This window comes from Myxococcus qinghaiensis, assembly GCF_024198215.1.
GTDB classification, from domain to species: domain Bacteria; phylum Myxococcota; class Myxococcia; order Myxococcales; family Myxococcaceae; genus Myxococcus; species Myxococcus qinghaiensis.
The window spans coordinates 342,790-456,871 of sequence record NZ_JAKCFA010000008.1; the positions used below are offsets into that span (position 1 = coordinate 342,790).

General features: G+C 69.4%; 96 protein-coding genes and 1 pseudogene (1 of these 97 cut by a window edge). 52 read left to right on the plus strand and 45 right to left on the minus strand.

Annotated features, from left to right (window positions below; genetic code table 11):
- The first annotated feature begins 44 nt into the window (after positions 1-44).
- Together LZ199_RS17420 and LZ199_RS17425 are read left to right on the plus strand one after the other, a co-directional pair.
- Positions 45-587 (plus strand): DUF350 domain-containing protein, encoded by a 543-nt coding sequence (locus LZ199_RS17420; protein ID WP_253994827.1) that lies wholly within the window; start codon positions 45-47, stop codon positions 585-587.
- A gap of 21 nt (positions 588-608) precedes the next feature.
- Complete coding sequence (locus LZ199_RS17425) at positions 609-1,481, plus strand: transglutaminase-like domain-containing protein (protein WP_253994828.1); 873 nt, start codon at positions 609-611, stop codon at positions 1,479-1,481.
- Here the strand turns inward: LZ199_RS17425 and LZ199_RS17430 are convergent.
- Both LZ199_RS17430 and LZ199_RS17435 read right to left on the minus strand, forming a co-directional pair.
- Positions 1,478-2,218 carry a tRNA(His) guanylyltransferase Thg1 family protein gene (locus LZ199_RS17430; RefSeq protein WP_253994829.1) on the minus strand — a complete coding sequence of 247 codons (741 nt, stop codon included), beginning with the start codon at positions 2,216-2,218 and terminating at the stop codon, positions 1,478-1,480. The genes LZ199_RS17425 and LZ199_RS17430 overlap by 4 nt on opposite strands.
- Positions 2,219-2,231: 13 nt before the next feature.
- Positions 2,232-2,708, minus strand: coding sequence for an ATP-binding protein (locus LZ199_RS17435; RefSeq protein ID WP_253994830.1), 477 nt, complete (start codon positions 2,706-2,708; stop codon positions 2,232-2,234).
- 319 nt (positions 2,709-3,027) lie between these two features.
- Here LZ199_RS17435 and LZ199_RS17440 point away from each other — a divergent pair, with 319 nt between their 5' ends.
- From LZ199_RS17440 to LZ199_RS17465, 6 genes are all read left to right on the plus strand, one after another.
- Entirely contained in the window at positions 3,028-5,349 is a 2,322-nt protein-coding gene (locus tag LZ199_RS17440) for a S8 family serine peptidase (RefSeq protein WP_253994831.1), read from the plus strand.
- A 128-nt stretch (positions 5,350-5,477) separates the two neighbouring features.
- Positions 5,478-7,391, plus strand: coding sequence for an AAA domain-containing protein (locus LZ199_RS17445; protein WP_253994832.1), 1,914 nt, complete (start codon positions 5,478-5,480; stop codon positions 7,389-7,391).
- A 223-nt stretch (positions 7,392-7,614) separates the two neighbouring features.
- The gene (locus LZ199_RS17450) at positions 7,615-7,794 is read left to right on the plus strand and encodes a hypothetical protein (protein WP_253994833.1); all 180 of its coding nucleotides are present in this window, start codon (positions 7,615-7,617) and stop codon (positions 7,792-7,794) included.
- 44 nt (positions 7,795-7,838) lie between these two features.
- Positions 7,839-8,696, plus strand: coding sequence for an alpha/beta fold hydrolase (locus tag LZ199_RS17455; RefSeq protein ID WP_253994834.1), 858 nt, complete (start codon positions 7,839-7,841; stop codon positions 8,694-8,696).
- A 220-nt stretch (positions 8,697-8,916) separates the two neighbouring features.
- Positions 8,917-11,913, plus strand: coding sequence for a choice-of-anchor D domain-containing protein (locus LZ199_RS17460; protein WP_253994835.1), 2,997 nt, complete (start codon positions 8,917-8,919; stop codon positions 11,911-11,913).
- A 116-nt stretch (positions 11,914-12,029) separates the two neighbouring features.
- Positions 12,030-13,421, plus strand: coding sequence for a serine/threonine protein kinase (locus LZ199_RS17465; RefSeq protein ID WP_253994836.1), 1,392 nt, complete (start codon positions 12,030-12,032; stop codon positions 13,419-13,421).
- 5 nt (positions 13,422-13,426) lie between these two features.
- Here LZ199_RS17465 and LZ199_RS17470 read toward each other — a convergent pair whose 3' ends face one another.
- The 4 genes from LZ199_RS17470 to ttcA all read right to left on the minus strand — a co-directional run bounded on the left by LZ199_RS17470 (position 13,427) and on the right by ttcA (position 16,405).
- The gene (locus LZ199_RS17470; protein WP_253994837.1) at positions 13,427-13,789 is read right to left on the minus strand and encodes a GFA family protein; all 363 of its coding nucleotides are present in this window, start codon (positions 13,787-13,789) and stop codon (positions 13,427-13,429) included.
- 111 nt (positions 13,790-13,900) lie between these two features.
- A complete protein-coding gene (locus LZ199_RS17475; protein WP_253994838.1) occupies positions 13,901-14,725 on the minus strand; it encodes a phosphate/phosphite/phosphonate ABC transporter substrate-binding protein in 825 nt (274 codons plus the stop codon).
- A 13-nt stretch (positions 14,726-14,738) separates the two neighbouring features.
- Positions 14,739-15,563 carry a TerB family tellurite resistance protein gene (locus LZ199_RS17480; RefSeq protein WP_253994839.1) on the minus strand — a complete coding sequence of 275 codons (825 nt, stop codon included), beginning with the start codon at positions 15,561-15,563 and terminating at the stop codon, positions 14,739-14,741.
- Positions 15,542-16,405 (minus strand): tRNA 2-thiocytidine(32) synthetase TtcA, encoded by an 864-nt coding sequence (ttcA, locus tag LZ199_RS17485; RefSeq protein ID WP_253994840.1) that lies wholly within the window; start codon positions 16,403-16,405, stop codon positions 15,542-15,544. Before ttcA ends, LZ199_RS17480 begins: the two co-directional genes overlap by 22 nt.
- A 65-nt stretch (positions 16,406-16,470) precedes the next feature.
- Here ttcA and LZ199_RS17490 point away from each other — a divergent pair, with 65 nt between their 5' ends.
- Both LZ199_RS17490 and LZ199_RS17495 read left to right on the plus strand, forming a co-directional pair.
- Positions 16,471-17,640 (plus strand): ribonuclease D, encoded by a 1,170-nt coding sequence (locus LZ199_RS17490; protein WP_253994841.1) that lies wholly within the window; start codon positions 16,471-16,473, stop codon positions 17,638-17,640.
- A gap of 125 nt (positions 17,641-17,765) precedes the next feature.
- Entirely contained in the window at positions 17,766-20,495 is a 2,730-nt protein-coding gene (locus tag LZ199_RS17495) for a M1 family metallopeptidase (RefSeq protein ID WP_253994842.1), read from the plus strand.
- Between the two features lies 1 nt (position 20,496).
- Here the strand turns inward: LZ199_RS17495 and LZ199_RS17500 are convergent, their stop codons facing one another.
- Positions 20,497-21,138, minus strand: a complete 642-nt coding sequence (locus LZ199_RS17500) for a class I SAM-dependent methyltransferase (RefSeq protein ID WP_253994843.1) — start codon at positions 21,136-21,138, stop codon at positions 20,497-20,499.
- A 94-nt stretch (positions 21,139-21,232) separates the two neighbouring features.
- Here LZ199_RS17500 and LZ199_RS17505 point away from each other — a divergent pair, with 94 nt between their 5' ends.
- On the plus strand, positions 21,233-21,589 hold the full coding sequence (locus LZ199_RS17505) for a hypothetical protein (RefSeq protein ID WP_253994844.1): 357 nt from the start codon (positions 21,233-21,235) through the stop codon (positions 21,587-21,589).
- Positions 21,590-21,649: 60 nt separating this feature from the next.
- On the opposite strand, the gene LZ199_RS17510 is transcribed toward LZ199_RS17505, so the two are convergent.
- Entirely contained in the window at positions 21,650-23,143 is a 1,494-nt protein-coding gene (locus LZ199_RS17510; RefSeq protein ID WP_253994845.1) for a carboxypeptidase M32, read from the minus strand.
- 68 nt (positions 23,144-23,211) lie between these two features.
- Between LZ199_RS17510 and LZ199_RS17515 the strand changes: the two genes are divergently transcribed.
- Complete coding sequence (locus LZ199_RS17515) at positions 23,212-23,754, plus strand: hypothetical protein (protein ID WP_253994846.1); 543 nt, start codon at positions 23,212-23,214, stop codon at positions 23,752-23,754.
- A 6-nt stretch (positions 23,755-23,760) separates the two neighbouring features.
- Here LZ199_RS17515 and LZ199_RS17520 read toward each other — a convergent pair whose 3' ends face one another.
- The 3 genes from LZ199_RS17520 to LZ199_RS17530 all read right to left on the minus strand — a co-directional run bounded on the left by LZ199_RS17520 (position 23,761) and on the right by LZ199_RS17530 (position 29,889).
- Positions 23,761-25,614 carry a HEAT repeat domain-containing protein gene (locus tag LZ199_RS17520; protein ID WP_253994847.1) on the minus strand — a complete coding sequence of 618 codons (1,854 nt, stop codon included), beginning with the start codon at positions 25,612-25,614 and terminating at the stop codon, positions 23,761-23,763.
- Positions 25,615-25,638: 24 nt separating this feature from the next.
- Positions 25,639-28,068 (minus strand): hypothetical protein, encoded by a 2,430-nt coding sequence (locus LZ199_RS17525; RefSeq protein WP_253994848.1) that lies wholly within the window; start codon positions 28,066-28,068, stop codon positions 25,639-25,641.
- 195 nt (positions 28,069-28,263) lie between these two features.
- Entirely contained in the window at positions 28,264-29,889 is a 1,626-nt protein-coding gene (locus tag LZ199_RS17530; RefSeq protein WP_253994849.1) for a peptide chain release factor 3, read from the minus strand.
- A 116-nt stretch (positions 29,890-30,005) separates the two neighbouring features.
- Between LZ199_RS17530 and LZ199_RS17535 the strand changes: the two genes are divergently transcribed.
- From LZ199_RS17535 to LZ199_RS17545, 3 genes are all read left to right on the plus strand, one after another.
- The gene (locus LZ199_RS17535; RefSeq protein ID WP_253994850.1) at positions 30,006-30,413 is read left to right on the plus strand and encodes a RidA family protein; all 408 of its coding nucleotides are present in this window, start codon (positions 30,006-30,008) and stop codon (positions 30,411-30,413) included.
- Positions 30,414-30,494: 81 nt separating this feature from the next.
- Entirely contained in the window at positions 30,495-31,397 is a 903-nt protein-coding gene (locus LZ199_RS17540) for a helix-hairpin-helix domain-containing protein (RefSeq protein ID WP_253994851.1), read from the plus strand.
- A 67-nt stretch (positions 31,398-31,464) separates the two neighbouring features.
- Complete coding sequence (locus LZ199_RS17545; RefSeq protein ID WP_253994852.1) at positions 31,465-31,704, plus strand: addiction module protein; 240 nt, start codon at positions 31,465-31,467, stop codon at positions 31,702-31,704.
- 392 nt (positions 31,705-32,096) lie between these two features.
- On the opposite strand, the gene LZ199_RS17550 is transcribed toward LZ199_RS17545, so the two are convergent.
- The 4 genes and pseudogenes from LZ199_RS17550 to LZ199_RS17565 form a co-directional block, all read right to left on the minus strand.
- Positions 32,097-34,163: a kelch motif-containing protein gene (locus LZ199_RS17550; RefSeq protein WP_253994853.1), complete on the minus strand. Its 2,067-nt coding sequence runs from the start codon at positions 34,161-34,163 to the stop codon at positions 32,097-32,099.
- 314 nt (positions 34,164-34,477) lie between these two features.
- A complete protein-coding gene (locus LZ199_RS17555; protein ID WP_253994854.1) occupies positions 34,478-35,281 on the minus strand; it encodes an ABC transporter permease in 804 nt (267 codons plus the stop codon).
- Positions 35,282-35,285: 4 nt separating this feature from the next.
- Positions 35,286-36,092 carry an ABC transporter permease gene (locus LZ199_RS17560; protein WP_253994855.1) on the minus strand — a complete coding sequence of 269 codons (807 nt, stop codon included), beginning with the start codon at positions 36,090-36,092 and terminating at the stop codon, positions 35,286-35,288.
- Positions 36,089-36,988: pseudogene (locus LZ199_RS17565) on the minus strand (ABC transporter ATP-binding protein); the annotation flags it as partial. The pseudogene LZ199_RS17565 and the gene LZ199_RS17560, both read right to left, overlap by 4 nt.
- A gap of 232 nt (positions 36,989-37,220) precedes the next feature.
- On the opposite strand from LZ199_RS17565, the gene LZ199_RS17570 reads away from it, so the two are divergent.
- Positions 37,221-38,435: a small ribosomal subunit Rsm22 family protein gene (locus LZ199_RS17570; protein WP_253994856.1), complete on the plus strand. Its 1,215-nt coding sequence runs from the start codon at positions 37,221-37,223 to the stop codon at positions 38,433-38,435.
- A 381-nt stretch (positions 38,436-38,816) separates the two neighbouring features.
- On the opposite strand, the gene LZ199_RS17575 is transcribed toward LZ199_RS17570, so the two are convergent.
- A complete protein-coding gene (locus LZ199_RS17575; RefSeq protein WP_253994857.1) occupies positions 38,817-39,008 on the minus strand; it encodes a hypothetical protein in 192 nt (63 codons plus the stop codon).
- A 250-nt stretch (positions 39,009-39,258) separates the two neighbouring features.
- On the opposite strand from LZ199_RS17575, the gene pip reads away from it, so the two are divergent.
- Positions 39,259-40,227, plus strand: coding sequence for a prolyl aminopeptidase (gene pip, locus LZ199_RS17580; RefSeq protein WP_253994858.1), 969 nt, complete (start codon positions 39,259-39,261; stop codon positions 40,225-40,227).
- Positions 40,228-40,244: 17 nt separating this feature from the next.
- Here pip and LZ199_RS17585 read toward each other — a convergent pair whose 3' ends face one another.
- Together LZ199_RS17585 and LZ199_RS17590 are read right to left on the minus strand one after the other, a co-directional pair.
- Positions 40,245-41,126, minus strand: coding sequence for a CPBP family intramembrane glutamic endopeptidase (locus LZ199_RS17585; RefSeq protein ID WP_253994859.1), 882 nt, complete (start codon positions 41,124-41,126; stop codon positions 40,245-40,247).
- Positions 41,127-41,140: 14 nt separating this feature from the next.
- The gene (locus tag LZ199_RS17590) at positions 41,141-41,620 is read right to left on the minus strand and encodes a MarR family winged helix-turn-helix transcriptional regulator (RefSeq protein WP_253994860.1); all 480 of its coding nucleotides are present in this window, start codon (positions 41,618-41,620) and stop codon (positions 41,141-41,143) included.
- Between the two features lie 117 nt (positions 41,621-41,737).
- Between LZ199_RS17590 and LZ199_RS17595 the strand changes: the two genes are divergently transcribed.
- The 3 genes from LZ199_RS17595 to LZ199_RS17605 all read left to right on the plus strand — a co-directional run bounded on the left by LZ199_RS17595 (position 41,738) and on the right by LZ199_RS17605 (position 44,255).
- Complete coding sequence (locus LZ199_RS17595; protein WP_253994861.1) at positions 41,738-42,181, plus strand: DUF697 domain-containing protein; 444 nt, start codon at positions 41,738-41,740, stop codon at positions 42,179-42,181.
- A gap of 146 nt (positions 42,182-42,327) precedes the next feature.
- Complete coding sequence (locus LZ199_RS17600; protein WP_253994862.1) at positions 42,328-43,788, plus strand: DUF2380 domain-containing protein; 1,461 nt, start codon at positions 42,328-42,330, stop codon at positions 43,786-43,788.
- On the plus strand, positions 43,785-44,255 hold the full coding sequence (locus LZ199_RS17605) for an NUDIX hydrolase (RefSeq protein WP_253994863.1): 471 nt from the start codon (positions 43,785-43,787) through the stop codon (positions 44,253-44,255). The genes LZ199_RS17600 and LZ199_RS17605 overlap by 4 nt, the downstream gene beginning before the upstream one ends.
- A gap of 247 nt (positions 44,256-44,502) precedes the next feature.
- Here LZ199_RS17605 and lepB read toward each other — a convergent pair whose 3' ends face one another.
- The 3 genes from lepB to LZ199_RS17620 form a co-directional block, all read right to left on the minus strand.
- Entirely contained in the window at positions 44,503-45,000 is a 498-nt protein-coding gene (lepB, locus tag LZ199_RS17610; RefSeq protein WP_253994864.1) for a signal peptidase I, read from the minus strand.
- A 795-nt stretch (positions 45,001-45,795) separates the two neighbouring features.
- Complete coding sequence (locus LZ199_RS17615; protein ID WP_253994865.1) at positions 45,796-46,629, minus strand: YhfC family intramembrane metalloprotease; 834 nt, start codon at positions 46,627-46,629, stop codon at positions 45,796-45,798.
- A 94-nt stretch (positions 46,630-46,723) separates the two neighbouring features.
- A complete protein-coding gene (locus tag LZ199_RS17620) occupies positions 46,724-48,115 on the minus strand; it encodes a M20/M25/M40 family metallo-hydrolase (protein ID WP_253994866.1) in 1,392 nt (463 codons plus the stop codon).
- Positions 48,116-48,197: 82 nt separating this feature from the next.
- Here LZ199_RS17620 and LZ199_RS17625 point away from each other — a divergent pair, with 82 nt between their 5' ends.
- The 3 genes from LZ199_RS17625 to LZ199_RS17635 all read left to right on the plus strand — a co-directional run bounded on the left by LZ199_RS17625 (position 48,198) and on the right by LZ199_RS17635 (position 51,633).
- Entirely contained in the window at positions 48,198-48,572 is a 375-nt protein-coding gene (locus LZ199_RS17625; protein WP_253994867.1) for a response regulator, read from the plus strand.
- 16 nt (positions 48,573-48,588) lie between these two features.
- The gene (locus LZ199_RS17630; protein ID WP_253994868.1) at positions 48,589-49,758 is read left to right on the plus strand and encodes a TIGR02266 family protein; all 1,170 of its coding nucleotides are present in this window, start codon (positions 48,589-48,591) and stop codon (positions 49,756-49,758) included.
- 234 nt (positions 49,759-49,992) lie between these two features.
- The gene (locus LZ199_RS17635) at positions 49,993-51,633 is read left to right on the plus strand and encodes a sensor histidine kinase (RefSeq protein ID WP_253994869.1); all 1,641 of its coding nucleotides are present in this window, start codon (positions 49,993-49,995) and stop codon (positions 51,631-51,633) included.
- Here LZ199_RS17635 and LZ199_RS17640 read toward each other — a convergent pair.
- Positions 51,611-52,501, minus strand: a complete 891-nt coding sequence (locus tag LZ199_RS17640; protein ID WP_253994870.1) for a ferredoxin reductase domain-containing protein — start codon at positions 52,499-52,501, stop codon at positions 51,611-51,613. The genes LZ199_RS17635 and LZ199_RS17640 overlap by 23 nt on opposite strands.
- 301 nt (positions 52,502-52,802) lie before the next feature.
- Here LZ199_RS17640 and LZ199_RS17645 point away from each other — a divergent pair, with 301 nt between their 5' ends.
- The 4 genes from LZ199_RS17645 to LZ199_RS17660 all read left to right on the plus strand — a co-directional run bounded on the left by LZ199_RS17645 (position 52,803) and on the right by LZ199_RS17660 (position 58,019).
- Positions 52,803-53,555, plus strand: coding sequence for a lysophospholipid acyltransferase family protein (locus LZ199_RS17645; RefSeq protein WP_253994871.1), 753 nt, complete (start codon positions 52,803-52,805; stop codon positions 53,553-53,555).
- A gap of 54 nt (positions 53,556-53,609) precedes the next feature.
- On the plus strand, positions 53,610-54,734 hold the full coding sequence (locus tag LZ199_RS17650; protein WP_253994872.1) for a THUMP domain-containing class I SAM-dependent RNA methyltransferase: 1,125 nt from the start codon (positions 53,610-53,612) through the stop codon (positions 54,732-54,734).
- 144 nt (positions 54,735-54,878) lie between these two features.
- Complete coding sequence (locus LZ199_RS17655) at positions 54,879-56,156, plus strand: APC family permease (RefSeq protein ID WP_253994873.1); 1,278 nt, start codon at positions 54,879-54,881, stop codon at positions 56,154-56,156.
- Between the two features lie 66 nt (positions 56,157-56,222).
- On the plus strand, positions 56,223-58,019 hold the full coding sequence (locus tag LZ199_RS17660) for an RluA family pseudouridine synthase (RefSeq protein WP_253994874.1): 1,797 nt from the start codon (positions 56,223-56,225) through the stop codon (positions 58,017-58,019).
- 122 nt (positions 58,020-58,141) lie between these two features.
- Here LZ199_RS17660 and LZ199_RS17665 read toward each other — a convergent pair whose 3' ends face one another.
- The 3 genes from LZ199_RS17665 to LZ199_RS17675 all read right to left on the minus strand — a co-directional run bounded on the left by LZ199_RS17665 (position 58,142) and on the right by LZ199_RS17675 (position 60,396).
- The gene (locus LZ199_RS17665; protein WP_253994875.1) at positions 58,142-58,789 is read right to left on the minus strand and encodes a hypothetical protein; all 648 of its coding nucleotides are present in this window, start codon (positions 58,787-58,789) and stop codon (positions 58,142-58,144) included.
- A gap of 111 nt (positions 58,790-58,900) precedes the next feature.
- Complete coding sequence (locus tag LZ199_RS17670; protein ID WP_253994944.1) at positions 58,901-59,686, minus strand: class I SAM-dependent methyltransferase; 786 nt, start codon at positions 59,684-59,686, stop codon at positions 58,901-58,903.
- Between the two features lie 143 nt (positions 59,687-59,829).
- Positions 59,830-60,396, minus strand: coding sequence for a NifU family protein (locus LZ199_RS17675; RefSeq protein WP_253994876.1), 567 nt, complete (start codon positions 60,394-60,396; stop codon positions 59,830-59,832).
- Between the two features lie 198 nt (positions 60,397-60,594).
- On the opposite strand from LZ199_RS17675, the gene LZ199_RS17680 reads away from it, so the two are divergent.
- The 5 genes from LZ199_RS17680 to clpA all read left to right on the plus strand — a co-directional run bounded on the left by LZ199_RS17680 (position 60,595) and on the right by clpA (position 65,574).
- Positions 60,595-61,167 (plus strand): DUF2378 family protein, encoded by a 573-nt coding sequence (locus LZ199_RS17680; protein ID WP_253994877.1) that lies wholly within the window; start codon positions 60,595-60,597, stop codon positions 61,165-61,167.
- Between the two features lie 39 nt (positions 61,168-61,206).
- A complete protein-coding gene (locus LZ199_RS17685; protein ID WP_253994878.1) occupies positions 61,207-61,647 on the plus strand; it encodes a hypothetical protein in 441 nt (146 codons plus the stop codon).
- 74 nt (positions 61,648-61,721) lie between these two features.
- A complete protein-coding gene (locus LZ199_RS17690; protein ID WP_253994879.1) occupies positions 61,722-62,882 on the plus strand; it encodes a GNAT family N-acetyltransferase in 1,161 nt (386 codons plus the stop codon).
- Between the two features lie 43 nt (positions 62,883-62,925).
- Positions 62,926-63,249: an ATP-dependent Clp protease adaptor ClpS gene (locus LZ199_RS17695; protein ID WP_253994880.1), complete on the plus strand. Its 324-nt coding sequence runs from the start codon at positions 62,926-62,928 to the stop codon at positions 63,247-63,249.
- A 3-nt stretch (positions 63,250-63,252) separates the two neighbouring features.
- On the plus strand, positions 63,253-65,574 hold the full coding sequence (clpA, locus tag LZ199_RS17700; RefSeq protein ID WP_253994881.1) for an ATP-dependent Clp protease ATP-binding subunit ClpA: 2,322 nt from the start codon (positions 63,253-63,255) through the stop codon (positions 65,572-65,574).
- Between the two features lie 95 nt (positions 65,575-65,669).
- Here the strand turns inward: clpA and LZ199_RS17705 are convergent, their stop codons facing one another.
- From LZ199_RS17705 to fabI, 8 genes are all read right to left on the minus strand, one after another.
- The gene (locus LZ199_RS17705) at positions 65,670-67,286 is read right to left on the minus strand and encodes a methyl-accepting chemotaxis protein (protein ID WP_253994882.1); all 1,617 of its coding nucleotides are present in this window, start codon (positions 67,284-67,286) and stop codon (positions 65,670-65,672) included.
- An 88-nt stretch (positions 67,287-67,374) separates the two neighbouring features.
- Positions 67,375-68,445: a chemotaxis protein CheB gene (locus LZ199_RS17710; protein ID WP_163870090.1), complete on the minus strand. Its 1,071-nt coding sequence runs from the start codon at positions 68,443-68,445 to the stop codon at positions 67,375-67,377.
- A complete protein-coding gene (locus LZ199_RS17715; protein WP_253994883.1) occupies positions 68,442-70,616 on the minus strand; it encodes a hybrid sensor histidine kinase/response regulator in 2,175 nt (724 codons plus the stop codon). The genes LZ199_RS17710 and LZ199_RS17715 overlap by 4 nt, the downstream gene beginning before the upstream one ends.
- Positions 70,606-71,151 carry a chemotaxis protein CheW gene (locus LZ199_RS17720; protein ID WP_163870088.1) on the minus strand — a complete coding sequence of 182 codons (546 nt, stop codon included), beginning with the start codon at positions 71,149-71,151 and terminating at the stop codon, positions 70,606-70,608. Before LZ199_RS17720 ends, LZ199_RS17715 begins: the two co-directional genes overlap by 11 nt.
- Positions 71,148-72,377, minus strand: a complete 1,230-nt coding sequence (locus LZ199_RS17725) for a CheR family methyltransferase (protein WP_253994884.1) — start codon at positions 72,375-72,377, stop codon at positions 71,148-71,150. Before LZ199_RS17725 ends, LZ199_RS17720 begins: the two co-directional genes overlap by 4 nt.
- Positions 72,374-73,240, minus strand: coding sequence for a response regulator (locus tag LZ199_RS17730; protein WP_253994885.1), 867 nt, complete (start codon positions 73,238-73,240; stop codon positions 72,374-72,376). Before LZ199_RS17730 ends, LZ199_RS17725 begins: the two co-directional genes overlap by 4 nt.
- A 4-nt stretch (positions 73,241-73,244) precedes the next feature.
- Positions 73,245-73,631: a response regulator gene (locus LZ199_RS17735; protein ID WP_163870085.1), complete on the minus strand. Its 387-nt coding sequence runs from the start codon at positions 73,629-73,631 to the stop codon at positions 73,245-73,247.
- Positions 73,632-73,795: 164 nt separating this feature from the next.
- On the minus strand, positions 73,796-74,629 hold the full coding sequence (gene fabI / locus LZ199_RS17740) for an enoyl-ACP reductase FabI (protein ID WP_253994886.1): 834 nt from the start codon (positions 74,627-74,629) through the stop codon (positions 73,796-73,798).
- 245 nt (positions 74,630-74,874) lie between these two features.
- On the opposite strand from fabI, the gene LZ199_RS17745 reads away from it, so the two are divergent.
- From LZ199_RS17745 to LZ199_RS17755, 3 genes are all read left to right on the plus strand, one after another.
- Positions 74,875-77,763: a 2-oxoglutarate dehydrogenase E1 component gene (locus LZ199_RS17745; protein ID WP_253994887.1), complete on the plus strand. Its 2,889-nt coding sequence runs from the start codon at positions 74,875-74,877 to the stop codon at positions 77,761-77,763.
- Complete coding sequence (gene odhB / locus LZ199_RS17750; protein ID WP_253994888.1) at positions 77,753-78,958, plus strand: 2-oxoglutarate dehydrogenase complex dihydrolipoyllysine-residue succinyltransferase; 1,206 nt, start codon at positions 77,753-77,755, stop codon at positions 78,956-78,958. Before LZ199_RS17745 ends, odhB begins: the two co-directional genes overlap by 11 nt.
- A 190-nt stretch (positions 78,959-79,148) precedes the next feature.
- A complete protein-coding gene (locus LZ199_RS17755) occupies positions 79,149-79,352 on the plus strand; it encodes a cold-shock protein (RefSeq protein ID WP_015352191.1) in 204 nt (67 codons plus the stop codon).
- Positions 79,353-79,492: 140 nt separating this feature from the next.
- Here the strand turns inward: LZ199_RS17755 and LZ199_RS17760 are convergent, their stop codons facing one another.
- Positions 79,493-81,700 (minus strand): S9 family peptidase, encoded by a 2,208-nt coding sequence (locus LZ199_RS17760; RefSeq protein WP_253994889.1) that lies wholly within the window; start codon positions 81,698-81,700, stop codon positions 79,493-79,495.
- Between the two features lie 117 nt (positions 81,701-81,817).
- Between LZ199_RS17760 and LZ199_RS17765 the strand changes: the two genes are divergently transcribed.
- A complete protein-coding gene (locus LZ199_RS17765; RefSeq protein WP_253994890.1) occupies positions 81,818-82,594 on the plus strand; it encodes a UPF0489 family protein in 777 nt (258 codons plus the stop codon).
- A gap of 10 nt (positions 82,595-82,604) precedes the next feature.
- On the opposite strand, the gene LZ199_RS17770 is transcribed toward LZ199_RS17765, so the two are convergent.
- Positions 82,605-84,470: a BamA/TamA family outer membrane protein gene (locus tag LZ199_RS17770; protein WP_253994891.1), complete on the minus strand. Its 1,866-nt coding sequence runs from the start codon at positions 84,468-84,470 to the stop codon at positions 82,605-82,607.
- Between the two features lie 95 nt (positions 84,471-84,565).
- On the opposite strand from LZ199_RS17770, the gene LZ199_RS17775 reads away from it, so the two are divergent.
- The gene (locus LZ199_RS17775; protein WP_253994892.1) at positions 84,566-85,135 is read left to right on the plus strand and encodes a hypothetical protein; all 570 of its coding nucleotides are present in this window, start codon (positions 84,566-84,568) and stop codon (positions 85,133-85,135) included.
- Here LZ199_RS17775 and LZ199_RS17780 read toward each other — a convergent pair.
- Positions 85,132-86,466, minus strand: coding sequence for an MFS transporter (locus LZ199_RS17780; protein WP_253994893.1), 1,335 nt, complete (start codon positions 86,464-86,466; stop codon positions 85,132-85,134). The two genes, LZ199_RS17775 and LZ199_RS17780, sit on opposite strands and share 4 nt — an antisense overlap.
- Positions 86,467-86,604: 138 nt before the next feature.
- Here LZ199_RS17780 and LZ199_RS17785 point away from each other — a divergent pair, with 138 nt between their 5' ends.
- Entirely contained in the window at positions 86,605-87,075 is a 471-nt protein-coding gene (locus LZ199_RS17785) for a winged helix-turn-helix transcriptional regulator (protein ID WP_253994894.1), read from the plus strand.
- A 37-nt stretch (positions 87,076-87,112) separates the two neighbouring features.
- Here LZ199_RS17785 and LZ199_RS17790 read toward each other — a convergent pair whose 3' ends face one another.
- A complete protein-coding gene (locus LZ199_RS17790; RefSeq protein ID WP_253994895.1) occupies positions 87,113-87,562 on the minus strand; it encodes an OsmC family protein in 450 nt (149 codons plus the stop codon).
- Positions 87,563-87,666: 104 nt separating this feature from the next.
- Entirely contained in the window at positions 87,667-88,530 is an 864-nt protein-coding gene (locus tag LZ199_RS17795) for an ABC transporter substrate-binding protein (protein ID WP_253994896.1), read from the minus strand.
- A gap of 312 nt (positions 88,531-88,842) precedes the next feature.
- On the opposite strand from LZ199_RS17795, the gene LZ199_RS17800 reads away from it, so the two are divergent.
- From LZ199_RS17800 to LZ199_RS17815, 4 genes are all read left to right on the plus strand, one after another.
- Complete coding sequence (locus tag LZ199_RS17800) at positions 88,843-90,456, plus strand: serine/threonine protein kinase (RefSeq protein WP_253994897.1); 1,614 nt, start codon at positions 88,843-88,845, stop codon at positions 90,454-90,456.
- Complete coding sequence (locus tag LZ199_RS17805) at positions 90,456-92,972, plus strand: TonB-dependent receptor domain-containing protein (RefSeq protein ID WP_253994898.1); 2,517 nt, start codon at positions 90,456-90,458, stop codon at positions 92,970-92,972. Before LZ199_RS17800 ends, LZ199_RS17805 begins: the two co-directional genes overlap by 1 nt.
- Entirely contained in the window at positions 92,969-94,228 is a 1,260-nt protein-coding gene (locus LZ199_RS17810; protein WP_253994899.1) for a YgdI/YgdR family lipoprotein, read from the plus strand. The genes LZ199_RS17805 and LZ199_RS17810 overlap by 4 nt, the downstream gene beginning before the upstream one ends.
- A 140-nt stretch (positions 94,229-94,368) precedes the next feature.
- Complete coding sequence (locus tag LZ199_RS17815; protein ID WP_253994900.1) at positions 94,369-94,854, plus strand: response regulator; 486 nt, start codon at positions 94,369-94,371, stop codon at positions 94,852-94,854.
- A 26-nt stretch (positions 94,855-94,880) separates the two neighbouring features.
- Here LZ199_RS17815 and LZ199_RS17820 read toward each other — a convergent pair whose 3' ends face one another.
- The 4 genes from LZ199_RS17820 to LZ199_RS17835 form a co-directional block, all read right to left on the minus strand.
- Complete coding sequence (locus LZ199_RS17820; RefSeq protein WP_253994901.1) at positions 94,881-95,507, minus strand: protein-methionine-sulfoxide reductase heme-binding subunit MsrQ; 627 nt, start codon at positions 95,505-95,507, stop codon at positions 94,881-94,883.
- A 3-nt stretch (positions 95,508-95,510) separates the two neighbouring features.
- Positions 95,511-96,503 (minus strand): protein-methionine-sulfoxide reductase catalytic subunit MsrP, encoded by a 993-nt coding sequence (gene msrP / locus LZ199_RS17825; RefSeq protein ID WP_253994902.1) that lies wholly within the window; start codon positions 96,501-96,503, stop codon positions 95,511-95,513.
- Positions 96,504-96,509: 6 nt separating this feature from the next.
- A complete protein-coding gene (locus tag LZ199_RS17830; RefSeq protein WP_253994903.1) occupies positions 96,510-97,295 on the minus strand; it encodes a fatty acid desaturase in 786 nt (261 codons plus the stop codon).
- A gap of 78 nt (positions 97,296-97,373) precedes the next feature.
- Positions 97,374-99,092: a dipeptidyl-peptidase 3 family protein gene (locus LZ199_RS17835; protein WP_253994904.1), complete on the minus strand. Its 1,719-nt coding sequence runs from the start codon at positions 99,090-99,092 to the stop codon at positions 97,374-97,376.
- 192 nt (positions 99,093-99,284) lie between these two features.
- Here LZ199_RS17835 and LZ199_RS17840 point away from each other — a divergent pair, with 192 nt between their 5' ends.
- The 3 genes from LZ199_RS17840 to LZ199_RS17850 all read left to right on the plus strand — a co-directional run bounded on the left by LZ199_RS17840 (position 99,285) and on the right by LZ199_RS17850 (position 103,305).
- Positions 99,285-100,085, plus strand: coding sequence for a CBM21 domain-containing protein (locus LZ199_RS17840; protein ID WP_253994905.1), 801 nt, complete (start codon positions 99,285-99,287; stop codon positions 100,083-100,085).
- A 149-nt stretch (positions 100,086-100,234) separates the two neighbouring features.
- Positions 100,235-102,199, plus strand: coding sequence for a molecular chaperone HtpG (gene htpG, locus LZ199_RS17845; RefSeq protein WP_253994906.1), 1,965 nt, complete (start codon positions 100,235-100,237; stop codon positions 102,197-102,199).
- A gap of 158 nt (positions 102,200-102,357) precedes the next feature.
- A complete protein-coding gene (locus tag LZ199_RS17850; RefSeq protein WP_253994907.1) occupies positions 102,358-103,305 on the plus strand; it encodes a hypothetical protein in 948 nt (315 codons plus the stop codon).
- Positions 103,306-103,352: 47 nt separating this feature from the next.
- Here the strand turns inward: LZ199_RS17850 and LZ199_RS17855 are convergent, their stop codons facing one another.
- Positions 103,353-104,624: a protoporphyrinogen/coproporphyrinogen oxidase gene (locus LZ199_RS17855; protein WP_407667208.1), complete on the minus strand. Its 1,272-nt coding sequence runs from the start codon at positions 104,622-104,624 to the stop codon at positions 103,353-103,355.
- Between the two features lie 172 nt (positions 104,625-104,796).
- Here LZ199_RS17855 and aroF point away from each other — a divergent pair, with 172 nt between their 5' ends.
- From aroF to trpA, 6 genes are read left to right on the plus strand one after another with little or no spacing between them, the layout of a single operon-like run.
- Positions 104,797-105,822, plus strand: a complete 1,026-nt coding sequence (gene aroF / locus LZ199_RS17860) for a 3-deoxy-7-phosphoheptulonate synthase (protein WP_253994908.1) — start codon at positions 104,797-104,799, stop codon at positions 105,820-105,822.
- Positions 105,823-105,825: 3 nt separating this feature from the next.
- Complete coding sequence (gene trpD / locus LZ199_RS17865; protein WP_253994909.1) at positions 105,826-106,842, plus strand: anthranilate phosphoribosyltransferase; 1,017 nt, start codon at positions 105,826-105,828, stop codon at positions 106,840-106,842.
- Between the two features lie 59 nt (positions 106,843-106,901).
- Positions 106,902-107,660 carry an indole-3-glycerol phosphate synthase TrpC gene (locus tag LZ199_RS17870; protein WP_253994946.1) on the plus strand — a complete coding sequence of 253 codons (759 nt, stop codon included), beginning with the start codon at positions 106,902-106,904 and terminating at the stop codon, positions 107,658-107,660.
- The gene (locus tag LZ199_RS17875; protein ID WP_253994910.1) at positions 107,657-108,295 is read left to right on the plus strand and encodes a phosphoribosylanthranilate isomerase; all 639 of its coding nucleotides are present in this window, start codon (positions 107,657-107,659) and stop codon (positions 108,293-108,295) included. Before LZ199_RS17870 ends, LZ199_RS17875 begins: the two co-directional genes overlap by 4 nt.
- 5 nt (positions 108,296-108,300) lie before the next feature.
- A complete protein-coding gene (gene trpB, locus LZ199_RS17880) occupies positions 108,301-109,506 on the plus strand; it encodes a tryptophan synthase subunit beta (RefSeq protein ID WP_176435839.1) in 1,206 nt (401 codons plus the stop codon).
- A complete protein-coding gene (trpA, locus tag LZ199_RS17885; RefSeq protein ID WP_253994911.1) occupies positions 109,503-110,294 on the plus strand; it encodes a tryptophan synthase subunit alpha in 792 nt (263 codons plus the stop codon). The genes trpB and trpA overlap by 4 nt, the downstream gene beginning before the upstream one ends.
- Positions 110,295-110,403: 109 nt before the next feature.
- On the opposite strand, the gene LZ199_RS17890 is transcribed toward trpA, so the two are convergent.
- Together LZ199_RS17890 and LZ199_RS17895 are read right to left on the minus strand one after the other, a co-directional pair.
- Positions 110,404-112,731, minus strand: a complete 2,328-nt coding sequence (locus LZ199_RS17890; RefSeq protein WP_253994912.1) for a YfhO family protein — start codon at positions 112,729-112,731, stop codon at positions 110,404-110,406.
- A 183-nt stretch (positions 112,732-112,914) separates the two neighbouring features.
- Positions 112,915-113,331, minus strand: coding sequence for a hypothetical protein (locus tag LZ199_RS17895; RefSeq protein ID WP_253994913.1), 417 nt, complete (start codon positions 113,329-113,331; stop codon positions 112,915-112,917).
- 176 nt (positions 113,332-113,507) lie between these two features.
- Here LZ199_RS17895 and LZ199_RS17900 point away from each other — a divergent pair, with 176 nt between their 5' ends.
- A protein-coding gene (locus LZ199_RS17900; RefSeq protein WP_253994914.1) for a histidine phosphatase family protein crosses the window boundary here: on the plus strand, positions 113,508-114,082 show its 5' portion. The gene runs 22 nt beyond the window's last position; the window shows 575 of its 597 coding nt (coding positions 1-575); it begins with the start codon at positions 113,508-113,510; its stop codon lies beyond the right edge, outside the window.

Here is a 114,082-nt window from a genome sequence, read left to right on the forward strand (position 1 = left end):
AGAGTGCGGACCCCGGCGCGCCCATGTCGCCGGAAGTGCTCCGCATGGACCTCACCCTCTTCCTCGTCGGTCTCCTCAAAGTGGTGCTGGGCGGCCTCGTCGCCGCGCTGGGCATCTGGCTCGCGCTGCGAGGCCTGAGCCGCATCCTCGGCACCAACCCGGTGGAGGAGCTGCGCCAGGGCAACACCGCCGCCGGGCTCGTCCACGCCGCGAGCCTCGTGTCGCTGGGCCTGCTCGTGCAGCACGCGGTGCAGGCCACGTCGGACGCGGTGGACCTCACCATGCGCGCGCAGCCCTTCCATCCGGGGCTCGCGGGCAAGCTCCTCGCCGTGGCGGCGCTGCACGTGGGCCTGTCGCTGGGTGTCGGCGTCGCGGTGCTCGCGCTGGGCATCCTCCTGTTCGACAGGATGACGCCCGGCATCGACGAGCTGGCCGAGGTGCGCAAGGGCAACGTGGCCGCCGCGCTCATCCTCTCCGCCATCCTGCTGGTGCTCGCGCTCTTGACGGCGCCGGGGCTCCAGGCGGCGCTCAACGGGCTCATCCCCTTCCCCCAGCTTCCCGAGGGGACGATGCTCGCTCCCGGCTGACGGGAGGGCCCTGGCACTCCCATGTCCACCAGCTCCGGCATGAAGACGCTCTTCAAGCTGCTGCTCGGGTTGCTCGGCGTGGCGAGCTGCCTGTGCTGCTGCGGCCTGGGGATGATGAGCCAGCTGGCGGAGCTGAACGTGCGCTCGCCCGTGCCGGGCCTGCCCGTGGGCGCGGGCGCGGTGGAGCTGGGCACCGTGCTCATCCCCGCGGACACGTCACCTTCACGCGCGCGCACCTATGACTGGAACGTGGAGACCCTCCACCCGCCGGGCAACCGGCTGACGTACGGCCTGGGCGACACGCTGGACGCGTGGCTGGAGGACCAGCACAAGGCCTTTGGACGCAGGCTGCGCTACCGCTCGCTCGGCGGGGAGCGCTTCACGTACCAGCCTCCGCGCGGCTGCTCGGCCGACATGCGGTGCATCTACGAGGAGCTGATCCGCAGCAACGAGGGGCCGGTGAAGGCACTGGGTGAGCGCTTCGTCGCGTCCGCGCGCGAGCGGAACCTGGACTCCGCGCAGGCCGCGCAGCTCATCCTCAACTTCGTGCAGCGCATCCACTACGAGCTGCCAGTGGACGAGCCCTTCGGCATCATCCCCCCGGCGCTGGTGCCCGCGCGCAACAAGGGCGACTGCGACTCCAAGGCGGTGCTCGCGGTGATGCTGCTGCGGCAGGTGGGCATCGACGCGGTGATTCTCTACTCGGACCCGCTGGCCCACGCGGCGGTGGGCGTGGGCCTGCCCGGCACGGGCACCCGCATGCGCCACGGTGGACGCACCTACCAGTACGCGGAAGTCACGGCCGAGGGCTGGCCGGTGGGCATGATTCCGCCGAAGTACGACAAGCCCCGGCTGTGGCGGGTGATGGCGCTGGAGTCCAGCACCTCCGGCTAGCGAGCCTCCGACGCGGACACGGCGAGCACGTCGCGCAGATAGCGCTCGTACGCCTCCTTCATCGGCAGCTCCGAGTCCACCCCGAGCCGGCGGCGCGTCGTGAGGTGACGTGAGCCGTCTCGCGGGTCCACGCCCTCCTTCGTGTACTGCTCCCAGCGGATGGCCGAGCCCCGACGCTGCCAGAGCGCCAGCTCGTTGAAGTTGATGCCCCGCTGGAAGAGCAGCTCGTGCTTGAAGGACACCGGGCGCCCGTCCAGCTCGCGCGTGGCCTGCGCCGCGCTCAGCCCCTCCTTGCGCAGCGTCCAGTAGCACCAGCCGTGCAGCGAGCACCGCGTGCCATCCGCCTGGCGCCACGCGAAGTAGTCCAGCACCGAGCGCTCATCCGTGCCCAGCCACACCCGCCCATCGAACATGGCCGGCACGCCGAGCGCGTGCGTGAAGGTGGCGCTCGCCAGGCTCGCGGCCAGCGACACCAGCTTCTCCACCTCACGGTCGAACAGCGACCAGTCCGGCCGGAAGAGCACGGAGATTTCGTCGCTCTGCGTGTACGCGTACGCGCCCTGGAACTCCTCCAAGAGCGCGCTGGCCGTGCGCACCATCAACCGGTGGAAGAGCGGGTCGAAGGGCTTCTCGAAGCGCTCCTGCGTGAAGCGGGAGAAGCCTCGTCCATCCACGCGCACCACCACCCACGCCCCAGGCAGGAGGCGCAGGTCGTGGAACAGTTCGCCTCTTCGCATGCGTTGGGCCAGCTCATCCGGGTCCCACATCTCGCTCCTCCTTCCAGTCCTCGACGATGAAGCCGCCATCGACGGTCCAGCTCACGTGGTACAGCGAATCAAACCCTTCCTCGAGGCTCGGCCGCCGCAGCTGCTTCACCGTGGCGAACAGCGCCACCTCCGGCACCCGAGCCCGCCCCTCGCGCTTCGCGTTCCGGGCCAGGCAGTCCGCGAGCCTCGACTCGAAGTAGAACCCGAGGACGTGCGCGCCCTGTTCATGCCCCAGGGCGATGAGCGGCGCGCGCTGCGCCAGTGTCGGGTGCGTGTTGTCCACCACCACTGAACGCCCCGCGCCCAGCGCTTCGACGATGAGCCGGCGCTGCCGGGCCTCCTTGCGTCGCGCGTGAGGCCACAGGTCCTTGCTCACCAGCACGTGCGTGTCCGCGAAGTGGCGCTGGAAGAAGCGGCTCTTGCCGGAGGCCTGCAACCCGATGAAGAGGATGAGTTCCATGACGGAGCCCTTCCGGACGCGACGCCCGCTCCTCGGCTGACGCTCCGCGCGGAGGGCACTTCCGGGCTCGCGCCCTGCCCTGCAACGGAAGACCCGCGAGGGCATGCCGCTCCCGGCGCGCGCGTCTACCCAAACCCCGCCGCGATGTAAGCCGTTGCACAGCCCACGCGGCCCGCACCGCGAATGTGTTGCCCCGAATCGATTGTCTCGATTAACAATTAAATCTCGAATTACACAAATTCAAGAGCTGTCGTAATCCACCGCTCGCACTGGAGCAGGTGGCCGCAGCACGAAGCGCAACCCGAACAGGAGACACCGCATGGAAACCCCCTTCTCGTCGTATGCGGGACGCTGGCGTCGGCTCTCTGTCATGGCCCTGGGTCTGGGCCTCATCACACCGCTGCCGGTGCTCGCGGCGTCGAAGTCGCCGTCACGCGCGGGCGTCGAGCGCGCGTCGTCGCTTCCCGCGCGCATCGTCGACACCCAGGCCGCGAGCGCGGCGCGTCCCGCCAAGGGCCTCGCCGCCACGGTGAGCGGCCGTTACACGCTCGTCACGGGCACGGGCCACGTGCTCCACCGCACGGACAACACCATCCACGGGCTGCGGACGCTCGGCGTTCCGAAGACGCAGCTCCAGCTCCATGTCTGGGAGGAGGAGGGCGCGGACGGAAAGCGCCAGGACTTCTTCGCCTACAGCCGGGGCGGCACGGAGCTGGTGGGCCGCGCCATGGCCACCACCCACGAGGTGCGCCTGGCGCACGTGACGTTCGACCCGCTGAGCGCGCAGGTTCCCCTGGTGGCGGGCCTGCTGGCGGCGGACGCGGAGAACACGCTGTCGCTCGTGCAGCTCCAGGCGACGCCGCTGCCCGAGCTGAGGGAAGCCCTGGAGCGCGAGGGCGGCAAGGTGCTGCGCTTCCTCACGGACCACACCTTCCTGGTGGAGATGAACGCGGACACCCGCAAGCGCGTGGCGGAGCTGCCCTTCGTGCGCTGGGTGGGGCCGTACCATCCCGAGTACCGCGTGGAGGACTTCCTGCGCGAGGCCCTGACGGGGCGCTCGGCGAGGCTGGAGCCGCAGCGCTACTCCATCATGGTGGGCGAGCGCGGCGCGGCCCGGCAGGGTGAAGTCGCTGAGACGGTGCGCAAGCTGGGCGGCACGGTGGAGCTCGTCGAGGCCGGCGGCCTGCGCGTGGAGGCCACGCTCACCCAGCCGCAGCTCGAGCGGCTCGTGCGCTCCAATGCGGTGCAGTACATCGACCGCTGGGGCGGGCCGGGTGAAGTGGACATGAACAACGTCCGCGAGGTGGGCGGCGCCAACTACCTGGAGACGAACGAGACCTGGACGGGCCAGGGCGTGCGCGGGGAGATCTTCGACACCGAGCTGCGCACGACGCACCAGGAGTGGCCCACCGCGCCGCTCATCCACAGCACGTCCAGCGCCGGCAGCGCGCACGGGACGAGCTGCTACAGCATCAATTTCGCCAAGGGCGTGGACGCCAACGCGCGGGGCCTCCTGCCCGACGGCCAGGGCATCTTCTTCCTCTACAGCCAGTCCAGCCAGTTCGGCGGCCCCAAGTCCCGCTACGACATCAACCGCGAGCTGACGGACCCGGCCGGCCCGTACCGCGCCGTGTTCCAGACGTCGAGCGTGGGCAGCACGCTGGGCACCGCGTACACCACCATCTCCGCCGAGGTGGACGACTACCTCTTCAAGCACCCCATCCTCAGCACCCAGTCGCAGAGCAACTCCGGCACGCGCAACTCGCGGCCCCAGGCGTGGGCGAAGAACATCGTCTCGGTGGGCGGCTTCTACCACTACGACAACGCCAACCCCGGCGATGACCGGTGGAACGGCGGCGCCAGCATCGGCCCCGCGGCGGACGGGCGCATCAAGCCGGACCTCTCGTTCTTCTATGACGCGGTCCGCTCGGCCAACAACACGAGCAACACGTCGTACTACAACTTCAGCGGCACCAGCGCGGCCACGCCGCAGACGGCGGGCCACTTCGGCCTGCTGTTCCAGATGTGGCACGAGGGTGTGTGGGCCGGCTTCGGCGGCGGGACGGATGTCTTCGCCAGCCGCCCGAAGATGGCCACCGCCAAGGCGCTGATGATCAACCTGGCGTCTCGCTACGAGTGGACGCTGGGCGGCACCAACGGCGACCTGACGCGCGTGCGCCAGGGTTGGGGCCACGCGGACCTGAAGCGCCTGCACACGCGCGCCGCGCAGACGAGCATCATCAACGAGACGGACAACCTGCTGCCCCTGGGCGTCAACAGCTACTCGGTCGCCGTGCCGCAGGGTGAGAAGGAGTTCAACGTCACCCTCGTCTACACGGACCCGGCGGGCACCGTGGGCGCCGCGCAGGCGCGCATCAATGACCTGTCGGTGCGCGTGACGTCGCCGTCGGGCGTCATCTACTGGGGCAACAACGGGCTGTCCGCGGGCAACGTCTCCACGCCCGGCGGCACCTCCAACACGGTGGACACCGTGGAGAACGTCTTCGTCCGTGAGCCCGAGGCGGGCAAGTGGACGGTGGAAGTGCTGGGCGACCAGATTGTCCAGGACACCAACCTGTCGACGCGCGCCATCGACGCCTTGTACGCGCTCGTGGTGAGCGGCGGCCTCATCCAGCCGTAGTCGTCCCCCGACGACGGGAGGGCCGGTGCTCCAGCTCCGACACGGGGCACCGGCCCTCCGCCCACCGCGCGACACGCCAGCATCCGAGACACTGGCCGCCGCCGCGTCCGGATGGCATGACAAGGCCCATGGCCCGTGACGTCTCCTTCTTCGACCAGCTCGGCTCACTGCTCTCCAAGGAGCGCGAGGCCGAGAAAGCCCGCCTGGCCACCCTCGCCGAGGGCCTGTCCCTCCATGAGCGCGAGGAGCAGGGCCTCTCCGTCCTGGATTTGGAGACGGTGGAGGAGGCGGTCGGCCTGGGTGGCCGCGTCCTGCTCACCCTGGCCCGAGCCGACCGCGCGCGACTTCCTTCGCGACTGCACAACGGCGACCTCGTGGCGGTGTTCCCCCGACGCGCCGAGGTGAGCGAGCCCGCCAAGGCGCTCATCTCGCGCGCCAGCGCCACGCGCCTCCAGCTCGCCTTCGACCGCTCGCCGCCGCCGTACGTGCACGAGGGCCTGCTGCGGCTGGACGTCGTCCCCAACGACATCACCTACGAGCGGATGCGCAACGGGCTCCAGCGCGTGAAGGCGATGGACAAGGGCCTGGAGCGCCGCAAGCGCGAAGTCCTCCTGGGCAACGAGCCTCCGCGCACCGACACGCCCCGCCCCTTCGAGGCCGGCCGGCCCCTCAACCCGGAGCAACTGGACGCGGTGGGACGCGCGCTCGCCGCCGAGGACTTCTTCCTGGTCCACGGCCCGCCGGGCACCGGCAAGTCCACCGTGCTGGCGGAAGTCGCCGCGCAAGCCGTGGCGCGGGGACAGCGCCTGTTGTGCACCGCCGCCAGCAACGCCGCCGTGGACCACCTGCTCGACTTGTGTCTGGCCCAGGGCCTGCGAGCGATTCGCGTGGGCCACCCCGCCCGCGTCGCCGCCCGGCTGCAAGAGCACACGCTGGACATCGTCGTGGAGGAGCACCCGGACCGCATCATCTCCAGGGACCTCTTCGACGAGGCGTTCTCGCTTTTGGGCTACGCGCGGCGCCAGCGCACCCAGGGCCGCAGCCGCGAGCGCTTCTCCAACGCGCGCGCCTCCACGACGGAGGCCAAGGCGATGCTCGACGAGGCCCGCGCGCTGGAGCGCAAGGCGGTGCGCGCCGTGCTGGCCAACGCGGACGTCGTCTGCGTCACGCTCGCGAGCCTGGAGTCCAACGTGCTCTCCGGCGAGAAGTTCGACCTGGCGCTGCTCGACGAGGCCACCCAGGCCACCGAGCCGCTCGCCCTCTTGGGCTTCCTGCGCGCGCCCATCGTCATCCTCGCCGGAGACCCGCAGCAGCTGCCGCCCACCGTGCTGTCGCAGGAGGCCGCCCGCGCGGGCCTCGCGGTGAGCCTCTTCGAGCGGCTGCTCGCGGACCACGGCGACGGCGTCAAGCGCATGCTGCGCGAGCAGTACCGGATGAACTCGCGCATCATGGACTTCCCCTCCCGCGAGATGTACGGCGGCGCGCTGCGCGCCCACCCCTCCGTCGCGGACCGCACGCTCGCGGACGTCCTGCCTCCCGACGCGCAGCTGGACGCCCCGCCCGTCCTCTTCCTCGACACCGCGGGCAAGGGCTTCGACGAGGAGGTGGAGCCCACCACCCGCAGCCTCTTCAACACCGGCGAGGCGGACCTCATCGAGGCCCGCGCCCGCGCGCTGCTCGCGGCCGGACTGTCCCAGCGCGAGCTCGCGGTGATTACGCCCTACAGCGCCCAGGCCCACCGCCTGCGCGAGCGCCTGGAGTCCTTCGCCCCCGACGTCGAGGTCGACACCGTGGACGCGTTCCAGGGCCGGGAGAAGGACGCCATCCTCGTCTCCCTCACCCGCTCCAACAGCGAGGGCCAGGTCGGCTTCCTCAACGACTTGCGCCGGATGAACGTCGCCCTCACCCGCGCCCGCCGACACCTCTTCGTCGTAGGCGACTCCGCCACCCTCAGCGGTCACCCCTTCTATGCGCGCTTCATCGAAGGGACTCAAACGACCGAGGGCTACCGCTCCGCCTGGGAGTGGCCGGACGCCCTCTGAAACATCCAATCCCTCTCATGGATAAGGTCTCAAGCGACCCAGCCCTGGGGTACTACGCAAGGGCTGTCAGGGTCATGATCCAAAATTTGTCGCAAGGGCGAACCAAATTTGTCACCTGACCCTACCCGTGCGGGCAGCAGGGTCCGGATATCGGGCATTTGGCTCCAAACCTGTTGTCGGGCACGAGACGTGCTTGTGCCCCAGGGTGGGGAGGAACCGCCACATGTCTCAGCGGCCGAATGTCACGAAGGAAAACGACGTCTGGGTACTCCGTATCGAGAAGGAGAACGGGAGGATCCAGGAGTATCGCTGTGCCACGGAGAACCAGGCGCGACAGCTCGCGCTGGTGATGTCCAAGCCCGATACCGGGGGGCCGCCTCGGCCTCCCTCGCCGCCGCGCTAGAGACACGCCGCACGCTGAGGTAAGCCACGGGGAGGAGCCTCCCCGTGTCCACCCCGCTCGAATCCCGCTTCGTCGATGCCCAGGGCCTGCGCCTCCACGTGCGCTGGCGTCCGGGCCCCGACACCGCGCCCGCCGTGCTGTTCCTCCACGGCTGGCTGGACCACTCGCACAGCTTCGACGGTGTCCTGGAGCACGTGCCCGCCGACTGGCGTGTGGCGCTGCTCGACTTCCGGGGCATGGGGCAGAGCGCGCACGCGCCGCCCGAGGCCCACTACCAATCCGGCGACCACCTCCTCGATATCGAGGCCGCGCTGGACGGGCTGGGCCTCACGCGCGCTCACCTGGTGGGCCACTCGCTGGGCGGCATCGTCGCGCTGACGTACGCGGCCGTGCGGCCGGAGCGGGTGCTGAGTCTGTCGCTCATCGAAAGCCTGGGCCCCAGCGGCGGCCCGCCCGAAGTCGCGGTGGAGCGGCTGCGAGGTTTCCTGAATGACTCGCGCCGGCCCCCGAATCGCAAGCGCTACCCGGATCTCGCGTCCGCCGCCGGGCGACTGCGCGAGAACAACCCCTCCTTGCCGGAGGCCGCCGCCTTGCATCTGGCCCGGCATGGCACCGAGCCATACGAAGGGGGGGTGGCCTTCACGTTCGACTCACGACACAGGCGCCGCTTCGCGCAGGGGTACGACGAAGCACAGTGGCTCGCCCTCCAGGCCGCCCTCACCTGCCCGGTGCAGCTCATCCGCGGCCAGGACGGCCTGTGGCCTGACGCTCGGAAGCTGGATGCGCGGGTGGCGGCCCTGCGCACCCTCGTCGCACCGCCGCTGATGATTCCTGGTGGACATCACGTGCACCTGGAACGGCCCGCCGAAGTCGCTCGTGCGCTCCGCGACTTCATCCGCTGAAGAGCCCGCACCGGTCAGAACACCTGGAAAACTCTTTCACCTTCCAGGGTAACTCCGTTCCACCTGAGGCCCACGGCGGCGACTGCGCATCCCAACCCCTTGAATTCAGGACACCACCCTAGGTCCCACGGGTTGGTATGCGAATTGGATCGGAGGGAGTCGGCGGATCACGCACCGGACCCAGACGGGTGCGTGTGGGGAGAAGGGTGAGGAGCGGACAATGGGGATGGGGTTGAGGGGGCGAGTCCTCGCGATGGCGGTGCTCGTCGCCACCGGACTGGTTGGCTGCCACGAGGGGAATGAAACCCGCGCGGTGCAGGCCACAGCGGTGGTGGACATGGACGTGCTCGACTTCGGCGAGGTGCCGGTGGGCGAGTGGCGGGAGCGAGAGGTGCGCATCCGCAATGTCGGCTATGTGCCCTTCTTCGCCATCGAGGCGTTGCCCATCATCGGCAACCCCTCGTACGAGGTGGAGCTGGCTGACGGCGGCGGCCGGGTGATGCCGGGCGAGTCGCATCTGGTGCGCGTGCGCTTCCACCCGCTGGGTGAAGGCGTGACGGAGGAGACTGTCTACGTCTCCACCGACGCGAACCAGGGCGCGCAGGCGCAGGTGCGTGTCACCGGCCTGGGCACGCCCACGCAAATCATCATCGACCCGCCGGTGCTCGACTACGAGACGCTGGAGGTGGACAGCGAGCGCAACCTGGAGGTCACCGTCACCAATCCGGTGGACCTGCCGTTGACGCTGGCGGTGCGCGGCGACTGGCCGGACCCGTTCACTCCGGACACCATCACCATTCCGCCACTGTCCTCGCGCAAGGTGAGCACGCAGTACCTTCCGCGCGCGCTGGGGTCCATGGACGCGCGGCTGGAGGTGCGCTCGTGCGAGACGTGCACGGCGACGGTGGTGGACCTCAAGGGCAACTCGGTGGCCACCGCCTTCGTGTTCGACCCGGCGCCGGTGCCGTTCGACTTGATTCCGGTGCATGAGCGCACGCAGTCCTTCACGCGGGCGCGCAACATCACCTGGCGGCCCGTCACCATCTCGCAGCTCATCACCAGCGACCACGCCTTCGTGCCGCTCTCCAAGCCGGAGGGCTCCACGGTGGCGCCGGGCGAGGTGGTGGAGCTGAAGATGGAGTTCGCCGCGCGCTTCTCCGGCCCCAACGTGGGCGACCTCAAGGTGAACTACGCGTCCGACAAGCCCCGGCAGTCGGAGGTCATCCTGGACGCCCGCGGCGGCCGGCCCACCCTGGCGGTGACGCCGGTGGCGCTGGACTTCGGCGAGCTGCCGGTGGGCGGCAAGGTGGAGAAGGTCATCCGCATCACCAACGCGGGCACCAACGGCTCGCTGCGCTTCGTGGGCGTGGCCTCTGACGGCGCCAGCAACCAGTTCAACGTGGACGTGCCCACGCGCGGCACGCAGCGCTATCCGTGGGTGGCGGGCGCGTGGCCCGAGTTCGACTCCGGTGGCCTGGAAATCGCGCCGGGCAACGACGCCCTGGAGCTGAAGGTCTACTTCGAGCCGACGTCGGAGGGCACCTTCCAGGCGCGGCTGCGCGTGCGCTCGGACGACATCTTCAACTCGGAGCGCGAGGTCATCCTGACGGGCCGGGCGCGCACCAGCGGGCCGTGCGTGTACGAGCTGTTGCCCCAGCCGGTGATGGACTTCGGCAACGTGGTGCCGGGCCGGGGCGCGGTGCTGGGCTTCTACTTCCGCAACCCGGGCCGCGCGGAGTGCGCGGTGAAGGACGTGCACCTGTCCAACGACGCGAACGGCGCCTTCTTCATGCCGGGCGGCAGGCTCACCGGCGGCGTGGTGCTCTACGACACGGCCTTCAGCGCCATGGTCGCCTTCCGGCCCTCGGCCGAGGGCGAGTACACGGGCGAGCTGAAGCTGACGGTGAACAACCCGGCGGCGCCCACGGTGACGCTGCCCCTCAAGGGCGTGTCCAAGACGAGCTGCCTGGTCGCCACGCCCTCGTACGTGGACTTCGGGGCCATCCGCTACGACTGCGCCGCGGCGCCGCGCAAGACGTACATCTCCAACCGGTGCAGCGAGCCCATCACCGTGACGGGCGCCGACATCGGCAACGGCACGAGCACCCAGTTCTCGCTGCTGACGCCCATCACCCAGCCGCGCACGCTCCTGGCCGGCGAGGGCTTCGAGCTGGAGGTGGACTACGCGCGCAACGTGCTGGGTCAGCACTACACGCCCATGTACCTGCGCTCCTCGACTGACGCCTCGCCCTTCCTGGTGCCGCTGATTGGCGAGACGAACCACGAGGGCATCCAGGTGGACCGCTACACGCAGGGCACCGACAGCCAGCTCGACGTGCTCTTCGTGGTCTCCAACACGACGACGATGGACCCGTACCAGGAGCGCCTGAAGGCGGCGATTCCGGGCTGGCTGGACTACGCGCGGCAGCAGAACGTGGACGTGCGCGTGGGTGTCACCAGCACGGGCCTGGTGCAGCGCGGGCCACAGTGCGGTGGCGGCGCCAACGGTGGCGAGGCCGGGCGCCTGTTCCCGGTGGACGGCAACCGCGCTCGGGTGCTCTCCAGCAACAGCCCCAACGCGGCGGCGGGGCTGCAGGCCAACATCGACGTGGGCCTGTGCCACAACCTGGTGCAGGGCCTGGAGACGATGCGCCAGGCGCTCTCCGCGCCGCTGTCCGAGCAGACGGACGACCCGCGCACCGCGCAGCCCAACGACGGCAACTGGGGCTTCACGCGGCCGGCGGCGCGGATGGCGGTGGTGGTGCTGGCGGACGAGGACGACAACTCGGGCTTCGTGCCGGACAGCTACATCCAGTTCCTCCAGACGCTGAAGGGCACGGGCATGTCCCACCGCAGCCAGCTCTACGCGCTGGTGCCCACCGACAACCGCTGCACCACGGCCGGCGGCGACGCGGACCGCTTCGCGGAAGTCGCGCGGGGGACGGGCGGCCGGGCGGAGTCCATCTGCGAGGGAGACTACCGGCCCCTCTTGGACTCGGTCATCCAGCGCGCCGGTGACCTGCAGGCGGACTTCCCGCTGACGGCCCAGCCCGCGGGCGCCGCGGAGATGACGGTGCGCGTGCAGGGCCAGCCGGTGCCGGAGGCCCAGTGGACGTATGACGGGGCCGCGAACGCCATCGTCTTCGGGGGCGCGGCGGTGCCGAGGCCCGGACAGACGGTGGAGGTGCGCTACCGCAGCGTCTGCAAGGTCCCCTGAGAGACTTGAAGCAGAGCGCCCCGCATCCACCTGGATGCGGGGCGCTGTCGTCTCCGGGGAAATGACGCGGCGCGGGCTTCCGCATGTGGCCCCGGCACGGCTATCGTGGCCCCGACGTGGAGACATTCGGCCGCTACGAGCTGTTGCGGAAAATCGCCATCGGCGGGATGGGCGCCGTCTATCTCGCTCGGCAGAAGGGGCCGGTGGGCTTCCAGAAGCTGCTGGTGGTGAAGCGGCTGCTCCCCCACCTGTCCGAGGACGACGAGTTCATCGAGATGTTCCTCGACGAGGGGCGCATCGCCGCGCACCTCAACCACCCGAACATCGCCCAGATCTACGACTTGGGTGACGTGGACGGGCAGTACTTCATCGCCATGGAGTACGTGCATGGCGAGGCGGTGGGGCCCCTGGGACTCAGGGCCCAGCAGCGCAAGCTGTCGATTCCGCTGGCGCTCAAGTGCCGCATCATCGCGGACGCGGCGGCGGGGCTGGATGCGGCGCACAACGCGCGCAGTCCGTCGGGCCGCAAGCTGGCGTTGATCCACCGGGACGTGTCACCGCAGAACGTGCTCGTCGGCTACAACGGCGGCGTCAAGCTCATCGACTTCGGGGTGGCGAAGGCGTCCGGGAAGTTCTCCCAGACGGTGGTCGGCACCATCAAGGGCAAGCACGCGTACATGTCCCCGGAGCAGGCGCGGGGCGAGCCGTTGGACCACCGCTCCGACATCTTCGGGCTGGGCACGGTGTTCTACGAGCTCCTGACGCACCAGCGCCTGTTCAAGCGGGACACGGAGATCGCCACACTCAAGGCGGTGGTGGGGACGAAGATTGTCCCGCCGTCGGAGCTGGACGCGGACATCCCGAAGGAGCTGGACGCGATTGTGCTCAAGGCGCTGGCGCGCAAGCGCGACGAGCGCTTCGCATCGGCGGGCGAAGTGCAGCTCGCGCTGGATGAGTTCCTCGTGCAGCACAAGCTGCACGCGACGCCGGCGCACCTCGCGGCCTTCATGCAGGACACGTATTCGGAGGAGCTGGAGGAGGAGCGGCTCGCCGCCGAGCCCACCGTCATCCACTACGACCCGCGCCTCGCCGCAAGGCAGCAGGCCGCGGCGGCAGCGGCGGCGGCGGGTGACACGGGCAACTCCGCGCCGAAGGCCGTGCCGCGTGGAGCGCCCGCACCTCCGCGCAAGCCAGGTGCCTCCTCACCCTCGGCGCCGGCCCTGCCCTCCAAGACTCCGGGAGGCGTGTCCGCATCGTCGACCACGCCCATGGGGCCCCGGCGCGCGGGAGCGGGCTCCTCGACAACCGCCGCGCCCGTTCCGCGAGGCCAGGGCACCAACGGCGGCTCGCCGGCTCCGACGGCTCCAGCCAGGGGCGGCACGGGCTCCGGCAAGGCGCCCTCGCCTCCTCCCGGCCGGACAGGCTCCGCGAGGCCCGCCGACAGCGGCTCCGCGCCCAAGCGCGTGCCGCCGCGCGGTGGCTCTCATGGCGAGCCCGAAGACGACTGACGGCTTCAGCGGCTCCGGCCGTCGAACTGCATCGTCTTCACGGCGCCCAGGTCCAGGCCATCCAGGCAGCGCACGTTGATGGCGGCCATCTCGCTGCCATCCGGGCCCACGCCGCGCGCGAAGGAGCGCACGCCGCACTTCGAGCAGAAGAGGTGGTGGATGACGTTCTTGTTGAACTGGTAGTCCGTGAGGGCCGGTTCCCCGGAGCGCAGCGTGAACTCCGACACCGGGACGAAGCTCAACATGGAGCCCGTCTTCTGACAGATGGAACAGTTGCACGTCACCACGGGCTGGGAGAGGTCCAGCTTCACCTCGTACCGCACCTGCCCGCAGTGACAGCCGCCCTGGTAGCTCTTGAGTTCGCTCATGCGCGGCATCCTGCACCGCCTCCCCGGAGCCCCCCACGCGAAATCGCGCGCCGCGACGCGCCATGCGCGCACCGCGAAACCGCGCCGTCACGGCCCGCGTGGGACAGCGCGCTACAGGCTCGCGAGCGCCACGCGGTACAGCGCGCGGTAGCCCATGCGCGGCGAGGGCTCGAAGCGCTCCGCGTTGAAGATGTCCTTCAACAGCGACACGCCGTCCGGCGAGGCCTGCAAGCCCAGCAGCGTCGACTCCAGCGCCGTCACCAGCTGCGGCTGAAGCCCCATGGCCACCGGCACCCCGTCATTGGGCGCCTCGTCCGTGTACGCAATCAGCTCGAAGCGGCGCCCCGCGCCCGTCCCCAGCACGTCCTCCACGCCGGTGCTGTACGTCAGCCCCGTGGAGGACGGCGGGCAGAAGACGCTCGTCACGTCCGCCTTGCCGTCCAGCACCGACTCCAGCGCGCCCTGGTACGAGCCCGTGAAGTGCTGCGCGAAGAAGGCCCGCGCGGGCTCCAGCCCCTGCGCCTTCAGGTACGCGGTGGGCAACAGGTAGCCCGCCACCGAATCCCGGTCCACCCACGCCGCCGTGGTGCCCTTGAGGCGCTCCACCGTCAGCCCCGCCCCCGCCCGGCACACCAGCGCCGAGCGATAGGACGACATGCCTCGGCGCACCCCTCGCACCACCACCCGCACGCCCATGGCCTCCATCCGCGCACAGACGAAGGGAGGCGCCCAGGCCGCGTCAGCGCGCCCGGAGAGCAAGTCCTTGGCGAGCGTCTCGTAGCTGGACGCGACGCTCACCTCCACCAGCTTGCCCAGCGCCCTCTGGAGGAAGGCCGCCAGCCGGTCCGCGCGCTCCCGCGCCATCTCACTGCCCAGGGACGGCGGCAGCCCGAAGCGGAAGGAGTGCCTGGAGGTGGAAGGGACTTGAAGGGTCATGCTGCCCCCCTGATTACCCCTCCCTGCCCAGTCGCGCCACTTCGTCGTCAGCCAGACCGAACGTCGCCTGGAGCATGTCCAGGATGCGCTGCTCCGGAAGACTGGGCTCGCCCCCCGCATGGGCGATTTTCGTGGCCAGCCGGAACGCCTTCACCCGCTGGGTGTGCGTCGTCAGGCCGTGGGCCAGCACCTGGAGCCGCTGGGGCAGCCCTTCCGCAGACAGCGCCGCCACCGACTCGCTCACGAAGCTCTGCGCGCGCTCCGGGCTGACGTTCTCGAAGAGGGGGTCCGCCGCGAAGCTCTCCACCAGCGCCCGGGCCTCGGCCTCCTTCAGCCGCCCGTCCGCCGCGCTCACCAGCACCATGACCTCCGCGAACAGCCGCTCCAGCGGCTCGCCCAGGGCCTCCGCCAGACTGCCACCGTTCTCGATGACGTCGATGATTTGAGCCACCTCGTCCTCGGAGATGCCCAGCGCGGCCTGGAACGTCTTGAGCAGCCCCAGCTCCGTGCGCGTGGCCCGCTGGTCCGCCAGCGCCACCGCCGCCGCCAGCCCGAAGGCCAGCATCCGGTTCTTGTGGTCCGGCAGCCTGCGCCTGAGCGACGCGAGCACGTCCTCCAAATCTCGCGCCTCCGACAGCCGCGCCGCGCTGGTCTCCACCAGCGCGTTGAGCTCCTCCGGACGCGTGCCCTCGAACTCCGGCCGCTCCAGCACGCGGCTGAGCAACGTCTGCATCTCCCGCTGAGACACACGGCCGTCGGCCATCGCCGCCAGCAACATCGCCTCCACCAGCGCGGCGTTACGCTCCTTGCGCGCGCTCACTGCCTGCTCTCGAGCCATGGACTGGCTCCCCCTTGCGTGTCCTGCGTGTCTTGAGTGGGCGCCACCGCCACTTCCGCCTCGCTCGCGTTCAGCGGGTCGGGGTTGAGCGCCTTGTCCAGCAGGTGCGACGGCCGCACGTTGGCCATCGCGTTGAGAAGGCTCTGCCGGACGTTGGGAATCTCCTTGCCCAGGTCCTCCACCAGCCGCTGCATCCGCTTGCGCTGGAGGTTCTCCTGCGTGCCGCACAAGTCGCAGGGGATGATGGGGAAGGCCTTCAGCTCCGCGAACTTCGCGATGTCCTTCTCCGGCGCGTAGCACAGCGGCCGGATGACCACGTTGCGCCCGTCATCGCTCTTGAGCAAGGGCGGCATCGCCTTGATGGAGCCGGCGAAGAACATGTTGAGCAGGAGCGTGTGGATGAGGTCGTCGCGGTGGTGGCCCAGCGCAATCTTGGTGCACCCCAGCTCCACCGCCGCCGTATAGAGGATGCCCCGCCGCATGCGCGAGCACACCGAGCACTGCGTCTTGCCGGGCGGCGTCTTCTCCAGGACGATGCTGTACGTGTCCTCCTTGAGGAGCTTGTACGCGTAGCCCTCCCGCTGGAAGTACTCCTCCAGGACGTGTCCCGGAAAACCAGGATGTCCTTGGTCCAGGTTCACCGCGAGCAGGTCGAACTTCACCGGCGCTCGGCGCTGCAGCTCCCGGAGCAGGTAGAGCATGGTGTAGGAGTCCTTGCCTCCGGACACACCCACCATGATGCGGTCCCCGTCCTCGATGAGGCGGTGGTCCGCGATGGCTCGGCCCATGTGGCCAAGCAGACTCTTTTCCAGGCGCTGGACGTCATTCATCGGCGTGGCCATCCTAGCGGCGGCCCGGGAAAAAACACGTCATTCAGGCGGTCCGGTCCGCTAGCCTGCTCAGCTCGATGCCTACCTACCCGCAGGGTGACGTGGACGTGGTGGATTCCACCGGGGCCCAGAGCGCCCTCCAGAAGCTGGAGGCGGCCCGCGAGCTGGCCGTGGACCTGGAGGCCGACTCCATGCACGCCTTCCGCGCCCGGCTGTGCTTCCTCCAGGTCGCCACCGACGAGGACGTCTTCCTCTTCGACACGCTCCAGCCCGGCGTGGAGGCCCGGCTGCTCGCCCCGCTGCTGGCCGACCCGGAGCGCACCAAGTACTTCCACGCGGCGCAGGGCGATTTGCAGTTCCTGGCCGAAGGCGGGGTGCGGGTGCGGGGCCTGTTCGACACCCACCGGGCCGCGACGCTGCTGGGCTGGCCCAAGGTCGGACTGGCGGACGTGGCCCGGGAGAAGCTGGGCGTGGAGCTGCCGAAGGAGCATCAGCAGTCCGACTTCTCGCTGCGCCCCCTGCCCCCGGGCATGCACACCTACATCGCCAACGACGTGCGCTACCTGTGCGAGCTGGGCCGGCAGGTGCGCGAGTCGTGCCGCGAGGCGGGCATCCTGGAAGAGGTGGTGCTGGACTGCGACCGGCTCTGTGACGAAGCCGTGGCCCGGCCCGACGTGGGCGCGGACTTCAAGCCGAAGCTGCCGCGCTCGGGACTGTCCCCCACGCAGCTGACGCTGGCGAACGCCATCGCCCACGCGCTGCACCGCAAGCGGCTGGAGTGGGCGGAGCAGGAGAACGTCCCCATGGGGCGCATGCTCTCCAACATGGCGCTGGCGGACATCGCCACGCGGCTGCCCTCCACGCCCAAGGACCTGGCGCGCGCGGCGGGCGTGCGCGGCGCCTTCGTGCGCGCCCACGGTGACGAGGTGCTCGCCATCGTCCGCGTGCAACTGGAGAAGTCGCGCAACGGAGAGCTGCCCCAGGAGCGGGAGAACAAGGGGCCCAAGGACACCAACCGCCGCAAGCGCGAGGACGCCCTCAAGGCCTTCCGCGTGGAGAAGGCCACCGAGCGAAAGGTGACGCCCAGCGTGGTGCTCACCAACCCGCTGATGGACGCGTTGCTCTCGCAGCCGCCCCAGAACCTGGAGGAGCTGGCCCAGGTGCCCTACTTCGGTGACAAGCGGGTGCAGCTCTATGGCCCCGCCCTCATCGAGCTCCTGGCCGCATTCCCCGTCGTCGGTGGCTGAGCGCCGGGCTGTCACGCCACCTCGTCACATCTGACACCTCGTGGAAGCACTACCGTCTGCAGGGCGGCGGTGATGGAATGCCCTCCGTCACGAGTCGCCCTTGGTCTGGCGGACGGAGCTTCCCGATGCGGTTCGGACACCCTGGCGCGGTCATCGCCCTGCTGCTGGCGCTCCTCCACACGGGCTGCGTCAGCGGCTCGCGTGAAGCGGCCTCGCTGGCGCCCCCTCCCGTGACGCGAGCCCGCGTCGCGCCGCCTCCCGTCGACGACGCCAGCGTCCTGTCGCCACCGGGCTTGCGGCTGGACTGGAGCGCGCGGCCCACGCGGCAGACGGTGACGCTGGAGCTGGACCCCCGGAAGGAGACCTTCCGAGGCACGGTGGACGTGGAGCTGTCGCTGTCCGTGCCCACGCGCACCCTGTGGCTTCACGCCTCCGAGCTGACGGTGAGCCAGAGCCACTTCCAGGTGGGGGACACGCGCGTGCCGACGGAGGCGCTGCCCGTGGGGGGAGACCTGCTCGCCTTCGTCGCGCGCGAGCCGCTGCCCGCCGGCCACGTCACGCTGCACGTCGAGTACTCGGGCCGCGCGTACGACAAGGAGGACAGTGGCGTCTTCCGCGAGCAGGAGAACGGGAGCTGGTACGCGATGACGCAGTTCCAGCCGCTGTACGCGCGGCGCGCCTTCCCCTGCTTCGACGAGCCCGCCTTCAAGATTCCCTGGGTGCTGACCTTGCGCGTGCGCGCGGAGGACTCCGCCTTCGCCAACACCCCCGTGCGCGCCGAGGAGCCCGGGACGGACGGCTGGAAGACGGTGCGCTTCCAGACGACGCCGCCCCTGCCGACGTACCTGGTGGCGTTCGCGGTGGGGCCCTTCGAGTCGGTGGACGCGGGGCGGGCCGGACAGAACGGCGTGCCGGTGCGCATCGTCGTGCCCCGGGGTCGCGCGGCGGAGACGACCTGGGCCGCCTCCGTCACCCCGCCGCTGCTCGCGGAGCTGGAGACGTGGTTCGGCACGCCCTACCCGTACCCGAAGCTGGACGTGCTCGCGGTGCCGGGGCTCGTGGGCGGCGCGATGGAGCACCCGGGCCTCATCACCTTCGGCGCGCCGCTGGTGCTCGCAGAGCCCGGCAAGGACACCGTGTGGCGCCAGCGCGGCTTCGCGGAGACGCAGGCGCACGAGCTGGCGCACCAGTGGTTCGGCAACCTCGTCACGCCCGCGTGGTGGGACGACCTGTGGCTCAACGAGTCCTTCGCGGACTGGCTCGCCTTCAAGGTGGTGAAGCGCTGGCGTCCGGAGTGGCGCGGAGACATCCGCCGCGTGGAGGCCCGAGGCCACGCCATGCGCGAGGACTGGCTCGTCACCGCGCGCAGCATCCGCCAGCCCATCGAAGCACCCGGGGACATCCACAGCGCCTTCGACGGCATCACCTACGGCAAGGGCGCCGCCGTGCTCGCCATGTTCGAGTCCTGGGTGGGCGCCGACGCCTTCCAGCGCGGCGTGCGCCACTATCTCCAGGCGCACGCGCGCGGCACCGCCACCACGGAGGACTTCTTCCAGGCGCTGTCGCTGGAGGCCGGCCGGGACGTCGCGCCCGTGTTCTCCTCGTTCCTGGACCAGCCCGGCGTGCCGCTGGTGGCGATGACGCTCCAGTGTCCCAAGGACGGCCCGCCAAGGCTCGCGCTGGAGCAGCGGCGCTACCTGCCGCTCGGGGCGATGCAGGCGGAGGACTCGCGGCCCTGGCAGGTGCCGCTGTGCGTACGCTACGCCGTGGGCCCGAAGGACGGCCGCGTCTGCACGGTGCTCACCGAGCCCACGGGCTCGCTGGAGCTGACCGAAGCCAAGGGCTGTCCGGACTGGGTCCATCCGAACGCGGACGCGCGCGGCTACTACCACGCGCTCTTGCGCGGAGATGGGATGGAGCGGCTGACGCGACAGGGCGGCCAGCAGCTCACCATTCCGGAGCGGCTGGTGTTGATGGCGGATGCCCAGGCGCTGCTCTCCAGCGGCGAGCTGGACGTGAGCCAGGCCCTCACGCTGGTGACGCGGCTGGGTGAAGGAGGCCCGGACCTGGTGAACAGCGCGGCGGGCGTGGTGGGCAGCGTGCACACGGACCTGGTTCCGGATGCGCTGCGTCCGCACCGGGCGCGCTTCGTGCGTGGACTCTTTGGCGAGCGAGCGCGCTCGGTGGGCTTCGTGTCCCGGCCCGGCGAGAGCGAAGACTTGAGGTTGATGCGCCCCACGCTGATGTGGATGGCGGCCAACGAGGGCGAGGACCCGAAGCTGCGCGCGGAGGCCCGTCGCCTCACGCAGCGCTGGCTCGAGGACCGGACCTCCCTGCCACCGGAGGACGCGGCCACGGTGCTCCAGTCCGCCGCGGTGGCTGGAGACGCCGCCCTGCACCAACGGCTGCGAGACGCCGCGCGCAGCGCCACCACCGAACAGGAGCGGGGACTGCTCTTCGGAGCGCTGGGCGGCTTCCGCGACGCGAAGCTCGCGCGCGCCAGCCTGGAGCTGCTGCTGGACGCCAAGGTGGACACGCGCGAGGCGCTGGCCATCCTCTTCAGCCAGCTCTCGGAGACGCACACGCGCGAGGTGGCCTTCGGCTTCCTGCGCGAGCACTTCGACACCCTGCGCGAGCGGCTGCCCCGGGACATCTCCACGTGGCTGCTGTCGAGCGGCGCCTTCTTCTGCGACGCCAGGCACCGTGACGAAGTGGAGCGCTTCTTCGCCCCACGCGCTCGCGACTTCGAGGGAGGAGAGCGCGCGCTGGCCCAGTCCCTGGAGCGCGTGGACCAGTGCATCGCCCAGCGCGAGGCCCTGCGGCCCGGATTGACGCGGTTCCTCGCGCGGTACTGAGTCAGCGCTTGCGCGCGAGCATCATCCCGTCGCGCACCGTCAGCAGCACCGGCTCCACGCGCGCATCCGCGGCGACCTTCGCGTTGAAGGCCACCACCGCGTGGTCCTGCGCGGACTCGGGACTCAGCACACGCCCGGACCACAGCACGTTGTCCGCGACGAGCAACCCTCCGGGACGCACCAGCGGCACCACCGCGTCCCAGTAGGCGCTGTAGCTCCCCTTGTCCGCGTCGATGAAGACCAGGTCGAACGGGCCCCGCAACGTCTTCAGGGTTTCCAGGGCAGGCCCGAGTCGGAGCTGGATTTTCCGACCATTCGGACTGCGTGCGAAGAAGGCGCGGGCAATCTCGGCCGTCTCCGGGTTGATGTCGCAGGTGATGAGCTCTCCGTCGTCGGAAAGCCCGTCCGCCATCATCAACGCCGAGTATCCCGTGAAGGTCCCGATTTCCAGGACGCGCTTCGCACTCGTGAGCGAGACGAGCATTCTCAGGAAGGCGCCTTCGACAGGCCCGACCTGCATACCCGGAGAGGACGTGCGTGCCTGGGTGATGTCCTTGAGTTCCTCGAAGAGTGGCGCGGGCGCCGCGGTATGCGCGCGGGCGTAATCTTCGATTTCGTCAGGGACGAGCGTGAGCTTGGGCATGGTGACCGTTTAACATCTGGCATCCCATGCCTCACTTCCAGTTGCCCCCCTGCTCGGCGTGCATACCCTGGTTAGCGGTTCGGAGGTGCGAGCGATGACGGGAGCGAGACTGGGCGGTGCTCGCGCGGACGTGTCGCGCTGCATTGATGCGAGCCTCCAGTGCCAGGCGTCCTGCGAGGCGGGCATGGCGAGGTTGGTGGCGCAGGGCGAGCCGCTGAGCAGCGCCTCCGTGCGCGTGCTGCGGCAGTGCGCGGAGCTGTGCGAGCTCAACGTGCGTGCGCTGCGCAAGGACAGCCGCCTGTCGCGGCGCACCACCAGCCTGTGCTTCGAGCTGAGCAGCCTCGTGGCGCGCACGGCCTGGCTGGACGCGGATGATCCAGGCTCGTACACGCTGGCGAAGGACGCGCTGCGGCTGGCCCGCTCCTGCCACCCGCTCCTGTTCTCGTTCTGAACAGCGCTGATTCCAGGGCGAGCGGCGACTGACTCCGCTCGACCCCGTCTCCGGCGAACCTCAGAGCGTGACGCCGTAGAGCGCACCGTACTTCGCGCACAGGTACCCGATGAAGTCCACGTCGGTGAGGCCCTGTCCCGTGACTTCGCGCACCCGCGCCTCCGCCGGCAGACGGAAGCCCTGGCGGTGGATGCGCTCACGCAGCCAGTCGCGCAGCGGCAGCATCTTCCCCTGTCGAAGCCGTCCGTCCAGATCCGGCAGCTCCCGCGCGGCGACGCGGTAGAGCGAGGCCGAGTAGAGGTTGCCCAGGGAGTACGTCGGGAAGTAGCCCAGCTCGCCCCAGGCCCAGTGGATGTCCTGGAGCACGCCCTGCGTGTCGTCGGGCGGCGTGACGCCGAGGTAGCGCTCCATGCGCTCGTTCCACGCGGAGGGCAGGTCCGCGAGCGGCAGCTCGTCGCGGATGAGCAACAGCTCCAGCTCGTAGCGCACGGCGATGTGGAGGTTGTACGTCACCTCGTCGGACTCGGTGCGGATGAGCGACGGGCGCACGTCGTTGACGACGGTGAGGAACGCGTCCAGGTCCGCGTGCGCCAGCGCGTCGGGGAAGCTCGCGCGCAGCAGCGGGAAGTAGTGCTCCCAGAAGGGGCGGCCTCGTCCCACCAGGTTCTCCCAGAGCCGCGACTGCGACTCGTGCAGTCCCATGGAGGGCGAGGCCGCCAGCGGCGTGCGGTGGTGCTCGGGCGCGAAGCCCTGCTCGAACAGGCCGTGCCCCGCCTCGTGGATGGTGCTGAAGAGGGCGGGCAGCGGGTTCGATTCGTCGACATGCGTCGTCAGCCGCACGTCGAGCGGGTGCGTGCCCCCGGTGAAGGGATGGATGCTCAAGTCCTGCCGGCCCGCCTCCAGGTCGAAGCCCAGGTCCGCGAGCAGCCGCAGCGTGAAGCGAAACTGCGCGTCCTTGTCGAAGTGCCGCCCGTCGAAGAGGGCCGGCGCCTGTCGCTTCGCGCCCGTGAGCTTGCCCACCATGGGGATGAGCTGCTCGCGCAGCGTGGTCAGCACCGGGGTGAGCCGGGAGACGCGCATGCCGGGCTCGTAGCCCTCCAGCAAGGCGTCGTAGCGCTCGCCGTCATGGCCGTACGCATCCGCCTGCTCGCGGCGCAGCTCCAGGAGGCGCTGGAGGGCGGGCTGGAAGCGGGCGAAGCGGCGCTCCTTTCGGGCCTCGCGCCACGCCTGGAGGCCATGGCTCTGGGCCTCGGCCAGGGCGCGGACAAGGGCGGCGGGCACACACACCTCGCGCTCCCGCTCGCGCTGGAGGACCGTCACCATGGCGCGCTCGTCGTCCGTCAGACCCGCCTCGGTGGCCGCCTTGGCGAGCGCGTCGCCCAGCCGAGGGTCCACCAGGCGCTCGTGGTGGATGCCCTGCAGGGTGGAGAGCTGGTGGGCGCGCGCGGAGCCCGCCTTGGAGGGCAGGTACGTCTCCTGGTCCCACGTGGCGAGGCCGATGAGCCCCTGGAGGTCCTTCAGCTCCTGCATCCGGGAAAGCAGCCAGGTATCCATGAAGTCTCTATAACCCGCCTCACCCCGGGCTTTCGCGGGGAGGTGCACAAGGATATGAGGGCCGGGCAATGGCCAATGTCCTTCAGTTCTTCATGATTCCCGACGACGAGCTCGCCTTCTTCCGCTTCCTGGAGCGCTTCGTGCTGGAGGTGTACCCCCGGCGCGTTCCAGCGGACTGGACGACGTTCCGCGCCCATCAGGACAACATGGAGCGGCTGCCCGAGGAGGAGATGTACCTGGTGGCCAGCGATTTGGGCCCCGCCATCGTCGACAAGATGAAGCGCGGCCCGGACAAGGGCTACTGGCGCGTGGACGAGGTACGCTCCCCTGTCATCTTCCTGGAGCGATGCCGCACCAACGAGGAGGGCGAGCTGCTCAGCGGCAAGCTCTGGGCGGAGCTGGACATCACCGCGCAGACGGGCCGGAAGAACGCGGCGCCGGACCGCTTCCGGCGCCTGTTCATGGACATCGAGGAGCACGTGAAGAAGACGTTCCGTCGCGGCCAGCCGAAGGACTTCTTCGTCGGCCCCAAGACGGCCCGCCTCTACAAGGAAGGCCTCGTCCTGCGCGACTCCGCGTTCCGGGGCGGCACGGTGAACGTCTACAAGTAGCGCGTCTCAGGTCCCCAGCAGGCCCCGGATGCGCGTGAGCACCTGCCGGTCCGGGACGTCCTGCGTGAGCAGGTGACTCAGCAGCTCACGCACCACGTCCGGCTCCGATTCCAGGTACGGCGCCACCAGCGACACGAACACGTGGTAGTTCTCCACCTTCACCCCGCCGTTCAGCGCCAGGTCCCGCAGGTCCATCAGCAGGCCCGTGTCCAGCGGGCGCCGCCCCAGGGACTCCATCGCCGTGGCCTGCACGGGCTGCTGGGCGTCCGCCGCCAGGGACAACAAGGTCATCGTGGCCTCTGGAGTCGCAATCTTCCGCAGCGCCTTCGCGGAGGCCCGGCGCACCTCGGGGCTCGTCGCGCTCGCGTAGCCCGCGATGACGTCGGCCTGCTCTGTGACACCCGCATTGCCCAGCGCCATCAAGAGGTGAGCCTGCTCTTCCGGGGCCTTCGACGCGCGGAGGTCGTCGGCCAGTCGCTGCACCGCCGCCCACGCCTCGGGTGACTGCTCCTGCCGGTAGAGCGCTCCGGCCGTAGAGCCCAGCGTGTACGTGCTGGCGACGCGCAGCTCGCCCTCGGTGGACGCGTAGGTCTTCTCCGCGAAGCGCACCGTGTCCGAGGTGGGGTTGCTCACCAGGGACAGCCGGCCGAGCAGCATGCCGTACCGCGCATCCCCGGTGGCCTCCCGTGAGGACAGCGCCTGGACGAGCGCGGCCTGCGCCTCGGGCGTCCCCGTGCCGGCCAGCAAATCCAGCAGCAACGCGCGGCCCTTCACCTGGAGCGTCGGCCGTCGGAAGAGTTCCACCAGCCGCGCGCACAGCTCCGGCTGCTGCTCCAAGAGGCCGGTGGCCTGGAGCAGGAAGTGGTTGTGGTCCGGCAGCGTGCCGACGTTGGCGAACTGCTCGAGCAACGTGAAGAGGCGGTCGGCCGTCATGCCATCCACCTGCTGCGTCAACATCTGTGCCCGCACCTTTGGGTCCACCACCATCGTCCCCGGCGCCAGGCGCTGGAGCACGGCGACGGCCACCGGGGCCTTGTCGGCCTCGAAGTGGCCCGTGGCGCCCCGGACCAGGCTCACCCGGACATGCGAGGCCGCGGACACGTTGCCGTCCGTCCCCAAGCGCTCCACCGTCTCCTCTCCTTCGACGCGGTCCAGCACGCCCTCGCGAGCCACGTCCGCCTCGAAGCGCGAGTCGAGCCGCACCGTGCCGCCCTGCCCCATTCCCCGAAGCTCCACGTACTCCACGCGGCGCTTGTGCAGCCGCACCACCTCCGCATCCTCGTCCCGCCGCGAGTACTCCGTCCGGGCGCGGCCCCGCGAGGTCGGCTCCTCGACGGACCACGTGGCCCCCTCCCGGAGCACCACCTGGAGCTCGCCCACCAGCGACTGCACGGTGTTCTTGAACAGCGACGGGTCGTCCTCGAGGAAGGAGACCGCCCGAACGACGCCATCCGGGTCCACCTCCAGCAGGGCCTCCCGGCCCAGGAACACCGCGTCCACGGAGGCGGCATCCGGGAGCAGCTCCTGCCCCAGGACTCGCAGCGAGTGCTGGCTCAGGTTCTCCAGACGCAGGCCCACCCGCTGCACGGCGCCTTGCCCGCCATGGCCACGAAGCACCAGGTCCCCCGTGAGGTGGACCTGACCGGCCAGCGAGGCTTGTTTCCCCTGGCCGGCGAGCTGGACGCGGCTGTCGGCCGTGTAGTCCAGGCGATACGTCCAGCTCCGCCCCTGCGGGAAGCGGAATTGGAAGGGTACTGCGACGGGAGACGCCTTGGGTTCATGACCCAGACCCACCCAGGCGGCTGTGCAAAGGAGCAGTGCCAGCACGGCACCACCGATGAGAGTCTTTCGCGTGTTCATGGGCGTCTCCCGTCGTGACTGTGATTAAAGCGCGCGCAGGTCGGCGACCAGCACGGAGACGTTCCTGTCGAACAGCTTCACGTTGTCGTGGATGCCGTCCCAGCTCACGATGGTCGCCTCGAACTCCTCCTCGAGAGGCCAGATGCCCACCTCCAGATAGGCGGCGATACTCCCGGAGAGGAACGTGAACTTGAGGTCGGCCTTGCCCGCCATCCCGAGCGTGAAGGCGGAAGCACCGTTCGCGCCGTAGTTCAGACCGACGGTGGCGTCGACGGGGACGGAGGCATGCACGAGCTGGAGCTTGCCCTTGATGCCCGCCTCGACGATGAACAGGTCGACTCCCGCGTACAGCTCTCCATCCACCTTGGCGTAGGGCTCAATCTTCCCCGCGAGGCTGATGGAGTTCACCCGGCACCCGGTGGACCCAATCGGGGTCACCTTGTGCTCGCCGCCCACGCTGTAGTCGAGCCCCACCACTCCCGCCACCTTGGCGCCCAGCGTGACGGGCACCACCACGATGACGAACGTCGTCTCCACATCCACCAGGGTGGCGGACTTCGACTTCGCGCCTGACACCAGGTTGAACTGACCCGCGACCAGGTCCCTGTGCACATCCGCCACGGGGATGGTGTTGTCGAGGACGTCCAGGTCGACATCGGCGCGGGAGTCGGAAATCCTCGCCTCGGCGTGGACCAGTTGGACGCTCTTGCTGAACGCGCGGCCGGTGGCGTCGAAGCGCCCGTAGACCTCCGGAGTCATCGCGCAGTCGCTCGCCGTCACGTTCTTCACCTCGGCGGACACCTGGTAGTCGGCGGTGGCGCCGAACGTCTCATCTCCCAGGCTGTAGCTGTCACCCGCCTCCCACTTCATGCGAAGGGCCGCCGTGTACGGGTCCCGCACCGCGCCCGTCGCCGCGGACAGGGCATTGAGATAGGAGTCCCGCCGGGTGAAGTACGTCTCCAGCACCGAGGGCCGCCCCGTGTAGTCCTGGGCGGGGAAGTTCACCTTGCCAGCAATCACCAGGGCCTTGCTCTTGAGCGCCGCGAAGTCGTCGTTGGTGTAGTCCACGCACTTCTGGAAGGCCTGCTCGCGAGGCGCCTGATACAGGTTCAACACCCGCTGGGCAAAGCGCTTGGGCGACCAGTCACACGGCGCGGGCGCGGTGGCGCTCTGGAAGGCGAGGCAGCCGCGCGACTGCGCCGTGAGCAGCGCCGCTTCGATGGCGGCGTCCAGCGCCACCAGCGAATAGGCCATGCCCACCAGCGGGTTCACCGGGTCCTCGTCGTCCAACATGGCGCCCTGGGCCGCGCCGGCCTGCAACGTCCCGGGCAGCGGCCGGTACTGATTGCCAATCTCAGACTGGATGGTGGAGACCAGCTGCTGTCGCTGCCGGAGCAGCGAGGCGAAGTCCGACTTCAGGCGCTCCAGCGCATACATCTCCTCGTCCAGCACGGCCGCGTTTCGCTGGCCCATGGATTTGTGCCAGCTCCAGCTCTCGTTGTAGTAGCTGGCGCCCTGGTTGAGGGTGGTGCGCATGGCCGTGGGGAGGACGGTGCCGTAGAGGTTCATCGCCCGGCCCGCGTTCTTCAGGGTGATGAGGGCTCCGCCCCGGACGCCCGGCATGACCGCCGCCTTGTCCTCGGTGCCCTGGCCGATGATGACCTTGCCTGTCACGTTCGCCGGCACCGTGAAGAACTCGTTCTTGGGCAGCCCCGTGGGGAAGGTGATGGACGGCTGGAAGGCGGTCCCATCCTTGCCCCGTTGAATGGAGCTGGAGATGCCACGCGTGCCAATGGCGGACACCGGGACGGGGTTGCCATTCCGCGCGACGTCGTACGCGACATTGTAGAGGGCGCGGTAGTCGGTCCCCGACGCGGCAATGGCATCCTCGAAGACGCTGTAGTCGTAGTACTTCTCGAAGACGTACTCGGCACACGAGTTGATGACATTGCCACTGGTATTCCAGTCGGTCCGCTGCTGGCTGCGACTGAGCTTCAACAGGGCCGAGTAGAACGTCGTGGCCGGGAAGTAGGCCTGGGCCCGATGCACCGACCCCAGATAGAAGCCCGACAGGCCGCTGAGGCTCAGGGTGTTGGCATCATCCTTCAGGAAGGCCACGGACTTCGTGAAGGCATCCGGAGCGACGACCTGCCCCGCCGCGTTCAGCGTGGGCGGCACCACCACCGTGCGCTGGCCCAGCTCCGTCGCCGCGCTGGTCGCCGCGTTCTTGATGAGCGTGTTACAGGCCGCATTGGGATTGGTCTCCGCGGCCATGCGTGCGATTTTCGCACAAAACAAGACAGGGTTCTGGCAGTCCGCCAACGTCGCGGTGTAGTCCGCGCACAGATTGGGGACTGGGGTGATGGGAGGGACGGCGGCGAAGGCGGGAACAGCGGACACGACAAGGCCCAACGCGGAAAGACTCTCCGCGAGGCGACGACGCAGCAATGACATGACTGTCTCTTTCGAATTGAAAGGGGTTGTCCTTCCAACGCGACCCAGTCGTTTTCTGCGCTGCCGATTTATTCCGTGATTTTCAAAAGCGCTTCGAGCGTGCGCCGCCTGGGCTGAGAGGAGTCAAGCCCGACCTCCCCTGGGTGTGCCCGGCGGCGTCTTGTCACAGCTCAAGAATCGCTTCGTCGCCGCGCTTCAGCTGCCGGTGGCGATGGGCGCCAGCTTGCGCAGCATGGGCGCTTCATTGAGGAACTTCAGGTCCGGGTGTTTGTCTTCGGCGTGCTGGAGGGCCCAGTCGTCGCGGAAGAGGACCAGCGGCAGGCCGTCGCGGTCCTGCACCGTCTGACGGTTGCCTTCCCAGTCGAAGGACTTGGGGTCGAAGTTGGGCCCCACCACCCAGCGCGCGTGGCTGAAGGGCAGCCGGTCCAGGGCAATCTTCGCCCCGTACTCGTGCTCGAGCCGGTACTGGAGGACCTCGAACTGGAGGGCGCCCACCACGCCGACAATCGGGTCCTTCATGCCCATGCTGAGCTGCTGGAAGATCTGCACGGTGCCCTCTTCCGAGAGCTGCTCCAGGCCCTTCTCCATCTGCTTGCGGCGCAGGGGGTCCTTGGAGCGCACCACGGCGAAGTGCTCGGGGCTGAAGCGCGGCACGCCCTCGAACTCCACGTCGGTGCCCTCGGCGAGCGTGTCGCCGATGCGGTACTGCCCCGGGTCGAACAGGCCGATGACGTCGCCGGGCCAGGCGTCTTCAATCGCGGTGCGCTCGGCGGCCATGAACTGGCTCGGCTTGGCCAGACGCACTTCCTTGCCCAGCCGCGAGTGGAACGCGTTCATGCCCTTCACGTACCGGCCGCTCACCACGCGCATGAAGGCGATGCGGTCTCTGTGCGCGGGGTCCATGTTCGCCTGAATCTTGAACACGAAGCCTGCGAACTTGGGGTTGTTGGGCTCGCGCGGGCCCAGCGTCGTCTGACGCGAGGTGGGCGCGGGGGCCAGGTCCAGGAAGGCGTCGAGGAACGGGCGCACGCCGAAGTTCGTCATCGCGCTGCCGAAGAACATGGGCGTCAGCTGGCCCGTGTCGCTCTTCTCGCGGGTGAACTCGTCACCGCCGATGTCGAGCAGCTCGATGTCCTCGTGGAGCTTGGCCAGCTCCGACTCGGTGAGCACCGACTTGATGTCCTCCGAGTCGATGGGGACCGAGCGCTCGCCGACCTCCGACTCGCCGTGGGAGCCCTCGGCGGAGAAGACGTGGACGACGCGGGCCTGCCGGTCATAGACGCCGCGGAACTCCGGCCCCATGCCGATGGGCCAGTTCATCGGGTAGGAGCGGATGCCGAGCACCTGCTCCAGCTCGTTCATGAGCTCCAGCGGCTCGCGGCCGTAGCGGTCCAACTTGTTGACGAAGGTGAAGATGGGGATGCCGCGCAGGCGGCACACCTTGAAGAGCTTCTTCGTCTGGGGCTCGACGCCCTTGGCGGCGTCGATGAGCATCACCGCCGCGTCGGCCGCGGCCAGGGTGCGGTAGGTGTCCTCGGAGAAGTCCTGGTGGCCCGGGGTGTCCAGCAGGTTGACGGCGTGGTCCCGGTACACGAACTGGAGGACGGACGAGGTGACGGAGATACCGCGCTCCTTCTCCAGCTCCATCCAGTCGCTGGTGGCGTGGCGCCGCGCGCGCTTGGCCTTGACGCTGCCGGCCAGATGGATGGCGCCGCCGTACAGCAGCAGCTTCTCCGTCAGCGTCGTCTTGCCCGCGTCGGGGTGGGAGATGATCGCGAAGGTGCGCCGCCGGGCGACCTCCCTGTCGAGCTCGTTCGTCATGACCCGGGGCCAACTACCACGGGCCGTGTTTCCTTGCAGCCAGCAAGGAGCCCCTGGCGGTCCGGCCGGGGCTCATGGGAGGGTCCGCCCACACTTTCTCGCCTTGGGAGGCAGCCATGCAGCGGACCCATCACTCCACGGGTACCCCCTGGGAGCCCCGTGTGGGCTACTCGCGCGCGGTGCGGGTGGGGCCCTTCGTCTCCGTCTCTGGGACCACGGCCACGGACGCCTCGGGTCAGGTCGTCGGGGCGGGGGATGCCTACCTGCAGGCAACCCAGGCGCTGCGCAACATCGAGTCCGCGCTCCAGGCGGTGGGAGCGGGGCTGAAGGACGTGGTGCGCACGCGGATGTACGTCACGGACATCTCCCGCTGGGAGGAGGTGGGCCGGGCGCACGGGGAGTTCTTCGCCAGCATCCGTCCGGTGACGTCGATGGTGGAGGTGAGCAAGCTCATCTCCCCGGAGATGCTGGTGGAAATCGAGGCGGACGCCATCGTCGCGGACGCGCTTGGCAAGGCGCCCTGAAGGACGGGCGCTCCCCTGCCCGCCCGGTGGGGGATGCCGGGGTGGTCGCCATGGGCCCGACGCTCCAAGTTGGAAGGAGCCATGGGCGTCGAATGGAAGGACAACATCGGCATCGCGGATGCCTTGGAGCGGGTGGCGGACCTGCTGGAGGAGCAGGACTCGATGCCCTTCCGGATTTCGGCCTACCGCAAGGCGGCGGGGACGATTGGCGGGTGGCCGGAGTCCGTGGCGGAGCTCCTGGCGTCAAAGGGCGAGGCGGGGCTGAGGGAGCTGCCGGGGGTGGGCAAGAGCATCGCCGCGGCGATTGCGGAGCTGGTGCGCACGGGGCAGCTCGGGTTGTTGCAGCGCCTGGAGGATGAGTCCTCGCCCGAGCAGTTGCTCGCCAGTGTGCCGGGCATCGGACCGGAGCTGGCGCGGCGGATTCACGAGGAGCTGGGGGTGCGCTCGTTGGAGGAGCTGGAGCAGGCGGCGCACGACGGCAGGCTCGAGGCGGTGGAGGGCTTCGGGCCGCGACGCGGGCAGCAGGTGAAGGACTTGCTCGAGGCGCGGCTGGGGCGGAATCGCAGAGGCGCGGCGCGCAAGAGCGCGAGTCAGGACGAGGGGCCTCGGCCGGAGGTGGGGGTATTGTTGCAGGTGGACGAGGAGTACCGCCGGAAGGCGGACGCGGGAGAGCTGCGGACCATCGCGCCCCGGCGATTCAATCCCTCGGGTGAGGCGTGGCTGCCGGTGATGCGGCGCACGCTGGACGGGTGGAATGTGCGGGCGCTGTTCTCCAACACGGCGCTGGCACATCAGCAGAAGGCGACGCACGACTGGGTGGTGCTGTACTTCGACCAGGAGGGCGACGAGGGACAGTGCACCATCGTCACCGCGCACGGTGGGCCGCTGGACGGCCGGCGTGTCGTGAGAGGCCGCGAGACGGAGTGCCTGGCGTATTACGGCGTGGAGTCCGAAGAGACGGAGGCGCCTCAGCCTGGGGCGTGAGTCCGGGAAGTCGGGCTGACGACAGTCCCTGCTGCCAACGGCGGCGACGGCGAGTAGGATTCACTGCATGGCCACCAAGGACGAGTTGCTCACCAGCGTCTTGAGCCTCCCACCCGAGGAGCGCGCCGAAGTCGCGCACAAGCTACTGCTCAGTCTCGATGAGGAGCCAGCGCAGGAGGACTCCGGTTCAGAGTGGTCGCAAGAGCTGGAGCGTCGCGCCACGGACATCCGCGAAGGCCGCGTCGAGACAGTCCCCTGGGAGGACGTGGAGCGCCAGGTCGCCGCTCGCCTGAAGCAGCGACGCTGATGCCGCGAACCCAGCTCCATCCAGAAGCCGTCCACGAGGTGCGAACCACCGTGGACTGGTACGAAGACAAGCGCGCGGGCCTCGGCGGCGAGTTCCTGACGGAACTCCAACGAAGCCTGGGAGCCATTTCCGAGAACCCTCTCGGGTTTCCGCTCTGGCCTGACGCACGCACGAGAACCCCCGACATTCATCGCTTCCGCATGGAGCGATTCCCATTCGTCCTGCCGTACATGGTCCTCGATGGGCAGGTGTTCATCCTGGCCATTGCCCATGAGCGTCGCCATCCCACGTACTGGCAGCGACGCGTCGCATCCGCCTCTCACCACTGACATGGGCGGCCCACCCATCCCGCCCGCGTCCACCTCGGGACGCGGGCGGAAAGAGCCCTGACGTCAGGGCGCGGGTGTGTACAGCTCCGCGGAGGACAGCGCGCCGCTGGTCCCCAGGCCTCCCGCGACGAGCACCCGTCCCGAGATGGCCAGCCGGGTCACCGTGGCGCTCGACAGCGCGTTGGACATGGTGCCCGCGGACGTCCACTGGCCGAGCGCCGGGTCGAACACCTCCGTCGTCGACAAGAGGCCCGTGGCGGCCCCGGCGTCCCCGCCCAGCACCAGCACGCGGCCCGAGGACAACACGGAGGCCAGCGCCCCGTAGCGACTGCTCGTCATCGGCGCCACCGTCGTCCAGCCACCCTGGGCCGGGTCATAAATCTCGGCCGTGGCCAGCGCGCCGCCCAGCCCCCAGCCACCCGCCACCAGCACCTTGCCGCCCGGCAGCGCCACCGCGATGTGCCCGTAGCGCGTGCCCGCCATGGAGCCCGTCTGCGTCCACTGGCCCGTGTGCATGTCGTAGAGCTCGGCGGTCGCCGTGTCTCCCGACGGCGTCGTGCCCCCCACCACCAGCACCTTCCCGGACAGCAACATCGTCGCGGTGTGGTTGACGCGGCGCACGCTCATCGAGCCCGTGGCGCGCCATGTCCCAGAGGGCGGGTCATACAGCTCCGCCGTGGCGAGGATGCTGCTGAAGCTGGAGGACATCCGTCCGCCCGTCACCAGCACCTGCCCGGACTCCAGCAACGTGGTGGTGTGCCGCGAGCGGTTCCCCGCCATCGCCCCGGTGCTGCTCCACTGCCCGGTGGCCAGGTCATACACCTCCGCGGACGACAGGTAGACCGACGAGCTGCCCTGCCCGCCCGCCACCAGCACGTTGCCCGACGGCAGCTCCGCCGCCCCATGCAGGAAGCGCGGCGTGACGAGGCTCCCCGTCTGCGTCCACGTCACCAGGTGCTCGTCATACAGCTCCGCGCCCGACAGGCCGCTGCTCCCGGTCCCCGTCCCGCCCGCCACCAGCACCTTGCCGGAGTCGAGCAGCGTCACCGAGTGGTGATACCGCGCCGCCGACATCGTGGCCGTGGGGCGCCAGGGCGGCGTGGGCACCGAGAACCGCTCGGCCGACGAGGCCCCCTGCGTGCCCTCCGCGCTGCCTCCCGTGACGAACACCTCGCCCTGGAGGAGCAGCGTGGCCGTGTGTCCCAGCCGGCTCGCGCTCATCGGCGGCGTCGCGCTCCAGCGCGCGAGCGTCGGGTCGAAGATGGTCGCGGTCTGCAGATACGGGCTGTTGCCATCCGTGCCGCCCGTGACGAGCACCTCGCCCGAGTGCAGCAGCGTCGCCGTGTGCTGCGCCCGCTCGCCCGGCAGCTGCCAGGCCACCGGGGCCCAGGTGCCAGCGCTGGGGTCGTACAGCTCCGAGGTCCGCGAGGCGGTGAACTCGTCGAGGAAGCCGCCCGCCACCAACACCTTGCCGGACAACAGCCGCGTCGCGCTGTGCCCCGCGCGCGCGGTGGACAGGTTCGCCACCTGGGTCCACAGGCCGGTGCTCGGCTCATACAGCTCCACGTCCCTGACGAACTCACCCCGGGGCCCGACGCGGCCTCCGGTGACCATCACCCTCCCGTTGCCCAGCAGCGTCGCCGTGTGCCCGACGCGCGGCCTGCGCAGCCCGCCCGTGGAGGCCCACGTCCCCGTCGCCGGGTCATAGAGCCGCGCGGTGGACAACCCCGTGCCCGCGCCATTCTCTCCGCCCACCACCAGCACCTTCCCGTTCGACAGCAACGTCGCCGTGTGCCCGGAGCGCAGCGTGTCGAGGCTCCCCGTCGCCGCCCAGCCCCCCGTGGTGGGGTCATACAGCTCCGCGGTGCCCGTGGCCGACGCACCGGAGTCGCCGCCCGCGACCAGCACCTTGCCGTTGTTGAGGAGCGTCGCGGTGTGCCTGCGCCGCGCGGCCCCCAGCGTGCCGCCGGACAACCAGCGCACGCCCTTCGAGTCATACAACTCCGCGTTCGCCGAGGACTGGCCGCCCACCACCAGCACATTGCCGGTGCGCAGCAGCGTCGCGGTGTGGTCCATCCGCTGGAGCGACATGCTCGGCGTGGGCGTCCAGCCCTGGCTCGCCGAATCCAAGCCCGCAGTGCTTTCCGCGTTTGACGGTTCTGCAAATTCCTCGTGTGAGCATCCCGCCAGGACGAGCGCCGTCACAAGCGCGGCCAGGCGGCCGAGCCCGATACATCGATTCATGGGTGGGGGTCCTTTCCCTTCGGGGGGTGTGCGCCTGACGAGCCGCACGCAGCGGCCCTTACCCCAGCCCCGAGGAAGGAGGCCAATTCGGCACCTGAAAAATTACGTCGACACCGGCTGAAACAGGTGGGGTTGATACACCCCACCACCGAGTCAGCAAGCGCTCGACAGGCCGGGAGGCTCGGGTGACGTGAGAGGGATTAGCTGCTGGCCGAGGTGTAGTGGCCGATGGAGCGAATCCAGACGCGCCGCGCCACCCACGCGAAGGCGGCGGAGCCCACCACCGCGCCCACCAGCGACAGCGCCGGCAGCCGGCCCAGCATGGCCTCCGCGGGGAAGGTGGTCATCAAGGCCAGGGGAATCACGTACGTGAAGACGAGCGTCAGCGCCCCCTTCGCCACGCCCTTGAACACGGACGAGGGCCACCGCGCGAAGTCGAAGATGGACGTGAAGAGGTACGTGAGGTTGTCCACCCGGACGACGAAGAACGCGGCGCTCACCGTCAATATCCACAGCGAGTACAGGAGCACCGTGCTGGTGCCCAGGAGCAAGAGCGACGTCAGGAGCCCCAGTGGCGAGGGCCCGCGCCCCAGGAGCAGGAAGGCGTAGATGAAGAGGCCCAGGCCGGTGAGCACGTTGAACGCGCGCCACGGCAGGAAGCGCTGCGTGGACACGAGGAACTGCGCGTCCGCGGGCTTGAGCAGCACGAAGTCCAGCGTGCCCTTGCGGATGTGCTCCACCACGCCGGTGAGGCTGGGGTTGATGGCGCCCTCGAGGATGCCTTGCAGCAGGGTGAACCAGCCCACGACGAGCAGCGCCTCGCCAAAGCTCCAGCCCTCGACTTCCGGCCGGCTGCTGTAGACGACGAACAGCGGCGCCAGCGCGGTGAAGACCCAGCACAGGGACGTGAACCCGTCGGTGAAGAAGTCCGCCCGGTACTGGAGCGCCTGGAGCCCGGACGCCTTGAGCTGCACTGTCAGCAGTCGCAGATATCGCCGCACCATGCCCCTACCCTCCGAACGCCGCGAAGCGCTTCACACCCTGCTTCCAGAGCCCCACCGCGAGCGCGCCCATCCCCAATACCCACGCCCACTGCCGCGCCACCAGGCCCAGCGCGGTGGGCAGGTCATGCGCGTTCGTCATCAACTCCACCGGCAGCCCCATCTGGTAGCGGAAGGGCAGCCAGTCGATGACGGTGCGCAGGCCCTCCGGGAGGAACTCCACCGGGTACATGTAGCCGGAGCAGACGAAGAAGAGGACCATCCACACCTCCATCATCTTCTGGCTGCTGTCGAGGAAGAGGCTCAGCGCGCCGATGGCCACGTTGGCCAGGAAGGTGATGGCCCAACCGCCCAGGACAGCGACGAGGAACAGCCCCCACTGCCACGCGTGCTGGGGCACCGCCTTGTCCGCGCCCACCAGCGCGATGCTCAGCAGCACCACGGGCAGGGCCACCACGACGCGCATGGGGAAGCCCGCCACGTTGTCGGACGCGTAGCCCCACAAGGGAGAGATGGGGCGAAGGAGGCGCATCGCCAGCGTGCCCTGCTTCACCTCCCAGTTGATGAGCCACGCGGCCCACGCGCTGGTGAGCTGGCGCACCGCGAAGGTGGCCAGGAAGTAGCCCACGAAGTCCGCCTGGCCGAAGTTGCCCACCGGGGCGCTCTTGGCCACCGCCATCCACAGCACCATGTTGACCAGCGGCATGGTGGTGGACAGCACCCAGACGAACATCTCCGCCCGGTAGGCCACCGACTCCGCGAAGCTCACGCGCAGCATGGTGGGCAGGGCCCGCAGCAGACCTCGGGCATTCATGCCGGCACCGACTCCGCGGCCTGGAGCCTGCGGGCCTTGTTCTCGGCGAAGAGCTCGCTCATGACCTCTTCCAGGGGCGCGTTCTCCACCGTCAGGTCCGTCACCGGCAGCCCGGACAGCGCGCGGGAGATGGTGGCGTTGACCGCGTCCTGCTTCACCTGGAGCACCGCGGTGCCCGCCTCGTGTGTCACCAGCTTGCCCAGGGACTCCAGGCGCGAGGCGTCCACCACTTCCGACAGCCGCAGCACCACGCGCTTCTCCGGGCGCACGCGCTGCACCAGCGCCTCCAGGCTGCCGTCGTAGGAGAGCAGGCCCTTGTCGATGACGATGACGCGCGGGCAGAGGGCCGCCACGTCGTCCATGTAGTGGCTGGTGAGGATGAGCGTGGCGCCGTACTTCTCGTTGTAGTCCTTGATGAACGTGCGCATGGTGGCCTGCATGGACACGTCCAGGCCGATGGTGGGCTCGTCCAGGAAGAGCACGCGGGGCCGGTGGATGAGGGCCGCGGCCAGCTCGCACTTCATCCGCTCGCCCAGGGAGAGCTGGCGCGTCGGCTTGCCGATGAGGTCGCCAATCTCCAAGAGCCCCACCAGCTCGTCCAACGTCTGCTTGTATTGGAGCGTGGGCACGTCGTAGATGGCGCGGTTGAGCTCGAAGGTCTCCGCCGGAGGCAAGTCCCACAGGAGCTGCTGCTTCTGCCCCATGACGAGCATGATTTTCTTGAGGAACGCCTCCTCGCGCAGGCGAGGCACGTGCCCGTCCACGCGGACCTCGCCCTCGGAGGGGTGCAGGAGGCCGGAGAGGACCTTGAGCGTCGTCGTCTTGCCGGCGCCATTGGGGCCCAGGAAGCCCACGCGCTCTCCCGGACGGATGTCGAAGGAGATGCCGTCCACCGCCTTCACGGAGGTGTAGGTGCGATGGAAGAGCGAGCGGAGGGCTGCCTTGAGGCCCGGCGGGCGCTTGTGGACTTTGTAGTGCTTGCGCAGCCCGTGGACGGAGATCATGTGCGACAAGGGTTTAACGCGGACGTCCCCGGGAGGCGACCGTGGAGTTGAGCAAGTGGCGGGGTGACAACGGGTTGACATGGGCGGCTTCCGGGAGCGGCCCCTCGGTCGAAGGCTTGGCGGGATGAGCAACGGATACAGCAAGGACCTGGAGCGGTGGATGCCGCGGCTCATCGCCGTGTGGCGCGCGTCACGCGGCAAGGGTGACGGGCCGGAGGGGCGACTGACGCCCCAGGAAGTGAAGGAAGTGGGCGCCGGCGTGCGCCAGCTCTCGATGGGTTTGACGCGGGAGCGTCAGCTCGCCGGGGCGCGTTACATGGACGACCCGAAGCTGTTGGGCGCCTACCTGCTCTTCTACTGGCCGGTCTCCTACGCGCAGGCCCGGCAGGTGCTCGGGGAGCTGCCGAACCGGCCCCGGCAGGTGCTGGATTTGGGCAGCGGCCCGGGTCCGGTGGCCTTCGCGGCGCTGGACGCGGGCGGGAAGGAAGTGACGGCGGCGGACCGCAGCAAGGCGGCGCTCAACCTGGCGCGCGCGCTGGCGACGGAGGCCGGCGAGGCGCTGGCCACCCGGGAGTGGGACCCGACGAAGAAGGCCGCGGTGCTGCCGGAGGGGCAGTACGACCTGATTACGATGGGTCACGTCATCAACGAGCTGTACGGCACGGGGGACAGCGCGACGACGCCTCGGGCGGCGCTGCTCGAGGCGGCCCTGGCGAAGGTGAAGCGCGGCGGCAGCCTGCTGGTGATGGAGCCCGCGCTGCGGGAGACGAGCCGGGGCCTCTTGCACGTGCGCGACGCGATGGTGGCGCGAGGCTACGCGGTGCGCGCGCCGTGCATGTACCGGGGTGCGTGTCCGGCGCTGGTGAAGGAGACAGACTGGTGCCACGCGGAGCGGCCCTGGCCCATGCCTCGCGTGGTGGAGGAGCTGGCGCGGGCGGCGAGCCTGCACAAGGAAGCGCTGAAGATGAGCTACCTGGTGCTGGCGCCCAAGGGCGAGGAGTGGCCGGAGCCTCCGCCGGGTCGGCTGTTCCGCATCGTCTCCGAGCCGCTGGAGGGCAAGGGGCGGCACCGCTACATCGGCTGCGGGCCGGAGGGCCGCGTGGGCCTGGCGATGCAGGAGCGTCACCGCAATGAGAAGAACGAGCGGTTCCTCCAGTTGCACCGGGGTGACGTCATCGCGGTGACGGAGACGGAGCCCAAGGGCGACGGCCTGGCGCTGAGCGATGTCTCCGAGGTGCGGATGGTGGCGCCCGCGGGCAAGGGCGTGCCACCGCCGCCTCCGAAGGAGGACGCGCCCACGAACCCGGGAACCAGCCCGAGCCCGGGCGCGCCCTCCTGACGCGGAGGAGTCGCCGGCTCCGACACGGCCGGCGGCATGGTGCCTCCACGTGAATGTGCGGTTCGCGGGCTCCACTGAGGCCCGCGACCTGGGGCCACCTCGCTCCCCCTGAGATGCGCGAGGTGGTGTGACTTGCGCGGACTCGCCCGCGGCCTCCGCGCGCGAATCGTGAGTCGCGCGCGGTGCGCGGATGCCTTCGATGCCAAGCACGAACCATGAGCCGCGCGCCATGCGCGGTGCCTCTCGCTGCCGCGCACGAACCGCGAGCCGCACGAGGTCAGCAGCAGACTTCGATACTGCGCACGAACCGCGAGTCGCACGCGGTCAGCAGCGGACTTCGACACCTCGCGCGAATCGTGAGCCGCGCGGTGCCTCACGCGCTCAGGCGCGGGCTTGCGAGTAGGCTCCGGTGAGCACGTCGCGCATGTGGCGGAAGGACTTCACGCTGTCCTTCGCCGCGCTCATCGCGCCCTGAGCCAGGACGGTGGCCTGGATGCGGACCAGCGCGAGACGACGGGGTGCGGCCTTCTCTTCGTTCTTCCGAGGGGAGTTCATCAGGGAAGCGAGGTTCATGGAACGCTCCGGGGTGTGGGGAGACGCGAAGCAGCATCCACCCCTCCTGCAACCTCCACGTTGAGCCCGGGCAACATCGCCGTCACATCGCGCTCAGGCCCACGGGGCCGTGCGGCATGTGCCCTGCCCGACAGTCCCCACTCCAGGCAAGAGGACACGCGAACACCTCTGGACGGCGATGCGCGTGCGGGCCAGCGAGGAGGAACCGGTCTGCTAGCGTGAGCAGCTCTCTCGCTGTCCTGGAAGGCGCATGTCCGTTCCGTCCTCGCCGTCGCGGACGCTGTATCCCCCACTGGAACCCTACCGAATGGGCCGGTTGAGGGTCTCCATGCTCCACGAGCTGTACTTCGAGGAGTGCGGCAATCCGAAGGGCAAGCCCGTGGTCTTCGTCCACGGCGGGCCCGGAGGAGGCACGGACGCCAAGCAGCGGCGGTTCTTCGACCCGGCGGCCTACCGCATCATCCTCTTCGACCAGCGGGGCTGTGGCCGGAGCACGCCACACGCGAGCCTGGAGGAGAACACCACCTGGGACCTGGTCGCGGACATGGAGCGTCTGCGCGAGCACCTGGGCATCGAGCGCTGGCAGCTCTTCGGCGGCTCCTGGGGCAGCACGCTGTCGCTGGCCTATGCGCAGACGCATCCGGAGCGCGTCACGGAGCTGGTGCTGCGGGGCATCTTCCTCTTGCGCAAGCAGGAGCTGGACTGGTTCTACCAGCGCGGCGCGAGCGCCCTCTTCCCCGACGCGTGGGAGCACTATCTGGCGCCCATTCCTCCTGCGGAACGACATGACTTGCTGGGCGCGTACCACCGGCGCCTGACGAGCGCGGACGCGTCGACGCGACACGAGGCCGCGCGGGCCTGGAGCGTATGGGAGGCGCGGACCAGCTACCTGCATCCCAACCCGGAGCTGGTGGCGCGAAACAGCGCGGACGGCTTCGCCCTCGCCTTCGCGCGCATCGAGTGTCACTACTTCATGAACCGTGGGTTCCTGCGCTCGGACACGCAGTTGCTCGACGACGTGCCGCGCATCCGTCATCTCCCCGCGGTCATCGTCCAGGGTCGCTACGACGTGGTGTGCCCACCGGAGAGCGCGTGGGCGCTACATCAAGCGTGGCCGGAGGCGGAGTTGGTCATCGTTCCGGATGCGGGGCACTCGGCGAACGAGCCGGGCACCACGTCCGCGCTGGTGGAGGCCACGGACCGGTTCCGTCCACGCTGAGCGCCGGGGCTCGAACCTCAGGCCCCCTGGCCCACCTCGGCCGGCAGTGAGGTGGGAACTTCGCTCTGACGCGAGCCCTTCCAGCGCGCCAGGACCAGGGTGAACAGGGCCAGCACGACGATGCTGAAGACGGAGGCCTCCAGGCCATAGCTGCCTCCGGTGAGCCATTGAGGCAGGTCGTGGAAGACAGGCGTCCACGCGCCCTTCGACTCCGCGCCGCTCACGCCGAAGCCCAGCATGGCCAGCATCCCGTTCCAGCCCAGGTGCACGCCCACGGGAAGCGCGAGTCCTCCCGTGCGCAGGTAGCAGAGCCCCAACAGCAGACCCGCCAGGAAGGTGTTGGTCATCGCCACCACGAGCGCCCCTCCAGCCATGTCGGGGTAGGAATGGGCCAGACAGAAGACGACCGCGAACACGAGCTGCGTCCACACAGGCCCCATGCCCCGGATGGCGCGCTGGAAGGCGTAGCCGTGGAACAGCGTCTCCTCGAACACGGCCACCCCCAGCATGAGCCAGGCGGTCTTGAGGAGCACACCCGCGCCGTTATGCTCGGCTCGCACCAGATGGAAGCCGCCCAGTGCGAAGGGGACGACTGCCACCGCGCCCACCAGCACCACGCCGCACACGAGCCCGAATCCGAAGTCACGGCCCGTGCGCCGCGCCGAGTGGACACCCAGGGAGGACAAGCGCTCGCCTTCGAGGCGAAGGCACAGCCAGCTCGAGATGAGGACTCCGATGAAGGCACAGAGCGGCTCCGGCAGGGCTTGCCGCCACACCTGGGGCAGGTGGCGCTGGAGGAAGATGAGTCCCACCACCAGGACCACGCTCAACGCGATGGAGCCCAGGGCCTTCCAGCCGTTGCGCAGACGCCGCTCACTGTCGATGAAGATGGTTTTCATGGGAGATGTCATTCCTACGCGCCACGGCGCTTTGATTGCCGCCCGCGCGCCGCGGCGATGCGCTCATCGAACGACTTCTCTTCGAGCGCCTCGATGGCGAGGTCGAGCACCTCTGACAGCGGCACGGGAAGCTCGGCATCCAGACTGGCGGCGGCGCTCGCGGTGGCCCTCCAGCACGATTGAAGGCGAGGGAGCAGCGCGCGTCCCGTGGCACTGAGACGAATCCAGCGCTGGCGCCCATCCACGGGTCCTGGCTCCGAGAGCACCAGCCCCTCCTTGAGCATCAACGCCAGCGTCTGCGTCGTCGCGGGCTGGGTGAGACCGGCCGCCTCCGCGAGCTGGCCGATGGTCATCGGCTCCCGCTGCATCAGCGCTCGCACCAGCGGCGTGTAGCGTGGACGGTAGGCCAGGCCCTCTTCCTCGTAGGCCCGGCCAACCGCTCCATCCAGAAGCTCAATCAGGTGCCGCAGCTGCGTTCCAAGGCCCCGGTGCATGGGAGATATATAAGCGCTGATGTAAATCAGCCACAAGTGACTGGCCGTGTCGCTCCTCTTTCGGAGCGAGGCCGGAGTCCTTAAGGTGGGTGCGAACGACTGCCTGGGAGAACATCCATGTCCGCAGAGAAGGCCGCGCGAAGCTGGGTCGAGGAGAGCGCCCTGCGCGCCGCGGGTGCCGCCGCGATTCCCATCCCGGTGCCGGGTGCGCACACGGCGCTCACGTCCGCCATCGAGGCGTACATGATCTACCACGTGGCTGGCATCTACGGAGAGAAGCTCAGCCTCGGTGAGGCGCTCGGTCTGGTACCCACGCTGGGCGCGGGCATCGTGGCGCGCAAGGCGGCCAGCAGCATCGTCGGAGAGACGGTGGGATGGATTCCCGTCGCGGGATGGCTGCTCAAGGGCGCCGCCAGCGGAGGCACCGCGTTCGCCATGGGCGTGGCGGCGGTGACGTACTTCGAGAAGAAGTACCCGGGCCGCGAGGCGATTCCGTTCGACACCATGTCCATCAAGGACTGGGTGAAGGCCGCGCTCGCGCAGCTTGGCGTCAAGAAGTAGCCGAGGCTGGAGGCAAGGGTCCACGACCCGCAGGCATTTCCTCGTGGACGCCTTCGGTGTTTGAAACCGCCCTCTCCTGCTGTGGAAGGAGGACTCCGCCAGCCGCCTCCGGGCGGAGCTGGGGGTGGGCCCTGCGTGCGAACATCGTGTTGTTGAGTCTCGTGCTGTTGGTGACAGGCTGTGCCACCCAGTCGCCCGCGTCCAGCACGGGAAGGACCCTGCGCCAGTCGCAGCGAGGCGCCTCGTTGCTGGAGTCCTCACGGGACGGCCTGGCGGATGACGTCAGTCCGCATCAGTCCGACACACCGGAGCGACTCCAGCGTCATCGCGAGAATGATGCGGAGGCCATCGCGGACGGACAGCAACGAGCCGCGGAGACTCGCCAGGCCGTCACGGAGGCGACGGACGACGTGAAGGGCTCCATCGCTGGGCTCGCCCGTGACATTCCCAAGCTCGCCGCGCACGCGCGAGCAATACATGCGCACGGCGACCTCTTCGCGCGCTACTTCGACTTCGGCGTCAACCAGGTGCTCTGGCTTGGTGGCTCACTCCGAGGAGCAGCCATGCTCGTGGAGGTCGCCGACTCGGTGGACGACCCGGACATGGCGGTGGGCGTTCTCAGGATGACGGGGCCTCGCCTCCAGGCGGCCATGGCGGGCGTCATGTTGCTGGCGTCCTGGTTCGACTTCCTCCAGCTTGCCGACACCGTGCTCCAGCAGTGCCCTTACTACAGCGTGGAGCAGTTGCTCGTTGACATGGAGCGCGTACAGAAGCGGCTGGAGCCGGCGATGACGGCGCTCTCCTCCCTGGAGCCAGGACGCGTGGAGGCCACGGCGGCCGCGATGCCCGAGCTGATGGGTCAACTGACCCAGGAGTTCCACACCATTCGCGAGGGTGCGCGCATGGCAATGGAGCGTACAGGGCAAGTCATCGCAGCGGCGCAGTTCATCGAGATGGTGGGCCTGGTTTCGACGCTACGCGTGTCACTACCCCGGCTGCCACCCGCTGGACCTGTCCTGTTGGGTGCGCGACTCGTGGTGAGTCCGGGTGGAGTGATGGCGGGTTCGCATCTGGTCGTCTCCGCGGAGTGGGTGGAGATGATGCGAAGACTCGTACAGGCAGGAGTCATCTCCATGCCGGTCGCAAGCGCGGCTGTCCGCATCCACGCCGGACAGGTGCTGATGGCGCAGTCGCACCGGGACTTGCCCAAGGGCGTACGCGAGGCCCTGGGTGACAGCCCCGAGGTTCGTGGCATGCACGAGACAGGCAAAGCCGGGGCGGGCATGTCCGAGGCGCCGAAGCACCATGTCCTGCCACGCGAGCATCGTAAATGGTTCGAGCAGCGCGGCTTCACCGGCGCCATGGACATCGACCAGTTCTGCGTCCGGATGGAGAAGTCGCACCACGAGGCCGTTCACGGCGGCGGGGACTGGCGCCTGGGGCGCGCGTGGCCCGGCGAATGGAACCAACTGCTTATGCGCGAGTTGCTCAAAGCCGAGGCACGAGCCGGCCGGAAGTTGACGAGGGATGCAATCCTGAAGCTCGTCGCCAAGCACATGAAGGACTATAAGCTCCCAATGAACTTCACTTCCTGGAGGGGCCAATGACCGCCCGCCATCCTTGGGAGGGAGACGTGAGAGCCCGCCTGTATGAGAGGGTCCGCGAGCGTGGGTACGACTCGCTCACCGCCTTTGCTGAGACGCACCCTGCCGTCCCGCTGCATGTACTGGCCGACGAGCTTGGTGCAGACGATGTCGCTGCAGTGCAGGTGTTCAGCGGGTTGCTCGCTGAGGCAGAGCAGAGCAGGCGGGTCACGCGTCTTGTGCGTGATGTGCTCGTGCGCGAGCTGTCCGACGACTTCCCCGACGGCTGGCCGGCCGCGATGGATGACGAAACCCGTATGGACATTGCCATAGCGCTCGGGCGATGGAGCGGCTACACGCCGGAAACCCATCAGGAGCGCGTAGACCAAGCCAGCGATGCGCTCCTTGCCACGCCGCCGCCGCCCGGCTGGCGCCCGCTCGGTCCCGACGACGAACTGCTCCGCACGCTCCTGCCTGATGACGAAGCCTGACCAGGCCACAGTCCACGAAGCGGGAGCACGGTGCCCTTGAGCACGGCCCCCTTGCACTCCACTCCTGGGGGCAGGTGATGACTGACAGGCGTTCCTGGCAAGGCAACTGGAAGGTCCCCCCTCTACCAGTAGGCCCGCGCCTGCTGACGCCTCCCAAGCGGCCTGCGGCAAAGGCAGACACGGGCGCAATCGGGTCAAGTCTGGCTGAGGCGTCGACGCCCCACCACCTGGGCAAGCCCGGCTCCCATCACAGTGCTCCCGCGCGCTCCGGCGGCCAGAAGCGCAACCAGGCCCGACCGATGACGGAGCGCCGCGGCAGGAGCCCCCAGACATGTGAGTCGCTGCTGGCGTTCCGGTTGTCACCCAGGACGAAGAGCCTGTCCTCGGGCACGCGAGCGGGGCCCCACTGGTAGGTGGGCTCCGCCGCGACGTAGTCCTCCTGGAGCGGCCTCCCATCCACGAACACCTGCCCGTCGCCCACCCACACTTCCTGGCCAGGCAGGGCGATCACCCGCTTGATGGCGGTGTACTCGCGCAGGTCACCGGAGCGCACCAGCTCGGGAGGCGGCTCGAAGACGACGACGTCCCCGGCCCGGGGCGGATGGACGCGGTAGGACAGGGTATCCACCACCAACCGGTCCCCCACTGCCAGCGTCGGCTCCATCGAGCCCGAGACGATGAGCCTTGGGTGCACGACGAAGCCGCGCAGGAGCACCGCCAGCAGCACCAGGGCGCCCACCCCCATGACCATCCTCCATGGAATCTTCCGCCTTTTGTGTGTGTGGAAAGGCGTGCCCTGGCAATGATTGCTCATTCGTCTGAATCTACCCTTTCAAGGGCCTCTCGGACTCTCTACACTCTCGGACGGGACGGGCTTCGGACCGCCCCATGTCGGACAATCGCACAACACAGGAGGCCAGATGAAGAAGACCTTGAAGCTGGGGCTCATCGGATTCGTGCTGGGAGCTGCTGTGGCCGTGGGTTCCGCGACGTTCGGAAGCGAGGAGACGGTCGCCGCTCCGTGCTGCTCAGGCTGTGAAGAGGATGATCTCCGCTGCTGGCGGATTTGTAGCCCGAGCTGCTGAGCGCCGAAGCCCTGAGGGGCGCCTGAAGCGACGAGCTGGGGACGGCAAGGTCCCCAGCTCGTTTCCAGTGGAAGAGGATGGGAATCCCTTTCCAAAACCAAAACCGCACACATCCCAAGGAAACCACCATGAGAATGGCAACCATGATGCTCGCCATGGCCGCGAGCCTGCTGTCTGCGTGCGCCTCGACGTCCACGCAGGAAGAGTGCAAGGCGGAGGCAACGGTCGCAGCCGCTCCCTCTTCATGCGAGTGCGATAACGATGGCTGCTGTTCAGGGCTGATTTGTCCCTATATCGACCCGGACTGTATCTGACCCAGACCCTCCGGTGGATGGCACTTCCTGTCATCCGCGGTGCAAGGAACAGCCACCCCGCACATCATCCAGAGCACGAAGTGACCTCACAGCACTCGGGCGCCTCGTCGCGGAGGACACCCGAGCGCTGGCACTCCATCCTCACGGACTGGATGCGGCAATCGCCGGAGGCAAAGCCCCACCCGCCTCCCGCGCCGCGTCGTCCCTGCGGAAGTGAAGGATGATGGCGAGCCCCACGAGCGCGGTCACCGTCACCACACCCTCCGCGGCCAGGTTTCCCCACGCCTGCCCCACCACCACCGCCACGAGGTTGGCGAGGGCATGGAATCCCACCGCCAGCCAGTACCAGCGGATGCTTCCGAGCACGTAGCGCTGCAGCACCAGCACCGAGAAGGCGACGTGCATCACCATCGCCCCCACCCGCTCGTATGCGACCAGCAGCGGCTCCCACCAGCGCAGCGCCGCGAAGGTCGTCTTCGCCTTCACCACCTCCGCCACCTGCTCCGGCGTGAGCGGCAGCGTCGATGGGTCCAGGTTCGCCAGCGCCACCATGTTGACGAGCCCCAGCGCCGCCATGCCGCCCACCAGCAGCACGGACTCCAGCCCGCCGTGCCCCACGCCAAACCCCACCGCGTCGCGCCAGCGCCGCCAGGCCTTCAACGGACGCCCGAACACCCACAGCCGCGCCGTCTCCTCGAAGAGCCCCGCGGAGAGACACAGCACCACCAGCATGACGTTGCGAAGAAGCTCGGAGCTCTTGAGCTCGTCCCGCAGCGCGTACTGGAGCGCCTGCGTCAGGGGCAACCGGGTGAGGAGCTGGGACACCGCGAACGCCAGCGCGCCCCACCCCACCACCTTCCAGGGCACCCCCAGGCGACGCCGGGCCCACAGCACCACGGCCACCGGCATCAGCACCACGAACGCGATGGTGACCAGACTCGTGGCCACCACCCCTGTATCCACTCCCTTGAACATCGCGCGCCTCCCCTCCCAGAGCTTTCGCCTTCAGAGGTAAGCACAGCCCCAGCGTCCCAAAAAAACCACCGGGTCGAATCCGGGGACTCGCGACTCAGCGCGCCGTGAGCGCGCTCGCCAGCTCCTCGTAGAGATGGATGGCGCTGCGGATGGACTTCTCCCAGTCCCCCACGTGCAGGCTCTCGTTCTCCGAGTGGGCATAGGTGTACGGGTCCTCCACGCCGATGAGCAGCGCGGGCACGCCGCCCAGCTCCTTCGCGAAGGGCTCCACGAAGGGAATCGACGCGCCACAGCCGATGGCCACCGCCTTCGTCCCATACCCCTTCTCCAGCGCGCGGAAGGCCGCCTGGAACGCCGGATGCGACGGGTCCGTGTACCACCAGCCCGACGCGCCCTCCGTGTGGAAGCTCACCTCCAGCCCCCACGGGCACACCTTGCTCAAGTGCTCCCTCAACCGCCGCTCCACGTCCTGCGCCTCCAGGTCCGGGACGATGCGGATGCCCACGCGCGCCCACGCCGCGTCGCAGATGATGTTGCGCGCGTCCTTGCGCGTGCTCGCCTGGATGGCGTTGATGGCGATGCTGGGCTGCCGCCAGTTCATCTCCCACGGGTGACGTCCCCCCAGCACCTGCACGCCCGGCAACAGCCCCACCTGCTCTCGGAAGTACGCCTCGTTCCCCGGCAAGGACTGGATGCTCTCGCGCTCGCCCGGCGTGAGCGGCTTCACCCGCTCCTGGAGCCCTTCAATCGCGATGGAGCCGTCCGCGTTCGTCAGCGTGGCCAGCATCCGGCACAGCCCCATCACCGGGTCCGGCACCGGCCCGCCCCACATGCCGGAGTGCACCGCCTGCTTCAGCGCGCGCACCTCCACGTCCACCGTGACGAGCCCCCGCAGCGCGGTGGTGATGGACGGCAGCCCCGTGTCGAAGTTCGCCGTGTCCGTCAGGACGATGGCGTCCGCCTTCAACAGCGCCGAGTGCTTCTGCAGGAACGCGGACAGGTGCCCGCTGCCAATCTCCTCCTCGCCCTCGATGATGACCTTCACGTTGAGCGGCAACCGGCCCGTGCCCTTCAGCCACGCGTCCACCGCCGACGTGTGGACGACGATGCCCGCCTTGTCGTCCGCGGTGCCGCGTCCGTACAGCCGGCCGTCGCGCATCTGCGGCTCGAACGGCGGGCTCTTCCACAGCGACTCGTCGCCCGCGGGCTGAACGTCGTGATGCGCGTACAACAGCAACGTCGGCGCGCCCGGCGACTTCAGGACCTCGCCGTAGACATAGGGGTGCGCGTCATCGATTTCGAGTAGCTGGATGTTTTCAAACCCACGGTCTTTCAAGAGTCGAGAAGTCGCCTCCGCGCTCTGACGCACCCGGGCGGCGTCAAAGCCGGGAAACGAGACGCTGGGTATGCGCACGAGGGCCATGAGGTCCTCGAGGTAGGCGTTCTTCTGGGACTCGAAGTGAGAGAGAGCCTGGGCGATGGGCATGCTCACCCCTTAACCTAAAAAGGCAGGCAGGCGCTCCAGGTCCTCGCGCGGATGTTGCGCGGTCCAAGTATCATGCGGTGCCATGTCCGACACCCCGACACTGCTGCTCGTCGACGACGACAGCTTCGTGCGCCGCATCCTCAAGGACGTCATCGCCGACACGGGCATCGAGCTGCGGTTGCTCGAGGCCGCGGACGGAGAGGAAGGTCTCGCGGTGGCAGCGCGCGAGCAGCCCGCGGTGATGTTCCTGGACCTGTTCATGCCGAAGAAGAGCGGGCTGGAGGTGCTGGGAGCCATCAAGCAGGTGTCGCCCGGCACGCGCGTGCTCGTCATCAGCAGCATGGATGCCGAGCCCGTCGTGGAGCAGGCCATGGCCGCGGGCGCGGTGGGCTTCGTGGGAAAGCCCTTCCATCCGCTGGAAATCGCCTCGGCCGTGCGCCAGGCGCTCGCTCACTGACTTCAGAGGTGTCTGCGTGTCGTCTCCTGCTGTCGGTTACTGGGTAGCGGACAACCTGGGCCGCGTACTCGGCCCGCTCGCCCTCCAGGCCCTTCGCGAGCTCATCTCCTCCGGGCGGCTCAAGGCCGCCGTGCGCGCTTCTCGGGACGGCACCCAGTGGGTGGCCGTCCAGGAGCTGCCGGAGCTGCGCGACCTCTTCGTTCCCCCGCGTCCCGCGCCCGGCGTGGAGCAACAGCAGGCCGAGCGCCTGCGCACCCAGCTCCGGGGCCTGCAGAACCTGCCGCCTCACGAGGTCTTCGGCGCCAAGCCGACCGCGAGCCTGGATGAGGTGCGGCTGGCCTTCTTCCGCATGGCCAAGCGCTTCTCGCCCGAGCACCTGTCGCCGGAGACGCACCCGGAGCTGCGCACGGTGTCGGCGGAGATTTTCGACTTCCTGTCGCGCTGCATGCGCGAGGTGGAGGTGCTCTTCTCGCAGGGTGCCTACCAGCAGGCCCGGCCGCTGCCTCCCCGGCTGGACATGGACGGGCCGCTGCCGCCCCCGCCTCCGCCGTCCGTGGCCTCGGTGGTGCCGCCCGTGGCCGCGCGGGTTCCCGCCGTCGCGCCCGTGCAGCAGCCCGTGGCCGCCGTCGCGCCCGCGCCGCAGCCCATGGTCGTCGCGCCTCCGCCGCAGCCCGCGATGCCGGCCCGACCGCCACCGCCGGTGATGCACGCGACGACCGCGCCCGCCGCGCCGCGCCCGCCGCCCGTGCAGCGCACGCACACGCTGCCCCCGCCCGCGCCTCCGCCGCCCGCGCCTCCGGTGCGCAAGGCCGTGGCCGCGCCCACCTATTCCAGCGCGGAGTTCGTGGGACTGGAGCGCCGCGCGGATGATCGCATCCACGCGGACGTGAAGGTGTCGATGCAGAACACCGGCATCTTCACGGACCACCGCATCATCAACCTCTCCTCCGGCGGCCTCTTCATCGCCACGGACAAGCCGCTGCGACTGGGCACCCTGGTGGAGCTGACGCTGCGGTTCGATGACCCCTCGCGCGTGATGACGCTGCGAAGCTCCGTCATCTGGGAGAACTCGCTGGAGGACGGCAAGAATCCGCGAGGCTATGGGTTGCGGCTCAGCAGTCTCCGCAAGGAGGAGCGGGACTTCATCCAGCAGTTCGTGAGCCGCAAGCCCCCGAAGAAGCCCTGAGCGGGAGCGTCCGCTCGGGGCGGCTTGCTACATCAGCTGGCCGAAGAACACGGCCCCGGTCATCACGAACGCCGCCATCACCGCCATCACCGCCTTGAGCTCCAGGTCATCGCGGCCCATCACATTCATGAAGTTCATGGTGTCCATCCTTCGCTGTGTCCCCTCGCCCTTTCCTACGGGACACCGCGAAATCGATTGCATCCCCCTCCCGGCGCCCTCTCGCCGTCAGCCAGGATGACTTCCGTGCCCGCCGACGCCTCCGCCGCTCCGCCTGCCTACTGGTTGCTCGAAGGGCTGCCCACTCCCGCGTCGGTCGTCCGGGGAGATGAGGTGGTGACCGCCAACGCGGCCATGGTGGCCTTGATGGGGATTCCGCTCGACGAGCTGAAGGCCACGCCCGTCTCGGCGCTCATCGCCCGCGTCGTGCCCGTCGAGACAGGCTGGGTGGAGGCGCTGCACGAGGCAGTCACCCGAGACGGAAACCGTCCGGAGCGTCCGCTGTGGATGCACATCCGGGGCGCGGACGGGCGGGAGCACACGGTGACGGTGACGTATTCGCCGGGCGCCGTGCCGGACGAGACGGTGGTGCTGATGCACGACGCGGCGGGGGTGGACACCACGCGCCGGCTCACCGAGGCGCTGGCCGCCGCCGCCACGGACATGCTGCGCGCGCGCGATGAGCACGAGGTCCTGGAGACAGCCATCGAGGCCGTCCACCGCCAGGGCTTCTACTCCGCCATCCTCCTCGTCGAGGGGAACACGTTCCGGCACGGGCCCATGCGGCAGCAGCCCGCCATCGTCGCGCTGGCCGAGCGCACGTACGGCATGCCTCTCTCCGAAGTCCGCCTTCCCCTGAGCACGCTGCCGCATCTGGCGGAGGTGCTCGAGCGGCGCAAGGCGGCCTTCCACCAGGACGCGCTCGGCGCGGCCCACCGCGTCCACACGAGCGAGGTCTTCGAGGACATCCAGCGCGCCTATCCCCCCGGCATCCGCGCCCTGGACGCGCCCATCTTCGTGGAGGGAAGGCCCTTCGGCATCCTCACCGCGCAGGGGCTGGACCTCACGCCCGCCTCCGCGGGCACGCTGGAGCTGTTCGCGCAGCTGCTCGGGGCCGCGCTGGAGAACGTGCGTCACCACCACATGGCGGCGGAGCGACTGGGCGAGGTGACGCGGCTCCAGGAGGAGCTGGTGGCGCAGGAGCGGCTGACGGTGCTCGGCGAGGCCGCGGGCGTGGTGGCGCACGAGGTGCGCAACCCGCTCGGCGCCATCCTCAACGCGGTGGCGGTGCTGCGTCGCGAGGCGCACCTGGGCCCCACGGGCCAGGCCGCGGTGGGCATGCTGGAGGAAGAGGCCATCCGGCTGGAGGACATCGTCCGGGACTTGCTGGACGTGGTGCGCCCGCTGGAGCCGCGCCCGCGCCCCGTGCACCTGGGTGAGCTGGTGCGCCGCGCGCTCGGCCAGCTCCATGGTCCTCCGGACGCACCCACGCTGCGCTTCACCGTGGACGAGGCGCCCAACACCCCCGAAATCATGGGCGATGAGACGCTGCTCCAGCTCGCGGCGACGCACCTGGTGCGCAACGCGGTGCAGGCCTCACCGCCAGGTGGGCGCGTGCGGCTGAACGTGGAGCCCGTGGCGGAGGGCGTGCGGCTGGTGGTGGAGGACGAGGGCCCGGGCATCCCCGACGTGGACCCGCGCCGCATCTTCGAGCCCTTCTTCCTCACGCGCGCCAACGGGCGAGGCCTGGGGCTCGCCATCGTCAAGCGCGTGGTGCTCGCGCACGGCGGGCAGGTGCGCGCGAGCGGCCTGCCGAAGCGGGGCGCTCGCTTCGAGGTGGTGCTCCCGCTGGAGCCTACCCGTACGTTTCCCGCCTGATGCGCTTGTCGTCGATGCCGAGCGCGTGCAGGTGGCCGAGCACCGTCTCCATGAAGCGCGGCGTGGCAGGGGTGCGCGTCTCCAGCGCCTTGCGGCGGTCCCACGGCGTAATCGCCGGGCCGCACGCGTAGACGAGGCACGTGGCCCGGTCCGGGATGAGCTCCTCCAGCAGTGACTGGTGGACGCGGCCCTTGCGGACGCTGGCGCCGAAGCGTGACTCGTCCAGCTCGCGGGTGAGCGTGTGCACCAGCCTGACGCGGTCCGGATGCTGGCGCTCCAGCGCCTCCAGCTCGTCCCGGTAGAGCACGTCGCTCCATGTCTTGTTGGACATGAGCAGGGTGTGGCGCACCTTGAGGTTCCGGTGGAGCGCGTCCTTGAGGATGCCGAAGTTGGGCACCGCGCCGGAGCCGGCCACCAGGTGGACGACGTGGTCCGTGCGCTGGTCCACGTCGTCGGGCAGCACGTAGGGCCCCATGAAGCCCAGCACCTTGAGGCGCGCGCCGGTGAGCCGGCCGTGGACGAGGAACGGGGACAACAGCGGCGGGTAGCGGGTGAGGCCGGGGATGAACTCCTCGTCCTTCACGGTGATGGCCACGTGGGGCTCATGGGGCGCGGAGGCCAGCGAGTACGAGCGCTGGGGCTCCTTTCGCCCTTTTTGTTCCTGCAGGTAGGCGGACAGGCGCCCGAGCGCGTGGAACTGGTGCGGGTCGATGTTGATGAACTGGCCGGCCTTGTAGTCCGGCCGGGTCTCCCCGAAGTCGAGGAAGAGCGTCGCCGTATCGTGCGTGTCCATCCGCACGTGGGCGACGGTGACTTCGTACTCCACGGGCTTCCTGCTGCGCGAGAGGGTGGCTTCGGCGGCGCTCATGGCTTCCTCCCTTAGCGCAAACCCGGGGTGCTCGCCGATGGGTTCTCACAGGCCCGGGGGTCATCGGTTCGTGACGCGCCGGGCGCGGCCCCGCCCCGGAGTCGGTCCGGAGCGTTGGCTGCACGACGGGACGGCTTGCGGGCAGGTGTGGGGCTTTGCGTCAGCACTGACCTGGAGTCGTCGCGGGACTACATCTTCTGGTGGCCAGTGGTGGCGCTGAAGCCCTGGCGGTGTTGGTCGGACGCCAGGGCTCCGGCCGGTCCATGCTCTCGGGCGTCCCCGAGGTGGAGGCGACCGACGCGTGCTCCGCATTCTCTTTTCCCTGATGGCCCGACTGCCGGAGAACATCCGGCGCCACGTGGTGCGCACCTTGATGGACGGCGTGTGGGATGCGCTGGCGGACGAAGTCGTGGAGGGACGGAGCAACCTCCCCGATGTGCCCTGCCTGTACATCTGCAACCACCTGTCCAACGCGGACGGCTTCACGCTGTTCCGCGCGTTCCGTCCCCGGAAGCTGTACTTCCTGGCGGGCGTGAAGCTCCAGAGCACGGTGATGACGCGACTGGCCTCGGAGGTGATGGACACCATCGCCATCAAGCCCAACTCGCCGGACATCGAGGCGGTGCGCCGGGCGGTGGAGACGCTCAAGGGCGGCGACTCGGTGCTCATCTTCCCCGAGGGCGCGCGCAGCCGGAATGGCGCGCTGCAACAGGCGAAGAAGGGCGTGTCGCTCATCGCCAAGCGCGCGGGCGCGCCGGTGGTGCCGATTGCGTTGATGGGGACGGAGAAGCTCATGCCCATCAACGACTCGGACATGGGCGGCGAGCGGCTGTACCACGCCCACGTCCGCGTGCGGGTGGGCCCCGCGTTCCGCATGGAGGACCTGGAGCCCGAAGTCGTCGGCGCGGAGGACCCCAGGCAGGCGCTGGTGGACGCGATGATGCGCCGGGTGGCCAGGCTCCTGCCTCCCGAGTATCGGGGCTTCTACGCGGATGACGCGCCCCGGGTGCACAGGCCGCTGGAGTCCGAGGCCCCCGCCGCGTCCCCCCCGTGATTCCGCAATGAGGCGTTGCGGTCGCCACGGGAGCACGGACAATGGGGGTCTCCCGTGACGACCGCCCGCGCCCCTGAACAACTCTACGTGTCCACCCTTCCCGGACTGGAGACCGCCTTGGAGGCGGAGTGCTCCGCGCTGGGATGGAAGCCCTTCCTCGTCGAAGGCGGTGTGGAGGTCGAAGGGCCCCCCGGGCTGCACCAGGAGGCCAACCTGCGCTTGCGCACGGCGAGCCGGGTGCTGCTGCGGCTGGGCACCTTCCATGCGAGTGACGAGGGCGCGCTGATACGCGGCCTGCGCGGGCTGGACCTGTCGCGCACGTGGGACCGGAGTGCGCCGCCCCGGCTCTCGGTGACGCTGCACCGCGCGGGAGTCCCGAGCCAGGGCGTCGTGTTCTCGGCGGCGGCGAAGGCGTGGGGACTGGCCGACGTGGGCCGGGCGGGGCCGCTCGACGAGGAAGGCGGGCCGGGGCTCACGTTGCTGGTCCGCGTGGAGGGCAATGACTTCACCGTGAGCGCGGACACCAGCGGGGAGCCGCTGCATCGCCGGGGTTATCGACAAGAGGTGAGCCGCGCGCCCCTGCGGGAGACGCTCGCGGCGGGCCTCTTGATGCTGGCCGGGTATGACGGCACGCAGCCGCTGGTGGACCCGATGTGCGGCTCGGGGACCTTCCTGGTGGAGGGCGCGTGGATGTCGATGCGCCGTGCTCCGGGCCTGCTGCATGGCTTCGCGTTCGAGTCCTTTCCGGGCTTCGACGCGAGCGCGTGGGCTGCTCGCAAGGCGCGCGCGGAAGCGGAGTCGCTGCCGGCACCGCGCGCGGCCGTGTATGGCTTTGACATCAACGCGGGTTCGCTGGGCACGGCGCGACGGAATGCACGGCGCGCGGGCATGACGCTCGCGTTGGAGCGCAAGGATTTGCGCACGTTGACGGCGCCCCCGGGTGGGCCCGGGTTGCTGGTGGCGAATCCGCCGTACGGCAAGCGGCTGGGCGAAGGGGAGGACCTGCCCGGCCTCTACCGCGCGCTCGGCAACACGGTTCGCAAGGGCTTCGCGGGCTGGCGCGCGGCGCTGCTGGTTCCGGACGACTCCGCGCTGGTGAAGGCGCTAGAGCTTCCGGGTGCGCGCAGCCTGCCCGTGCGTAACGGCGGGCTGCGTTGCAGGTTGCTGCTGACTTCGTAAGCCGTACTCGGTGAGGGCGCGGGAGGACCCGGATTCGCGGTTTGGCCCCGCGTATGCTCCAGTGGTCCTCCCTGTCAGGTCCACCCCGGCCTCCCCCACCCCACCATGACGACTGGTAGCGATTCGACGCCTCAAGACCTTGGAATGAAGCGCGCGGTCTCCCGCTGGGAGCTGGTGGGCTTCTCCATCAACGACGTCATCGGCAGCGGGGTGTACTTGCTGCCCGCGGCGGCCGCGGCCAACCTCGGCTCCGCGAGCACGGGCGCCGTGGTGCTCGCGGGACTGGCCGTGCTGCTGCTCGTGCTGTGTTTCGCGGAGGCCGCCAGCTACTTCGACAAGCCCGGCAGCGCGTACCTCTACACGCGCGAGGCCTTCGGTGAACTGGTCGGCTTCCAGGTGGGTTGGATGACGTGGCTGGCCCGCGTCTCGTCGGTGGCCTCGCTGTCCGTGGGCTTCTCTCGCGCGCTCGGCTACCTGTGGCCTGGGGCGAACGAAGGCGTGGGCCAGGCCTTGGCCATCGCGCTTCCGTTGCTCGGGCTCACCGCCATCAACGTCTTCGGTGTGAAGGGTGGCGCGCGCACCGCCGTGTTCCTGGCCATCACCAAGACGGTGCCGCTGCTCATCTTCATCGGCGTGGGCATCTTCTTCGTGTCCACCCCGCTGGCCACCTCGGTGGTCGCGAAGAATGAAGGCAACCTGGGCGCCGCCGTGTTGCTGCTGCTGTTCGCCTACGCGGGCTTCGAGAACACCGCCGCTCCAGCGGGTGAGTTCAAGAACCCGCGCCGGGACGTGCCCTTCGCGCTCATCGTCCAGATTGGCGTCGTCACGCTCATCTACACGGCGGTGCAGTGGGTCGCCCTGGGCACGCTGCCGGGCATCGTGGACGCGAAGACGCCGCTCGCGGACGCCGCCGCACGCTTCCTTGGCGGCTGGGGCGGACTGCTGATGACGGTGGGCGGCGTGCTGTCCATCCTCGGCACCAACAGCAACACGGTGCTCGCGGGGCCGCGCTACCTCTACGCGCTGGCGCAGGACGGCTTCGGCCCGGCGGCGCTCGCCACGCTGCACCCGCGATACCGCACGCCGATGGCCGCCATCCTGTTGCAGACCGCCATCGCGCTGCCGCTCGCCTTCTCCGGCTCGTTCGAGGTGCTCGCCACGCTCTCCGTGGTGGCTCGACTGGCGACGTACTTCGGCACGGCGGTGGCGGTGCCCGTGCTGCGGCGCAAGCTCCAGCAGCCGGCCAATGCGTTCCGCCTCCCCGGGGGACCGGTGATTCCCATCGCCGCCGCCTCGCTGTGTGTCGTGTTCGCGCTGAGCGCCGAGCGAAAGAACCTCATCGCCGGGGCCATCGCGCTCGCGGTCGGCTTCGTGCTGTATCGCTTCCAGCGCAAGCCGGACGGCAAGGCCGCGCTCGAGTAGCCCTGGGCATGCCTGGCTCCCGGGCCCGTTCGCCGGGGGCCCGGGTTTCATGCTAGCGGTGAACACGTGGACGCACGTGTCACCCTCTTCGAGCCCCGGACGAATCCTCCCGAAGAGGGAGGCAGCTTCCCCAGTCCCTTCGACGAGCTGGGACCTTCGGCGCTGGCTCGACAGGCCGCGGAGGTGCTCCAGGCAGAGCTGCGCTCGGGGCACGTCGCTCCGGACGTCCCCACGTCCCTGCTGGAGAACCCCGAGGGCGGGAAGATGTTCGGCGTGCTCGTGGTGCGCCTGCCGGAGGGACGCGTCGGATTCCTGCGGGCCTTCTCTGGGATGCTCGCCGGACGCTGGGATGTGGAGGGCTTCGTTCCACCCCTGTTCGACCGCGAGGCACGCGCGCGGCTGGAGCCCACGGGCGAAGCGACGGTGAAGGGGCTGCTGGCCCGGCATGCGGCACTGAGCACAGCGCCTGAGCTTCTCGAACTGCGTGCCGCGCATGTGGCGCAAGCGGCTCGACACACAGCGGAGCTCTCCGCGCTGCGCGAGCGGCACGAGGCCAGGCGCAAGCAACGCCATGCCCGTCGGGTGGAGCTCACGAGAACGGTGTCAGCTCCGGTGCATCAAGGAGTTCCTCCAGACTTCCGCCCCCCGGGTGAGAGGGAGGTCCTGGCCGAATCGGCGCGGCCTCCCGCACGGCAGGAGATGGCCCCCCCGGCACCGGACGTCAAGGACGAGGCCGAGCAACGCGCCGCACTCCATGCCCTCGACCAGGAGAGCCGAGGGGACAAAGCCGAGCGAAGGCGCCTGGAGGCTACCCACGCTGAGGAGCGACAGAGAGTCGAACCGAAGCTCGCTCGACTGGAGCGACGCGTGCGTGCCGTGGAGCGCCTGCGTCACATGGTGAGCCGTGCGCTCATGCGGCGCATCCACGACACCTACGCCATCACCAGTGCGCGCGGTGAGCATCGCCTCCTGCGGACGCTCTACGAGCGTGGCCAGCCGCCCTCCGGCGCCGCTGACTGCGCCGCGCCCAAGTTGCTCGCGTATGCCTATGCCCATGGGCTGCGCCCTCTCGTGCTCGCGGAGTTCTGGTGGGGCTCGGCACCTCCGGCGGGAGGACGCATCCCTGGCGCGTTCTACGCCGCGTGTCGCGACAAGTGCGGGCCACTGCTCCCCTTCATGTTGGAGGGACTCCAGGTCGCGCCTCCTCGAACTTTCTCACCGCCACCCTCGGCTCCTGGCGCGCTGACGGTGCTGTTCGAGGACCCGTGGCTCGTCGTCATCGACAAGCCTCAAGGGCTGCTCTCCGTGCCGGGGCGCGAAGAGTCGCTCACGGACTCCGTGCTCACGCGCCTGAAGGCCCGTCATCCCCAGGCCACAGGCCCGCTCCTGGTACACAGACTGGACCTGGACACGTCGGGACTGCTCGTCGCGGCGCTCGACTCGCGCACGCATGCGGCGCTGCAGAGTCAGTTCGTGCACCGTGAAGTGAGGAAGCGTTACGTGGCGTGGGTGGACGGACCCGTGCGGGAGGACCAGGGCCGCATCGACTTCCCGATGCGCGTCGACCTGAATGACAGGCCTCGACAGATTCACGACCCGGTCCACGGCAAGCATGCGGTGACAGAGTGGCGCGTCCTCGCACGGCATGAAGGAAGAACCCGCGTGGCCTTCTTCCCGCTCACGGGAAGGACGCATCAACTCCGGGTCCATGCCTCTCATCCGCTCGGGCTCGGAGCGCCCATCGTCGGAGACAGACTCTACGGTCGCGACGGCGAACGACTCATGCTCCACGCGGAGTCGCTCACCTTCCGGCATCCAGCAACAGGAGCGAGCATCACCTTCGACTGCCCCGCCCCTTTCTGAATCATGGTTCGCGCCTCTCGAAACGACTCAGGCGACGCATCCGAGCGCCGACCCGCGAAGGAATGGACTGGCGTTGCGAGCCGACAGCGACTGAATGGTGGAGAGGCAGAGAGCGGGTACGCTCATCCCGGGGTGCGCTTCGGCTGTCGCGTCCGTTTCCTCGCAGTGGCGGTGGCCTGCTTGGAAGCAGGTGGAGGCTTGGACCGCTTACGGGGGACAGGAGGCGCGGCTGGGGAGAATCCCGCCTCCGACAACGCACGGAGGGCGTCCTCGAGCGCCAGCCCTGCTGCTTCTTTCAGGGCGTCTTCAGGAAATGCTGACTCGAATGGCACCAGTACGACCTCGTGTGCACCCGAGGCTGTATGCACCGGCTGGCCCACGACCCGGAGCGCGCGCTCCAGTTCCAGTCGAGGCTTCCCGGTGGCCTGCACCGGGCCCCGGCGGGCGACCTGTGCGAGGAGTCGCTTCGCCTCGGGGGACACCGTGGGCCAGAGTGAATCCTCCCGCTGTGCCCGAATCAGGGCGGGCCACAACCGGCGGTGGACGAGGGTGCGCTTCCCTTCGATGAGTTTGCAGAGCAGGAGCTCCGGATCCTCGACGAGGCTCTCCAGCGCGAAGTAGATGTCCTTGCCAGCCGGGTGTCCCCACCAGCTTCCCTTGATGGGCGCGCCGGCAATCAGCGTGGCCAACTCGGACTCAGTGAGCAGGCCTCGCTCCCGGACCAGCTCGTGGAGAGAAGCTCTCTCTGGAGGCTTGAATGCCTTTGGCATGGCCACATGCTGGCAGAACACCCTCTGTACGGGAAAGAGCTCCCGCCGAGCGTCCCGTCCATGTCGACGAGCGCCACGAGGAGGCCCTTCACGAGCCTCCTCGTCACACGCTCAGCTCTCGGCGGTCGGAGCCGTTTCCTCGGTGGACACCAACTGCGGTGGCGCCTCGGGAAGCGGCTCGACAGTCCCCGCCGGGCCACCCATGGACGCGGGCTTCACGCCCAGCTCCCGCGTCAGCTTCGGATTCACACCCGTCTCCGCCAACAACCGCTCGAGCTGAACCCGCGCCCGCCGATTGTCCCGGTGCACCCGCCGCGCGAGGATCAACTCGTTCTTCAACGAGTGCTCCCAGCCCGTCAGCTCCGTCACCGTCACCTGATACCCGAACGACTCCAGCGTCAGCGCGCGGATGACGTTCGTCAGGTGCGAGCCGAACTCGCGCCGGTGCCACGCATGCGCGTACAACAGGCCCATGCTCCCGTGCGCCGCCTGCCGGTGCTCCTTCAACTGCGCGGCCACCTCCGCCTGACAGCACGGCACCACCGCGACGTGGTCCGCGCCATGCCGGACCGCCGCGATGAGCGCGTCGTCCGTGGCCGTGTCACACGCATGCAGCGCCATCAGCAGATGGATGCGCTCCGGATACGCCGCCTGGTCGATGTGCGCCGTCTGGAACTGCATCCGCGAGAACCCCAACCGCTCGGCACGCCCCTTCGCGCGCTCCGTCAGCTCCGGACGCCCTTCCACCGACAGCAGCGTGCCCGCCGCCGCGTCCTTCAGGAACAGCTCGTAGAGCACGAACCCCAGGTACGCGTTGCCACTGCCCGCATCCACGAACACGGAGGACTCGGGGTGGCGCGCCTTCACGTCCTCCACGGCCGGACGCAACAGCCCCATCAGATGGTTGACCTGCTTGAGCTTGCGCAGCGCATCCGCGTTGAGATGCCCCTCGCGCGTGAGCAGGTGCAGCTCGCGCAAGAGTGACTGCGACTGGTCCGGCAGCAGCTCCCGCCGGACCTGGGAAGCCTTGACGTTGCGCCTCAGATGGACACCACCTCGAGGACCTCGGGAATCATCTCCCGCAAGCGCCCCTCGATGCCCATCTTCAGCGTCGCCGTCGACGACGGACAGCCCGCGCACGAACCCTTCATGTGCAGGTAGACGATGCCGTCCTCGAAGCGGTCCAGCGTGATATCGCCGCCGTCCATCGCGACCGCCGGACGAATCTCCGCGTCCAGGATGTCTCGGATGCGAGCCTCCACCGAGCCGCCACCGTCGCTCGCCGTCGCCTGACGCGCCGCCGCAATCGCCTCTTCGTCCACCACCGGCTCGTTCGCCGTCAGGTGCGTGTCCAGGGTCTCCATCACCTGGTCATTCAGCTCGTCCCACTCACCTTCGTCACCCTTCGTCACCGTCACGAAGTTGGTGCCAATCATCACCGCCGTCACACCGCGCACGTCCATGAGCTTGCGCGCCAGGGGCGACTTCGCCAGGGCATCCTGGGGATTCGTGATACTCACCGCGCCGCCCGCCAACAGTCGCCGATCCACCACGTACTTCAGCGTGCTCGGGTTGGGGGTCCATTCCAGCTGGATGTTCACCGACATGCAGTTCTCCTCGGTCCTCTCCTCTAAGGCGCTCGCGGCCCCATAGCAACCCGACCCTCGGGGAATCAAACCTTCGCTCCCCTCCCCGCCACGTCCGCTCCCCCTGGCTCATCGGGGAATAAAAGAACAGCCCGAATTCGCGGCAGAATCGGAACTCCACTATGGTGGACGGACCTCCGCGCCCCCTGTGAGCTTCACATGGCCATCAGTCCCCTGCGCCGTCCCGTCGAGCAGACCCAGCCACCGCCGCCCCGCATTCCCGGAAGCGTGCTGGAGGGACTGTTCGTGCGGGGCCTGAAGGTCTCGGGGCGGCTCGTGGAGGAGCTGGCCCTGCTGGGCTACGACATCAAGAAGCCGGAGACGGACTACCCCGTCCAGGTCTGGCAGCGCGCCGTGGCCCTTGCGCGGCAGGAGGCCTTCGGCGAGCTGAGTGACGAGGAGGGCTACCGGCAGGTCGGCCGCACGCTCGTCAACGGCTTCGCGGAGACGCTGGTGGGACGCGTGGCGGCGGTGGCCCTGCCCATGATTGGACCCGCGCGCGCCGCGGAGCGCATCCCCCGCTACCTGTCGATGATGGGCCGCGCCGATATCGAAGTCACCATGTCCCAGGTGGGCGAGCGGGGCCGGCGGCTGCACATCACCGACCGCTACAACCGACCGGATTTGATGGCCGGCGGTCTGGAGCGGATGTTGGAACTGGCCAACGCCCAGCCCCGAATCACGGTAGAGGAGCGCAGCGCGGACGGTTACCGTCTGTTGGTCCGCTGGTAACTCGCGCCCGGGTCGTCGACGGCGCCCACTGGAGCGCCCATGTCCTACCCTCCCCGACTCGCCCATCTCGCCACCCGCGCCGTGGTCATCGCCAAGCTGGCCCCCACCTACGCCCAGGCGCACCAAATCGACGAGGAGGAGGCCGGGCAGCGGCTCTCCGCCGCCCTCGCCGGGAGGATGCTGCCCGCGCTGCTGGAGTCCGCGTGGGCCTCCATGAAGGGCTCCACCAAGCGACTCAACGACGACGGGCTGCTGGAGAAGGTCGCCACCACCCTGTCGGACCGCCCCACCCGCCCGGGCCGCGTGGCGCCCGCGTCACCCGCATGGAGCGCGTTCCTCGTCCTGGCGGACCTGGAGGCCGGCACCGCCAGCGACGCGGCCCGCCGGGTGATGGAGACCGAGGAGGGACGTCGTCGGGGTGACGCTGGCCTGGCCGAAGCGGGCCGCTTCCTTGCCGCCGAATTGACACGCGGGAAGTAGGGGCCGGCCGGCCGTGGCAAGGGGGGCCCGCCGTCGTTATAGGCTGGCCCCACGACCTGCCCGCGCCGACGCCGATGTCCACCTCGCTGCCCACGACCCTGCGCATCCTGACCTCCATCCACGAGGTGCCCTCCTCCCTCTGGGACGGGCTCGTGGACGAGGCGGCCATGCCCTTCCTGGAGTGGGCCTTCCTGGCCGCGCTCGAGGACAGCGGCAGCGCGGTACCGGAGCGCGGCTGGCACCCCCGGCACCTGACGCTGTGGCGCGGCTCGCGCCTCGTCGCCGCCGCGCCCGCGTACCTCAAGGACGACAGCCAGGGGGAGTTCGTCTTCGACGCGCCCTGGGCCACCGCCGCCGAGCGCGCGGGCCTGCGCTACTACCCCAAGCTCGTCTTCACCGTCCCCTTCACCCCCGCCACCGGTCGGCGCGTGCTGGTGGCCCCCGGCGAGGACCGCGCCGCCCGTGAGGCGGAGCTGTACGCCGGCGCGCTGGAGTTCGCCCGCGCCGAGCGGCTCTCCGGCATCCATGTCCTCTTCCCCACCGAGGACGAGCTGCCCACGCTGGAGTCCCAGGGCTTCGCGCTGCGTTTGGGGGTCCAGTACCAGTGGCGCAACGCCGGCTACCGGACGATGGAGGACTTCCTCGCCCGCTTCCACTCCAAGCGGCGCAACCAGCTGCGACGCGAGCTGCGCGCCCCGGCCGAGCAGGGCCTGAAGCTGACCACCCTGCGGGGCGATGCCCTGGAGTCGGTGGACGTGGACACGCTGTACCGCCTCTATGTCTCCACGGTGGACAAGTACCCGTGGGGGGCGCGCTTCCTCACCCGCGACTTCTTCGCGCGGATGCGCTCCGACTTCCGGCACCGCTGCGAGCTGGTGGAGGTGCGGAGGGAAGGGGCGCTGGTGGCCGGCGCGTTCAACTTCAGGGCGCCAAAGGTCCTCTACGGCCGTTATTGGGGATGTTTCGAGGAGCATCCGTTCCTGCACTTCAACGTCTGCCTCTACCACCCGGTGGCGGAGGCCATTGAACAGGGGCTGACGCGTTTCGAGCCCGGGGCGGGCGGGGAGCACAAGCTCACCCGGGGATTCGAGCCGCGCCTCACGTACAGTGCCCACCTGCTCCTCCACCCGGGGTTGGAGCGGGCGGTGCGTGGCTTCCTGGAGCACGAGCGGGCGGCCGTCCGGGGAGGACTGCCCCAGTGGCGGGCGGAGACAGGTTTCAAGGGAGAGGCCTGAAACGGCCCGCTTCCGAGGTCATCAAAGGGAGTCCGAAGAACCTATGGCGCAGAAGGACGAGCACGACAGCTCCGTCGTCACGGAGACCGTACCCAAGCAGAAGCTCAAGAAACCGACGCTCTACAAGGTGCTTCTGCACAACGACAATTACACGACGCGTGAGTTCGTGGTGGCCGTCCTGAAGGAGGTCTTCCACAAGTCGGAGTCGGATGCCGTGCAGATCATGCTGCACGTTCATTACAACGGAGTCGGAGTGGCCGGCGTCTATACGTTCGAGGTCGCCGAGACGAAGCTCAAGACGGTGGAGGCCGCGGCTCGGGACAATGGGTTCCCGCTGCGGCTCTCCATGGAACCCGAGGAAGGTTGAACCGTGGCAGGACCGCTGATTGCCAAAGAGTTGCAGGCCAGCTTCCGCACCGCCCTGGAAGAGGCGCGGAAGATGAGCCACGAGTACCTGACGCTGGAACACCTGCTCCTCGCGCTCACCAAGGACTCGCGCACGCGCGAAGTCCTGAAGGCGTGCGGGGCCAACGTGAAGCGCCTCCAGGAGCGGCTCGTCTCCTTCCTGGAGGAGACAGTCGAACGCCTGCCGGACGGAGTGGAGGCCGAGCCACAGCAGACGATTGGCGTGGAGCGCGTGCTCCACCGCGCCGCCATGCACGCCCTGTCCGCTGAGCAGAAGCTCATCGACGGGGGCGACGTGCTGGTGGCCCTCTTCCGTGAGGAGGAGAGCCAGGCCCTCTACCTGCTCCAGCAGGAGGGAGTCACCCGGCTGGATTTGCTCAACTACATCTCCCACGGCATCTCCAAGGACGAGGAGGCCGGCGAGGACGACGCGTCCGAGGCCGCTCCGGGCGGAAACGCGCCCGCGGGTGACGACGACGAAGGGGAGTCCCCGCGAAAGAATCCGCTGGAGGTCTACACCACCCAGCTCAACATCGAGGCCAAGGAGGGGAGAATCGACCCGCTCATCGGCCGCGACAAGGAGCTGGAGCGCACCATCCAGGTGCTCAGCCGCCGCCGGAAGAACAACCCGCTCTACGTGGGCGAGGCGGGCGTGGGCAAGACGGCCATCGCCGAAGGGCTGGCGCTCTACATCCACGAGGGCCGTGTCCCGGAGCCCCTGAAGAACGCCGTCGTGTACTCGCTCGACATGGGCTCGCTGCTCGCGGGCACCAAGTTCCGCGGCCAGTTCGAGGAGCGGCTCAAGGGCGTGCTCAAGGCGCTCCAGGAGCAGAAGGACGCCATCCTCTTCATCGATGAAATCCACACGATTGTCGGCGCGGGCGCCACCAGTGGCGGCTCCATGGATGCGTCCAACATCCTCAAGCCGGCGCTCGCGAGCGGGAAGCTGCGCTGCATCGGCTCGACGACGTACCAGGAGTTCAAGTCGTCCTTCGAGAAGGACCGCGCGCTGTCGCGGCGCTTCCAGAAGATTGAGGTCGCCGAGCCCTCCGTCGAGGACACCATCCTCATCCTGGAGGGGCTGAAGAGCCGCTACGAGGAGCACCACGGCGTGAAGTACACGCCGGAGGCGATTCGCGCGGCGGCGGAGCTGGCGGCCAAGCACATCAACGACCGCTTCCTGCCGGACAAGGCCATCGACGTCATCGACGAGACGGGCGCGGCGGAGAAGCTCAAGCCGGAGGGCGTGCGCACCAACACCGTCACCGGCGCGGACGTGGAGGCCGTCGTCGCGAAGATGGCGAAGATTCCGGCCAAGAGCGTGTCCGCGAGCGAAGGCGTCCAGCTCCAGAATCTGGAGAAGGAGCTGCAGGCGGTCATCTTCGGGCAGGACAGCGCCATCAAGGACCTGGTCGGCGCAATCAAGCTGGCGCGCTCGGGTTTGCGTGCGCCGGAGAAGCCCATCGGCTCGTTCCTCTTCTCGGGCCCCACGGGCGTGGGCAAGACGGAGCTGGCCAAGCAGCTCGCGCAGACGTTGGGCGTGGAGTTCCTGCGCTACGACATGAGCGAGTACTCGGAGAAGCACACGGTGAGCCGGCTCATCGGCGCGCCGCCGGGCTACGTCGGGTTCGACCAGGGCGGCCTGCTCACGGACGCGGTGCGCAAGCATCCGTACGCCGTGGTGGTGCTGGATGAAATCGAGAAGGCCCACCCGGACCTCTTCAACATCCTGCTCCAGGTGATGGACCACGCGACGCTGACGGACAACAACGGCCGCAAGGCCGACTTCCGCAACATCGTCCTCATCCTCACCACCAACGCGGGTGCCCAGGAGATGAGCACCAAGTCCATCGGCTTCGGTGACATGACGAGGCCGGCCGACGCGATGCGCGCGAAGAAGGCGATTGAGCGCACCTTCACGCCGGAGTTCCGCAACCGGCTGGACGGGTGGATTCTCTTCTCCGGTCTGCCGCCTGAAATCATCCTCAAGGTCGTGGACAAGGAGGTCCGCCTCCTCCAGAAGATGCTGGACGAGAAGAAGGTGAAGCTGGAGCTGACGCCGGCCGCCCGCGCGTGGCTGGCCGAGCATGGCTATGACCCGGCCTTCGGTGCCCGGCCCATGGCCCGCCTCGTGGACAACGCGCTGAAGAAGCTCCTCGCGGAGGCGCTGCTCTTCGGCGACTTGAAGAACGGCGGCACCGCCCGCTACGACGTGGACCCGGGTGGCGAAGGGCTCAAGCTCCAGGCGATTGCCGTGGCCGAGCAGCCCGAGCCCGCGCCGGCGTGACAGGCTCCGCGCGGACGTCCTGAAATGACGAGGCCCCGATTCCCAGGTGAGGGAGTCGGGGCCTCTTCGCATCCAGCGTCCTGCTCTGGAGGGAGCTACTCGACGCGGTAGATTTTCACCGCGCTGGAGAGCTGCTCGGAGATGATTTGCAGCGTGGTGGCGGCCTCACCCGTGGAGCCGATGCGGGCCACTGTCTCGTCCATCATCTTGGAGAGGTCATTCACGGCCAGGGTGATTTGGTTGATGCCCACGTTCTGCTGGCTCACGGCGGCGGCAATCTGACGGACGGCGGCGGCGTTGTCCTGGACGATGGAGGACAGCTCGCGCAGGTTCTGCCCGCTGGTGCGCACCTGCGCCAGGCCCGCCTCCATGCGCTCCGCGCCGCGCTCGGTGATTCGCACCGCGGCCGTCACCGAGTTGGCGATGTCGTCCAGCAGCTCCCGCACCCGCGTCGTGGCCTGGATGGACTGGTCCGCCAGCGCTCGGATTTCGCGCGCAACCACGCCGAAGCCCTTGCCGTGCTCGCCCGAGCGCACCGACTCAATGGCCGCGTTGAGCGCGAGCATGTTGGACTGGTCCGCCAGGTCCTTCACCGTCTGGGTGATGCCGCCAATCTGCTGCGTGCGCTCGCCCAGCTCCAGGATCTTCTGGGCAATCTCGCCCACCTGGACGCGGATGTCGTTGAGGCCCGCCATCGTCTGCTCAATCGCGGCCTCACCCGAGCGGGCCAGCGCGTCCGCGCGCTCCGCCACGGACAACACGCTCTCCGCCTTCTGCGCGGCCAGCATGGAGGTCTGCTTGATTTCCTGCGCGGTGACTTGCGTCTCCTGGAGCGCGGCGGCCTGACGGGAGATGGTCTGCGCCTGGTCCGTGGAGGAGGTGTTGAGGTGCTCGGTGGACTGGGTGAGCGCCTGCGCCGCCTGCTGGAGGTTGAGCGTCACCTCGCGCAGCCGGCCCACCATCTGCGCGAAGGAGTTGGCGAGCCTGCCCACCTCGTCGCCGCTCTTCACCTGGATGGGACGGGTGAGGTCTCCGGACTCGACGATGTGGCCGGCGACTTCCGTCAGCTCGCGCATGGGTCGGACGATGCTGCGCCCGAAGGCCGCCGCCACCGCCACGCCCAGCGCCACCAACAGGAGCGCGAAGCCCACCATCCGCCAGCGCAGCGCGGACACCAGGTCGTCGATGTGGTCCCGGGAGATGCCCACGTGCACCGCGCCCAGCCGGCCATCGGCCACCGGCGCCAACACGTTCATCGCGTGGAGCGTCCGCCCCTCGGACTCAACCTCCAGCACGGCGCCCCAGCCCGTCTCCGCGCTCACCATGCCCTGCGCCGCCGTCGACTCCTTCAGCGCCTGCGGGAAGGCACCGGGGAGGCTGTGGGCCGTGACGTTGCCGGTGACATCCGTCAGGAAGACGTACGTGACGTCCTCGCTGGTGCGCGAGACGTTCACCAGGGGCTGGAGCGCGGCGACACCCCCTGCCACGCCCTGCTCGGCCGCCACCGCGAGGGTGCGGGCCAGCAGTTGGCCTTCGCCCATATGGCTGTCGATGAGGTCCGCCTCCAGCCGCCGCGTGGCGATGCCGGTGAGGATGGCGGCCACCGTGGCGCTGACGAGCGTGGTGACGAGGACGAGCTTCGGCGCCAGCCCGAGCGACTGACGGAACTGATGGCCAAGCTGCGTGGTGAACGAGGACTGTTCGGTGCTCACGGCATCACCACCCGGAAAACTTCGGGACGACGCCCGCGCGGAGGCGGGGCGAAAGCGAACGACTCGGGACAATCATGCACGTGCGGAATCACCGACCCACCCCTCCCTCTCCGCGCCCACCGGAGCGGAAGTTGGGAGGGATGCAGCTCTGGAGGATGAGGTCCGGCACCGATGCCAACGGCACGCCCTGGTCCGTCGCGCGCAGCTCCAACGCCGCGCGCGGCATTCCATAGACGACGGACGTCGCCTCGTCCTGGGAGAAGGTGACGCCCCCGGCGTTGCGGATGGCCAAGAGGCCCCGCGCGCCGTCCTCGCCCATGCCGGTGAGCACCACGCCGCCGCTGCGCCGGCCGAATGCGGAGGCCAGCGACGACAGCAGCACGTCACCATTGGGACACGGTCCGCCCCGGCTGCGCTGCATGCGCGCGAGGCCCGCGGAGTCCACCAGCAAATCCTGCCCGTCCTGCGGGAAGTACACCCGGCCCGGCTCCAGCCGCTCGCCGTCGCGCGCCACGTCCACCGTCAGCGGCGTCACCTGCGACAGCCAGCGCACCATGCCCTGGGTGAAGCCCACGGTGATGTGCTGGGCGACGAGGATGGGTACCGGCAAGTCCCGGGGCAGCTTGGACAAGAGCTCCGCCAGCGCGGGCGGACCTCCCGTGGAGGCCACCACGCCGAAGACGTCCACCCGCGCGCCGATGGGCGGCGGCGTCACCGAGCCGGTGCGCTGGCGGCGGGAGATGACGGGCACCTCCGCCATGAGGCACACCGAGTGGGCCAGCTCCCGGCCCCACCGGCGCAGCTCCTCCACGTTGGTGACGTTGGGCTTGCCGATGAGCTCCAGCGCTCCGGCGCTCATCGCTTGAAAGCCCAGGTCCACGCCGCGCTGCTCCGCCACGGCGCTCACCACAATCACCCGCGCGGGGGACTGGGACATGATGGCCGCGATGGCCGCCGGCCCGTCCAGGCCCGGCAGCAGCAGGTCCATGGTGATGACATCCGGACGGAGCAGTCGCGCGAGCTGCACCGCGCGGTTGCCGTCCCCTGCCCGACCGACGACCTCGATGCGCGAGTCCTCGGTGAGCAGGGCCGTCAGCGTATTGGCCATGGTGGGCGAGTCGTCCACCACCAGCACGCGAATGGTGCGCCGGGTGTTCATGCGCGCGCTCCCCTGCGACTCATCACGTCGAGCACCTCGGCGAGCAGCCGACCCGCGGCACACTCGCGCTTGCTGAGATAGCCATCCGCGCCCGCCGCCATGCCCCGCTCCCTCGCGGCGGCACTGTCATGCGCGGAGACGAGGATGACGGGCAACGACGACGTCTCCTTCTTCTCGCGCAGGCGGGCGATGAGCTGCGTTCCGTCCATCTCCTCCATGTCCAGGTCGCAGATGACGACGTCGTACGTGTCCGTCGCCAACCGGTCCAGCGCGCGTGCGCCGCTGGCCGCCAGGTGCACGCTGAAGCCACCCGCCTCCAGCATGGCCCGGTGCAGCGCTCGCGCGGTGAGCGAGTCGTCCACCACCAGCGCCCGGCGCTGCGCCGTCACGGTGGCCTGCCCCGTCTCCGTCACCAGCCAGTCCGGCCGGCAGATGAGCAACAGCTCTCCCCGGCTCAGCGTCGCCGCGCCCTGCCACGCGGGCACGTCCCGCACCTCGGACGGCAGCGGGCGGATGACCAGGTCCTTGTCTCCCACCACCGCGTCCACGCCCAGCGCCACGCGCTTGCCACCGCTCTGGACGATGAGCAGCGGCTGGCCTTCCGCCGGAGGCGCCAGGGCCCTCAGGCCCAGCCGCGCGCCCAGGTCCACCACCGGCAACAACTGGCCCTGGTATTCCAGGTGCGCCTTGCGCTTGCCGATGCGCAGCGAGTCCGCGCGCGCCAGCTGCGTGGCCTCCACCGCCAGCATCGGCAGGCCGACCAACTGCTCCAGCGCGCGCACCACCAGCACTGGCGAGCTGCCCAGGTCCACCGGCAGCGTCATCACGAAGCGCGTGCCCTGGCCCGGAGTGCTGTTCACCTCGATGCGGCCCTGCAGCGCCTCCACCGACGCGCGCACCGCGTCCAGGCCCACGCCGCGGCCGGACGTGTCCGTCACGTCGCTGCGGGTGCTGAAGCCCGGGCGGAAGATGAGGTCCCTCACCTGGTTCTCGTTGAGCCGCTCCGCCTCGTCGGAGGTGACGACGCCGCGCGACTCGGCCACCTTGCGCACGCGCAGCACATCGATGCCCGCGCCGTCGTCCGAGCACTCCAGGAAGAGCAGGTTGCCCTGTTGCTCGATTCGCAGCGTGAGCGCGCCCTCGTGGTGCTTGCCCGCCTTCTCGCGCTGGGACGGCAGCTCCAGGCCGTGGTCCACCGCGTTGCGCAGCAGGTGCACCAGCGCCCCCTGCAGCTTCTCCAACAGGCGCCTGTCCAGCGACAGCTCCGAGCCCACCACCGACAGCCGGGCCTCCTTGCCCAGCTGACGCGACAAATCCCGCACCATGCGCTGGAGCGGGTCCAGAATCGTGCGCACCGGGCGCGTGGTGATGGCCTTCAGGCCCTCCTCCAGCGCGTCGACGATGTCGCTCGTCTCCTCGCCGTCGGTGCGCAAGAGGCGCGACGTGCCCGCCAGCAGCGTGCGGGCCTCGGCCGTCTCCGCCAGGAGGCCCTGCTTGGCCAGCACCGTCACCACGCGGTCCAGCTCGCGGCCCCGCTCCTCCACGCGCAGGCGGACCTCGCGCAGCCGCTCCACCTCGCGCATCAGCGACGTCACCTGCCGCACGCTGACGCGCCAGCCCGTGTCCGCCGACTCCGGCTGCGCGTCCTGGCTCAGCGCCGACGCGGACTCCACCAGCGCGCTCTCCTCGGGCGTCGCCAACGGCGCGGCCTCGGAGGGTGAGGTCGAGGGAGCCTGCCCCGACAGCGGCGCCCCCACCGTCTCCGGCGCGGGCCCCTCCGCCACGAGCTGCGCCAGGGCGGCGGCCGGGTCCGGCAGCGCGTCACCCCGCCCGTCCGCGTGGGCCTGGGCGCGCAGCATGAAGAGGTCCAGGCCGTGCAGCAGCACGTCCACCACGGACCGGGGCATCTTGCGCGAGCTGGCCTTCAGCGGCGCGAGCGCGTCCTCCAGCTTGTGGGCGATGTCGCCCAAATCCTGCAGGCCCAGGCTGGAGGCACTGCCCTTGAGGGTGTGCAGGTGCCGGCCCAGCCGGACGTAGACCTTGGCGAGCGCCGTCGAATCCAGGCCGTCGCGCTCCAGCTCCAGCAGGTCCATGGTGACCTTCTGGATGACCTCCTGGGCCTCCACGGCGAAGCCCGTGACGAGCCCCTGCAGCATCGGGTCAACGGGCATTGCGTCCTCCCGTCGAGCGCGGGTTGAACAGGCGCTTGAGGTCGATGAGGTGGATGAGCTGGCGGTCCTGGGTGAAGACCTCCATCACCGGCCCCTCGGCGCGCACGCGCGCGGCCTCCACCACGCTCGCGGGCAGGGTGGTGGGGCGGGGAATGGCCTCGCAGTCCAGCGCGCACAGCTCGCCGTCTCCCCGGTCCACCACCAGCAACACGGCGGGGTCCTGCCGCCAGCCGTGGCCGCCCAGCATGGACGCGAGGCTGAGCGCGGAGAGCACCTGGCCCTGGAAGCGCAAGACGCCGACGACATGGGGCGCCGACAGGGGCACCGGCGTCACCATGCGCAAAGGCAGCGCCGCGCGGAGCATCTCCAGGGAGAGCGCGTAGCGCTCCTCACCGAGCGGGAACTCGGCAATCCAGTGCACCGCCTCCTCGACAGTGGTCTCCGCCTGCTCCCGGAGCCGTGACGCGCGCCGCTCCAGCAGCTCCGCCGCCTCCTGCTCCTGAGCCTCCTCCATGTTCCGAGGAAGGATTTTCATTCGAGCGCCCCCAGGTTGAGGTAGGCGTCAGCGGACGCCTGATAGAACCGCGCCGGAAGGGCTTCAGGCCCGTCCACGAGCTGGTCCGGTGGAAGGCGCTCGGCGCGCACCCGCAGGGCTCGCATCAGCGGCATCGCCGCCTCACGCGCCCCGGAGCGCTCGCGCAACAGCGCCAGCTCCAACAGTCCCGGCAGATAGTCCGGCGCCTGTCGCACCAGCGACTCCAGCACCGCCGACGCACCGTCCACGTCACCCTCCTCGATTCGCTCCAGCGCCGTCAGGTGCAGCCGCGCCGGCGGGGGCGGCGGCGTCACCTCCACGCGCACCGGCACCGGCGTCACCATGGGGCGGCGGATGAGCGGCTTGGGCGGCGCCTCTCGCTCCACGAAGCGCGGCACCGGCGTGGGCGCGGTGCCCTCTCCCGGCCCCAGCAGCCGGAACGTCTGCAGCTCCGGCGTGCCCTCGCGAACCATGCCCGCGGGCACCCGGTCCGCCTCCACCGCTCCCAAGAAGAGCAGCCCGCCGGGATTGAGCGCCCGGGCCAGCAGGGCGATGGCCGCTTCCCGCGCGGCCACGGAGAAGTAGGTGAGCACGTTGCGGCAGAAGATGAAGTCGAAGCGGCCCAGCCTGTCCGGCAGCGGCGCCAGGAGGTTGGACTGCGCGAAGGAGGTGATGCGCCGGATGACGGGCAGGATGACGACCTGACGGTCCACGCCGTCCATGTAGAGCGGGAAGAGCCGGGGCGCCGACTCGCGCCGGGACCAGGTGCCGTAGGTGGCGCGCCGCGCCGTCTCCAGGCTGGCCTCGTGCAGGTCCGTGCCCACCACCTCCACCGGGAAGCCGTGGGGCACCGAGGCATGCAGCGCCGCGGCCAGCGAGTACGCCTCTTCTCCCGTGGCGCAGCCCGCGCTCCAGCCCCGCAGCGACAGCACGCCCCGGCGCAGGGCCGCGGGCACGCCGACTTGGGAGAGGTAGCGGAAATGCTCGGGCTGGCGGAAGAAGTACGTCTCCCCCACCAGCGCCGCGCGCACCAGCGTGCCGGACAAAGGCGACTGGGGAAACAGCAGTTCCCCCAACAGGTCCGCCGAGGAGCGGCCCCGCGCCAGCTCTCCACGCACGACGCGCTCCATCGCCTCGTTGGCGATGGCGTCGTCGCGGAAGCCGGTGATGGATGACACCACCTCCCGCGCTCGGGTCAGCAGACGCGGGTCGAGCTCTGCGCTCATGCGCTCCGTCCAGCCTCCGCGGCCTCGACCATCCGGGGCAGCTCACGCAGCAGTCCGCGCGCGACGAACACCCGGGGGTCCAGGATGGGCAGCAGGTGGCCGCCCGAGCGCAGCATGCCGATGAGGCCCTCGCGCAGCGGGCCGTGGTCCGTGCCACCCACGCGCTCGCGCCGGTCGATGTCCGCCGCCGCGTACTCCTCCGGGTCCTTCACCGTGTCCACCGCGAGCGCCAGCGCCACCCCGTCCACCTGGATGACCACCAGCATCCGCTCCACGCGAGGCAGCGAGTGCTCCACGCTCAGCCGCCGCGCCACGTCCAGCACGCACAGCGCCTCGCCCCGCACCTCCACGTATTCGCGCAGGTACGAGGGCGCCGTGGGCAGCGGCCGCGTCGCCGGGTGCAGCAGCACCTCCCGCACCGAGTCCAGCGGCACCGCGAACTCCAGCGTGCCCACCGTCACCCGCAACACCAGCAGGGAGCCCGTGCGCGCGCGACGCCGGGAGTTGGCCAGCGCCTCACCCACCGCGTGCAGCAGCTCGTCCGCGCGGAAGGGCTTGGCCAGGAACGTCTCCGCCCCCAGCCCGATGCACGCCTCCGCGCGCGACTTCTCCGAGGAGATGATGATGACCGGGATGTCCACCGTGGCGGAGTCGGACTTCATCCGCTGGAGGACCTCGTCGCCGTCCATCTCCGGCATGGACAAATCCAACAACACCGCGGCGGGCTTGAGGCGGGTGACCTTCTCCAGCGCCTCGCGGCCATTGCTCGCCGTGTGGATGGTGTAGTGCCCGGAGAGGATGGCGCGCTCGAGCGCCAGGATGGCGTCGCTGTCGTCGACGAGCAGCAGGGACGGCAGGCTCACGGCATCAGGCCTTGGACAGGAACTGACGGACGGTCTCCGTCAGCTCGTGGTGGGACACCGGCTTCTGGATGAAGGCGTTGGCGCCCGCCTCCGTGCCGCGCTGGCGCAGGTCCACGCTCTTCTCCGCCGTCAGCAGGAGGATGGGCACGTCGCGAAGCTGCTTGTTGCGGCTGGCCCGCACCTCCTTGACGAAGGTGATGCCATCCATCCCCGGCATGTTGATGTCCGCGATGACCAGATTCACGGGGACGAGATTGAGGATCTTCAATGCCCGAGTGGCATCGTCCGCCTCCAGCGCCTCCACTCGGAGGTTCATGAGGTAGATTTTGACGATGTTCCGAACGGTCGGGCTGTCGTCCACCAGCAAGACCTTGGTGCTGTTGGTGCTCACGGTGCCACGGCTCCTGCGCAAAGGCTCGCCCACGCGGCGGGACACCCTCACGAAACGTTGGAGACTCTACCGTGAGGGCTCACACGGTAGATAGCGGGGGGGACCGCCCGCCGTGACAGCAGGCGGGCAGGTGTCGGATGACCTCGGGGTTTGCCTCCTCCGGCCTACTCGCTCGGCGGCTTCGAGGCGGCGGGCTCCGCCCCTTCGTCCGCCTTGAGGTCCACGGGCGGTGCGCCAATGGCGTGATAGCCACCGTCCACGTGGATCATTTCGCCCGTGGTGGAGGGCAACCAGTCGGACAGCAGGGCGCAGGCGGTCTTGGACACCATGTCGTGGCTGTCCTTGGAGTTCCAGCCCAGGGGGGCCTGCTTGCCCCAGCCCTGCTCCAGCGCCTTGAAGCCCGGAATCCCCTTGGCGGCCATGGTGGCCAGCGGACCCGCGGCCAGGATGTTCACCCGGATGCCCTTGGGGCCCAAATCCCGAGCCAGGTAGCGCGCGGTGGACTCCAGCGCCGCCTTGCACACCCCCATCCAGTCATAGATGGGCCACGCCACGTTCTGGTTGTCGAAGTCCAGCGCGACGATGGAGCCGCCCGGGGGCATCAGCGGCATGCACGCCACGGCGAGCTCCTTGAGGGAGAACGCGGAGATGCGGAACGCCGTCTGGACACTCTCCCAGGGCGTGTTGAGGAAGTTGCCGCCCAGGGCGTCGTCCGGGGCATAGCCGATGCTGTGCAGCACCCCGTCCACCCGGCCCCAGCGCTGCTTGAGCGACTCCGTGAGCGCCGTGAAGTGGGCGGGGTTCGTCACGTCCAGCTCCAGCACCTCGGTCCCCGGCTTGAGGCGCTTGGCGCTCCGCTCGGTGAGGGACTTGGCCCGGCCAAAGCCGGTGAGGACGATTTCCGCGCCCTGCGCGAGCGCGTGCTCGGCGATGCCGAAGGCGAGGGACTGGGGAGTCAGGACCCCGGTGATGAGCAGCTTCTTGCCCTGGAGCAGCATGTTCGGCGGCCTCGTGGGGAGAGGAAGGGGTGGGGAGCGCGCTGTCTAGCACTCCTTTCGCCCGGAACGGGAGGAAGCGGGATTCCGGACCTTGAGAATTCCAGGGCTGAAGTTGTGCTCAACAGGGGCATCAATCCTCCTGCTCCCCTGGCCGCGCCAGGACCCCTGGGGTGCCACCGAGGCTCAACAAAGATGCCGCGAAAAACCCCCAACGGGGCGGCCTTCCAGTAAAAGACGACACCGCCATGGCGAACTTCCAGGACACGTTCCTTTCCGGCGCCAACATCGACTTCATCGAGGGGCTCTACGCCCGCTATCTCGAGGACCCCACCAGCGTGGATGCAAGCTGGCGCGAGGTCTTCGAGCGAAACGATGGCGCCGGCCGTCCCATCTTCAACACGAAGCTGCTGGAGGCCCCCACGCCCGCCGCACCCGCGGGCAAGGCCAATGGCAAGGCTCCTAACATCGCCGCCCAGACGCCCGCGCCGGCCGCCGCCGCTGTCCCGCCCGCGAGCACCGCGCAGGCCCAGGCGCTGGAGCTGCAGTCGAAGGTGGACCAGGCGCTGTTCGCCTTCCGCCTGCGCGGCCACCTGCGCGCGAGCCTGGATCCGCTGGGTCGCCCGCGCCCCGCGCTGGAGCACGTGGCGGACGTGGGCATGGTGGACGACAGCCACTTCTCCGCGCGCGAGCGTGAGCAGGAGGTGGAGAGCAGCAACACCTTCCCGCAGCAGCGCGTGAAGCTTGGCGACCTCCTGTCGCGCCTGCACAAGACGTACACCGGCAGCATCGGCGTGGAGGTGATGCAGATCCTCGACAGCCAGCGCCGCCGCTGGCTGATGCAGCGGATGGAGCACAGCGAGAACCGCACGGACTTCTCCGTGGAGGACCAGCGCCACCTGCTCACCAAGCTCTCCTACGCGGAGGGCTTCGAGAACTTCCTCCACACCAAGTACGTGGGCGCCAAGCGCTTCAGCCTGGACGGTGGAGAGGCGCTCATCCCGATGCTGGATGCCATCGCCGAGGTCGGCGCCGGCATGGGCCTGAAGGAAGTCGTCATCGGCATGGCCCACCGCGGCCGCCTCAACGTGCTGACGAACATCCTGGGCAAGCAGCCCAGCCAGATCTTCAGCGAGTTCGACGGCCCCAAGGACCCCAAGGCGTACCTGGGCCGCGGCGACGTGAAGTACCACATGGGCTTCTCGTCGGACCACACCACGCGCCAGGGCAAGAACGTGCACCTGTCGCTGGCCTTCAATCCCAGCCACCTGGAGGCCGTCAATCCGGTGGTGGAGGGCCGCGTGCGCGCCAAGCAGGAGCGCGGCGGGGACACCGAGCGCGTGGGCGTGATGCCCCTGCTCATCCACGGCGACGCGGCCTTCATGGGCCAGGGCGTCGTCGCGGAGACGCTCAACCTGTCGGGCCTCAAGGGCTACGCCACCGGCGGCACCATCCACGTCGTCATCAACAACCAGGTCGGCTTCACCACCGACCCGCATGACTCCCGCTCCTCCATCTACGCGACGGCCATCGCCCAGATGCTGGACATCCCCATCTTCCATGTGAATGGAGATGACCCGGAGGCGTGCGTCCACGTGGCGCGACTGGCGGCGGAGTACCGGCAGACGTTCCACAGCGACGTGGTCATCGACCTCATCTGCTACCGGCGCTACGGCCACAACGAGGGTGACGACCCGTCCTTCACCCAGCCGGCGATGTACGACCTCATCCGCAAGCACCCGACGGTGCGCACGCTCTACGCGAAGACGCTGGCGGAGCAGGGGCGGATTTCGGCGGAGGACTCGGAGGCCATCAAGCAGCGCTGCCTCCAGGAGTTCGACGCGGCGCTCGTCCGCGCGCGCCAGGAGAGCCAGTTCAAGGAGCCCAGCGCGCTGGAGGGTCTGTGGAAGCCCTACCAGGGCGGCTCGGTGAAGAACGTGCCCCAGGTCGCCACCAGCGTGGACAAGGCGAAGCTGCGCGACGCGCTCCAGCGGCTGTGCACGGTGCCGGAAGGCTTCCACGTCCACCGCGACGTGGAGCGCACCGTCATCAAGAAGCGCCTGGGCATGCTGGACAGCGAGGAGCTGCAGTGGAGCGAGGGCGAGACGCTCGCCTACGCCACCCTGCTCGCGGACGGCCACCCGGTGCGCCTGTCCGGACAGGACTGCGAGCGCGGCACGTTCAGCCACCGCCACGCGGTGCTGCACGACGTGCAGACGGGCGAGGAGTACACGCCGCTCAAGCAGTTCTCCACGGGCCGCGCCAGCTTCCAGGTCGTCAACAGCGCCCTGTCGGAGATGGGCGTGCTGGGCTTCGAGTACGGCTACAGCCTGGACGTGCCGGACGGCCTCACCATCTGGGAGGCCCAGTTCGGTGACTTCGCCAACGGCGCTCAAATCATCATCGACCAGTTCATCGCGGCGGCGGAGAGCAAGTGGCGCCGGCTCAGCGGCATCACCCTGCTGCTCCCGCACAGCTACGAGGGCCAGGGCCCCGAGCACTCCAGCGCGCGTCTGGAGCGCTTCCTCGACTTGTCCGCCGAGGACAACATCCAGGTCTGCTACCCCACCACGCCCGCGCAGATCTTCCACCTCCTGCGCCGTCAGGTGTTGCGCCCCGTGCGCAAGCCCCTGGTCATCATGTCGCCCAAGAGCCTGCTGCGCCGCCCGGAGGCGACCAGCAAGCTGGAGGAGCTGGCCACGGGTGGGTTCCAGGAGGTCATCCTGGACAAGGTCGCCCCCGAGGGCGTGACGCGGCTGCTGCTGTGCAGCGGCAAGGTCTACTACGACCTGGTGAAGGCGCGGGACGAGCGCAAGGACGACAGCATCGCCATCGTCCGGCTGGAGCAGCTCTATCCGTTCCCCTTCGACGAGCTGGCCAACCTGGTGGGCAAGCTGCCGAAGCTCGCGGAGGTGTACTGGGTGCAGGAGGAGCCCCGGAACGCCGGCGCGTGGCACTACATGTTCCCGCGACTGCACGACCTGGCGTCGTCGCGCTCGCAGCAGCAGGTGAAGTTGGGCTACATCGGCCGCGCGGAGGCCGCCAGCCCCGCCACCGGCTTCCCCAAGACTCACGAAATCGAGCAGCAGCTCATCATCGAGGAAGCCATCTTCCGAGGGACCAAGAATGGCCGTTGAACTGAAAGTGCCCCCGCTGGGCGAGTCCATCACCGAAGCGGTCGTCGGCAAGTGGAACAAGAAGCAGGGTGACGCGGTGTCCGCGGACGAGCCGCTCGTCGTCCTGGAGACCGACAAGGTCACCATCGACGTGCCCTCGCCCTCGGCCGGCTCCCTGGCCAGCGTCGCCTTCAAGGAGGGTGACAAGGTGCGCGTGGGTGACGTGCTCGGCCTCATCGAGGCCGGTGCCGGCGCTCCCGCCGCGGCCCCTGCTCCCGCCGCCGCGCCCGCCCCGGCCCCCGTCGCCGCCGCTCCCGCCGATGCTGGCGCCGACGCGCGGATGACGCCCACCGCCCGGAAGATGGCGGAGGAGAACAAGCTGGACGTCACCCAGCTCAAGGGCAGCGGCACCGCCGGCCGCATCACCAAGGAGGACGTGCTCGGTCAGCTCAACCGCCCGGCCGCGCCTTCCCAGCCCGCCGCCCCCGCCCAGCCCTCGGGCCCCCGCCCCAACGCCGCCCGCGAGGAGCGCGTCCGCATGACGCCCCTGCGCAAGCGCGTGGCGGAGCGCCTCATCCAGGCCCAGTCCAACGCCGCCCTGCTCACCACCTTCAACGAGGTGGACATGGGCGAGGTGATGGCGCTGCGCAAGAAGTACAACGAGAAGTTCCAGGCGAAGCACGGCGTGAAGCTGGGCTTCATGAGCTTCTTCGTCCGCGCGTCGATTGAGGCCCTCAAGGCCTTCCCGCAGGTCAACGCGGAGATTGACGGCGAAGACGTCATCTTCAAGCACTACTACGACATCGGCGTGGCGGTGAGCGGCAGCCGCGGCCTCGTCGTCCCCGTGCTGCGCAACGCGGACAAGCTGTCTTTGGCGGAGCTGGAGAAGGGCGTCGCGGACCTGGGCACCCGGGCTCGCAATGACAAGCTGGGCCTGTCCGACCTCCAGGGCGGCACCTTCACCATCACCAACGGCGGCATCTTCGGTTCCATGCTGTCCACGCCCATCATCAACCCGCCGCAGACGGGCATCCTGGGCATGCACAACATCGTGGACCGCGCCGTCGTCCGCGACGGGCAGATTGTCATCCGCCCCATCATGTATGTCGCACTCACCTACGACCACCGGCTCATCGATGGCCGCGAGGCCGTCCAGTTCCTCGTGCGCGTGAAGGAGTGCATCGAGGACCCGGAGCGCCTTCTCCTCGACGTCTGAGTTGTCGTTGACGCGCCGCGCCGCGACTTACCAGGGAGGCCCGAGCTCAGTGCAACTCGGGCATTCCAGGCCGCTGGCTGGACTTCCAGGCGGGCGTTTCACTACAACTGGACATTGTCTCCCGGTCGTCGGGGGGCGGGAAGAACGGGCGGCTCTCATCACGTCGCCCCGCGAGACTGAAGGAAGTGCAATGGCAACCGGTACCGTGAAGTGGTTCAACGACGCGAAGGGCTTCGGCTTCATCACCCAGGACGGCGGGGGTGAGGACGTGTTCTGCCACCACACCGCCATCAACATGGATGGCTTCCGCACCCTCGCCGAGGGTCAGAAGGTGGAGTTCGAAGTGACGCGCGGCCCCAAGGGCCTGCAGGCGCAGAACGTTCGCGCGGGCTGAAACGTCGTCGCAAGTCCTGGCCCTTCCGCGCGGAGGGCCGATGAACGGAGGCCCGCCCCTGGAGTTGAGGGAACCGGGCCTCTTGCTTTTGCGGGGTATGGACAGGCCCCAGGCGCGAACGCCCGGAGCCCGCAATCACATCACAGGTTCTTCTTGAAGTGGTCCATGACGCGCTCCCACTGGCGCTCCTTCACCAGCGGGTCCGGCACCATGTGCGTCAGGCCGCTGAGCGGCAGCAGCTCATGGGGCTTGCCGGCGCGGAAGAGCGCATCGCTGAGCTTGAGCGTGTGGAAGAAGTACACGTTGTCATCCGCGGTGCCGTGGATGAGCAGCAGCTTGCCAATGGGCTTGTCCGTCTTGGCGTAGGTGAGCAGCGAGCTCTTCTCGTACGCCTCCGGGTGCTCCTGGGGCAGGCCCAGGTAGCGCTCGGTGTAGTGGGTGTCGTAGTCGAGCCAGTCCACCACCGGGGCGCCGGCCACCGCGGCCTTGAAGACGTCCGGGCGCTTGAGGGCGGCGAGCGCGGCCATGTAGCCGCCGAAGCTCCAGCCTTCGATGCCCACGCGGTTGATGTCGATTTCCGGCAGCTCCTTGGCCAGCTCCTGGATGGCGGCGGCCTGGTCCTCAATGGTGATGGTGGCGAAGTCGTACTTCACCTCGCGCTCCCAGGCGGAGCCGCGCAGCGGGGTGCCGCGCCCGTCGAACTTCACGACGACAAAGCCGTGGTCCGCCATCCACTGCGGCATCAGGTGCGCCGCCATGCTGTGGTGGACGACGGTGGTGGTGGGGCCGCCGTACACCTCGACGATGACGGGCAGCTTCTTGCCCGGCTTGAAGTCACGCGGGCGGGTGATGGAGGCCCAAAAGCGCTTGGGGCCCACCTGCCGCACCTCGGTGTTCGGGATGAAGGGCGGCTCCTGCGCCACCTCGGGCAGCTCGCCCACCTTCGTCCCATCCGCGCGCAGCACCTGGGTGCGGTTCATGGTCTTCAGGCTGGAGCCGTTGACGACGAGCACGTTGCCGTCGCGTGAGGCGGAGCCGCCTTCGACGCCGTCCTTGTTGCCCGTCACGCGCTCGGGGGCGCCGCCCGCCTTCACGCGCCACAGGGCGCTCTGCGTGGGGTTGGGGCCGCCGTTGAAGTAGAGGGTGCGGTCCTTCTGGACGAAGCGGGACAGGTTGCGGAAGCCCGCGTCCGGCTTCACCACGCTGCGCTCCAGCGAGCCGTCCGCCTTGCGCTGCTCGATTTCGGGGCCGCCGTTGCGCTCGGTGTACCAGAGGAAGCCGCTGCCATCCTCCAGCCACAGCGGGAAGTCCTGCTCCAGGTTGAGCCAGGCGGAATCCTTCTCCACCAGCAGCTCGCGCGTCTTGCCCGTGGCGGGGTCCACCGCGAGCAGCTGCTGCTCGGTCTGCACCCGGTTCTGCACCAGGATGGTGAGCGGGGCGCCCTTGGGCCACGTCACGGTGGCCAGGTACGGGTACCTGGCCGAATCCCACTGGACCCACGTCGTCTTGCCGCCGGTGACGGGGGTGACGCCCAGGCGCACCTTGGCGTTGGGCTTGCCGGGGCGCGGGTACGCGAAGATTTCGCCGCCGCGCTCGGGGTGCATCACGTCGACGATGGTGAGCTTCTCCACCTCGGCGGTGTCGGACTCGGTGTAGGCCACCGACTTCGCGTCCGGGCTCCACCAGTAACCGGAGAAGCGGCTCATCTCCTCCTGGGCGACGAACTCGGCCACGCCGTGCGTCTTCTCGTCGGTGCCGCCCTTGGTGACTCGCTGCTCCTTGTTGGCGGCGATGTCGATTCGGTAGACGTCATTGTCCCGGACGTAGGCCACCTGCTTGCCGTCCAGGGAGAAGCGCGGGTCCAGCACGCCGGGGCCCGTCTTCAGCTCCGTCACCTTGCCGCTGGCGCGCTCCACCACGTAGAGGCGGCCGGACAGGGGGATGAGCAGTCGCGTGCCGTCATCGGAGATCTGGTACGAGGTGAAGCCTCGGGCGCTGACGCGCATGCGCTCGCGGCGGGCCTTCTCCTCGGGGGTGAGCGTCTCGTCGGAGCCCTTGAGAATCGCCTCGGGGGTGAGGACCTCCTTCGTCTGGCCGGACTCCACGTCGAACGCGTAGAGCGTCTGCACGTTGGAGGTGGCCTGGGTGCGAAGGAAGAGGACCTGCTTCTCGTCCGGGGTGACGCGGACGCCCACCGGGCGGCCACTCGAGAAGTTGCGAGTCTCCGCGAGCTGTCGCAGGAAGGTGTCTTGCTTTCGCTCCGTCTGGGACATGGGTAGGGGCTTCATCTCCTGGGCGAGTGCTGACGTGCTCACGAAGAGGAGCGCGGCGGTGAGTACCTGGCGCATGGGTCGTCGAAATCCCGCCGGTGGCGGGGCTCCTTTCACGGAAAGGTGCGGGGAAGCCTACACTCGGCCGCCGCGCAAGCTGAGCAAACCCACAACGGACGTGAGGATTCCCGAGGGATGGAGACTGAAGACGACGCCCTGCGGCACCTGAGGCTGGCGGGCATCATCCGGCTGGGGCTGGGCGGCGGGCGAGGGCCCACGGACGCCTATGTCTTCGACCCCCATCGGCTGGCCCTCCCCTCGTGGGCGTGTGCCCTCGAAGAGTCAGGCGCCCCTGCCCTCCTGGTGACGCTCGACAGGCACCTGGACGTGGTGGTGCCCCGAGAGCCCGGGAAGGTGCCGGACCGCTCGGCCGGGCTGCGCGCGCTGGACGAGCACGCCCGCTGGTCGCTGGACGTGCGCAACTACGACCACATCCTCGCGGCGATGGAGGCCGGGCTGGTGGGAGACGCCCTGCTGGTGGCCAGGACGCGGCCCCGGGGCTCCTTCGCGGGCGACACCTATGTGGACACGAGGGGCCGCCCGCACCGGCTGGTGGCGGTGCCCACCGTGGACCGGGCGTCCGAGGCGTGGAACCACCCCGCGCCCGGTGACGCGGTGCGAGAGGTGCTGGAGCGCGCGGAGCGGGTGTTGCTCGACGTCGACCTGGACTGCTTCACGTCCTTGAGCGACGCGGACCCGACGACGGTGCTGCCGTGGCCTCGCGCCATCATCCGTGAGTTCCTCCTGCCGGAGGGCTCCGAGGACTTCTGGGACGCGGTGCTGAAGCGCACGGTGGCGCTGACGCTCGCGCGAGAGCCACATCACTGCGGCGGGTTGCTCGCGTCGGGGGAGCTGTTCCGCGACGCGGCGGAGGTGCTGTTCCGCGAGCTGCTGCGCGTCGAGCCGCCGTGAGTCGCCGTGCCTACAGCGGCGAATCGAGGAAGCTCGGCCGCAGGTCCGTCACCTGTCCACCAGCGAGGGAGAAGCGACTGCCGATGGGAGGACGGTCCCCGTTGAGCACGTAGCCGAAGTCGAGCCGGAAGGGCACGACGTTGAACTGGGGGAACAACACGCGCAGGCCCACGCCCACCGACGTCACCATGTCCGGCCTGTCGTTGAACGCGCTGCCCGAATCCAGGAAGAGCACCCCGCCCACGTGCACCGTTTTGATGACGACGGGCGCGGTGCGGTACTCCACGTTTACCAGCAGCATCCGCTTGCCGGAGTACTCATCCGCAGGTGCGCCTCGAAGCCCGTTGCCACCACCCAGCAGCGTGATTCGGTCGAACAGGTCGTCGATATTCACATCCAGCAGGCCCCGCGCGACGAAGCGTCCGCCCAGAATCTTGGGCGACACCTGTGCCAGCTCCGCGGCCCAGTGGCGGTTGTTCCACGTCGCCCCCTCACCGAGCTGCCGGCGGATGGCGCCCGAGGCCGACACGGTGGTGAGCGCCTCGCCCCAACGCAGCCGGTAGCGCGCCGCGAGCCCCGCCTCCGTGAAGTGGTTGTCGTCCCCGAATACGGGAGGCGCGTAGCGCACCGTCGCGGAGACCCAGTGCCCCATCTGGTAGTCCTCCGAGAGGACATACGAGTCCACGTCGCGCAGCACCTCGTACCGGGCCTCGAACGCGCGCAGGGACAGCGACGCATAGCCCGCGTCCTCCGCGCGCGGCAGGTAGTTGCGACGGAACCAGTCGGCCTGTCCCTCCGTCAGCATCGACGAGGACGGTGGCGTGTAACCGTAGTGGTACGCGCCCAGCGAGCCGCTCACGTTCCACTTGTAGCGCAGGCCATACGAGCGCGTGTACGAGGCCGCGCCGGCGACCTCCTCCGTCCGGTACACGTACGGCACCGTCGGACCATCGGGATACGGCAGCTGCCAGATCTCCGCGCCCCGATAGATGCGATTGGTCTCCACGTTCCACGCGACGGACGTGCTCACGCTCCACGGCGTGGACAGCGAATACAGCGGACGGCTGACGGAGAAACTTCCGCGCGAGCCTTCGGCCTTGCCACTCTCGCGGCCGATGATGAGGGCGATGGACTCGCTCAGGGACCAGCGACTGCCGAGCACGCGTGGGTCGGTGTAGCTCTGGCCGAAGCTCAGCGTGTCCAGGCGCAGCGTGAAGTCGAGCGCCAGCTTCTTGCCCCGCCCCAGGAAGTTCTGCTCCGTGCCCTGGAGCCGCAGGTACTGCAGCAGCGAGCCCACCGCGGAGAAGTCGCTGTTGAGGCGCAGCGACCAGATGTCCTTGGTGACGACGAGCAGCGCCACCGTCCCGGGCACCTTCCCCTTCACCGGGACGATGCGCACCACGGAGAACAAGCGCAGGCTCCGCAGGTTGCGCGCCGTCTCGTCCGCGAGCCGCGTGGAGTACGGCTGTCCCGGTGGCAGCAACACCTCGCGCCGGACGACCTCCTCGCGGGTGCGGATGTGGAACATGTTGAGGAAGTTCGGATACGGGTCGCTCTCCGCGACCACCTCCTCGGTGTCGACGAGGACTTCGGCCAGCGGCAGGCCCTCGGGAGAGGGCTCCATCTGACGGCCATGTCGAATCAGGGCCTCGACGATGAGGGCTTCCTCGTAGTTCTCCTGGGAGAGGCCCGGAGGACGCGACGGCGCGGGCTCCACCGCTGTCCCCGCTGGCGCCTTCTCGCCTTCCTCCGTCGCACGAGTCTCCTGCTGAGCCGGAGATGCGACGACGGGAGCCGGCGTCTCGGCGACGGGCTCCGCCTGGAGCGAGGTCAGGGTGAGCGGAACGACGATGAGGACGAGCAGCGGGAGCGCCACGCCGCCATCCTGGCATGCGCGGACTTCCTTGCGAGCATCTTCATCGCGGGGCCCCCTGGATTGCGGAGCGAAATGCCGACTGCCATCCTCGCCGGATGGATGCGAATGCCCGCGAGTACCGCGCGATTCAAGCGTTCTACGGACAGCGCCGCGCTCGACGTTCCAGCGTGCCCTACCTTCACCACATCGACGAAGGGCTGTGGGTCCTCCGGGCCCTGGGCGCGAGTGAACACGCCCAACGCGCGTACTGTCTGCACCCACTGGTGCAAGAGGATGACGCGCGAGCCGCCGCCTGGGCCCAGGCGCTCACCACCGGGGCGGACCTCTCCCTTCCACCTGTCGACGGTGTGAGCGACGACCCGCGCGTCCTCGCGCTCGCGCTGGACTACCGGGAGACGGCCAATGCCGCACTGTCCCATCGACCCGACCTGAAAGGGCCCGGCGACATCGCACTCAGCGCGGAGCCCGAGGTCAACGACATGCTCCGCGCCGACAAGGTCCAGAACTACAAGGACTTCCTCCTCCATCACCGGGGAACCCATCCCCGGTCCGCCGAGTTGGAGCGCTATTTCCAGGCATGGCTCGCACGACTCGGGGTGTCTCCGGAGCAGTTCGCGGTCTGGCATGACGCGCTCGAACACGTCCTCGGAGTGCCCCGTTCCTAAGAACCGCAGGCGCTGCGCGCCTGACGAGCGTCGATTGCCGCCCCGTCCGACTTCAAGCGCGAATCGACGCCACCCGTCACGCCGGAGCGCGGCGAAGCGCGCGTGAACATCCAGAACAGCAGGGCCACGGCGGAGATGGCCGCCCCCTGGAGGACCACTCCCCTCCAGCCCGCGTGCGCGAAGACGAGCGTCGAGGTGATGGAGCCCGCACCACTGCCCATGGAATAGAAGACCATGTAGCCGGCCACCAGCCGACTGCGCGCCTCCGGGCGCACGGCGTAGAGCTCGCTCTGATTCGTGACGTGCAGGGCCTGGATGGCGAGGTCCAGGGCGACGATGCCCACGCCCAGCGCCCACAGGGACTCCCGCGCCAGCAGGACAGGCCACCACGAGAGCAGCAGGACGACGAGTCCAAGACTGGTGGTCCAGTTCCCCCAGCCCCGGTCCGCCAGCCGTCCCGCCCGTGACGCCGCCAGCGCACCCGCCACTCCCGCGAGGCCGAACAGGCCCACCTGCGAATGCGAGAGCGAGAACGGAGGCGCCCCGAGCAGCAACACCATCGGCGTCCACAAGGTGCTGAACGCGGCGAACATCAGCAACGCGAGCACCGCTCGCACCCGAAGGACCCGCTCCTCCACGAACAGCGTGAACACCGAGCGCAGCAACGCCAGATAGGACAGGTGCTTCGTCGCGCGCTCGCGCGGCAGGACGCGGGCCAGCGCGACGACGACCACAAGCGTCACCCCCGCCGAGACCAGGTAGACGGAACGCCAGCCCGCGAGGTCCGACAGGAGACCCGCCACGGTGCGCGCCATGAGGATGCCAATCACCACCCCGCTCGTCACGCCTCCGACGACGCGTCCTCGCTCGGCTGGAGCGGCGAGCGTCGCCGCGAAGGCCACCAGCACCTGGATGACGACCGCGAGCAGACCGACCACCGCCAGGCCCGTGAGCAACACCGCCCCCGTGGGCGCGAGCCCCACGACGACGAGCGCCACCACGGACAGGGACATCTGCACCGCGACGAGCCGGCGACGCTCCACCAGGTCCCCCAGCGGAACCACCAGCAACAACCCCAGGCCGTACCCCACCTGGGTGACGGTCACCACGACGCCCACCAGCGACGGCCGCAGCCCCAGGTCCCGCGCCATCGAATCCAACAACGGCTGCGCGAAGTAGACGTTGGCTACCGCCAACCCACAGGCCACCGCGAACAACGCCGTCACCGCACGCGACAGCGTGGGCGCGACGTCTTCCGCAGACCCGGCTGCCACCTCCGTCAGTCGCTCGTCTCCCCGCCTGGCGTCGCGCGCCTCCGCCCCACTTCGCATGGACCATCTACTCCAATTTGGTTTCAAAATGAAACCACCCGGAATTAGCGGCGGGGATTTGCTATTTCAACCCAAGCGACAGGAGACCCGCGCTCCACCGCGTCCTTCACGGGGGTGGCCGGGAACGCGAGAGGCGACATGGCGAAGCGCAAGCCCCAGAGCCGGACGGAGTGCCCCGTCGAGCGGTCCGTGGACATCATCGGCGACGAGTGGTCGCTGCTGCTCATCCGCGACGCGTTCGACGGCCTGCGCCGGTTCGGCGAGTTCCAGAAGAACCTGGGCGTGGCGAAGAACATCCTCGCGACCCGCCTGCGTCACCTCGTCGCTCATGGCATCCTGGAGGTCGTTCCCGCGTCTGACGGCAGCGCGTTCCACGACTACGTCCTCACCCCGAAGGGCCGGGACTTGTTCCAGGTGCTCGTCGGACTGAGGCAGTGGGGCGAACACCATTGCTTCCAGCCAAACGAGGCCCGCTCCGTCCTGGTGGACACGGAGCAGGGGCGGCCGGTGCGCGCCATGGAGGTGCGCTCGGAGAGCGGCCGCCCCCTGACGTCGACCGATACCGTCGTGAAGAAGGTCTCCGAGAAGAAGCCTCGCTCGAAGCGGTGAGCCGTGGCGCTCGCGGAGCCACGGCCAGCGACGCGCCCTACTCCGCCGTCAGCGCCTCGATGGTCGGCTCCATCACCACGTCGGCCTTGAGGCTCTGGGCGATGAAGCAGTACTTGTGCGCCTTCACGAACATCTCGCGCACCTTCTCCACGTCCGTGCCGGGTGCCACGCGAATGAGCGGCGCGAGCCTCACCTTGCTCACCCGCTTCACCTTCTCCACCGTGTCCACGAACACCGTCACCTGGTCGTCGTAGGAGCGCACGTCCAGCCGCAGCTTCTTCGCCAGCGCCAGGAACGTGAGCAGGTGACACTGCGCCACCGACGCGCCCAGCAAGTCCTCCGGATTCCAGCGCGCGTCACTGCCGCCGTAGTTCGTGCCCGAGCTGACGAGCAAGTCGGGCTTGCCTTCCGTGCCCGCCACCGCGTCGCGGCTGTACTCGTCAGCGGTTGAACCCTGCCACTTGAGCCGCAGCGGAAACCCTTCCACGTCACACCTCCAGAGTCGCGTGTCCTTGCGGCGCGCAGCATAGGCGCTCGACGTCGGCGGAAGTCTCCTGCCGCGAGGCACTCCCTCCTTCGAGGGAGCCCGACTCACGCTCCGCGCAGGTCCGCGCCCTTCGGCACCGGCAGCTTCTCACCTCGGGCCACCGCCGAGACGATGCGCGCCAGGCGCTCCACGCCGTCCGACAGCGCCGCAGGCCCCGGCTGGAGGATGAGGCTGCTCTTCACTTCATAGAGCTGATCATCCAGCACTGCCTGCACCTGGGACCAGCCCGGCCGCGCGGCAATCTTGTCCCGCTTCGCCTTGCGGCCACACCAGCTGGCGATGACGCCGTCCGGGTTGCGCCGGGCAACCTCCTCCGGCTCGAAGATGCGGCCCTTGGCGCCCTGCGACGCGCGCGACTCGCGGCAGATGTCCTCGCCGCCCACCAGCTCCACCAGCTCCGAGCACCAGCGGATGCCGGAGATGAGCGGCTCGTGCCACTCCTCGAAGAAGATGCGGGGCCGGCGCGGCAGCTTCTGGGCCGCCTCCGCGTGCCGCTCCAGGTTCGCCGTCAGCTCCGCGGCCAGATTCTCCGCCGCCTCCGCGCGCCCCACCAGCGCCCCCGTCACGCGCACCGTCTGCAATATCTCCGCGAGCGAGCGCTGGTTGAACAGGTACACGGGCACGCCGCGCTTGCACAGCTCACGGCCCAGGTCCGCCTGCAGGTCGGAGAACCCCAACACCAGGTCTGGCTTCAGCTCGAGAATCCGCTCGAAGTTCGCGTCCAGGAACGACGACACCCGGGGCTTCTTGCGCGCCTCCGGAGGCCGCACCGTGAAGCCCGACACACCCACCACCAGGTCCCCCGCGCCAATCCGGTAGAGCACCTCCGTCGTCTCCTCCGTCATGCACACCACCCGCCTCGGGTACGGTGGCGCGGAGGAAAGCAACTCGGTCAGGTGGACGCTCATGCAGCCACCCTAACGCGCTCCCGCTCGCTCGGCCGCTCCGATGCGACATCACCGAGCATGTCGATACATCTCGCGGAAAGCGGGTTTCACACTCCCAGTCGCTCACGTTGACGGTCCAACCGTCCCACTTGCCGCACGCGTCGTCTCAACCGATGTCCGGTGCTGGACTTTGGCGCGCCCAGCCGGTTTCTCGGCCTTTGATGCACTGCGCCAACCTGGCAGGTCGCTTGGGGAGTGGACGATTGCGGTGTTAGCATTCCAGCGCATGTTCGACCGGAGCGACGTGTGCCTTCCCGGTCGGTGGGGGCAGACATGATCGAAAGCAACGCCCCGACGAATGGCGCCCCACCCGACAACATGGTGGACCCGCTTCTTGGGCGGGTCCTCAACGAGCGCTTCCGTATCCTGGAGACCCTGGGAGCCGGTGGCATGGGCCGCGTGTACAAGGCCATGCAGGCGCCGTTGGACCGGCTCGTCGCGCTGAAGGTCCTCAACCCCCACTACAACGACGAGGGCAAGGACCCGGGCTTCCAGAAGCGCTTCTTCCTGGAGGCCAGCGTCACCGCGAAGCTGCGCCACCCCAACACCGTCACCGTCATCGACTACGGCAAGACGGACGACGGCATCTATTACATCGCGATGGAGTACCTGGACGGGCTCACGCTCGGCCAGCTGCTCACCCAGGTGGGCCCGATTCCGTGGGCGCGCGCGCTCAACATCACGCAGCAGATCGCCCGCTCGCTGCGCGAGGCCCACAAGGTCGGCCTCATCCACCGCGACCTCAAGCCCGCCAACGTCATGGTCCTCAACCAGGAGACGGACCACGACATCGTCAAGGTGCTCGACTTCGGCCTGGTGAAGTCCTTCATCGGCGAAGCCGACGTGCAGCAGGACACGTCGCTCACGCAGGCGGGCATCATCCTCGGCTCGCCGCAGTACATGGCGCCGGAGCAGGCGCGCAACATCGCCGACCCGCGCAGCGACGTGTACAGCATGGGCGTGGTGCTCTATCAGATGCTGATGGGCCAGCCGCCCTTCTTCGCCGCGCAGAGCATCGACGTCATCGTCAAGCACATCAACGAGCCGCCCCCCGCCTTCGGCGCCATCTGGCCCGGCCACACCGTGCCCGCCGAAGTGGAAGCGCTGGTGATGAAGTGCATGGCGAAGCTCCCCGTCGAGCGCTACCAGTCCATGGACGAGGTGCTGGAGGCCATGCGCCGCGTGGCGCACGCGGTGGGCGTCAGCGGCGTCTTCAGCGGCCCCCGTCTCACGGGCGTCGGCAGCGGCCCGCGCAGTGGCCCCATCAGCGCGCCCGGCTCCGGCCCCAGCACCATGGCGCTGGACATCGCCGTCGAGGAGCAGCCGCCCGAGAAGCCCGCCAGGAGCATGCTGCCCCTGGCCATCTTCGGCGGCTCGCTGCTCCTGGGCGGCGCCGTGGCGCTGGCCTTCGCGCTGCGCCCGTCCACGCCGATGCCCAAGCCCCTGGCCTCGCCTCCCATCACCGCGACCGCGCCGGCCAACCCGACCCAGGCCCCGGCAGTCCCCCCGCAGCCCGCCGCCGCGAACACCCCGGCCGCGGCCGCCGCGGGCTCCGCGGATGACGAGCTGGCGCTGGCGCCGCTGGTGGCTGGCAACGGCCCGATGGTGCGCTTTGAGATCGCCAGCGAGCCCAGCGGCGCGCGCGTGCGCTACCGGGGCAAGGACCATGGCGCCACGCCGCTGAACCTCAAGGTGCCCCTGGACGATGATGGCAGCGCCCGCGCGGAGCTGACCTTCACCCTGGACGGCTACCAGCCCGTCACCGTCGTCGCCGTGGGCTCCGGCGCGAAGCAGGCCGTCACCCAAAAGCTCAAGAAGAAGTCGAGTTCTCCCCGTCCCCCGCGGGCCCCTGACTCGAACGACAAATTCAAGGACAACCCGTACTAGTGAGACACTACAAAGCCCTTCAACGAGTGGGCCTGCTCGCGCTGTGTCTGTGCGCGACGCAGGTCCTGGCGGACGCACGTCTCGAAGCGCGTCGCCACTTCCGCAACGGCATGAGCCTCATCGGCAAGAAGGAGTACGACGAGGGCATCGCCGAGCTGGAGCAGGCCTACGCCATCAAGCCGCACCCCAACGTCCTCTACAACATCGCCCGCGCGTACCAGGACGCGGGCCGGACGGCGGAGGCGCTCGACACGTACAAGCGCTACGTCGCCAGCAGCCCGGCGGACGCGCCCTCCGTCGAAGCCACCATCGCCGCGCTGGAGGAGAAGCAGCGCGCGAGCCAGGCCACCGCGGAGTCGCCGGACAACTCCGCGCTGCCCATGCCGCCCCCGCCCGCCAGCATCCAGTCGCAGCAGCAGCTGGGCGCGCTCCTGGAGCGGCTGGAGAAGGCGATTGAGCGCGCGGAGTCCATGCCCACGACGGGCACGGGCACCGCGACGCCGTCCACCTATGTGCCCTCCGTGCTGCCCGGCGTCGCGGAGACCGCGAACGGCGACGATGGCGCGGTGCCCTACGAGGAGCGCGTGGTGACGGCGAGCCGCCGCGCCCAGTCCTCGCTGGAGGCGCCCAACGCCACGACGGTCATCACCGCCGAGGACATCCGCCTGTCGGGCGCCACCAGCCTGCCGGAGCTCTTGCGCCGGGTGCCGGGCGCGGACGTCATGTCGCTGGGCATCGGCAGCGCCAACGTGTCGCTGCGCGGCTTCAACCAGCGCATCGCCAACAAGGTGCTCGTGCTGGTGGACGGCCGCACCGAGTACCAGGACTTCCTCGGCCTGACGCTCTGGTCCACCATCCCCATCGGCCTGGACGAAATCGAGCGCATCGAGGTCATCCGCGGCCCGGGCAGCGCGCTGTACGGCGCCAACGCCATGTTGGGCGTCATCAACATCATCACCCAGGCCCCGGGCTCGGGCCCGCGAGCGCGCTTCAACGTCATGGCAGGCACCGGCAGCAGCGTGGCGGGCTCGTTCCTCAGCCATGGCAACACGGGCGCGCTGCGCTACCGCACGTCGGTGGCGTACTCGCAGGCGGACAAGTGGAGCCGCGACTACGCCAGCAACCGGCCTGACATCGTGCTCCGAGACCCGGATCCGGACATCGGCATGCGCGGCGCGCGTGGCACGCTGTCCGCCGTGTACAGCTTCGGCGAGGGCAAGCAGGTGGGCCTGTCCGGCGGCGTGCACCGCTACACCACGGAAATCTATCCGCTGGGCCTCCTGCGCAACTACTTCATTGACGGCCTGGGCGCGTACGCCAAGGGCGACGTGGAGCTGGGGCCGCTCAAGCTGAAGACGTTCTGGAACCACATCTCCGGCAACGCAGGGCCCCAGTACGAGCCCATTGGCCAGCGCTCGCTGGGCACCGAAATCAGCTCCAACCTCTTCAACGCGGAGCTGCTCTTCGCGCGCGCCTTCCAGCTGGGCGGCGAGCACCAGCTCAACGTGGGCGTCGAGGGTCGCCTCAAGCGCGTGGGCTGGGACTACCTGGGCCCGCTGCGCGAGGAGATTCACGCCGCGGCCTTCGTGCAGGACGAGTGGCGGCTGGCCGAGCCCCTGCGCCTGGTCGCCAGCTACCGCGTGGACCGGCACCCGCTGTTGGACAACGGAACGCCGGGCCTGGCGCACTCGCCCCGCATCTCCGCGCTGTTCATCCCCATTGAAGGCCACGCGTTCCGCATCAGCGCGGCGTCCGCCTTCCGCGAGCCGACGTTCCTGGAGAGCTACACGCGCCTCTTGGTCCCCGTGCAGGGCGTCAACGGCGCCAGCGCGCTCACCACCGGCAACACCGGGCTGCGCCCCGAGCGCCTCACCGCGTTCGAGCTGGGGTGGCGCGGCGAGTCCGCGGAGCTGGGCATGGACTGGGACCTGGCGCTGTACCAGAACCGGGTGAAGGACCTCATCGGCCTGTCCGCCTTCGAGCGGCTGCCGCCCGGCGAATCGTATGACGGGGCCACGGGCAACTACCTCATCGGCCGCTCGCGCTTCGTCAACGAGGACTCCATCTACACCGCGCGCGGCGTGGAGGCGGGCCTCACCCTGGCCCCCGTGGACGGCCTGGGCGTCAAGGCGAGCGCGGCCTTCCAGAACGTGACGTCGGACCTGGAGGAGAAGGCGGAGTGCGGCCCGTGCAGCCAGGCGCCGCAGCTCAAGCTGTACGGTGGCGTCACCTACCGCACCAAGGCGGACCTGGAGTTCGGCGTGGACGTGGCCTTCACCTCGTCCACCACGTGGATTGAGCGCGAGCCCGCCGCGTCGGACCCCACGCGCATCGAGCTGCTGTCCAACCCGCTGGGCGCCTACGCCGTCATCAACGCCCGCGTCGGCTACGCGGCGGTGAAGAACACGGTGGACGTCGCGCTGGTGGGCAGCCAGCTGGGCTCCGCGCACTCCCAACATCCTTTCGGCAACCGCATCGAGCGGCGCGTCTACGCGACGCTGACGGTGACTCCATGAGCCGCACCCTCTCTTCCTGGAAGCAGTCGCTGGGGGGCGTGCTCGCCGCGTCCCTGCTCGTCGCGGGCTGCGAGTCCCCCACGGTGGTCCCCACCGCGGATGGACGGCAGAACATCCACACCGCGCGCATCGAGGGAAACCTCGTCGTGCAGTCGCGCGCGCGGGGCAACGCGGTGGTGTTCATCTACGACGCGAGCCGGCCCCCTCCGCCGCAGGGCACCGGCCGCCCCATCGCCTTCACCGTCGTCCCGGCCGAGCAGCTCTTCGGCCCCGCGCTCGGCACGGACGCGCCCGGCCCCTTCACCGCGCCGTTCGCGCTGAGCCTCGTGGCCGCGGGGAAGTACACGCTGCGCGGCTTCATCGACGTGGACTCCTGCAGTGCCGGCGTGGTGCCCTGCCATGGCTCCGACTTCAATCCCTGGTACGGCGTCACCAGCGAGCCCAACACGGGTGACGTCGGCGGCGCCGCGGTGGACCCCACCAACGGCGTGCCCCTGACGCTGGAGGTCACCAAGGACGCGGAGGGAAATCCCCTGCCTCTCACCAACGTCACGGTGAGCTTCTCGCAGGCCACCGCGCAGGTGCCGTTGGACCGGCCCGCCTTCCAGGTCACCGTCGTCAACGGCGACCACACCCTCACCGCGGGCGCGCCACCCAAGGTCCTGCGCCTGACGCCACAGAACATCGAGGGCGGCGCGGTGGTCCAGCGCTCCAAGGCGTTCCTCGTCAGCTTCGTGGACGCCAACCGCGACGGCGCCCCGGATGATGCCAACGGCGACGGTGTCCCCGACCTCTGGCCGCGCGTCGTCGTGCGCAAGCTGGCGGACGGCCCCGGACTCCTGGAGGACAACGACCTGGACCGCAACGGCATCCTCGACGGCATCCTCGAAGAGGGTGGCATCGATTACGTGCACGCCGACGGCACTCGCGACGGGCAGCCGGACCTGGTGGTGCTGGGCGCCGCGCTCGTGCCGGACGCGATTGTCGCCGCGCTCAAGGATGAGAACGGCAACCCGCGGACGACGCCCGTGTTCGTGCAGGAGCTGATGGTGGGCGTGCAGGCGATCGCCCTGGATGCCCGGGACCCGGCCGCTCCGGCGCGCCTGGATGGCCTGCCCAAGGGCCGCTACTCGGTGGTGCTGATCCAATCCACCGGGCAGACCTGGCGCGTCCCCAACGAGCTGGCCCCGCCCATCGCCGCGGGCATCGGGCTGACGGGCGTGGAGAGCCAGGCGTTCGTGCTCGAGGTCCTCTGATTGCACGCTCCGTCAAGTGGGGTGTGTGACGCCCCACACTGGAAAAAGGAGAGGAAGGACGGTGCTTTGACTTCGGCATGTCCTTCCGTCAACATGATTGGGTCTCCAGGGGGACAGCCCCACCAGAGGTTGATGATCCGATGAAGGCCGGCACCCTCCCCTCTCCAGAGCCCGTTCCCAACCGCACCACGACGGACCCGGCGCGCCCTCTGGGAGGCAGCCGGCCCGCCACGGGTGCGGCGCCGCAGCGCGTGCTGCTGGTGGACGACAGCCGCTCCATCCGGACGCTGCTGAAAATCTACCTGATGGCCCGCAACTTCGAGTTCCTGGAGGCGGAGTCCGCCGAAGAGGGCCTGAAGGTCGCCGAGGCGGAGACCATCGACCTCATCCTGACCGACTTCCACATGGACGGGATGAACGGCGCCGACTTCGCGGCGCAGATTCGCGCCAACGCCAACCCCAAGCTGGCCAAGGTCCCCATCCTGATGATGACGGGAGACCCGAACGTGGCGGAGGTCCGCGCCCTGGGTCAGAAGGCCGGCATCAGCGCCTTCGTCCGCAAGCCGGTGAGCTGCGCGCAGCTCATGACGCTGGTGGACACCATCCTCCCGCTGCCGCGCAAGTAGTCGCCCACAAGGGCTCGCGCCGTCACTCACGCCGGGTTCCGGGCCGCCGAAGCGGCGCGGGCCCGGCGTTTTCGCATCGCCTCTCCCGCGCGCACCGCGAACAGCAGGGCCAGCACCGCGCCGTAGATGAGCGGCTCCGTGACGTCCTGCTTCACCCGCCACACGAAGTGCACCACGCCCAGCACCGCGGCCACGTAGGCCAGCCGGTGCAGGCGCTGCCAGCGCGGAAAGCCCAGCCGGCGCACCCAGCGGTTCGTGGAGGTGACGGCCAGCGGCACCAGCAGCACCAGCGCGGTGAAGCCCACGGTGATGAAGGGGCGCTTCACCAGATCTTCCAGCAGCGCCTTCAGCGACAGGCCCTGATCCAACACCAGATACGTGAGGAAGTGCGCGCACGCGTACGTGAAGGCCAACAGGCCCAGGGTGCGGCGGATGCGCACCGGCCACGTCCACCCGGAGACGAGCTTCAGCGGCGTGCACGCCAGCGACGCAATCAACAGCACCAGCGCGAGCAGCCCCGTCTGGTTGAGCGCCGCCTCCACCGCGTTGGGCCCCAGCGCGCCCTGCGGGCCCTGCACGGCGAGGAGCGCCAGGGGCGCGAGGCCCCCCACGGCGAGCGCGGGGTTGAGCCAGGGATAGGGAGGCGAGGCCATGGCTCAGTAGTTCTTCCGCAGGTCCAACCCCGTGTAGAGGTGGGCCACCTGCTCGGCGTAGCCGTTGAAGGGCAGCGTGGGGCGGCGCTCCAGGCCCTCTCCGATGCGCCGCTCGGTGGCCTGGCTCCAGCGCGGGTGCGCCACGGCGGGATTCACGTTGGCGTAGAAGCCGTACTCCTCGGGCCCCGCGAGGTTCCACGTGGTGAATGGCTGCTCGCGCGTGAGGCTGATGCGGACGATGGACTTGATGCCCTTGAAGCCATACTTCCACGGCACGACGAGCCGCAGCGGCGCGCCGTTCTGCGCGGGGAGCTGCCGGCCGTACAGGCCCATGGCCATGAAGGTGAGCGGGTGCATGGCCTCGTCCAGCCGCAGCCCTTCCACATAGGGCCAGTCCAGAACCCCGCGCTTCTGGCCGGGGAGCTGCTCCGGGTCCATCAGCGTGGTGAAGGACACGTAGCGCGCGTGACTGGTGGGCTTCACGCGGGAGAGCAGCGCGGCCAGCGGGAAGCCCAGCCACGGAATCACCATGGACCACGCCTCCACGCAGCGCATCCGGTAGACGCGCTCCTCCATGGAGAACCAGGAGAGCAGCTGGTCGATGTCCACCGTCTGGGGCTCGTGCACCTCGCCGTCGATGGCAACGGTCCACGGCCGGGGCTTGAGGTAGTGCGCCAGCCGCGCCGGGTCGTTCTTGTCCAGGCCCAGCTCGTAGAAGTTGTTGTACGTGGTGACGTCCTCGTACGGCGTGCGCGGCTCGTCCGTGTCGAACTCGCTGGACGCCTTCGCCACAGGCCCCGTCACCGCCCCCGCATCCGGGACATAGGCGTCCATGGCGCGGCGCTGCTTGCCACTCAGGAGGTACAGGCCTCCCGCGACAGCGGCGGCGGTGCCGGCGAACAGGCCCGCGTTCTTCAACAGCTCGCGGCGGCGCAGGTAGAGCGGCTCAGGGGTGATTTCGGAGCCGGGCGGCTCCACGGGCGGCTTGTCGCTCATGCCCCTTTATAACGGGCCAACCCGTCCGGCCGTTACATCGCGAGACGCTGGCGAGGCCCGGGACTCCTCCGCTCGGGCGTCCTTGACCCGCCACAGCCGCCACCAGGGCGTACCGGGGGACTGGTGGTGCTCCCAGTGGTAGCCGAAGAAGAAGCACGACAACATGGCCCACAGGTGGTTGCGCGGCAGGGTGCGCGCGTGGTGGGGCGCCATGTCCGGCGTGTCCGGGCGGCGGTGCGGCTGGTAGGTGCCGAAGTAGAAGAGCTGCAGCGTGCCCAGCACGGCGGGCAGCACCCAGAACGCGAGGATGCGCGGCTGGGAGACGCCCATGAAGACGAAGATGTTGAACTTGGCCGCCATCACCCCCAGCTGGGGCAGCGTGGTGTAGCGGGCCATGAACGTGCCCAGCCAGGGCCAGAAGGACTGGGTGCGCGTGGAGAAGTCCGGATCCGCCTCGCCCGTGGGCTGCGCGTGGTGGGCGTGGTGGTTGAGCACCAGTCGGCGATACGACAGGCCGGCGAAGAGGAAGCAGGCGACGGTGCCCACCGTCTCATTCACCCAGCCCTGACGGGCCACGGTGCCGTGCATGGCGTCATGGCCGGTGATGAACAGGCCGGTGCACAGCCACCCCTGGAAGGCGACATGCAGCCAGGTGAGCGGGGAGTCCCAGGGCAGCTCGGGCGACAACAGCATCCACGCCAGATGCGTCCCCCACGCGCCAATGAGGACGAGCGCGACGAGGACGCCCCAGGGTCCGAGCGGGTCCGAGCGATAGCGGGCCGAGTTCTCCATCTCTCCTGACTCATGGGGCCGGTCCGCCCGAAACGCACGGGAAACCCACCGTGCGTGGGGGCGGACCAGCGAGCGTGGCTACTTCCGCACGCCGGCGTCGGTCGCGGGTGCGGTCGCCTCGCGAACGAGCTCCTCCGCCGTGACGTAGTGGGGCGCGATGTCCACCGGCACGTCCTTCAGGCGCTCCAGCACCTTGCGCACCGGAGGCCGCACCACGCCCATCTTCGCCAGCAGGGCCTCCGCGGCCTTCCTGTCTCCCTTCCCCTGGATTTCCATCAGCTGCTTCGTCAGGGAGGTGACGGACTGCTTCATCTTCTCCGGCACCACGGAGAAGGTGCCATCCGCGTTGACCTTCACCGCGCCGGTGTCGAGGAAGTGATTGAGCTGCAGGGCCACGCCCTTGCCGTGCGCCTCGTCCGTGCCGAAGCGGATGGAGCGGAACGCGGAGGCCAGGAACGTCGTGTACATGGTGCGGCCCATCGCCTTGTCGATGACGCCCGTGTCCATCAGCCGCTGGAGCGCCCACAAGCCGGAGATGTCCGCCTTGGCCTCCTCGAGCGCGCTGGAGGCCACCTGGAGCGCCTGCCGCACCGTCGTCGCCTTGCCGGCCACGGTGATGTTGTGCGGCCCCAGGCCGTGCATCAGCTCGTGCATCAGGATGTGCGTGAAGAAGGCGTCGAAGGCGACGTCCTGCTGGTCCTTCGCGGAGAGCGCCACCTTGGCGATGGGCACCAGCACGCGCTCGAACTTGGCCTCCTGCACGTTCTTCAGCATGACGCGCTTGGAGCCCATGGCCTCCGTGACGCGCTCGTCGTTGGGCAGGTTGTACGCCGCCGTCTGCACGCCGCGGTTGGCGTCACCGGAGGAGTACAGGCTGTTGACGACGCGGATGGGGGCCAGCGCGCCCAGCTTCGGGTTGCGCAGCTTCGGGTCGATGGGGAGGTTGCTCTCCAACTCCTGGAGGTGGTCGCTGAACTTCGACAGCTTCCCCGTCTCCGCGTCGTCGCGCAGGCCCACGAAGGCCTCGAAGGCGGCCTTGTAGTTGAACCAGCCGTCCTCGTAGACCTCGTAGGGGCCGACGGTGGGCTCGATGCTCGCGTCCAGCTTCATCCAGGCGACTTCGCTGGCGTAGTAGTCGTTGGACAGGAACGCGTCCGCGCGCGAGGTGAGGAACGCCTTGAGCGTGGGCTGCTTCGTCAGCGCGGCGGCCTCGCGGAACAGGGCCGCGGCCAGCGCCAGCTCGCCCTGGTACTCCACGCTGTACGGCACGGTGATGAACTTGCCGTCGGTGCCCTTGCGGATGGTGGTGTAGAAGCCCGTGGCCTCCTTCTGCTGCGCCTCGGGCAGCGCCTTTATCCAGGCTTCGACTTCCGCCTTGGTGGAGCCGGCCGGGTAGAAGTTGCCGGCCTCCGGCTTCGGGGGCACGCCGGGCAGGAAGGGCCGGCCCTCGTCGAGGCTGTTCCACGGGCCCTTGTCCAACAGGAACGCGTGCAGGCGCGCGCGGCCCAGGGGCGACTCGTCCTTCAAGAGGTTCAGCAGCACCGTCTCGCTGCCCGCCCAGCGCTGACGCAGGAACAGCGCGTCCATCAACTGCGAGGCCTGGACGACGCGGGCCAGCGCGCGGCGCTCGTTGTCGGGCAGGGCCTTCAGGTCCACCCGCAGCTCCACCGGAGCGAAGCGCGCGGTGAGCCGCTGCAGCTCCGCGGCGTCGGGGAACGAGGTGGGGACTTTCTCCTCGGCGACAGCGGAGCCGGACAGCAGCACCGCCCCGAGCAGGGACAGGAGGGTTCGGTTCATAACCCTTCCCTACTCCAACCCCGTGCGCCCTCCCAGCACCGCGTCACACCCGTGCACGTCAGAACATTTCAACCGGACGGTCCCCAGAAACGTGACGCGACGCGCGTCGGAGCGTGCTGCCAACATGCGACAGCCCTGGATTCCCCAGGTTCCGGGAGCCCGTCGTCAGGCGGGCTCATGAGGATGCTTGCGATGACGACGAACCGACTCTCTCTTCTCTCCCGGTGGCGCGCGGCGCTGTGCCTGCTGGCCGGGCTCACCGTGGGCCTCTCGTCAGCCTCCGCGCACGCGGCGGACGAGGTGAAGCTGCTCAAGGCCGTGAGCACGGTGGGCAGCCGCTATGGGCAGACGTGGCAGGACGTCACCTACCTGGTGGTGGTGAAGAACCTGGCCTACGAGAAGCAGGTGGCCATCCACGACAAGCAGCCCGACGGCACGTGGACGGACCTGGCCGCCTCCTACGCGGGTGACGCGGGCGCGGGGTACGAGCTGTGGAAGGTGACGCGGCAGTACCAGAGCTGGGGGACGACGCCCCAGCCGACGCGGGACTTGGAGTTCGTGGCGAAGTTCACCGCGAACGGCCAGACGTACTGGGACAACAACGGCGGGGCCAACTACCACCTGGGCCGCGCGGACGGGCCGCTCCTGCCGCGCTCCAACGTGCTGGTGGCCACGAGCTACTGGCAGGCCAACGGCGACGTGGACATCGGCATCGACGTGAAGAACCTGTCCTATTCCAAGAGCGTCACCGTGGTGTATTCCACGGACGGGTGGGCCACCTCGCACGAGGTCGCCGCCACCTTCACCTCCGGGTACACCGTGGGCTACTCCTACGTCTCCAGCCCCAACGCCCAGGGCGTGGAGCGCTGGCTGGCCCGGATTCCCGCCGGGACGGCCACCCCGGCCTTCTACGTCCGCTATGAGGTGAACGGACAGACGTACTGGGACAGCAACTTCGGGTACAACTACCCGCCCATCTACCCTCCCCTGTAGCCCACTCGAGGGGGAACCCGGGGGCCAGGCCTTCACGGGCCCGGCCCGGAGACAGGCTCCCGGGCGCCCTCCCCTCGACAGGCTGTTTTCCATGGTTATGGGGAGACGACGCTTTGCCGCCCACCCGGGCGCCCGGAGGCCCTGTACCCATGACCGTCGAAGCTTCCCCCCAGCGGGAAACCCACGCCTTCCAGGCGGAGATCAACCAGCTCCTCAGCCTGGTCATCAACTCGCTCTACAGCCACAAGGAGATCTTCCTGCGGGAGCTGGTGTCCAACGCCTCGGACGCGCTCGACAAGCTGCGCTTCCGCGCGATTACGGAGCCGGAGCTGCTGTCGGACGCGCCGGAGCTGGAGCTGCGCATCATCCCCGACGCGGAGAAGAACACGCTCACCATCGAGGACACCGGCATCGGCATGTCCCATGACGAGCTGGTGAAGAACCTGGGCACCATCGCCCACTCCGGCTCGCGCGAGTTCCTCCAGATGGCGACCCAGCGCGGGCAGAAGGACGTGCAGCTCATCGGCCAGTTCGGCGTGGGCTTCTACAGCGCGTACCTCGTCGCGGACCGGGTGGAGGTCGTCAGCCGCGCGGCGGGCAAGGACTCGCAGGCGTGGAAGTGGTCTTCCGAAGCCCACGGCTCCTTCACCGTGGAGCCCGCCGAGCGCGCCGCCCGGGGCACCTCCGTCATCCTCCACCTGAAGGAGGACCAGAAGGAGTTCCTGGACGAGTGGCGGGTGCGCTCGCTCATTACGCAGTACTCCGACTACGTGGGTCACCCCATCAAGCTCCAGGTGAAGAAGACCACCGGAACGGGGGACGACGCGAAGACAGAGGCCGCGCTGGAGGTGGTGAACAAGGCGAGCGCGCTGTGGCAGCGCGCGAAGAGCGAAATCACCGACGCGCAGTACCAGGAGTTCTACAAGCACCTGACGCACGACTGGGACGTGCCGCTGGCGTGGACGCACTTCAAGGCGGACGGCAACCAGCAGTTCACCGGGCTGCTCTTCGTGCCGAAGAACCCGCCGTTCGATTTGAACGCGCAGCAGCAGCGCGGGGTGCGGCTGTTCGTCAAGCGCGTGTTCATCATGGACCGCTGCGAGGAGCTGGTGCCGCAGTGGCTGCGCTTCGTGCGCGGCGTCATCGACTCGGATGACCTGCCGCTCAACGTGTCGCGCGAGCTGCTCCAGGACTCGCAGGTGGTGCGCGCCATCCGCAAGCACGTGGTGAAGAAGGCGCTGGACCTCCTGGAGAAGCTGGCCAAGGACAAGCCCGAGGACTACACGACGTTCTGGAAGGCCTTCGGCACGGTGCTCAAGGAGGGGCTGGCCACCGAGGCCGAGCACAAGGACAAGCTGGGCGGCCTGTTGCGCTACGAGAGCTCGCGCGACGAGGGCCTCACGTCACTGGCGGACTACGTGTCGCGCATGAAGGAGGGCCAGGAGGCGCTCTATTACATGTACGGCGAGTCCCGGAAGGCGGTGGAGGACAGCCCGCATCTGGAGGCGTTGAAGCAGCGCGGCTACGAGGTCCTCTTCATGACGGACCCGGTGGACGAGTGGGCCGCGCAGGGCCTGCGCGAGTTCCAGGGCAAGCCGCTGGTGTCCGCGCTCCAGGCGGACCTGAAGCTGCAGTCCACCGACGAGCAGAAGAAGGAGCACGAGCAGAGCGCGGAGGGGCTGAAGGGACTCACCGCGAAGATGAAGGACGTGCTCCAGGACTCGGTGCGCGAGGTGCGGGTGTCGGACCGCCTCACGGATTCGCCGGTGTGCCTCGTGGTGCCGGAGGGCGGCTCGCCCGCGTACCTGGAGCGGCTGCTCCAGCAGCGGGGCAAGGGGACGCCGCGCGTGAAGCGCATCCTGGAGATCAATCCCAAGCATCCGGTCATCGAGCACCTGAAGTCCGTGCACGAGAAGGACCCCGCGCAGGCGCAGGTGTCCGAGTGGATTGAGCTCTTGCACGACCAGGCGCTGCTCACCGAGGGCAGCACCATCTCCGACCCGAACCGCTTCGCGCGGCGGCTGACGTCGCTCCTGACGCAGGTGGCGGGTCAGGCCGCGAAGGCGCCGGTGCCCGAGGTTCCGGCCCCGGCGCCCACGCAGGCCGCGAGCTGAGAAGGCCATGACCATGGACCTCCGCCCTGCTTTTCCGGGGCTGGAGGTCCGTGGCGGGCCTGTCGCGCCGACGTCTGGTGGACAGCGCCAGCGACCTTTCGCGCAAATCGGGGCCGCCCCATTAGACAGCCATGTGAGTGATAGGGAATGATGGCCGGATGTCCCGAACCTCCTTCGCCGTCTTCACTTGCGACATCCTTCCGACGGCGGCCCCCTCGGCGCGCGCCGCCATCCAGGGAGTGGTCCGAGCCGAGCTCATCAAGCCCCTGCGGCGCGTGCGTCAGCCGCTCGGCAACCAGTGGTTGGTGCGCTTCGATGACGGGGGCTTCAACGCCTTCGTCCTGGTGATGAGCACGCTGCGCGCGCGTCATCCCGATGCCTTCCGCTATCTGGTGGTGGGCTGGAACGACATGGGCTCGGTGGCGCTCTATCCGTTGGGTGGGGCCGCGCCCACGACGCTCAGCCTGGTGACGGCGATGGCGGCCGTGGCCTCCGGCGCGGACGAGCTGGCGGCGCCGCTGCTCCTGGCCTCCGGGCCGCTGACCGCGGACTCCTTCCCGTTGCAGTGGACGGAGGAGGCGAGCGACGCGGAGGACCTGCTGGGCGCGCCGACGTCCCGGACGAAGCGACTGGCCCCCACGGGCCCCCGGCGCCAGGTGGGGCGTCCGAGGAGCGCGCCCGTGGCGGCGAGCGTCGGGGTGGCGGAGGTCGCGGTGCGTGAGCCCGCGCCCGTCGAGGCCGCGCCCGTTGCCGCGCCCACGGTGAGCGCGGCTCCGGCGGTTGAGGAGACGACGGGACGCGCGCGGAAGAACGCCCGACGCAAGGCTGCCGGTGGCAAGGCGCGTGGGAAGCAGGCCGCGGAGCGCGCGGGTGCGAAGGCGCGGGGCAAGAGCGCCGCGAAGAAGGCCCCCCGGGCGGAGCTCGCGGCGGCGGCGGCGAGTCGGCGCAAGCCCAAGGCGACCAGCAAGCGGTCCGGCGGAGCGCTCAGCCGCAAGCGGCGCGGCGCCACGGTGAGCGGCAAGCGCTCCACGGCGGGCAAGTCGGCGCCGAAGGCCAAGGCTCCTCGCGGGGCGGCGAAGCGCAAGGGCAAGAAGGGCGCTCGCTGAGCCGTGGAATGAACGCCGCGCTCGTCGAGTCGAAGCCGAGCGCGGCGCTACGAGTACAGCCCCAGGTCCGTGAGTACGGCCTCGGCCGCGCGCCGACCCGAGCCCAGCGCGCCATGAATCGACGCGCTGTCGCGGTGGTCACCGCACACGTAGAGCCCGGGTGACAGTCGGACCGGACGGTGTGGCGGCTCCAGCGCCTCCACCGTCTGCGCTGGCAGCGCGAACGGCAGCGAGTACGTTTTCAGGTGCCGCCACTCCGCCACACCCGCGCCGAACCACGCCTTCAATTCCTCGCACACCCGCGCGCGCAGCGCCTCCACATCCGAGGACACGCCCAGCGCGGACACGGACACCAGGGCCTGTCCTCGCGGCGCATACGCCGGGGACACCTCGCTCATCACCGCCACGTTGTTCACCACGCCGCGGCCCTCGCCATTGAGCATCAGCCAGGGCCCTTCCACCGGAGGCGCGGGCGCGGCGAAGTAGAAACACGTCACCGCGTTCATCAGCGGCACCGGCATTCCAGGCAGCAGCCGCGCCGCGGCCGGCGGGTCCGTGGCCACCACCACCGCCTGCGCTCCCAGCATCTCTCCATCCACGAGCCGCACCCGGTGCCCCCACACCTCCGCCACGGGCGTGTGCCCGCGCAGACAGCCCGGAGGCAGCTTCGCGGCGAGCTGCTCGGGAATCGCGCCCATCCCCTGCTCCGGCACCGCCGTGTCACCCGAGGCGAACATGCGGAAGACGAACTCGAGGAACCGGCTGGACGTCATCAGCGAGCGGTCCAGGAAGACGCCCGCCAGGAAGGGCCGCAGAAACCCCTCCACCATCTCCTCCGTGAAGCCCAGCTCCTCCAGGTAGCGCCGCGACGTGCGCTGGGGACGCAGCCACACGTCCACCTCCTCGCCCGAGCGCGCCTGCTGCCGCAGCTCCAGCACCCGCAGCTTGTCCCAGAAGGTGCCGACCGAGTCGAACAGGTGCGCGAGCGCCGTCACAGGCTGACGCAGCGGGTCCACCACCGTGTGCAGTCGCCCGCCCCTCCACACCTTCGCTCCAGACACGAAGCGCCGAAGCTTCAGCGCCGCGACATCCAGCGCCCGCTGACCTTCCGGGTACGCCGTGAGGTACACCTGGAAACCCCGGTCCAGCAGGAAGCCCTCGTGCACGTCCGTGCGCACGCGGCCTCCGGGTTCCGCGTCGGCTTCCAGGAGCATCACTTTCAAGCGGGATTGGACGAGCGCTCGCGCGCACGCCAGCCCCGAGAGTCCCGCGCCCACGACGATGACATCCGGGTTCGACACGCGCTCTCCCACATCCACGCTGGCCCCCCTCCATGCTGGGTCGGCTGGAGCGCGAGCCACAAGTGGCACCGCCGTGCAGGTTGCTCGCGAGCGAACACTGTGCAGAACTGGAAGGCGAGTCCTCGGCGGTCGAGGAGTCACAGCGCCGGGCTTCCCGGCGTCACTTAGCGGAGAGAAAGCGGGTATCCCCATGTTGATCGTGATGCGACCAGACGCGACGGCCCAGGACATCGAGCGTGTGAACGACGAGATCCGCCGTCGTGGCTGGCAACCGCACGCGATTCCAGGGGGCACTCGCACGGCCATCGGCATCACCGGCAACCCCGGTGCGGTGGAGCCAGAACCCTTCCGAGTGCTGCCCGGCGTCGCGGACGCCGTCTCCATCTCCCAGCCCTTCAAGCTCGTCAGCCGCGAGGTGAAGCCGGAGGACACGCAGCTGCGCGTGGGCGGCCTCACCATCGGCGGCGCGTCGTTCCATGTCATCGCCGGCCCGTGCTCGGTGGAGTCGCGCGAGCAGATTCTCTCCACCGCGCACGCGGTGAAGAAGGCGGGCGCCACCATGCTGCGCGGCGGCGCGTTCAAGCCGCGCACCAGTCCCTATGAGTTCCAGGGCCTCAAGGGTGACGGCCTGGCGCTGCTCATGGAGGCGCGCAAGGAGACGGGCCTGCTCGTCACCACCGAGGTGAAGGACACCGCGACGCTGGACGCGGTCGACGAAGCCACGGACATCCTGCAGATTGGCGCGCGCAACATGCAGAACTTCAGCTTGCTGGAGGCGGTGGGCGAGCGCCGCAAGCCGGTGCTGCTCAAGCGCGGCATGTCCGCCACCATCAAGGAGCTGTTGATGGCGGCCGAGTACATCGTCGCCCGAGGCAACACCCAGGTCATCCTCTGCGAGCGCGGCATCCGCACGTTCGAGACGATGACGCGCAACACGTTGGACTTGAACGCCGTGCCCATGCTCAAGCAGCTCTCGCACCTGCCTGTCTTCGTGGACCCCTCGCACGGCATCGGCGTGCGCAAGGCGGTGCCCGCGATGATGCGGGCGGCGGTGGCGGTGGGGGCGGACGGCATCATCGTCGAAGTGCACCCGGACCCGCCGCGCGCGAAGTCGGATGGAGCCCAGTCGTTGGACTTCCCCGAGTTCGAGAAGTCCATGAATGAAGTGCGAGCGATTGCGCGGGCGATGGGCCGCGAAGTCGTGTCGCTGGGATAGGCGATGACACTCAAGGAAGCGCTGGGCAAGGTGGTGAGCCGGCGCGACCTCACCCGCGAGGAGATGGCCCGGGTCATGGGCCTGATGCTCGCGGGAGAGGCATCGCCTGCTCAAGTGGGGGCGCTGGCGACGGCGCTCAAGATGAAGGGGGAGACGGAGGACGAAATCCTCGGCGCGGCGGAGGCCATGCGGGCCTGCGCTACGAAGCTGTCTCCCCGGGCGGAGGTGGTGCTCGACACCTGCGGCACCGGGGGTGATGGAGCGCACACCTTCAACATCTCCACCGCGGTGGCCTTCGTGGCCGCCGGGGCGGGGGTGACGGTGGCCAAGCACGGCAACCGCGCCGTCTCCAGTCGGTGTGGCAGCGCGGACGTGCTGGCCGCGTTGGGTGTCTCCATGGAGCGCCCGCATGAGCGCGTGGCGCTCGACATCGACGAGCACGGGGTCGGCTTCCTCTTCGCGCCCTCGCATCACAGCGCGCTGAGGCACGTGGCGCAGGCACGGCGGGACATGGGCTTTCACAGCATGTTCAACCTGCTGGGCCCGCTGACCAACCCGGCCGGTGCGCGCTACCAGTTGCTGGGCACCTTCGACGGCAAGCGCGTGGAGCAGACCGCGCGCGTGCTGGGACGACTGGGCAGCCGGCGCGCGTGGGTGGTGCATGGCCACGACGGGCTGGACGAAATCTCGCCCTGCGCGCCCACCGAGGTGGCGGAGCTGCTTGAGGACGGCACGGTGCGGGTGTTCACCGTGAGGCCTCAGGACGCGGGGCTGGACGTGGTGCCTCGCGAGGCCATCGCGGGCGGCGACGCGGACGAGAATGCACAGCGGTTGCGGGCGCTGCTGGCCGGAGAGCGCTCCGGGCTGCGCACGGCGGTGTTGCTCAACGCGGCGGCGGCGCTGGTGGTGGTGGGTCAGGTGTCGGACCTGCGCGAGGGCGTGCGGAAGGCGGAGCACGCCATCGACTCGGGGGCGGCGGCGCGCAAGCTGGCTTCGCTCATCCACGGGGCCGTGTCGTGAGCGGGGCACAGTCGGGCAGCACCCCGTCTCCGGCCGCGCCGGGGACGCTGGACCTCATCATGGCGCGCAAGCGACGGGAGCTGGCCCTGCGGCCTCCCCTGTCGCCGCGCGCGCGTCCCGAGCCCCGTGACTTCGCGGACGCTCTTCTGCGACGAGCACCGGGGCGCCTGGTGAGCGTCATCGCGGAGGTCAAGCGCAAGAGTCCCTCCGGGGGCGCGTTCCCCCATGCGGACGTGGTGGCGGTGGCCCGGGCCTATGAGGCCGCGGGGGCCAGCGCCATCAGCGTGTTGACGGACGGGCCGGACTTCGGCGGCGCGCTGGAGGACCTCGTCGCGGTGCGAGCGGCGGTGTCGGTGCCGGTGCTGCGCAAGGACTTCCTCGTCGCGGCGCGCGAGGTGGAGGAGAGCGCGCTGTGGGGTGCGGACGCGGTGCTGCTCATCGCGGATGCGCTGGAGGATGGCGAGCTGCGGGAGATGCTGGCCACGGCGCGCGCGGTGAAGGTCGCCGCGCTGGTGGAGGCCCACACGGAGGCGCACGCCGAGCGAGCCCTGGCGGCGGGCGCGGAGCTGGTGGGCATCAACAACCGGGACCTCGCGACGCTGAAGACGGACGTGGGCACGGCGCTGCGGGTGATGCCTCGCTTGCGTGCCCGTGCGCGCGCGCTGGTGGCCGAGAGCGGGCTCAAGTCCGTGACGGAGCTGGTGGCGGCGCGCGAGGCCGGAGCGGACGCGGTGCTGGTGGGCGAGTCGCTCTTGCGCGACGCGGAGCCTGGAAGGGCACTGCGGCGGCTGCTCGGCGAGGAAGGCCTGACACCGTGAGCGTCCGGGTGAAGGTCTGTGGCGTCACCCGGCTGGAGGATGCGCGAGGCGCGTGGGAGGCGGGCGCGGATGCGCTCGGGCTCAACTTCTACGCGCGCTCTCCCCGGTGCGTGGACGTGGCCATGGCGGCGGTGCTGGCACGCACCCGGCCTCCGCTGGGCGCGGTGGTGGGCGTGTTCGTCAACGCCTCGCCGGACGACATCCGGGCGAAGGTGCGGGAGTGCGGCCTCACGGCGGTGCAGCTCCATGGGGACGAGCCGCCGGAGGCCTGCTCGGGCTACGGGGTGCCGGTCATCAAGGCGCTGAGGGTGCAGGGGCCGGATGATGTGACGCGGGCACGGACGTATCTGGGAGTGGGAGATGTGGCCGGGCTGCTGCTGGATGGGGCGGCGCCGGGGTATGGCGGGGGCGGCGTGGGCTTCGACTGGTCGCTGGTGGCGGGGCTGTCGGGGTGTGGCGTGCCGGTGTTGGTGGCGGGCGGGCTGAAGCCTTCCAATGTGGCGGAGGCGGTGCGCGCGACGCGGCCGTACGGAGTGGACGTGGCCAGCGGGGTGGAGTCGGCCCCGGGCATCAAGGACATGGACGCGGTGCGCGCCTTCGTGCGAGCCGCGAAGTCCATCAACCTCTGGGAGTGACAGGGATGAACACGGAGACTGCCGCTGGTCGCTTCGGGCGCTTCGGCGGGCGCTACGTGCCGGAGACGCTCGTCCCGGCGCTGATGGAATTGGAAGAGGCGTACGCGGCGGCGCGCGCGGACCCGACGTTCGACGCGGAGGTGGCGCGGGTGCTGCGCGAGTTCGTGGGCAGACCCACGACGCTGACGCCCGCGCGCCGGCTCACCGAGTCGTGGGGAGGCGCGCACGTCTGGCTCAAGCGCGAGGACCTGGCGCACACGGGCGCGCACAAAATCAACAACACCGTGGGGCAGGTGCTGCTCGCGAAGCGCATGGGCAAGCAGCGCATCATCGCGGAGACGGGCGCGGGCCAGCACGGCGTCGCGACGGCCACCGCGTGCGCGCTGTTCGGCCTGCCGTGCGAGGTGTACATGGGCGCGTTGGACGTGGAGCGACAGGCGCTCAACGTCTTCCGCATGCGCGCGCTGGGCGCGGTGGTGCGTCCCGTGGAGTCGGGCTCGCGGACGCTGAAGGACGCGATGAACGAGGCGATGCGCACCTGGGTGTCACAGGTGTCGGACACGCACTACGTCATCGGCAGCGCGGCGGGGCCGCATCCGTACCCGACGGTGGTGCGCGACTTCCAGGCCATCATCGGCAAGGAGCTGCGCACGCAGGCGCAGGCCGCGTTCGGGAAGCTGCCGGATGCGATTGTAGCGTGCGTGGGGGGTGGCTCGAATGCGATTGGCGTGCTGCATCCCTTCATCGGCGACGCGAGCGTGCGGCTCATCGGCGTGGAGGCCGGAGGGCATGGACTGGACTCGGGTCAGCATGGCGCGTCGCTGACGCTGGGCTCGGAGGGCGTGCTGCACGGCTCCCGCTCGTTGGTGTTGCAGGACGGGGACGGACAGATTCAGGAGGCGCACAGCATCTCGGCGGGCCTGGACTATCCGGGCGTGGGGCCGGAGCTGGCGCACCTGGCGAAGACGGGGCGGATGGAAGTGCGCACGGCCACGGATGACGAGGCGCTGGCGGCGTTCTACGAGGTGGCGCGGATGGAGGGCATCCTTCCGGCGCTGGAGACGTCGCATGCGTTCGCGCGCGGCAAGGAGCTGGCGCGGGAGCTGGGCGTGGGCAAGTACCTGGTCATCAACTGCTCGGGCCGAGGGGACAAGGACGTCGCGACGATTTCCGCGCGAGGCGTACCTCCCGCGGTGGGGGTGAAGGCGTGAGCGGCGATATCGCGAAGGCCTTCGCACGGGCGAAGGCGCGGGGCGAGGGCGCGCTGGTGGCGTATGCCATGGCGGGAGACCCGGACCTGCCGCGCTCGGTGGACGTGTTCACCGCGCTGGTGGAGGGTGGCGCGGACATCGTCGAGGTAGGCGTGGCGTTCAGCGACCCCATCGCCGACGGGCCTGTCATTCAAGGGGCGTCGGAGCGCGCGCTGAAGGCGGGGTCGACGCTGAGGCGTGTGCTGGAGGAGGTGGTGCCGGAGGTGCATCGGCGCTGCCCGGAGACGCCGCTGGTCATCATGACGTACGTGAACGTCATCATGGCGATGGGCGAGGAGCGCTTCGCGAAGCTGGCAAGAGAGCGCGGCGTGTCGGGCGCGATTCTCCCGGACCTGCCTCCCGAGGAGAGCGGAGCGCTGCGCGCCACGTTCGACGCGGCGGGCGTGGACCTGATTCCGCTGTGCGCGCCCACCACGCCGCGGGCCCGGGCGGAGGCCATCGCGAAGGACGCGCGCGGCTTCGTGTACTGCGTGTCGGTGGCGGGCGTGACGGGCATGCGGGCGGAGCTGCCGCCAGATTTGTCGCAGCGCTTGGACCTGGTGCGCAACGCTTCGCCGGTGCCAGTGGTGGCGGGGTTCGGCATCTCCAGCGCGGACCAGGCGCGGACGTTGTCGGCGCACGCGGACGGAGTGGTGGTGGGCAGCGCCATCGTTCGCGCCGCGCACGCCGATGGACCTCAGGCCGCGAAGGCGCTCTGCGCTGAAATCAAGCGCGGCCTGAAGCGCTGAGCTGTCGCACCGCGAGCACGGAGGCAGGCGTGAGCCCATGCGGCGCCGCCTCCGTGCCCCGTCGACGCTCTCGGTGGCCGGCTCCTTCATGAACGTGGAGCCGCCCCCCTCACGCGGACCGCGCTCGTCGCCCGCGAGCCACGGCCATCCCGAGCAGTCCCAGGAACGTCAGCGCGGAGACTCCCAGTCCCCACCGCGCGGGCAGGTCTCGGTAGGCCATCGTCACCTGATGGCGGCCCGCCTTCACTGGCACGGCACGCACCGCGACGTTGGCTGGAAGAATCGAGGCCTCCACGCCATCCACCGACGCGGTCCATCCCGGGAACCACGCGTCATTCACGACGAGCACCGCGTCGCGAGGGCTCTCCACGTCAAAAACCAGGGTCTCCGCCTCGTACCGCTCCACCCTCACCTTCCCTCCCACGACAGCCGTGTCCCCTGGCGCCAACCCAGGCCCGGCCTCACCACACTCGACGAGCGCCACCTGACCGGAGCGAACGAGCGCGTCCTCCAGCAGCGGCATCGCGGCCTCATACGAGTCGACACAGCGCGCATTCGCCAGGAACGCACGCGGCAGGACGCCAGGGTGCTCCACCATCACCGCCCCCAGCGAAGCATCCGCGCCCACGAGCTTCTTTCCGGCAGCCTCGAGCGGCTTCCACTCGATGAACGGGTGGACCGAATACGCCACCGAGAACAGGGGGGCTCGCACGAGGAACCATGGCGTCACTTCCTCGACGACAGCGCGCACCCGCCGGCTCCCGGCGGGCAGGTTCACCTCCGCGCTCTCCAGTCCCCACAAGCCCGGCGTGTCCGGCATGAGCGTCTGCACCGCGCCGAGCGAGCGCCGCTGCAGCGCATCGAGTCCCTCTATCTTCGACGTGAGCGTACCCACGTCATAGTGCGAGGCGACCCGGACGGGCACCCGTTCCTCCACCCGAGGCTGAGCAAGGATGTGCTCGACGAACGGGGGCGGCGTGGACAGCACCTCGGGCGTGAGCAACTCATAGAGCCCCTCACTCGCCACGGCGCTCGACATGAACTGCGTCACCAGCAACACCCCAGCGCTCCAGCGAGGCTGAAGCACGCAGACCCAGCAGAGCGCCGCGCCCGCAGAGGCCACGAGACAGACGACGACGAACCGCGACGAGAGCAGCTCACGCAGGTCCTGCGGCATCTCCGGCCAACGAGGCACCAGCAGTCCCGAGGTGAAGGCCTGACCAAATCGCTCGGCCGCGGCGAGCACGAGACACCCGCCCACCACCGTCACCGCCAGCCGGAGAAATGCTCGCCGAGCCTCACCCTGGAACACACCCTTCCATCCCAGGGCCGCCAGGAAACAAACCCCCAGCCCCAGGAAGGGAACGAGCTTGGAGGGATAGCGGAACACGCGCCACGGAGGCACCCACGCATATGCGGCTTCGTAGAGTGGTAGCGCGGGCCCAAGCGCAAGCCCCAGGACAAGCAGCCACACGCTCCCCCACAGCCACAGCCGCCGTGAACGACGATATCGCCACGCCCCCGTCCCCGCCAGGAGGAGCACGGGCACCCCCAGGTGGATGGAGTTCACCCAGAAGCTCGCGAAACCCGAGGGAGCCAGCCGCGTGACGACAGCCTTCGACACCTCCGGTGCCTGCGCGGGAAACACCAGATACGGCCCCAGCAACGGCTCGAGCAGCCGCAGGGGATGCAGGGCGAACTCCTGCGCGATATCGAGCGTCCGGCCTCCCGCTTCAGCCGTCCGCATCAAGGACACGGACGAGAACAACTGCGGCGCGGCCAGCAGCGTCCCCACCCCGAGCGTCCCCGACATGGCCAACAGCCGGGAGCGCCGAGCAACCGCGGGCCCGGAGAGCGCGAGCAACACCACCAACCCATACGTCACACAGAAGGCCTGCACGTCCCCCGCGAACAACACGAGCGAGAGCAACGCTCCCGCGAGCAGCAACCGCCCCGGCCCCGGCGCGCGAAGCTGTCGCTCAGCGGCCCACAGCGCCCATGGCACCGTGGCCGCGGCCATCAGGTAGCAGAGGTTGTTGGTGATGCAGACCAGGTAGCCGCTGAAGGCATACGCCATCCCCGCCAGGAACGCGCCCGGCCGAGGCACCTCCCACAGCCGCGTCAGCGCATACGTTCCCAGCAGCGCGGACGGGAAACACAGCAGGATGTTCGCGTTGAAGGCCTGGTCCAGCGAGAGCAGCAGGTACAGCAGCTTGCTCGGATGAAAGGGCGCGACGACCAGCGTGCCCGCGTAGGGCTGACCGAACCCATCCAGCGTCAGCCACTCCGGAATCCGGCCCGCCAGCACCGCCTCGCTCCAGACATGGAACACCGGCAGGTAGACGTACAGCGAATCGCGCGCGCTGAACATCTCCCCCGTGAGCGGCACACGGTAGAAGTAGAGCGCCGTCAGGCCCAGCGCACAGGCCACCAGCAACAACAGCTCGGACCGCGCGGAATGGACGCGCGCGCCCCGCGGCGGCTCACTCGAAGGAAGGGAGGGTGAAGTGGATTCTGGCGATGACACGCGAGCAGCCCTGGGCGAGGCATCGCCCGGCGCGAGCATAGGTCAGGACCCGCCCGGCACGGCAGAAGCACCGCACCTCCTCATCTCACGAACTCACGGCGTCGCCGAGCGAGCCTTCTCCCAGATGGCCCGATAGTCATACGTCGAGTAGAACTCCGTGCGGAACGCGCCCCACGCGCCCTTCTCGAACGCGAGGTTCACCTCTCGCAGCTTCTCGGGAGGCAGCCGCACGGTGACGACCTGTCCCACGCCCATCATCACGTACCAGGACACCACCTCCACGCCGGGCGGCGGGAAGCTCTTGCGAAAGCCCGTGCGGTCCAGGTGCGCGTTGATCTCCTCCAACGTCTTGCCCTGGTCGTGCTTCATGAAGATGGTCAGCAACATCGTGCCGTCCGTGCTGGCCCCCTTCCCTGCTGGCGCCTGCGCATGTCCCGGCAGGGCCAGCGTCGAGGCCAGCAGCAATGCGAGGACAGTGGAGGCGTGGGGCAACGGGCGGAGGTGACGCATGCGTGACTCCTCAAGGGGAACGTGAGCCACCCCAGGGTGTAGTGGACGACGCACGGGTTCAAGCCTCGCGCATCCGTCGTTTGACAGCGGACCGGACGCTCCGAGGACTGTCCACTCGAGGCCTGGCGAAACACGGAGCGCGCACCAGGCACCGGGGGGATGGCACAATCCGATGCATGAAAACACGGGGCCCCCAGGTGGTGCTCGTCCGTCACGGTGAGACGGCATGGAGCCGCAGTGGCCAGCACACGGGGCGCACGGACGTCCCACTGCTGGAGGACGGTCGGAAGATGGCGGCGCTGCTCGGCTCACCGCTGCGCGCATGGACCTTCGCCCAGGTGTGGACCAGCCCCCTGAGTCGCGCCTTCGAGACCTGCGCGCTCGCCGGCTACGGCGACGCGGCCCAGCGACGCGATGACCTCATGGAATGGGACTACGGCGACCACGAAGGCCGCACCGGCGCGGAGATTCGCGTGGAGCATCCCGGCTGGACGGTGTGGAAGGACGGCGTGCCCCACGGAGAGACGGCGCAGCAAGTGGGCGCTCGCGCGGACCAGGTCATCGCCGACGCCCGCGAGGAGAAGGGAGACATCCTCATCTTCTCCCACGGACACTTCCTTCGAGTGCTCGCCGCGAGGTGGCTGGGCCTCCCGCCGGGTGATGGCCGCCTGTTCCTGTTGAGCACCGGCTCCATCAGCGTGCTCGGCTTCGATGGAGATGCCGCCCAGCCGGCACTCGCCAGCTGGAACGA

Bases quoted from the DNA above. Each gene is read 5' to 3' on its own strand.
- LZ199_RS17680 (WP_253994877.1), top strand. From the start codon at position 60,595: ATGGCCATCAGTCCCCTGCGCCGTCCCGTCGAGCAGACCCAGCCACCG.
- LZ199_RS17480 (WP_253994839.1), bottom strand. From the start codon at position 15,563: ATGGCTCGAGAGCAGGCAGTGAGCGCGCGCAAGGAGCGTAACGCCGCG.
- LZ199_RS17540 (WP_253994851.1), top strand. From the start codon at position 30,495: ATGGGCGTCGAATGGAAGGACAACATCGGCATCGCGGATGCCTTGGAG.
- LZ199_RS17505 (WP_253994844.1), top strand. From the start codon at position 21,233: ATGACGGGAGCGAGACTGGGCGGTGCTCGCGCGGACGTGTCGCGCTGC.
- LZ199_RS17835 (WP_253994904.1), bottom strand. From the start codon at position 99,092: ATGAACCGAACCCTCCTGTCCCTGCTCGGGGCGGTGCTGCTGTCCGGC.
- LZ199_RS17820 (WP_253994901.1), bottom strand. From the start codon at position 95,507: ATGGCCTCGCCTCCCTATCCCTGGCTCAACCCCGCGCTCGCCGTGGGG.
- trpB (WP_176435839.1), top strand. From the start codon at position 108,301: ATGAACACGGAGACTGCCGCTGGTCGCTTCGGGCGCTTCGGCGGGCGC.
- LZ199_RS17690 (WP_253994879.1), top strand. From the start codon at position 61,722: ATGTCCACCTCGCTGCCCACGACCCTGCGCATCCTGACCTCCATCCAC.
- LZ199_RS17440 (WP_253994831.1), top strand. From the start codon at position 3,028: ATGGAAACCCCCTTCTCGTCGTATGCGGGACGCTGGCGTCGGCTCTCT.
- LZ199_RS17755 (WP_015352191.1), top strand. From the start codon at position 79,149: ATGGCAACCGGTACCGTGAAGTGGTTCAACGACGCGAAGGGCTTCGGC.
- LZ199_RS17800 (WP_253994897.1), top strand. From the start codon at position 88,843: ATGATCGAAAGCAACGCCCCGACGAATGGCGCCCCACCCGACAACATG.
- LZ199_RS17670 (WP_253994944.1), bottom strand. From the start codon at position 59,686: ATGGGGCTGTTGCGTCCGGCCGTGGAGGACGTGAAGGCGCGCCACCCC.
- LZ199_RS17780 (WP_253994893.1), bottom strand. From the start codon at position 86,466: ATGCGAAGTGGGGCGGAGGCGCGCGACGCCAGGCGGGGAGACGAGCGA.
- LZ199_RS17815 (WP_253994900.1), top strand. From the start codon at position 94,369: ATGAAGGCCGGCACCCTCCCCTCTCCAGAGCCCGTTCCCAACCGCACC.
- LZ199_RS17560 (WP_253994855.1), bottom strand. From the start codon at position 36,092: ATGAATGCCCGAGGTCTGCTGCGGGCCCTGCCCACCATGCTGCGCGTG.
- LZ199_RS17450 (WP_253994833.1), top strand. From the start codon at position 7,615: ATGTCTCAGCGGCCGAATGTCACGAAGGAAAACGACGTCTGGGTACTC.
- fabI (WP_253994886.1), bottom strand. From the start codon at position 74,629: ATGCTGCTCCAGGGCAAGAAGCTGCTCATCACCGGGGTCCTGACTCCC.
- LZ199_RS17475 (WP_253994838.1), bottom strand. From the start codon at position 14,725: ATGACCCTTCAAGTCCCTTCCACCTCCAGGCACTCCTTCCGCTTCGGG.
- aroF (WP_253994908.1), top strand. From the start codon at position 104,797: ATGTTGATCGTGATGCGACCAGACGCGACGGCCCAGGACATCGAGCGT.
- LZ199_RS17525 (WP_253994848.1), bottom strand. From the start codon at position 28,068: ATGTCATTGCTGCGTCGTCGCCTCGCGGAGAGTCTTTCCGCGTTGGGC.
- ttcA (WP_253994840.1), bottom strand. From the start codon at position 16,405: ATGGCCACGCCGATGAATGACGTCCAGCGCCTGGAAAAGAGTCTGCTT.
- LZ199_RS17420 (WP_253994827.1), top strand. From the start codon at position 45: ATGGACCTCACCCTCTTCCTCGTCGGTCTCCTCAAAGTGGTGCTGGGC.
- LZ199_RS17830 (WP_253994903.1), bottom strand. From the start codon at position 97,295: ATGGAGAACTCGGCCCGCTATCGCTCGGACCCGCTCGGACCCTGGGGC.
- LZ199_RS17555 (WP_253994854.1), bottom strand. From the start codon at position 35,281: ATGGTGCGGCGATATCTGCGACTGCTGACAGTGCAGCTCAAGGCGTCC.
- LZ199_RS17620 (WP_253994866.1), bottom strand. From the start codon at position 48,115: ATGCCCATCGCCCAGGCTCTCTCTCACTTCGAGTCCCAGAAGAACGCC.
- LZ199_RS17745 (WP_253994887.1), top strand. From the start codon at position 74,875: ATGGCGAACTTCCAGGACACGTTCCTTTCCGGCGCCAACATCGACTTC.
- LZ199_RS17530 (WP_253994849.1), bottom strand. From the start codon at position 29,889: ATGACGAACGAGCTCGACAGGGAGGTCGCCCGGCGGCGCACCTTCGCG.
- pip (WP_253994858.1), top strand. From the start codon at position 39,259: ATGTCCGTTCCGTCCTCGCCGTCGCGGACGCTGTATCCCCCACTGGAA.
- trpD (WP_253994909.1), top strand. From the start codon at position 105,826: ATGACACTCAAGGAAGCGCTGGGCAAGGTGGTGAGCCGGCGCGACCTC.
- LZ199_RS17795 (WP_253994896.1), bottom strand. From the start codon at position 88,530: ATGAGCGTCCACCTGACCGAGTTGCTTTCCTCCGCGCCACCGTACCCG.
- LZ199_RS17675 (WP_253994876.1), bottom strand. From the start codon at position 60,396: ATGTCGGTGAACATCCAGCTGGAATGGACCCCCAACCCGAGCACGCTG.
- msrP (WP_253994902.1), bottom strand. From the start codon at position 96,503: ATGAGCGACAAGCCGCCCGTGGAGCCGCCCGGCTCCGAAATCACCCCT.
- LZ199_RS17710 (WP_163870090.1), bottom strand. From the start codon at position 68,445: ATGAACACCCGGCGCACCATTCGCGTGCTGGTGGTGGACGACTCGCCC.
- LZ199_RS17720 (WP_163870088.1), bottom strand. From the start codon at position 71,151: ATGAAAATCCTTCCTCGGAACATGGAGGAGGCTCAGGAGCAGGAGGCG.
- LZ199_RS17685 (WP_253994878.1), top strand. From the start codon at position 61,207: ATGTCCTACCCTCCCCGACTCGCCCATCTCGCCACCCGCGCCGTGGTC.
- odhB (WP_253994888.1), top strand. From the start codon at position 77,753: ATGGCCGTTGAACTGAAAGTGCCCCCGCTGGGCGAGTCCATCACCGAA.
- LZ199_RS17695 (WP_253994880.1), top strand. From the start codon at position 62,926: ATGGCGCAGAAGGACGAGCACGACAGCTCCGTCGTCACGGAGACCGTA.
- LZ199_RS17605 (WP_253994863.1), top strand. From the start codon at position 43,785: ATGACCGCCCGCCATCCTTGGGAGGGAGACGTGAGAGCCCGCCTGTAT.
- lepB (WP_253994864.1), bottom strand. From the start codon at position 45,000: ATGGGGGTGGGCGCCCTGGTGCTGCTGGCGGTGCTCCTGCGCGGCTTC.
- LZ199_RS17445 (WP_253994832.1), top strand. From the start codon at position 5,478: ATGGCCCGTGACGTCTCCTTCTTCGACCAGCTCGGCTCACTGCTCTCC.
- htpG (WP_253994906.1), top strand. From the start codon at position 100,235: ATGACCGTCGAAGCTTCCCCCCAGCGGGAAACCCACGCCTTCCAGGCG.
- LZ199_RS17495 (WP_253994842.1), top strand. From the start codon at position 17,766: ATGCGGTTCGGACACCCTGGCGCGGTCATCGCCCTGCTGCTGGCGCTC.
- LZ199_RS17615 (WP_253994865.1), bottom strand. From the start codon at position 46,629: ATGTTCAAGGGAGTGGATACAGGGGTGGTGGCCACGAGTCTGGTCACC.
- LZ199_RS17625 (WP_253994867.1), top strand. From the start codon at position 48,198: ATGTCCGACACCCCGACACTGCTGCTCGTCGACGACGACAGCTTCGTG.
- LZ199_RS17870 (WP_253994946.1), top strand. From the start codon at position 106,902: ATGGCGCGCAAGCGACGGGAGCTGGCCCTGCGGCCTCCCCTGTCGCCG.
- LZ199_RS17725 (WP_253994884.1), bottom strand. From the start codon at position 72,377: ATGAGCGCAGAGCTCGACCCGCGTCTGCTGACCCGAGCGCGGGAGGTG.
- LZ199_RS17470 (WP_253994837.1), bottom strand. From the start codon at position 13,789: ATGAGCGAACTCAAGAGCTACCAGGGCGGCTGTCACTGCGGGCAGGTG.
- LZ199_RS17430 (WP_253994829.1), bottom strand. From the start codon at position 2,218: ATGCGAAGAGGCGAACTGTTCCACGACCTGCGCCTCCTGCCTGGGGCG.
- LZ199_RS17840 (WP_253994905.1), top strand. From the start codon at position 99,285: ATGACGACGAACCGACTCTCTCTTCTCTCCCGGTGGCGCGCGGCGCTG.
- LZ199_RS17500 (WP_253994843.1), bottom strand. From the start codon at position 21,138: ATGCCCAAGCTCACGCTCGTCCCTGACGAAATCGAAGATTACGCCCGC.
- LZ199_RS17585 (WP_253994859.1), bottom strand. From the start codon at position 41,126: ATGAAAACCATCTTCATCGACAGTGAGCGGCGTCTGCGCAACGGCTGG.
- LZ199_RS17590 (WP_253994860.1), bottom strand. From the start codon at position 41,620: ATGCACCGGGGCCTTGGAACGCAGCTGCGGCACCTGATTGAGCTTCTG.
- LZ199_RS17655 (WP_253994873.1), top strand. From the start codon at position 54,879: ATGAAGCGCGCGGTCTCCCGCTGGGAGCTGGTGGGCTTCTCCATCAAC.
- LZ199_RS17715 (WP_253994883.1), bottom strand. From the start codon at position 70,616: ATGCCCGTTGACCCGATGCTGCAGGGGCTCGTCACGGGCTTCGCCGTG.
- LZ199_RS17515 (WP_253994846.1), top strand. From the start codon at position 23,212: ATGGCCAATGTCCTTCAGTTCTTCATGATTCCCGACGACGAGCTCGCC.
- LZ199_RS17765 (WP_253994890.1), top strand. From the start codon at position 81,818: ATGGAGACTGAAGACGACGCCCTGCGGCACCTGAGGCTGGCGGGCATC.
- LZ199_RS17425 (WP_253994828.1), top strand. From the start codon at position 609: ATGTCCACCAGCTCCGGCATGAAGACGCTCTTCAAGCTGCTGCTCGGG.
- LZ199_RS17810 (WP_253994899.1), top strand. From the start codon at position 92,969: ATGAGCCGCACCCTCTCTTCCTGGAAGCAGTCGCTGGGGGGCGTGCTC.
- LZ199_RS17510 (WP_253994845.1), bottom strand. From the start codon at position 23,143: ATGGATACCTGGCTGCTTTCCCGGATGCAGGAGCTGAAGGACCTCCAG.
- LZ199_RS17665 (WP_253994875.1), bottom strand. From the start codon at position 58,789: ATGCCAAAGGCATTCAAGCCTCCAGAGAGAGCTTCTCTCCACGAGCTG.
- LZ199_RS17490 (WP_253994841.1), top strand. From the start codon at position 16,471: ATGCCTACCTACCCGCAGGGTGACGTGGACGTGGTGGATTCCACCGGG.
- LZ199_RS17775 (WP_253994892.1), top strand. From the start codon at position 84,566: ATGGATGCGAATGCCCGCGAGTACCGCGCGATTCAAGCGTTCTACGGA.
- LZ199_RS17570 (WP_253994856.1), top strand. From the start codon at position 37,221: ATGAGCAACGGATACAGCAAGGACCTGGAGCGGTGGATGCCGCGGCTC.
- LZ199_RS17435 (WP_253994830.1), bottom strand. From the start codon at position 2,708: ATGGAACTCATCCTCTTCATCGGGTTGCAGGCCTCCGGCAAGAGCCGC.
- LZ199_RS17640 (WP_253994870.1), bottom strand. From the start codon at position 52,501: ATGAGCGCCGCCGAAGCCACCCTCTCGCGCAGCAGGAAGCCCGTGGAG.
- LZ199_RS17575 (WP_253994857.1), bottom strand. From the start codon at position 39,008: ATGAACCTCGCTTCCCTGATGAACTCCCCTCGGAAGAACGAAGAGAAG.
- LZ199_RS17520 (WP_253994847.1), bottom strand. From the start codon at position 25,614: ATGAACACGCGAAAGACTCTCATCGGTGGTGCCGTGCTGGCACTGCTC.
- LZ199_RS17545 (WP_253994852.1), top strand. From the start codon at position 31,465: ATGGCCACCAAGGACGAGTTGCTCACCAGCGTCTTGAGCCTCCCACCC.
- LZ199_RS17785 (WP_253994894.1), top strand. From the start codon at position 86,605: ATGGCGAAGCGCAAGCCCCAGAGCCGGACGGAGTGCCCCGTCGAGCGG.
- LZ199_RS17760 (WP_253994889.1), bottom strand. From the start codon at position 81,700: ATGCGCCAGGTACTCACCGCCGCGCTCCTCTTCGTGAGCACGTCAGCA.
- LZ199_RS17635 (WP_253994869.1), top strand. From the start codon at position 49,993: ATGACTTCCGTGCCCGCCGACGCCTCCGCCGCTCCGCCTGCCTACTGG.
- LZ199_RS17595 (WP_253994861.1), top strand. From the start codon at position 41,738: ATGTCCGCAGAGAAGGCCGCGCGAAGCTGGGTCGAGGAGAGCGCCCTG.
- LZ199_RS17460 (WP_253994835.1), top strand. From the start codon at position 8,917: ATGGGGATGGGGTTGAGGGGGCGAGTCCTCGCGATGGCGGTGCTCGTC.
- LZ199_RS17850 (WP_253994907.1), top strand. From the start codon at position 102,358: ATGTCCCGAACCTCCTTCGCCGTCTTCACTTGCGACATCCTTCCGACG.
- LZ199_RS17535 (WP_253994850.1), top strand. From the start codon at position 30,006: ATGCAGCGGACCCATCACTCCACGGGTACCCCCTGGGAGCCCCGTGTG.
- LZ199_RS17895 (WP_253994913.1), bottom strand. From the start codon at position 113,331: ATGCGTCACCTCCGCCCGTTGCCCCACGCCTCCACTGTCCTCGCATTG.